At 61.2% G+C, this 83899-nt stretch carries 74 protein-coding genes, 1 tRNA gene and 4 pseudogenes; 23 read left to right on the top strand and 56 right to left on the bottom strand.

Features of this window, described 5'->3' with window-relative positions; all coding sequences use genetic code 11:
* The 7 genes and pseudogenes from VGD45_RS34095 to VGD45_RS10740 all read right to left on the bottom strand — a co-directional run.
* Nucleotides 1–88, bottom strand: a pseudogene (locus VGD45_RS34095) (DUF1153 domain-containing protein); the annotation flags it as partial.
* A 258-nt stretch (nt 89–346) separates the two neighbouring features.
* Nucleotides 347–1093, bottom strand: a complete 747-nt coding sequence (locus VGD45_RS10765; RefSeq protein ID WP_331155297.1) for a putative DNA-binding domain-containing protein — start codon at nt 1091–1093, stop codon at nt 347–349.
* Nucleotides 1090–1917 (bottom strand): DUF692 domain-containing protein, encoded by an 828-nt coding sequence (locus VGD45_RS10760; protein ID WP_331155296.1) that lies wholly within the window; start codon nt 1915–1917, stop codon nt 1090–1092. The genes VGD45_RS10765 and VGD45_RS10760 overlap by 4 nt, the downstream gene beginning before the upstream one ends.
* A gap of 62 nt (nt 1918–1979) precedes the next feature.
* The gene (locus VGD45_RS10755; protein WP_331155295.1) at nt 1980–2243 is read right to left on the bottom strand and encodes a hypothetical protein; all 264 of its coding nucleotides are present in this window, start codon (nt 2241–2243) and stop codon (nt 1980–1982) included.
* A gap of 69 nt (nt 2244–2312) precedes the next feature.
* Nucleotides 2313–2954, bottom strand: a complete 642-nt coding sequence (locus tag VGD45_RS10750) for a DUF1109 domain-containing protein (RefSeq protein WP_331155294.1) — start codon at nt 2952–2954, stop codon at nt 2313–2315.
* A gap of 98 nt (nt 2955–3052) precedes the next feature.
* Nucleotides 3053–3925: a lactonase family protein gene (locus VGD45_RS10745; protein ID WP_331155293.1), complete on the bottom strand. Its 873-nt coding sequence runs from the start codon at nt 3923–3925 to the stop codon at nt 3053–3055.
* Complete coding sequence (locus VGD45_RS10740) at nt 3922–4182, bottom strand: hypothetical protein (protein ID WP_331155292.1); 261 nt, start codon at nt 4180–4182, stop codon at nt 3922–3924. The genes VGD45_RS10745 and VGD45_RS10740 overlap by 4 nt, the downstream gene beginning before the upstream one ends.
* A gap of 261 nt (nt 4183–4443) precedes the next feature.
* On the opposite strand from VGD45_RS10740, the gene VGD45_RS10735 reads away from it, so the two are divergent.
* The 6 genes from VGD45_RS10735 (at nt 4444) to VGD45_RS10715 (ending at nt 8368) form a co-directional block, all read left to right on the top strand.
* The gene (locus VGD45_RS10735) at nt 4444–4983 is read left to right on the top strand and encodes a sigma-70 family RNA polymerase sigma factor (protein WP_331155291.1); all 540 of its coding nucleotides are present in this window, start codon (nt 4444–4446) and stop codon (nt 4981–4983) included.
* Nucleotides 4980–5621, top strand: a complete 642-nt coding sequence (locus tag VGD45_RS10730) for a DUF1109 domain-containing protein (RefSeq protein ID WP_331155290.1) — start codon at nt 4980–4982, stop codon at nt 5619–5621. Before VGD45_RS10735 ends, VGD45_RS10730 begins: the two co-directional genes overlap by 4 nt.
* 339 nt (nt 5622–5960) lie before the next feature.
* On the top strand, nt 5961–6890 hold the full coding sequence (locus VGD45_RS10725; protein ID WP_331155289.1) for an integrase core domain-containing protein: 930 nt from the start codon (nt 5961–5963) through the stop codon (nt 6888–6890).
* Nucleotides 6891–7022: 132 nt separating this feature from the next.
* On the top strand, nt 7023–7583 hold the full coding sequence (locus tag VGD45_RS10720) for a GNAT family N-acetyltransferase (RefSeq protein ID WP_331155288.1): 561 nt from the start codon (nt 7023–7025) through the stop codon (nt 7581–7583).
* 71 nt (nt 7584–7654) lie between these two features.
* A complete protein-coding gene (locus VGD45_RS34355; RefSeq protein ID WP_414717573.1) occupies nt 7655–7996 on the top strand; it encodes a winged helix-turn-helix domain-containing protein in 342 nt (113 codons plus the stop codon).
* A 266-nt stretch (nt 7997–8262) separates the two neighbouring features.
* Nucleotides 8263–8368 (top strand) — tRNA-Lys (locus VGD45_RS10715).
* A 78-nt stretch (nt 8369–8446) separates the two neighbouring features.
* On the opposite strand, the gene VGD45_RS10710 is transcribed toward VGD45_RS10715, so the two are convergent.
* The gene (locus tag VGD45_RS10710) at nt 8447–8707 is read right to left on the bottom strand and encodes a hypothetical protein (RefSeq protein WP_331155287.1); all 261 of its coding nucleotides are present in this window, start codon (nt 8705–8707) and stop codon (nt 8447–8449) included.
* Between the two features lie 1067 nt (nt 8708–9774).
* Here VGD45_RS10710 and VGD45_RS10705 point away from each other — a divergent pair.
* Nucleotides 9775–10440: a TetR/AcrR family transcriptional regulator gene (locus VGD45_RS10705; RefSeq protein ID WP_331155286.1), complete on the top strand. Its 666-nt coding sequence runs from the start codon at nt 9775–9777 to the stop codon at nt 10438–10440.
* A 789-nt stretch (nt 10441–11229) separates the two neighbouring features.
* On the opposite strand, the gene VGD45_RS10700 is transcribed toward VGD45_RS10705, so the two are convergent.
* From VGD45_RS10700 to VGD45_RS10695, 3 genes are all read right to left on the bottom strand, one after another.
* Complete coding sequence (locus VGD45_RS10700) at nt 11230–13044, bottom strand: serine hydrolase (protein WP_331155285.1); 1815 nt, start codon at nt 13042–13044, stop codon at nt 11230–11232.
* 946 nt (nt 13045–13990) lie between these two features.
* The gene (locus VGD45_RS34350; protein ID WP_414717576.1) at nt 13991–14365 is read right to left on the bottom strand and encodes an integrase core domain-containing protein; all 375 of its coding nucleotides are present in this window, start codon (nt 14363–14365) and stop codon (nt 13991–13993) included.
* Nucleotides 14366–14814: 449 nt separating this feature from the next.
* A complete protein-coding gene (locus VGD45_RS10695; RefSeq protein ID WP_331155284.1) occupies nt 14815–15780 on the bottom strand; it encodes a zinc-binding dehydrogenase in 966 nt (321 codons plus the stop codon).
* A gap of 579 nt (nt 15781–16359) precedes the next feature.
* On the opposite strand from VGD45_RS10695, the gene VGD45_RS10690 reads away from it, so the two are divergent.
* Together VGD45_RS10690 and VGD45_RS10685 are read left to right on the top strand one after the other, a co-directional pair.
* Entirely contained in the window at nt 16360–17082 is a 723-nt protein-coding gene (locus VGD45_RS10690) for an alpha/beta hydrolase (protein ID WP_331155283.1), read from the top strand.
* A gap of 165 nt (nt 17083–17247) precedes the next feature.
* Nucleotides 17248–18372, top strand: a complete 1125-nt coding sequence (locus VGD45_RS10685) for a Gfo/Idh/MocA family oxidoreductase (protein ID WP_331155282.1) — start codon at nt 17248–17250, stop codon at nt 18370–18372.
* Here the strand turns inward: VGD45_RS10685 and VGD45_RS34345 are convergent, their stop codons facing one another.
* Nucleotides 18373–18744: a hypothetical protein gene (locus VGD45_RS34345; RefSeq protein WP_414717575.1), complete on the bottom strand. Its 372-nt coding sequence runs from the start codon at nt 18742–18744 to the stop codon at nt 18373–18375.
* Between the two features lie 262 nt (nt 18745–19006).
* Here VGD45_RS34345 and VGD45_RS10675 point away from each other — a divergent pair, with 262 nt between their 5' ends.
* Entirely contained in the window at nt 19007–19255 is a 249-nt protein-coding gene (locus VGD45_RS10675; RefSeq protein ID WP_331155280.1) for a hypothetical protein, read from the top strand.
* Between the two features lie 150 nt (nt 19256–19405).
* On the top strand, nt 19406–20143 hold the full coding sequence (locus VGD45_RS10670) for an SDR family NAD(P)-dependent oxidoreductase (protein WP_331155279.1): 738 nt from the start codon (nt 19406–19408) through the stop codon (nt 20141–20143).
* Nucleotides 20144–20434: 291 nt separating this feature from the next.
* Here the strand turns inward: VGD45_RS10670 and VGD45_RS10665 are convergent, their stop codons facing one another.
* Nucleotides 20435–21331 (bottom strand): alpha/beta hydrolase, encoded by an 897-nt coding sequence (locus VGD45_RS10665; protein WP_331155278.1) that lies wholly within the window; start codon nt 21329–21331, stop codon nt 20435–20437.
* A gap of 231 nt (nt 21332–21562) precedes the next feature.
* Nucleotides 21563–21967 (bottom strand): hypothetical protein, encoded by a 405-nt coding sequence (locus tag VGD45_RS10660; RefSeq protein WP_331155277.1) that lies wholly within the window; start codon nt 21965–21967, stop codon nt 21563–21565.
* A gap of 126 nt (nt 21968–22093) precedes the next feature.
* On the opposite strand from VGD45_RS10660, the gene VGD45_RS10655 reads away from it, so the two are divergent.
* Nucleotides 22094–22993 (top strand): LysR family transcriptional regulator, encoded by a 900-nt coding sequence (locus VGD45_RS10655; RefSeq protein ID WP_331155276.1) that lies wholly within the window; start codon nt 22094–22096, stop codon nt 22991–22993.
* Between the two features lie 56 nt (nt 22994–23049).
* On the opposite strand, the gene VGD45_RS10650 is transcribed toward VGD45_RS10655, so the two are convergent.
* Nucleotides 23050–24153, bottom strand: a complete 1104-nt coding sequence (locus VGD45_RS10650; protein ID WP_331155275.1) for a Gfo/Idh/MocA family oxidoreductase — start codon at nt 24151–24153, stop codon at nt 23050–23052.
* A 212-nt stretch (nt 24154–24365) separates the two neighbouring features.
* Here VGD45_RS10650 and VGD45_RS10645 point away from each other — a divergent pair, with 212 nt between their 5' ends.
* Nucleotides 24366–25286, top strand: coding sequence for a LysR family transcriptional regulator (locus VGD45_RS10645; RefSeq protein WP_331155274.1), 921 nt, complete (start codon nt 24366–24368; stop codon nt 25284–25286).
* 24 nt (nt 25287–25310) lie between these two features.
* Here the strand turns inward: VGD45_RS10645 and VGD45_RS10640 are convergent, their stop codons facing one another.
* The 20 genes from VGD45_RS10640 to VGD45_RS10545 form a co-directional block, all read right to left on the bottom strand.
* A complete protein-coding gene (locus VGD45_RS10640) occupies nt 25311–26390 on the bottom strand; it encodes an MBL fold metallo-hydrolase (protein ID WP_331155273.1) in 1080 nt (359 codons plus the stop codon).
* A gap of 11 nt (nt 26391–26401) precedes the next feature.
* Complete coding sequence (locus tag VGD45_RS10635; protein ID WP_331155272.1) at nt 26402–27514, bottom strand: NAD(P)-dependent alcohol dehydrogenase; 1113 nt, start codon at nt 27512–27514, stop codon at nt 26402–26404.
* Nucleotides 27511–28416, bottom strand: a complete 906-nt coding sequence (locus VGD45_RS10630; RefSeq protein WP_331155271.1) for a pirin family protein — start codon at nt 28414–28416, stop codon at nt 27511–27513. Before VGD45_RS10630 ends, VGD45_RS10635 begins: the two co-directional genes overlap by 4 nt.
* Nucleotides 28417–29338: 922 nt before the next feature.
* Nucleotides 29339–30508 carry an acetylornithine deacetylase gene (argE, locus tag VGD45_RS10625; RefSeq protein ID WP_331155270.1) on the bottom strand — a complete coding sequence of 390 codons (1170 nt, stop codon included), beginning with the start codon at nt 30506–30508 and terminating at the stop codon, nt 29339–29341.
* Nucleotides 30505–31998 carry an oligopeptide:H+ symporter gene (locus VGD45_RS10620; protein ID WP_331155269.1) on the bottom strand — a complete coding sequence of 498 codons (1494 nt, stop codon included), beginning with the start codon at nt 31996–31998 and terminating at the stop codon, nt 30505–30507. Before VGD45_RS10620 ends, argE begins: the two co-directional genes overlap by 4 nt.
* A 2-nt stretch (nt 31999–32000) precedes the next feature.
* Nucleotides 32001–33689, bottom strand: a complete 1689-nt coding sequence (locus VGD45_RS10615) for a gamma-glutamyltransferase (RefSeq protein WP_331155268.1) — start codon at nt 33687–33689, stop codon at nt 32001–32003.
* A 124-nt stretch (nt 33690–33813) separates the two neighbouring features.
* The gene (locus tag VGD45_RS10610) at nt 33814–36543 is read right to left on the bottom strand and encodes a LuxR C-terminal-related transcriptional regulator (protein ID WP_331155267.1); all 2730 of its coding nucleotides are present in this window, start codon (nt 36541–36543) and stop codon (nt 33814–33816) included.
* A gap of 15 nt (nt 36544–36558) precedes the next feature.
* The gene (locus VGD45_RS10605; RefSeq protein ID WP_331155266.1) at nt 36559–38745 is read right to left on the bottom strand and encodes a TonB-dependent receptor; all 2187 of its coding nucleotides are present in this window, start codon (nt 38743–38745) and stop codon (nt 36559–36561) included.
* A 152-nt stretch (nt 38746–38897) separates the two neighbouring features.
* Nucleotides 38898–41363, bottom strand: a complete 2466-nt coding sequence (locus VGD45_RS10600; protein WP_331155265.1) for a S9 family peptidase — start codon at nt 41361–41363, stop codon at nt 38898–38900.
* 9 nt (nt 41364–41372) lie between these two features.
* On the bottom strand, nt 41373–41774 hold the full coding sequence (locus VGD45_RS10595; RefSeq protein WP_331155264.1) for a nuclear transport factor 2 family protein: 402 nt from the start codon (nt 41772–41774) through the stop codon (nt 41373–41375).
* A gap of 143 nt (nt 41775–41917) precedes the next feature.
* Nucleotides 41918–43927 (bottom strand): TonB-dependent receptor, encoded by a 2010-nt coding sequence (locus tag VGD45_RS10590; protein ID WP_331155263.1) that lies wholly within the window; start codon nt 43925–43927, stop codon nt 41918–41920.
* 232 nt (nt 43928–44159) lie between these two features.
* On the bottom strand, nt 44160–45383 hold the full coding sequence (locus VGD45_RS10585) for an MFS transporter (protein ID WP_331155300.1): 1224 nt from the start codon (nt 45381–45383) through the stop codon (nt 44160–44162).
* Between the two features lie 148 nt (nt 45384–45531).
* The gene (locus VGD45_RS10580; RefSeq protein ID WP_331155299.1) at nt 45532–46773 is read right to left on the bottom strand and encodes a metal-dependent hydrolase family protein; all 1242 of its coding nucleotides are present in this window, start codon (nt 46771–46773) and stop codon (nt 45532–45534) included.
* Between the two features lie 59 nt (nt 46774–46832).
* The gene (locus VGD45_RS10575) at nt 46833–47744 is read right to left on the bottom strand and encodes an alpha/beta hydrolase (protein ID WP_331155262.1); all 912 of its coding nucleotides are present in this window, start codon (nt 47742–47744) and stop codon (nt 46833–46835) included.
* 58 nt (nt 47745–47802) lie between these two features.
* Nucleotides 47803–50442, bottom strand: coding sequence for a TonB-dependent receptor domain-containing protein (locus tag VGD45_RS10570; protein ID WP_331155261.1), 2640 nt, complete (start codon nt 50440–50442; stop codon nt 47803–47805).
* Between the two features lie 336 nt (nt 50443–50778).
* Nucleotides 50779–51849: a FecR family protein gene (locus VGD45_RS10565; RefSeq protein ID WP_331155260.1), complete on the bottom strand. Its 1071-nt coding sequence runs from the start codon at nt 51847–51849 to the stop codon at nt 50779–50781.
* Nucleotides 51846–52418, bottom strand: a complete 573-nt coding sequence (locus tag VGD45_RS10560) for a sigma-70 family RNA polymerase sigma factor (RefSeq protein ID WP_331155259.1) — start codon at nt 52416–52418, stop codon at nt 51846–51848. Before VGD45_RS10560 ends, VGD45_RS10565 begins: the two co-directional genes overlap by 4 nt.
* Before the next feature lie 55 nt (nt 52419–52473).
* Nucleotides 52474–53907 (bottom strand): FAD-binding oxidoreductase, encoded by a 1434-nt coding sequence (locus VGD45_RS10555; RefSeq protein ID WP_331155258.1) that lies wholly within the window; start codon nt 53905–53907, stop codon nt 52474–52476.
* Nucleotides 53904–54671, bottom strand: coding sequence for a FadR/GntR family transcriptional regulator (locus VGD45_RS10550; protein ID WP_331155257.1), 768 nt, complete (start codon nt 54669–54671; stop codon nt 53904–53906). The genes VGD45_RS10555 and VGD45_RS10550 overlap by 4 nt, the downstream gene beginning before the upstream one ends.
* Before the next feature lie 196 nt (nt 54672–54867).
* Entirely contained in the window at nt 54868–56226 is a 1359-nt protein-coding gene (locus tag VGD45_RS10545) for a DUF3422 domain-containing protein (RefSeq protein ID WP_331155256.1), read from the bottom strand.
* A gap of 148 nt (nt 56227–56374) precedes the next feature.
* On the opposite strand from VGD45_RS10545, the gene folD reads away from it, so the two are divergent.
* A complete protein-coding gene (gene folD / locus VGD45_RS10540; RefSeq protein ID WP_331155255.1) occupies nt 56375–57244 on the top strand; it encodes a bifunctional methylenetetrahydrofolate dehydrogenase/methenyltetrahydrofolate cyclohydrolase FolD in 870 nt (289 codons plus the stop codon).
* A gap of 23 nt (nt 57245–57267) precedes the next feature.
* Here the strand turns inward: folD and VGD45_RS10535 are convergent, their stop codons facing one another.
* The 6 genes from VGD45_RS10535 to VGD45_RS10510 form a co-directional block, all read right to left on the bottom strand.
* The gene (locus tag VGD45_RS10535; protein ID WP_331155254.1) at nt 57268–57831 is read right to left on the bottom strand and encodes an RNA polymerase sigma factor; all 564 of its coding nucleotides are present in this window, start codon (nt 57829–57831) and stop codon (nt 57268–57270) included.
* Between the two features lie 184 nt (nt 57832–58015).
* The gene (purU, locus tag VGD45_RS10530) at nt 58016–58867 is read right to left on the bottom strand and encodes a formyltetrahydrofolate deformylase (protein ID WP_331155253.1); all 852 of its coding nucleotides are present in this window, start codon (nt 58865–58867) and stop codon (nt 58016–58018) included.
* On the bottom strand, nt 58849–59361 hold the full coding sequence (locus tag VGD45_RS10525; RefSeq protein ID WP_331155252.1) for a hypothetical protein: 513 nt from the start codon (nt 59359–59361) through the stop codon (nt 58849–58851). The genes purU and VGD45_RS10525 overlap by 19 nt, the downstream gene beginning before the upstream one ends.
* Entirely contained in the window at nt 59354–62332 is a 2979-nt protein-coding gene (locus VGD45_RS10520) for a sarcosine oxidase subunit alpha family protein (RefSeq protein ID WP_331155251.1), read from the bottom strand. The genes VGD45_RS10525 and VGD45_RS10520 overlap by 8 nt, the downstream gene beginning before the upstream one ends.
* Entirely contained in the window at nt 62329–62670 is a 342-nt protein-coding gene (locus tag VGD45_RS10515; RefSeq protein WP_331155250.1) for a sarcosine oxidase subunit delta, read from the bottom strand. The genes VGD45_RS10520 and VGD45_RS10515 overlap by 4 nt, the downstream gene beginning before the upstream one ends.
* Nucleotides 62670–63914 (bottom strand): sarcosine oxidase subunit beta family protein, encoded by a 1245-nt coding sequence (locus VGD45_RS10510; RefSeq protein ID WP_331155249.1) that lies wholly within the window; start codon nt 63912–63914, stop codon nt 62670–62672. The genes VGD45_RS10515 and VGD45_RS10510 overlap by 1 nt, the downstream gene beginning before the upstream one ends.
* 475 nt (nt 63915–64389) lie before the next feature.
* Here VGD45_RS10510 and VGD45_RS10505 point away from each other — a divergent pair, with 475 nt between their 5' ends.
* On the top strand, nt 64390–65013 hold the full coding sequence (locus VGD45_RS10505) for a TetR/AcrR family transcriptional regulator (RefSeq protein WP_331155248.1): 624 nt from the start codon (nt 64390–64392) through the stop codon (nt 65011–65013).
* Between the two features lie 108 nt (nt 65014–65121).
* Here the strand turns inward: VGD45_RS10505 and VGD45_RS34090 are convergent.
* Nucleotides 65122–65744: pseudogene (locus tag VGD45_RS34090) on the bottom strand (pyridoxamine 5'-phosphate oxidase family protein).
* Between the two features lie 149 nt (nt 65745–65893).
* Nucleotides 65894–66052, bottom strand: a pseudogene (locus VGD45_RS34340) (amidohydrolase family protein); the annotation flags it as partial.
* A gap of 33 nt (nt 66053–66085) precedes the next feature.
* On the opposite strand from VGD45_RS34340, the gene VGD45_RS34335 reads away from it, so the two are divergent.
* Nucleotides 66086–66376: a helix-turn-helix domain-containing protein gene (locus tag VGD45_RS34335; protein WP_414717572.1), complete on the top strand. Its 291-nt coding sequence runs from the start codon at nt 66086–66088 to the stop codon at nt 66374–66376.
* Nucleotides 66377–66499: 123 nt separating this feature from the next.
* Here VGD45_RS34335 and VGD45_RS10490 read toward each other — a convergent pair whose 3' ends face one another.
* The 5 genes and pseudogenes from VGD45_RS10490 to VGD45_RS10475 all read right to left on the bottom strand — a co-directional run bounded on the left by VGD45_RS10490 (nt 66500) and on the right by VGD45_RS10475 (nt 69954).
* The gene (locus VGD45_RS10490; RefSeq protein ID WP_331155245.1) at nt 66500–67240 is read right to left on the bottom strand and encodes an SDR family NAD(P)-dependent oxidoreductase; all 741 of its coding nucleotides are present in this window, start codon (nt 67238–67240) and stop codon (nt 66500–66502) included.
* 297 nt (nt 67241–67537) lie between these two features.
* Entirely contained in the window at nt 67538–68416 is an 879-nt protein-coding gene (locus VGD45_RS10485; RefSeq protein ID WP_331155244.1) for an AraC family transcriptional regulator, read from the bottom strand.
* A 145-nt stretch (nt 68417–68561) separates the two neighbouring features.
* Nucleotides 68562–68657, bottom strand: a pseudogene (locus VGD45_RS34080) (alpha/beta hydrolase); the annotation flags it as partial.
* Nucleotides 68658–68675: 18 nt separating this feature from the next.
* On the bottom strand, nt 68676–69323 hold the full coding sequence (locus VGD45_RS10480; protein ID WP_331155243.1) for a hydrolase: 648 nt from the start codon (nt 69321–69323) through the stop codon (nt 68676–68678).
* Between the two features lie 139 nt (nt 69324–69462).
* Complete coding sequence (locus VGD45_RS10475) at nt 69463–69954, bottom strand: hypothetical protein (RefSeq protein WP_331155242.1); 492 nt, start codon at nt 69952–69954, stop codon at nt 69463–69465.
* Nucleotides 69955–70095: 141 nt separating this feature from the next.
* On the opposite strand from VGD45_RS10475, the gene VGD45_RS10470 reads away from it, so the two are divergent.
* Entirely contained in the window at nt 70096–70977 is an 882-nt protein-coding gene (locus VGD45_RS10470; RefSeq protein WP_331155241.1) for a LysR family transcriptional regulator, read from the top strand.
* Between the two features lie 95 nt (nt 70978–71072).
* Here VGD45_RS10470 and VGD45_RS34075 read toward each other — a convergent pair whose 3' ends face one another.
* A complete protein-coding gene (locus VGD45_RS34075) occupies nt 71073–71231 on the bottom strand; it encodes a hypothetical protein (RefSeq protein ID WP_414717574.1) in 159 nt (52 codons plus the stop codon).
* A 653-nt stretch (nt 71232–71884) separates the two neighbouring features.
* Here VGD45_RS34075 and VGD45_RS10465 point away from each other — a divergent pair.
* A complete protein-coding gene (locus tag VGD45_RS10465) occupies nt 71885–72742 on the top strand; it encodes an aspartyl protease family protein (protein ID WP_331155240.1) in 858 nt (285 codons plus the stop codon).
* A gap of 200 nt (nt 72743–72942) precedes the next feature.
* Here VGD45_RS10465 and VGD45_RS10460 read toward each other — a convergent pair whose 3' ends face one another.
* From VGD45_RS10460 to VGD45_RS10430, 7 genes are all read right to left on the bottom strand, one after another.
* The gene (locus tag VGD45_RS10460) at nt 72943–73380 is read right to left on the bottom strand and encodes a TlpA disulfide reductase family protein (protein WP_331155239.1); all 438 of its coding nucleotides are present in this window, start codon (nt 73378–73380) and stop codon (nt 72943–72945) included.
* A 70-nt stretch (nt 73381–73450) separates the two neighbouring features.
* The gene (locus VGD45_RS10455) at nt 73451–74413 is read right to left on the bottom strand and encodes a DUF1684 domain-containing protein (protein WP_331155238.1); all 963 of its coding nucleotides are present in this window, start codon (nt 74411–74413) and stop codon (nt 73451–73453) included.
* 3 nt (nt 74414–74416) lie between these two features.
* Nucleotides 74417–77374: a TonB-dependent receptor plug domain-containing protein gene (locus VGD45_RS10450; protein ID WP_331155237.1), complete on the bottom strand. Its 2958-nt coding sequence runs from the start codon at nt 77372–77374 to the stop codon at nt 74417–74419.
* 1 nt (nt 77375) lies between these two features.
* Nucleotides 77376–78497 carry an OsmC family protein gene (locus VGD45_RS10445; protein WP_331155236.1) on the bottom strand — a complete coding sequence of 374 codons (1122 nt, stop codon included), beginning with the start codon at nt 78495–78497 and terminating at the stop codon, nt 77376–77378.
* A gap of 240 nt (nt 78498–78737) precedes the next feature.
* Entirely contained in the window at nt 78738–79445 is a 708-nt protein-coding gene (locus VGD45_RS10440; protein ID WP_331155235.1) for an SDR family oxidoreductase, read from the bottom strand.
* A gap of 9 nt (nt 79446–79454) precedes the next feature.
* Entirely contained in the window at nt 79455–80231 is a 777-nt protein-coding gene (locus VGD45_RS10435; protein WP_331155234.1) for an alpha/beta fold hydrolase, read from the bottom strand.
* 16 nt (nt 80232–80247) lie between these two features.
* Nucleotides 80248–80970 (bottom strand): hypothetical protein, encoded by a 723-nt coding sequence (locus tag VGD45_RS10430; protein WP_331155233.1) that lies wholly within the window; start codon nt 80968–80970, stop codon nt 80248–80250.
* A 108-nt stretch (nt 80971–81078) separates the two neighbouring features.
* On the opposite strand from VGD45_RS10430, the gene VGD45_RS10425 reads away from it, so the two are divergent.
* From VGD45_RS10425 to VGD45_RS10405, 5 genes are all read left to right on the top strand, one after another.
* Nucleotides 81079–81591, top strand: coding sequence for a helix-turn-helix domain-containing protein (locus VGD45_RS10425; RefSeq protein ID WP_331155232.1), 513 nt, complete (start codon nt 81079–81081; stop codon nt 81589–81591).
* Between the two features lie 410 nt (nt 81592–82001).
* Nucleotides 82002–82844: a F0F1 ATP synthase subunit A gene (gene atpB, locus VGD45_RS10420; RefSeq protein WP_331155231.1), complete on the top strand. Its 843-nt coding sequence runs from the start codon at nt 82002–82004 to the stop codon at nt 82842–82844.
* Between the two features lie 92 nt (nt 82845–82936).
* Nucleotides 82937–83182, top strand: coding sequence for a F0F1 ATP synthase subunit C (atpE, locus tag VGD45_RS10415; protein ID WP_331155298.1), 246 nt, complete (start codon nt 82937–82939; stop codon nt 83180–83182).
* A gap of 1 nt (nt 83183) precedes the next feature.
* The gene (locus VGD45_RS10410) at nt 83184–83696 is read left to right on the top strand and encodes a F0F1 ATP synthase subunit B (protein WP_331155230.1); all 513 of its coding nucleotides are present in this window, start codon (nt 83184–83186) and stop codon (nt 83694–83696) included.
* 20 nt (nt 83697–83716) lie between these two features.
* The coding region (locus VGD45_RS10405; protein ID WP_331155229.1) for a F0F1 ATP synthase subunit delta at nt 83717–83899 on the top strand (183 nt) is incomplete at its 3' end.

Raw genomic sequence — 83899 nt, 5'->3', positions numbered from 1 at the left:
TTGTCTTGCCTTGAATGATCTCCAGTACCAGCGCGCTCTTGCGGCGAGCTGTCCAGCGTTTGATCTCGTCGTCCATCAATGTGCTCAAGTGTCTCTCCAAGTAGATTAACACCTGAGCAGGAATTCAGTGGGTCATTACATCTCGGCGATATCGACCCGAAGACGGGCAAGGTCGTGAACGGAAAGCTATATGTGAACAACAGCGCAAAGGCGCAGAGCATCTTCGCTAAGGACACGAGCGGTACCATCACCCGCGCCGAGGCCAGCTGGTCCTCGGTGAAAGACAAAGCCCCTGTAGGCCAGAGGAGTGACCCGGCGCCCGGACGAGCGAGCGCCGGCAGCTCACTCATGAGATAGCAGCGATCACACGATCGGTAAACCACTGGCGCAGCATCGATCCGGCGAGCGCCGGTCCCTGCTCCTCACCCATGCGCTTGACCAGATCTCCACAGATGTCCCCGAAGCGCTGCTGCTGACGAAGCTGCTCGAAGACCGCAGCTTCCTCCGCCGTGACAGTTCGAAACATTGGCGTGAACCCGTTGCGCCAGACCGCGATGCTGGCAGGCTCGGGCAAACGCGCGACCGGCGGTGGCGTTTGTTGATCATGGATCGCGCTGCGCAGCGCGGCGACGTTGGTAGACACCGGGAAGAGCACGAACGTCGGTACCAGGTGGATGATGGCATTGTCCCAGTCGATGCCCGCCAAGGCGGCAGGATCCACCGGCGTTGCATCCGGCCCCACGAACGCGACTGCCAGATTCCATTCCAAACGTGCGAGCTCGGCGACTTCCGGATCGTCCGGATAGATCATGTCGAGGGTTTCAGCGAAGTCGCGCCCATACTCGTCGAGCGTCCAGGCGCTCGGCGGCACACTGTCGACGTGTGTCGCAGCCGCGCCCTCGAATGCTGTGTCGCCGATCCATGCGCGTACTGCCGGAAAGCTCTCCGTCAAACACGCGAGCAACTGTGCACGATAATTGTTGAGGTACACCGCCAGCCCGGCGCGCGACGGCTCGCCAAAGCGCGCGGCAACCTCGTTCGATTCGGTCTTCAGCCAGGACTGAAAGTCTCTCTGCAAGTCGAGCAGACTCATGCGACTCTCCGCGCCTGCTCAGCGGCAATGCCACGTGCGACGTCGAGCTCGCCAAGCAAGGTAGCGAGCGGCGGAATGTTGTCATCGCGCTCGATCATCGTCGCCACCGGGCCCAGTCGCTGTAACGCCTCTGCGTAGAGCGACCATACGGAACCGCGGACCGGTTGGTCGTGCGTGTCGATGAGCAGTTCGCGGCCCTGGCTGTGGCCCGCAAGATGAATCTGCCGGACGCAATCCGCGGGGATGCCCGCGAGATAAGCGCTGGCGTCGAAGCCGTGATTGCTCGCGCTGACGAAGATGTTGTTGACGTCGAGCAGCAGCCGGCAACCTGTACGCGCGCACATTGCGCTCAGGAAGTCCCATTCGGTCATGCCGCCCGGCCAGAGAATGTAGCTCGATGGGTTTTCGAGCAGCAGTGTTCGCCCCAACACCTCCTGCGCACGATGGATGCTGTTGCAAACCCGTGCAAGCGCCTCTTCCGTATATGGCAGCGGCAGCAGGTCGTGCGAGTTGAAGCTTCCGATGCGCGACCAGCTCAGATGATCCGAGACGAACATCGGCTCGATCGCGTCGATCAATTCACGCAGGCGGCGCAGATAGTCCAGGTGCACGCCATCGGCCGAGCCGATGGACAACGATACGCCGTGCAACGCGACTGGATGCCGTTCCCGGACGCGCCGTAGCACGTTCAGCGGCCGCCCGCCCGCCACCATGAAGTTTTCCGAGATGACCTCGACAAAGTCCACCGCTACCGGTGCAGCGTCGAGGAAGTCAGCGTAGTGAGGCTTGCGGAGGCCCAAACCAAACAGATGCTTGCCATGCATGAACAGCATGCTCCTTCAGGCGCAAGAAAGGCCGGCAAGGTGCGCTGCCGGCCCCGGACCGATCAGCCCTTCGGCGTCAGGCTGCCGCCCGCGTCGGTGCAGGCCTTGGCCGTCATCTCCTTGAAGCCGTGGCCCTTACAGGTGTTCTGGCCTTTGCAATCGTTCTGAGCCGTCTTGCAGTCGGACGTGCCTTTGCACGAGTTCACACCGTAGCAGTGCACGGCCTTGGCATCCGCGGCCGCCGCCAAAGGTGCGACTGCGAAATTAGAGATCGCCATCACGGCGGCGACAGTGGCAAAGCTGAAAGCGGTCTTGGTGACAGTCATGCGCAACTCCTAAAAATTGCCGAAGCGGCAAGCCTTCGTACGGCACCGAACGACAATTGGTTACGCCGCCTACCAGCGCAGGAGTCGCGGCCCCAGCATTGCCCCAGCCGCCGCTGCCAGGAGCATGCCCAGGCTGTACCACGTGAGCACAAAGAGCGCCGAGACCTCGGCACAGTGCAGGTCGTAGATCGTCGCGGCCGTGGCGCCCGCAGCCAGTCCCGCCGCTGCACCAGCAGCGTGCAGTCGCGTGGGTGCGAGCCGATGAGATGACCAGAGCAAGCCGACGAAAATGGGCGCCGCCAGCGTCAGCAACAGCCAGGGGCAGACCTTCCAGCTCCTGCCCTGCCAAAGATTGAGCCATTCACTGCGCGACGTATTGGCAAGCTCGCCGATCCCAACACCGATGAGCAGCAGTATCGGAACAGCCAGCAACCACAATCCGCAAAGCGAGCTCGGCGTGGGGCGCGAGAGACGGATGACCGCGTAGAGGGCGCAGGCGCCCAGCGAGATCGTGTAAGCCCATTTCATCCAGAACGAGAAGGCTTGCATCGCGTGCTGCAGGTCCGGTCGCACGCCGAGGATGGCAACGACCAGCATGAGGGCCACCAGTGCGCCGCCGCCAACGCCACTAGCAATGCGCTCGATGAGTGCATGGCGGTACACGCGCGGCACGTCGGCGCTCAAGTTGAGAATGAGTTGTTCGGTATTCATCAAATGTGTGGCGGTGAGAGTTATCCGGCGGGCGACGAGGCCCGTCATCACACGACGGCGCAGTGAGCCCGCGCCGCCGTCGATGCGCCGAATATTCCTCAGTTGGCCGCGATGCCATTGAGTCCAGCCGCCGCCGGCAAGCCGTCGACGACGCCGTAGTTGGTGAGTCGGCCATCACGCTCGATCTTGAAAATGCCGACCGAGCCGCTTGCCGCGTTCAACGAGTACAGGTAATCGCCGTCCGCGCTGACCGTGATGTCGAGATTGGCCGAGCCTGATGGATTGAGGCCAACGACGGTGCCCGGCAGCGGCGTGAGCGCGCCATTGCCTGCAATTCGGAACCCGGCGATCGAAGACGTGCCCGAGTTGGATGTATATACAAAGCGTCCATCCGGCGTGACGACGTTCCAGCAATTCGCCGCACCCAGCGTCGCAACGGCGGCGCTGACCGGCGTGAGCTTGCCGTCGGGGCGCACTGCGTACGAAGAAATCGTGGAGCTATTGGGTTCGCCCGTACCCGTCTCGGAAACCAGCAGGGCGCCGTTCGGTGCGAACACCGCAGCGAAGGTGCCCGAGGCGACTGCGGGATTCACTGTGATATCGGACAACCGACCGTCCCGCTGCACGCGGAAAATGTCGATGCTATTGGTGGCGCGCTCGGTCACCGCGAGCAGACGACCATCGTCGCTGAAGTCGACGGATGCGGAATTGACGAAGTTGGCGCTTAGATAACGCTGCGACTCGCGAATGGGTGTCAGCTTGCCCTCGTGCAGCTGGAATCCCACCACGCTGCTGCTGCCGGCCGTGTTGAGCACGTAGAGGAGCCGGCCGTGTTGCGCGATTGCGTTCGGCTCGCTGCCGCCGCTGGGCACCTGATCGGTCAGCTGCAAGCGGTCGCCGAGCACGCGAAACACCGAGATGGTGCCGCTGCCGGCATTGGCGGCAAACAGGTAGTCGCCATCATCGCTCAATAACAGCGAGCCTTGCGAGCCGAGCGGATCGACAAGGCCGCCGCTGCGCGGCCACCCGTGGAAAACTTTCGGGCATCGCGCAGCGTCCCGTTGGGCAATCGTTCGTAGGCGATGATTTCGTTGCGGTCGGCGTCGTTGGTCATCACGAACACTGCATGCCGTTCGCCGTAGCCATTTTTGTTGGCAGATCCCAAAGCCGGCAAAGCGCTGACACCGAGCACCACGCCTAACGCCAGCGCTGTCCTGAAAGCATTCATGTCACATCTCCCGAGTTGATCAATTGATGGATCCGCACCTCCTTCGTATCAGGTGGCCGTGGGGTTACACGGGCACAGCGTCGGGCTGCTACATTCAACACGAGAGCGCGGGCGTGTAACCAAACGAGCGGCCGCGTCGTATGTAGGGGATCGTTATCCGGGGTGGCCCCGTTGGCGGACTGGCAGACAGCGTTTTCGTGCGAAAAGTCGACATTGTGCCGACTGTGCCGTTGCGAGATGGAGTAGCGAGGCAGCATACGAATGCAGACAGCCGAGGAGGACCTTAGGGCACTGATGCTGAGCGGACTGGAGGGAGATGCTGGCGCGCACGCGGCGCTTCTGAGTGCGCTCGTTCCGCTGCTGCGCTCGTTCTTTCGCCGTCGCGTGCGCGACGCGGGCGACAATGTAGAGGATTTCGTGCAGGAGACTTTGATCGCCGTGCACACGCGCCGGGCTACGTTCGAGAGGGATCGGCCCTTCACTCCCTGGTTATACGCGATCGCCCGCCACCGTCTGGTCGATCACTATCGGCGTCATCGGATCAACGTGTCGTTATACGAGATCGAGCTGGATGTGCTCGCCGACAATCCGGAAGCAGCCATCCGCGCACACATCGACGTCGAGCGGCTGCTCGGGACACTCACTGTCAAACAGGCGCGCGCCATTCGCGATACTCGAATCGACGGCAAGAGCGTCGCAGAGGCCGCCGCCGAGGCCGGCATCGGCGAGTCGGACGTGAAAATTTCCGTGCATCGTGGTTTGAAAGCATTGGCCGCTCGAATTACAGGTCGTAAATCGTGAATACCGAGCAACTGATCGAATCTCTCAGCCGCGACGTACCTCGCGTTTCGCCCCACGCTGTCGCCCGGCGGATCGGGTATGGCCTGTATGGCGGCGGAATCGTGGCGGCGGCCCTGGTCGTTTCGATGCTCGGTGTGCGGCCCGATCTTGCAGCGGCGCTCGACGACTTCTCTTTCTGGACCAAGGTGATCTACACCCTTTCGGTGGGCATCGTGGCCGTCGTTGCCGTCGGCCGGCTCGCACGGCCCACGCCCACATCGCTGCGCGCACTATGGTTGCTGGCTGTTCCCGTGCTCGTGCTGGCCGGTATCTGCATCGGCGAGCTCGCCGACAAGCCGCCGCAAGAATGGCTGGCCTTGTGGCTGGGACGCAGCTGGCGAGCGTGCCCCTGGATTCTGTTGGCGCTGGCGATGCCGATGTTGCTTGGCCTGTTCTGGGCCTTCAAACAATTCGCCCCGGGCAAAATGCGCGCAGCTGGAGCGGCGGCCGGGCTGGCATCCGGTGCATGGGCTGCCGCGATTTATTGCCTGCACTGCCCGGAGTCCAGCGCGCTCTTCATCCTCACGTGGTACACCCTCGGAATGGTGCTCTCGATGACCGTCGGAGCACTGCTGGGACCTCGTCTGATGCGCTGGTAACCGCTCGCGGCGAGCGGTAACTCGCCGACTCTCAGAGCGCCGAGTGATCTCAAGCCCCGAGCTCCAGCGCTTCCTTCTTTGGATAAAGCGCCGTGTCCATGGCGAATTGCAATTCTGCCGCAGTTGACGACTGAGTCATAGTCTTGCGAACGCCACCAACCCCAGTCATTGTTCACAGCATGCGGGATTGGTTCGTCCTGATTGCTCATTTTCATTGTCACGACCATCAGGGCCGCGACGCCTGGCGGTGCCCGCGCAGTCATTGTCGAATCCCTTCTTCTGAAACATCAGCTGCTGATCCTGAATCGATCTCGAAAGAAGGCCCCGAGGCTCCGCCCATTGGACCGCATCCTGCTGGGCCTGGGCGCGATGCTCGTTGCTCCTCAACGTGTGCTGAAAATCGCAGTCGCCGTCAGGCCCGCAACGCTGTTACGCTTTCACCGGGCGCTGATCCGACGAAAGTATCAATGGCTGTTTTCTTCGAGCACCCGCGGGCGTCCCGGTCCCAAAGGACCGTCCAAAGCACTGATTGCGGCAATCCTCGAGATCAAGCGCCTCAATCCACGCTTCGGCTGCCCCCGCATTGCCCAGCAGATCTCGCACGCCTTCGGAGTGGAAGTCGATAAGGATGTGGTGCGCCGGATTCTGGCGAACCACCCTTTGCCAAGGTCCGGAGGCAGCGGTCCGTCGTGGCTCTCTGCCATCGCTGACGCTCGTGACAGCCTATGGAGTGTCGATCTGTTTCGCTGCGAGTCGATCCTGCTGAAGAGCTTCTGGGTGATGGTCGTAATGGATGTCTTTTCGCGTCGTATCATTGGATTCGGTGTTGAACCGGCGCATATCGACGGCGTCAGCGTCTGCCGCATGTTCAACGAGGCCTGGTGCGGTCAGCCACTTGCCAAGCGCCTCAGTTCCGATCATGACCCGCTGTTCCGATTTCATCGCTGGCGCGCGAATCTGCGAGTGCTCGACATCGAGGAAATCAAGTCTGTGCCCTTCGCGCCTCGCTCACACCCGTTTGTAGAGCGCCTTATCGGAACCCTTCGGCGCGAGTATCTCGATCAGACCTTCTTCTGGAACCGCCTCGACCTCCGTCGCAAGCTGAATCGATTCGCCACCTATTACAACCAGCGACGTGTTCACGCTGGGCTCAGTGGCCGAACGCCCGTCGAGCGATGCGGCGCGACTGCAGATCAACCGGCGAATCTCGATCACTACGCGTGGCGATCGGACTGTTCCGGCCTCTTCCACACGCCCACTGCCGCGTAATTAGCATTTCGCCACAGACAGGCCTGGCGAGTGACTGATCACCTGTCATGAACTCGTCGGACCTCTGCATCGCCATCCTTTGCCTCGTCGTCGATGCGGCTCTTAGCACATGTAAATTCGCGGCGTGCTTTAATGCCCCCTGGCAACCGGAGGAAACGTATTGTGACGATCATTCCCGCGACGGTAGCGGACCTCGAAGACTTGTCCTCGCTCGTCAACGCCGCCTATCGCGCGCACGGCCGGCCCGCCGGCTGGACCAGCGAAACTGAACTGATTACAGGCTCGCGCACCAATCCTGCTTCGGTGCGCGCAATGCTGGAGCGAGGCGTCACCATTCTACTGTTGCGATTGGCGGATTACGACAGTCTCTGCGGATGTGTCGCCGTCGAACCACACACAAGTTCAACGTGGCATATCTCGATGTTGGCGATCGATCCTGGACGACAGGCATCAGGCCTCGGCTCGGTGCTGCTCACCGCAGCGGAAAAATACGCGACTGCGCGCGGTGGGACGCTTGCCCATATGACGGTGATTCAGGCCCGCGAGTCACTCATCGCCTGGTACGAGCGACACGGCTATCGCCGTACCGGTGAGACCGAACCCTTTCCCTATGGCGATGAGAGCGTCGGCATACCACTGCGCGCGGATCTGCACTTCGTCGTGCTGGAGAAATCGCTGCCGGAACCCAACTGAATCGCAAGCGTTCAGCCAACGGCAAAGCGGCTCTTAATGCGATTTTAAATTGCGACTGCGATGATGATCGGATGCATCGTCCCGTGGTCCTGGCATTTGGGCCGTTTCGCTATGTTCCCAGTCAGCGCGCGCTGCTGAGGTCGAGTACGCGAGTCACTCTGCCCGCACGCGCGTCCGAGATTCTGCAGTTGCTGATCGAACGGGCGGGTGAGTTGGTCACGAAAGGCGAGCTGCTTGCCCATGCCTGGCCGGAGGGAATCGTCGGCGAAGGCGCGCTGCGCGTTCACATTTCCAGACTGCGCAAGATTCTGGACCGCGGACCCGCGCGCCATTCGCTACCTGGAGAATGTGGCGGGCCAAGGTTATCGCTTTGTTGCGCCGGTGAACACGGCGCCCGCTGTCCTCCGCAATAACCCCATCTGACCGTTCATGGACACTTCACACTCGCAGCCCCAATCGCCGTATAGATTCATCCAATTCGGCCGAGAAGATGGCGTCGCGATCATGCAGCAGATACTCGTATCGCTGCTCGTACCCGTACCGTCCAAGAACTCGACCGCATTGAGTTTCGCCGCTCCTTCGGCGAAACTCCGCCTCTCCAAGGGACTGAAACTCAAACAGCGCTCTCCGCAGGCTCTATAAAATAGGTCCTCAAACTCGCCCCACTTCCAGCCTCTTTGGGCATGTTTCTATAAAATTCCCGCAGCCAACCCTGCGATTTCCCTGATCGTTTGATCTGACTCTTAATCAGTTGGTTATAGGTTCGAATCCTATACGGCCCACCACTTTCCTCGTTGAAAATCCGCGACTTGCAATCTTCAGTAGTCCGACAAATCGTCGGCTCCTAAAAATTCTCCTAAAAATTACTTGTGTGCGGCGGGCGTGACGACGGGCACGTCATGGTCGTAGATGTTCAAGGCGGTTTCGGTCTTGTGGCCGCTGGCGCGCTTCTTCTTCCGCTTGGTTCCTTTAGTATCTGTAATCCCGCGATGCTTCAGGCCGTGAAGCGTGAACCGATCCTCCTCGTCGATCACCTTCGCCTCGATCGCGGCCCGCATCAAATCCTGCCAAGCATTGTGTCGCGGCCTGTTCGCGCCAAGCTCGCTGGCCAGGATGACCGGCACGGTTGGTGATCGATTGTCTCTTTTCTCTCTTTAACCTGCGCGAGGCGTTTCCTCGGGAACTCAAGGACTCTTGGCAACACCCGCATCAGCTACTAACGATCACCGACTCCTTTTCCGTATGCTCACGCGCACTCCCGCCGAATTGCCCTGATCACGGCTCACAGATCGCATTCACGGGTGGGACCGCGTGGCGGAGTCTTCACCACGCCGGTCCCACACCAAAGACGAACCGATCACAAAGCACGGAGCAGGGCTGCGGCTTGCGCTTGCGCATCACCGTGGATCCGTTCACCCGATCGTTGGCTCACGGAAATGCGAGCGCTGCCCTCACTCGCAACGTGGGTCCCGCGGATCAGAGCCGCCGCTTGCGCTTGCGCATCACCATGGATCCGTTCACCCGATCGTTGGCTCACGGGAGTGTGGGCGTTGTCCGAACTCGCAGCGCGCGTCCCACTGAACGTAGGTGGACTGAGTAATGCAGCGGCCTGGGCCTGCGCATCCGCAGAACGTGGCGACAGTGAGCCCTGAGTGTCAGCAATGGCCGCGGTCGTCGCAAGAATCAACGGAATCAAAAGTAAGCGCGATTTCATGGATAGATCTCCTCTTCAGTTCAATGTTTCAATACATCTGTCGTCATGCGCGCGAAGCGCTCCGATCTTCGTCATCACGAGCGTTACGCTACTCGATACGGTCGCCGTAGAAACATCCGCCATGGGGACGTTGTCTCATTCCGTGCTGGCACGATTCCGTTCGATTCATTCGTCACATCTGTTTACGGGATCAATCTAAGCATTGCTTAGTTTTGCGATCAAGATCTAAATAAGCGCTGCTTAGATCTAATTTGAATCAGACGCGACGTGATGCATCGCGGCACCGTTCGTCTCAAGCCATTGATGTTGCATCATTTTTACTTCAAGTGACGGGTTGCCTTGACATCAAAACTGATCACTGCTTAGATCGATGCGCACGAGACTCGATCATGGCGTTGGATAGGGTTTCCTGCGACTATCGGCGCGGCGATCGAGCGCCTCCCTGCCCCGCTGACGAGGCGGCTGGAGAATGAAGCGTTGCGACTAAAGAAGAAGAGCGGCTACCATCATGGCGACCTCCGGCGAACGCTGCTCGATGTAAGCGTCGCCACGATCGACAAACATGGCGTCGATGCGCTCAACCTGCGCGAGCTGGCGACTCGGGCCGGCGTCTCCTCGGGCGCTCCGTACCATCACTTCGCTGATCGTGCAGCGCTGCTGGCAGCCATTGCGGAGGAAGGTTTCGGCTATCTCGAGGCGGCAATGATCCGTGAGCGTGACGCTGCACCTGATGACGCAACTTCTCGATTGGCCGCACTCGGCCGCGCATACGTGAGTTTTGCGACGGCCCATCGGGGCCATTTTCGCGTGATGTTTCGAGGCGACTTGATCGGCGGTGACTCTCCCGAGCTCGTCCAGGCACAGCCGCGAGTATTTCAGTTGCTGTGGGATGCCGTGGAGGATTGTCAGCGATCGCAAGTCGCCCCGGCCGGCGATTTGCAGCCCCTGGTCCTCACTGCGTGGTCCGCCGTTCACGGGCTCGCTACGCTCTGGATCGACGGAGCGTTGCCATACAAGAACCTGAATCCCGAGCGCCTGGCGCCGATAGTGTCGAATTTGATCAGCCACATGTTCGCGGCGCTCGCTCACAATCCGGCATCGCGAACTCGCTCGAGCAGACGACAAAGCACGGTCCGCAGATAGCGCGAAGCCTGGCGAGCACGATGACGAATGGGGCTCGGTCCGCGCTCACCGAACTGGCCCGAGCATCTTCTGGTGGCGCCCGCCCCATCCGAGGCCGCGCGCCAGAGCGAACGGCTCCAGTATGCGCGCTTACCGAGGCGCCTGTTCCGACTTGAAGGCTGCCGTAATAGCCCAAGCATCGACGGGATCCGGCAAAGACCGGAGAAGGACGACAATCTCATTTGCGGAGAATGTCCTGTCTTCCTTGGCCCAACTTTCGAACAGGTGGACTAAGGCCGCGCGTTGCCCAGCCCTCATCGTCGCGTTGTGGAAAGTGAACTGCGCCCACGCGGTAGCCAGTAGAGCCGCACCGCCGACGGCGAAGAAATCAGCCAGAGATACCAAGGGGTCTGTAAGACAAAGCCGGGCCAAACTGCCGAGGCGATCGCACCGTTCGTCCGCCAGTTCTCCAATGTCGGCCCACCGTGGTTCGCGAGTCAACCGCTGCCGAATGTAATGCGCTGGTTGGCGGCCATCCTGGACTCGCCTCGATTCGTTCGGATCATGCGGCCGAGATCCTAATCAGGCGACAGGTCTATGGCAAATTGAACATCTATAAAATAAGCCCTCGAACGCGCCACGCTTCCGGGCTCTTTGGGAATGTTTCTATACAATTCCCACCGCTAACCTCGCGATTTACGTGATCGTTTATCCTGACGCCCCTATCAGATGCTCTAGCGGCATGTTTGTAGAGCCCGAGGGCAAAGATCCCGGCTTGTCGCTCGGCGCGCAGACGTTGATGCGCTGAGCCTACCGGTTTATCCAGGCAGCATCGACTCGCCCGTCGGACCTCAGCCTGACGCCCGCGTTTAAACGCTCCTTCTCGAACTCGACATCATAGACATCTACGCCCGTGGGGCTGACCTCTTTGAACGTCACGGAACGAACGGCTCCGAGCGACGCTATATCGTTTTGCAGAAAATTGAGCTGCTGTCGCGTTAGCTCGGCCAGCTCAGAACCCATATCGTCATAGGGTGGCGTGCCAGCCGCGAGTCCAGCGATCAACTTGCGAAGCATGGCTTCGCTTTCAGCTACCGGCCGCTGGTCGCGCAGTCGTTTTGCGAGCGCAAGCGATTCGTCCAGGTATGGTTGGCCGTCCGCTGCGCTCAGCCGGGTTGCCGGTCGCGGCCCGTTCGGTTCGTGCAGGATCAGAGCCGGTGCATTCGCCATGGCTTCGGGAATGAATTCGAATCGGGTCGCCGCCACCTTTTGAAAGTACTCACGCTCGGAGGTCGGAAAGAGTTCATTGATAGGTAAGCCCGGCACACGCGAATACGTGCGATCGCCTTCGCGCCAGACGGTGATGACGAGTTGCGGATTCAGCCGGTAGGTGCCGACGTATTTGTCGAACGTCGCTGGATCGACCTTGCTGAGCACGCGTTCGGGCGGAGCGAAATCGGGCCAGCCATATTCGCGCGCGACCGCGCGCAGAATCGGGCCAGTCAACTCTCCGCCGCGATCGCTGTTGGTCATGATCACCAGGCCGTCGCCATCGACGTAGGACACCATAAAGCATCGATAGCCCGCGTTGGCGCCGCCGTGCATGAAGTACTCGTGCGGAGCGGTACCGCCGACCTGCGGGCCGAGTCCCTGCCCCTCCGGCCCCGGCGTCATCATCGTCCGCATGGCCATGCTCGAGAGAATCGCTTTGCGGTCGCCTGCCCACGCACGCTGCAGCCCGATGGCAAAGCGCGCCAGATCGGAAGGGGTGGTCCAGAGAGCGGCCGCGGCGATCTCCGGATAAACATGAGGGCCACCAGGTACGGGTGTGCCGTCGGCCAGATACGGCGTCGCCACTCGCGCCAGCAGCTTCTCCGGTAACGGCTGCTGGAAAGTGCTGTGTTTCATTCCAAGCGGATCGAGTACGTGCTTGCGCATGTAGCCGACGAAGTCGTGTCCGGTCATGTCCTCCATCACCAGCTGCATCACTTGATAACCGCCGCCCGAGTATCGAAAGCTCTGGCCAGGCACCTTATCGACACGAATCGCAGGATTGTTCGCGGGCGGCACGCCGTCCAGCATCTGCCTGATGTCGGGAAGACGCTCGCCGGCCGCATATCCAGGAAAGCCGTGCACTGTAGTGCCGGCCGTGTGTGTGAGTAGCCGGCGGAGCGTTACCTTCTGCTGTGCGGTGAACTCGTTTGCCGGCAGCTGCCAGCTCTTGAGGTACTTGTTAATGTCCGTGTCGAGGTCGAGCTTGCCGCGATCCACGAGCTGCATGACGGACAGAGCGGACACGGGCTTGCTGATGGAAGCGGCCTGAAACAGCGTCTCCGGCGTCACTGGCGAACCACCGATTGCCGTCACGCCAAACCCGCGAGCCCATTCGATCTTGCCGTCGTTGAGGACTGCGATGCTGACCCCCGGTGTGTGCGTCGCCTGCATCCGTTCGGCAAGCGTCGGAAGCGGCGGCTCGGAGTCGCCCTTGACCAGGACCGGCGGCAACAAGCCGCTTTCGATTCGCTTGATTCGTGCCTCGATCTCCTGCGCCGTCGAAGCATGAGCCTCGAAGCTCGTGAACGACGCCACGACCATCGACAGCACCGGAACGACGATCCTTCTCACATCACTTCCCTACTTGGTTGACTCACCAGCGCCCGCGGGCGCGATTCAAAGCATACAAGCCCGCCGCGAAAGCATTGTATCGCCATCTCGAGAGAACGTGCAGGACTGGTAGCCGTATGACCCGGGCCAACGGGCCCGTCCGGGCGTATGCCGCCACAGAACCTCAAACGCATCGGCGCCAATCTTGAGCTCGCCCTGCCAGTCGACCACGTGCAATCGCTCCTAACGAATTCGCGTTCGGCACTGATCTCACAAACGGCGTCGGCGTCCTTGTGAATGTCGATCCACTCGACTTGCGTGCCGCAGAACTCCATGCGTTGCCGCTGGTCCTTGATACCGGCATCGCAGACCGGGCACGCGCTGTTGTAATAGACCTTGACCTTAGGCACGCGACGCCTTCCTTATCTCATAAACAATTAGAAGAGCGCCGTCACTGCTTTGCTCTCGGGCATCTGTTGGTCTTCGGCGTCGGTTTTCAGGTGCTGTCGCGGGTCCAGCGCCGACCAGCGCGATCATCAGTGCCAGGACACACGCATGCCTAACCGCTTGGATGGACTCATCCAGATCCACAGGATAGTGCGTCAAATAAGGGCGTGAGGCGCTGGCTTCGGCGATGACCGCCCGAACTGCCACTTCACGCCGACTTCATTCTGCTCGCCGATAGCGGCGAAGTAGGCGCTGCCGAACTGAGCGAGTCCGGCGATCGGCACGAAGGATTGGGAGTAGCTGACGAACGGCGCCAGCGGGCGCTACTCCCACGACAGGGTGACCAGCGTGGAAGATCGTGGTAGGCCGCCGGTCAATCGCCGAACTACTAGCGAGATCAGTATAGCGGGATACAGTCCACCGAGCGCGTCCGCTCTTCGACTGAAACGAGCCATTCGAAATTTTGGATACTACGGGACAGAAACACTAACTCGAGACCGGTGTGCCCCGCATTTATTCCTCACGAACCCGCCGGCCGCAAACTATCAATCAGGGACCGTCCGAGAGCCGTGAATTCTCTTGACGCGCGGGCCAGCGAATACTCGTGGTGCAACCCGCCGAGTGCTGCTTTGGCATGCACAGAACGAAAGTCGTCGAGTCGATGCCGCGACTTCGACAATGGCACCGATAGACCCGCGGGAGGATCGGGAACGCCCGGCCCCAACGCAGAATGTGGGCGCCCGCGATTGTAATGCGCGACCCATGATCTCAGCGCCTGCCGTAGATGCGTTTCTGAGAGCGGAATGAGCCAGTCCAAACATTCTCTGCGAATCGTCCCAATCACGCGCTCGCAGATGGAATTTGCTTTGGGGCTGCGCGGCGGACTCTTCAACACCCGCAGCCCCAACCGCCTTATCGATTCATCCAACTCGACCGAGAAGATGGCATCGCGATCATGCAGCAGGTACTCGTACGGCTCTTCGTATCCCACTGCCTCTCGCAGTTGCTGCCGCGTCCACTGCGCCGTCGGATGTGCCGTCACGTTGGAGTGAATAAAGTCGGCGGCTGTGGTGTTCGATGACGACGAGCACGTACAACACTCGGAACGTGCTCGTCACCGCGACAAGGAAATCACAGGCGATCACTCCCCGTGCGTGGTTGCGAAGAATGGTTGTCCACCGCTGACCTCCCCTCGGCCGACCCGGCGTCCGTCGCGGCATGTACTTCGCCACGTGCGCGGCGACACGCGAAGACCGAGCTTCAGCAGCAGTTCGTTCGCGATCCGCTCTTGACCCCACACGGGATTCTCGGCTGCCATTCGTCGGATCAGGTCGCGGAGTTCTTTTATGGATTGTCACAAGTCAGGACGGGAAGGCCGGTGAGCCGCCGTGCCTCCATGTCCTCGTGCGCCGCGGCGATCCGATTGAACGCATAGCGGGCGACGGGAAGGTCGCCGAACAGGCCGGCCCGGATTGCGTCCCAAAGCTGGGCCGTGGCCACAACGACGGTTTCGCCCCGAACGTATTGCGGCGTGCCGCCGCCCCGGAGTTGGACGGCGCGGATCTCCAGCCGATCACCGGTGGAGAGTGCCTGTCCCGACGCGGCGCCAATCGTGGCAATCATGCCGCCATCCCGCACGGAAGCGACCGCCAACGGAAAGGTCGCGCGTCCAACAAAGTCGTAGACCACGTCCACGCCGGCGGGTGCGAGCGCGCGGATTCTGTCGGAAAGCGCGGGATCGTCGGCGACGAATGCATGGCCGGCACCGGCCGCGACCGTCGCCAGTTTGCCGGCCGATCCTGCCACACCGATCACCGTTGCCCCAAGCGAACGCGCCCAGCGCGACAGGATCGACCCGACGCTGCCCGATGCCCCGAGCACGAGGGCGACCTCACCCGCCTTCAACGGGTGCAGCGCGTACAATCCCATCCAAGCCGTCAGTCCCTTCGCAAGGAAGGTCGCCGCCACCTCGTTAGAGATGTCGTCCGGCAGGCGAACGAGCGCCGCGGCGGGGACGAGCGAAGCGGTGGCGTATGCTCCCTCGACGAAGAAATAGGCGACGCGGTCTCCCGGTGCAAAGCCGATCACCCCCGGGCCGACGGCGTCAACCACACCCGCCGCTTCGAAGCCCGGCGTGGCGGGAAGCCGCATCGGGTATAGACCCTTGCGGACCATGACATCGACATAGTTGATGCCGATCGCTGTTTGCACCAGCCGTACCTGCCCGGCGCCGGGCAATCCGACCTCCGTCTCCACCACTCTCAGGACCGCAGGCGTGCCGGTCGTCCGTATCTCGATTTTCTTGGCCATGCTCGGCTCCTCCGGATTTGACCGCGTCATGCGAGGGCGACCGGCCGCATCGTGGCGGCGTGCGGGAGCCTGCCGTGGCGATAGATGGTGACGCGATTGATCGATCTGTGAAGCATGTTCCATCCCTTCGGGGTGAGGCCCGACTATCGCCGACACAGGCATCGTGTCGATTTGTGCCTCATCATCTCGAAATGCCCTCGCCACAATGAAGACGGGGATCGAGGAACTCAGCGTTGCTGGACGCGCAACCCGAACATGGAAGAAGTTTCGCCATCGATCCTCTAGTCAGGAGCGATACCGGAACACTTGGCTGGCGCATCAAGAGCAAAGCCATGACGTCGCGTCGAGCGTTCTTCGATGACGAAGCTCACGACTTTCCGGCGCACGAGCGGCCGGCCGTCCGGGCTGGCTGCTGAACCGGGCGGCAGAGCAAGATATGTGATCTATGTTGCCAGCGTTCGTACGGAGCGCACGACGGCGAGGGTTACGCTAATGGCAACGCCGGGTTGCTCCAACGCCGGCTTCCGCAGCGCCTCCACATCCCTATTCTCCTGATAACAATCACCAGGAGATCGCGACATGCCTGCAGTCCTCGTCCACGGCGTACCTGACACCCACCGGCTCTGGGACACCGTCCGCTCTCATCTTGAGCGCAACGACATCATCACGGTCGATCTCCCCGGCTTTGGCAACCCGTTGCCGTCGGACTTCAGGTCAACAAAGGAAGAGTATCTCGACTGGCTTATCCACCGGATCGATGAGATCGGCGAACCCGTAGATCTGGTCGGTCATGACTGGGGCTGCCTGCTCACGGGTCGCCTCGCGTCCATCCGACCGGAGTTGGTGCGCACCTGGACCGGAATCAGCGGGCCCATCGATCCAGAATACCCATGGCACTATCTCGCCAAGATCTGGCAGACGCCAGGTGAGGGCGAGCAATGGATGAAGGACCTCGACCTCGAGCAGTTCGCGGCGAACCTCGTCGAGGCGCAGATGCCGAGAGATGCGGCGGATGAATCGGTTCGGCATCTCGATGCCACTATGCGGGCAAGCATCCTGGCACTTTACCGTTCCGCAATCGAGGTCGGGGCTGAGTGGAAGCCGGGTTTGAGCAGCATGACCGCGCCAGCGCTGGTGATCTGGGGCCTGGACGATCCGTTTCTGCCGCACCGTTTCGCCGACGAGCTCGGCAATGCCACACACGCACGCGCCGTCGTGAAGCTGCGCAGCTCGCATTGGCCGATGATAGAGCGGCCGGCCGATGTCGCGCGTGAACTCGAGGCGCATTGGACTCACGTTTAATTACCTGTGCTTGCGTCACTTGGGCTCATACCCACGCAGCCGCAACGCGAACGGCAACGCTTGGTCACTCGCTATACCCCCCAAGCATTTGTCCCCAAAACGAAACCATGGTGAAGCAGCACGGCGAGCATTGCCCCGGGCTACACCAGACAGGAGCGCGCCTACATGACCAATTCAGCAAACACCCGGATCGGCGTCGGCATCGTCGGCGCCAGTGCCGATCGAGGCTGGGGCGGAATTGCTCACGTCCCGGCACTGCGGGCGCTCGATGCGTTCCAGATCCGCGCCGTCAGCACGACTCGTATGGAGAGTGCGAACGCGACCGCTAGCCGACTGGGTGCCGATCTCGCCTTTGACACACATCAGGCGCTGGTCCTGCGGCCGGAGGTCGACTTGGTGGTGGTTGCGGTTAAGGTGCCCGAGCACAAGCAGATCGTTTCCGACGCGCTCGCCGCGGGCAAGATGGTCTATTGCGAATGGCCGCTCGCGCGAAACCTATCGGAAGCCGAAGCGCTGGAGGGGCTTGCCCGCGAACGGCGGCTGCGCACGGTCATTGGATTGCAGGGCGGCCTGCACCCGCCGATCCGCTACCTTCACGACCTCGTCCGGCAAGGCGTGATCGGCATGCCGCTCAGCACGAGCATCCGAGCGCATCTGAACGAAGACATGTGGGTCGGCCGATATGACCCGCCGTTCGAGTACATGGCTCGCGCAGAGAATGGCGCCACGCTTCAAAGCATCATGCTCGGCCACGCGCTCCAACCGCTCGCGCACGTACTCGGCGCATTCGAGAGCCTGTCCGCCATCGTCGCCAATCAGCGCGGCGACGGCGTCCGCCTCTCGGATGGCGCGTCCCTCCCGAAGGACGCGCCGGACGAGATCATCGTCGCCGGCGTTCTCGAAGGCGGGATCGTCACTTCGCTGCACTACAGTGCCGGGCAGCCCGCCGGCTCGGCGATGGTATGGGAGATTCAGGGCACGGAAGGCAGTCTGCACGTGGAGACGGCGTCGGGCTACATCCACTTCGGCGATGTGACCATTACGTTGCGCCGGGGCAGCGAGCCTGTCCAGCAGCTACAGGTCCCACCCGTATATGCGGCTCCCGACCTGCAACTCGAAGCGCCCGCGGCGGGTGTCGCCCGCCTCTACGCCCAGCTCGCCGCCGACCTCCGCGACGGAACTGCAGATGCGCCGGACTTCGCGGTCGCGCTCGATCGTCACCGGGTGCTCGAGGCGATCACACAGGCCACTGAAACGGGTCATCGCCAGCATCTGTCCCGCTCAGCGTAGTCAACTCAGACCACCGATGATGGAAGCGCGCCGGCCTCTCCGGCAAGCCGCCGGGATCACGCCACCGATCTCGCCTCTAACCGAAGACTCGTAAGTGAGGGTGATGCCATAGTCCATTGTGACTGGGTCAAACATGCTGGCATCGGATACGTCGTGGACGTCGATCCGCGTACGCTGATCGCCATCGGTCAATCTTGCGATCAGGCATTCTTCCATCGCTGCGCCGTGGCGGTGCGAGACCACGAAGGTTTCAGCGCGAATATCGTCCCACTCGATTGCACCTTGCTCGGCGAGCGAGTGCGCCTCAGGGAGCGCGACAATGACAGCTTCGCGCCATAACTCGCGCACTTGGCAACCAAGAGTGGTCTCGATTCCAGCAACGAACGCAACGTCCAGACTTCCCGTGGCAACAGAGTCGACTTGGTTGCGGAAGGCTTCGACGTCGCGATCGGCGGAGGCTTGATCTAAATCCCGGAATTGTTGTCAAGGCACTAGCGCCCGTTCACGTGGTCGCCGTCTGCGCGAACGCTGGCGAGGGTTCCGCTAATGGCAACGCTGGGTTTCTCCAGCGCCGGCTTCCGCTACGCTCCCAAATCCCTATTCTCCTGATAACAAATCACCAGGAGATCGCGACATGCCTGCAGTCCTCGTCCACGGCGTACCTGACACCCACGGGATCGATGAGATCGGCGAACCCGTAGATCTGGTCAGTCATGACTGGGGCTGCCTGCTCACGGGTCGCCTCCCGTCCTGCTTCGCCGACGAGCTCGGCAATGCCACACACGCACGCGCCGTCGTGAAGCTGCGCAGCTCGCATTGGCCGACGATAGAGCGGCCGGCCGATGTCGCGCGTGAACTCGAGGCGCATTGGACTCACGTTTAATTACCTGCGCTTGCGTCACTTGGGCTCATACCCACGCAGCCGCAACGCGAACGGCAATGCTTGGTCACTCGCTATGCGCCCAAGCATTTGTCAGGAAACGAAACCATAGCAGCGCGGACCGTCGCGCAAACACTGAGGAAGGAATATTCGATGACTGAGCTGACTGGAAAACGCGCACTTGTAACCGGAGCGTCACGCGGGATTGGTGCGGCTATCGCAGTTGCGCTGGCGGAAAAAGGCGCAAACGTTGCCATCACCTACGCGCATTCCGCCGATCGTGCGGCAAAGGTGGTGGAATTGATAAAGAGCAAGGGCCGTGCCGCCGTTGCAATTCAGGCCGATAGCGCAGATCCGATTGCAATTGCGCGCTCGGTGGACGAGGCAGTGAAAGCCCTCGGGGGCCTTGATATCCTCGTCAATAACGCCGCGATCGCTACCTACAAGGACGTCGCAGACTTCACAGTCGAGGAGATCGACGCGCTCTTTGCCGTCAATGCGCGGTCTCCGATCCTGGCATCGCAGGCGGCCATGCCCCACCTCACTGCCGGGGGGCGCATTATCACGATCGGCTCTGCCGGCGCCGAGCGAATTGTTGGGCCGTCGACGGTTTACTCGATGACAAAATCCGCCCTCCAATCATTGACGCGAGGTTTGGCACGCGAACTGGGCCCTCGTGATATCACCGTCAATCTGGTGCAGCCTGGTTCAACGAATACGGAAATGAACCCGGCCGAAGGCGAGTTCGGTGATTTCCAGCGGGCGTTGATCCCACTGGGGCGGTATGGCGAGCCGGAAGACGTGGCAGCTGCGGTCGCATTTCTTGCGTCGAATGCCGCGCGCCAGATTACGGGCACCATCCTGACGGTTGATGGGGGTACGCTCACCTAAAACCTAGCGCTTTACAGGGAGGGGCTGCGATCGTTCTATCGCGAAACTGGGTGAGAATCCCGACGCTCGCAGCCACCTCGGTCAAATCTCCTGTGGTTCGGCCAAAGGCTGATGCCAAGGTATGATCAAGGGCGCCCTAGGAGCTATCATGTTGATGATGGCAGCCGCACAGCACTGCACGTAGTAACTGATGCTTTGGCAACCGACTCTGCGTGCAACATCAGCGACGGTCGCTCTGCCGTGTCCGCTAGCGTGGCGGTACTCTGCGGTGCATCTTGCTAAAGACCGAAGTCAGATAGCAGCCTGCTTCGCTAAAAACTCTCCGAGCGTCGCGACAAAGAAGTCCGGCACCTCTTCTGCGACGAAATGACCGCTGTCGGGGGCGATCACGCTCGCCAGATCGCGGGCTTCATTGCGAAGCGAGTCGGCGAGCTTGTTACCGGCGCTATGCTCGCCCGCAATCGTCATGATCGGCATAGGGAGCCGACGACCGCGCAGCGAAGCGACAAACGGCACATCCTCGCGCAATGCGCGATAGTAGTTGAAGCCGGCCGTCATTCTCCCGGGACCCGCGTAGTGCCGCGCATACTCATCGATCGATGATTCGGTGATCGCATCTTTCCGGTAAGACCATGCTTTGATCTGCGCGCGAATGTAATCGCGCTCTCGCCCCTGGGTCAGCAACTCCGGTATGTCGGGCGCCATGTGAAATCCGTAGTGCCAGGCGCCACCGCGCAACGCGTCCATGTTCTCCGTACCCGGCAGGAGACAATCAACCAGCACGAGGCTCTTAACAATCTTCGGTTCCAAATGCGCGAGCACGTAAGCCGCTTTGCCGCCCATGTCATGACCCACAACGTGGGCGCCAGCCGCACCTTGATGAGCAATCAGAGCACTCAGATCCTGGGCGATCGTTCGCTTGTCGTATCCCGTCGAGGCACATTCGGAAAGCCCCACCCCGCGCAGATCCGGCGCCACGACGGTAAAGCGCTTCGCGAGCGCCGGCATGACATCGCGCCAGGCGAACCACGTTTGCGGCCAGCCATGAAGCAGCAACACCAGAGGACCCTCGCCCATCGTCACGTAGTGAAGACGCACACCGTTGACTTGCGCGAAACGGCTGCTTGCACCTTGGGGCAGACCCGCGATCGTGCCCGTCGATGCCTGCTGCGAGCGCGCCAACGACATGCTTTGAACGGACGCGGAGAGCGCCGCCCCCGAGAGCATCATTCCCGGCACGCTCCGGAGCAAAGACCGTCTGTTCATTGTTCATACCTCTTCGTGATTGAGTCTTACGGATAGGGATTGCCAGGGTCTGGTCGACGATGACATCCCGGCATCGCCGACCTGCTCAGCATGTCGATCAGCGTCGAATCACGCGACGAACGCACCGTCGATCGTGTGGAGCGATGCTCGCGCTCAGGGGAGCGACGGCGGTCGGTTCTCGTCGCGCAGGCAGATCGATTCCAGCGCGGTGTATGCGTGGTGCATGGTCTGTGTGGTCACGCCGGCAAGTCGTTCCGACCACAGCTGGCCGTTACTGCTCTTTTTCTGGAACACGTACTTGGTGGCGAAATTCGCCATCATGTTGATCCGACTTTCAGTGCCGTTGAAGATCCGCTCCCAGCCCGCCCCGTCCGAAACGCAGGTCAGCGCATCCGATTGGGAGAAGCGGTCCACCGCCGCCTGCGCTCCATCGAGCACGTCCTGGAAGTACTCGATCAAGACCTCGGTGATCTCGTGCGCGCCATCACGCGGCTCCTCAATGTGATAGTCATGGCCGACGACTTCACCGGGTCCGTAATTCTCTGCAGCAGTATTCATGATCGGTCTCCAGGCAAACAGAACAGGTCAAGGGTGAAAGCGGACGGTGCGTGCGTGACCCTTTCTTTAAAGATACTCATCCCTTAGTGTTGCAATAGATCTCAGAGATGAAACCTGGAGTTGCTGATGCAGGAACCCGCGACTGTCGACCTCTTGGACGTGATCGCGTTCGTTCGCGTGGTTGAGACTGGCAGCATTGCGACTGCCGCTGCGAGCCTCGGCCTGGCGAAGTCGATCGTAAGCCGCCGCATCAGTCGTCTTGAGGATGTGCTGGGAGCCGCGTTGCTGGCGCGCACGCCAAAAGGCACGACGCTCACCGACATCGGCCGCGATTATCATGCCCGCGCATCTTCCGGTCTGGCGGAACTGGAGTCCGCCCAAGAGGCGGTCAAGAAGTCGGCAACCGAAGTGTCCGGCCAGTTGCGAGTATCCGTGCCGGTGGCCTTCGGCGAGGTCTGTCTCGCCCCGCTGCTGGCGGACTTTGCAGTCCTGCACCCGCGTATTCAACTCGACGTCCGCTTCGAGGACCGCCAGGCTGACATGATCACCGAATCCTATGATCTGGCCGTACGGATTGGGAGTCTCCCGGACTCCAATCTCATCACGCGCAAGCTTGCGAAGGTTCGTTGGGCTGTGATCGCCAGCCCCGCCTATCTTGATGCCCGCGGCCGTCCGGCCAAGCCTGTTGACATGGCTACGCACGATGCCGTGCTGTACACCTACGGTAGTGCGCAATGGCGCTTCGAGGGACCGGATGGATGGGAGAATGTTCGGGTCAACTCGCGATTTCATACCGACAATGGCGAGATGCTGCTAACGGCAGTGCGCGCTGGACTCGGCGTTGGGGTCCTGCCGATGTTCATGGTGCAAAAGCTGATCGAGCGAGGCGAACTGGAATTCGTCCTTCCAGCATTCCCCCGCGAGGGGGCTGATCTCCATCTCTTAATGCCCCCTGCGCGCGCGGGCATCGCCCGCGTGCGCGCGCTCGTGAATTTTCTGAGCGAAAGGTTCGAACGAGAGATCTGAACCGGTGAGATCGCAGTGCCCTGCTGCGGATTGATCATTACGCGATCAGACGAACATCAGCCCAGGTTTCGCTGGCGCTCGCCCGTGCGGGCAGCACGCTCCACCACGGCAACGAGTCGGCTATTGTGAACAGCGTGCGCGAACCCTGGGGTCTGGAAGGTACCCGCTGCAATATCGCGTGCCAGGCTGCCATACACTTCGCCGACATTGATGGCGGCGCCCTTCCAGAAATCCGCCGCTGTCGGACCAACGCCCGATGCGAGCGGCACCTCGGGCGCCGCGAACTCCACGCTGGCCGACAGAACCAGGTCGCCGACCTGCACGCCGGCGGCATGGTTGCCTGTCAGCTTCAGAGAGCCTGTCGAGCCTCGAATATCCAGGACGAAGTGCGCGTCAGCCTCCGGGACACCGGCCAACACTTGCACAGACACGTTAGCACCGAGCGCTGTCTTGGCGATGATATCAACGTGATCAGGGATCTCTCGGACGGAAGTTCCACCGGTGTCGATCAACTGAATTTCCGGCCACAGGAGATCCGTGCGCGCATCGACCTCTGTGATATTCCCAAGGACCGCTTCGACGACGTCGAGAACGTGACCCGTCGTGATCGTCAGAAAGCTCGCGCCGGACGCAGCCTTGTTGAAGTAATCATAGGCACTTGGGGACTGCGGACCGAACCCGAAGGTCGTCGCTCTTACAGACGCAGACATCAGCCTGCCAATCCTGCCGGAAGCGACAATCTCGGCGGCGCGACGCACGGAAGGGTTTAGTCGCCCTTGCAATCCAATTGCTGTATGCAGCGACCCTGCCGCGCCGGCCATTTCCTGCGTCTCGGCCAAGGTCGAACCGAGCGGGGCCTCGCAGTACACCGCCTTCTTCGCCTCCAAGGCGGCGAGCACCAGCTCCCGGTGTGCGGGAACCTTCACCGCGACGGTAACGAGATCGATACTGTCGTCACGGATGAGCTCGTAAGGATTTGCGTACCAGCGCTCGGCACCGAACGTCTCCGCAGCAGCCTTGGCGCTCGCTTCGTGACGGGTTGCCACTGCCGCTAGAACCAGCCCCGGTTGCGCACGAATCGCCGGGATGTGAGAGGCGCCTGCCCAGCTCGCCTTGGTATCCGCACCGATGATTCCTACACGCAGTTGTTTAATCGACATGTCATATTTCCAGAATGTTTATCAATGGGGAAAGGACGAGCAGCGCGGGTCTCGACTGCTGACTGCATCCACCTCGGAATGGTCGACGTCGTCCAGGCGAATCGACATGGGTAGATCCTTGTCGATGCTCGCTGCCACGTTACGCTTTGCATTGAGCATCCAGAAGCCCACAATGGACACATCAGTGGTAAGCGCGCGTTTACAATCGAGCCATGGATCCCTCCCTGCTTCCGTCACTCGCATGGTTTGCTCACATCGCCCAGCACCGCAGCTTCACGCGCGCAGCGGAAGAGATGGGCGTGTCACGGGCCGCCCTGTCGCAGAATCTCAAGGCTCTGGAGCGCCAGTTGGGCGTGAGGCTGCTCTACCGCACGACTCGCGATATGTCCCTGACCGAGGCAGGCCAGCGGCTGCTCGACACGCTGCGACCCGCGCTCGGCGAGATCGAACATACAGTCCGAAATCTGAGTGACGCGGCGGGCGCTCCATCCGGCCTGCTCAGAGTCAACACATCGCGCCTGGCGGCGCGGGTGCTCTTGGAACCGCACCTGGCCGATTTCCACGCGCGCTATCCGCAGGTCAAGCTCGAATTGATCATGGACGATTCGCTCTCGAACATCATTGCCGATGGCAGCGACGTCGGCGTGCGCCTCGGGCGCAGCCTTGCGGAGCACGTCGTCGCCGTTCCAGTCAGCCCGGCGCTGTCGATGGCGGTTGTAGGCTCACCAACCTACTTCGATCGGCACGGCGTGCCGAAGACTCCCGAGGACCTGGCTCAGCACAACTGCATCAACTACCGATATTCGGGTAGCGGTGCTGTTCGCGAATGGGACTTCAACGAGCCCGGTAAGAAAGGGCGTCATTTCACCCAGGCAGTGGCAGGCAACTTCACGACCAACGACGATGAGAGCATGACGCGAGCGGCGCTCCAGGGAATCGGACTGATCCAGCTCCTCGACATCGCGATTCAGCAGCACCTGACCGAGGGTCGCCTCGTTCGGGTGCTGCGCAATTGGAGTCACAGCCACGCCGGCTTCTACCTGTACTCGCCATCACGGGAGCACATGCCATCGAAGGTACGCGCATTGATCGACTTCCTCGTAGAGAAACGCGAGGTGATATCGCTGCGCTAGTTCACGTGCCGCAAGCTCCACCATTCAAGCGAGAAACGGCGGCGCGTTCTCCCCGCGCAAACGGTAGTTGGGCCGCGGCCGTTCCAGACGAATCGATTCGAGCACCGTGTAGGCGTGGTACTTCGTCTGCGTCGTCACTCCGGCGAGCCGCTCCGACCATAGCTGTCCGTTGCTGGTCTTCTTCTCCAGTACGTATTTCGTTGCATAGTTGGTCATCGAGTTGATCCAGTTCTCGGTGCCGACGAACACCCGGTCCCAGCCCGCCCCGCCCAGGATGCTCACGAGCGCGTCCGAGCGGGTGAAGCGTTCCACCGCTGCCTGCGCCCCATCCAGAACATCTTTGAAGTATTCGATCGACAACTTGACCAGCGCCGGCGTGCCGTACTGCATGTGGTGACCGGCGACGAGAAAGTCGAAGTCATACTCCATGATCTGCTGTTGAGCTTGATACCAGCCGGTGATGTTCTGCGAGGCGTCGCAATGCATGAACGTGGCGCTGCCGGGACTGATGATGTCGATGACGGTGAGCACCTTCTGCGCCGGTGCGTAGATGAAAATGTTGCCGGGGCAATGATTCTCGCCCTTGTACGACAGCTGCAGAGTCACGCCACCGACCATCAGTGTGTATTCCTTGTCGAACGTGATGGTCGGGATCGGTCGGTTCGGATCGGGGAATCGCTCGAGCAATTCTTTGGTGATCTCGTGGGCGATGATCTCGACGTTCGGTCCAAATACCGACGCGGCGCCAATGTGATCGGTGTGCCAGTGGCTGTAGATGACATGCGTCACCGGCTTGTCAGTGACCTCACTGATCGCAGCTAACATGTTCTCGCCCAGCGTGGGCGGCGCGTCGATGGCGATGACTCCATCCTCGGTTACCACGAACGCTGCGTCATAGCCACCGCTCGTGACCCAGTAGAATCCGCCACGAAGCTCTTCCACGTGGTAGCCGAGTTTCTGAAAGCGCTGGCTCTTGAAGTAGGCGGGGTAGTAGCCGGGGGGATCCGCCGGGTGTTCGCCGGCCTCCGGGAACCCGTAGTGGTCGATGCCGAAGAACGCGGGCGTGTCGGTGGCCGCAATCGGTTTCTGATGGTTGTTACACATTTCGTCACTCCTTAGTATTGGTCGAAACGCAGGACTGCCTTGATGGCGCGCCCCGCTGCGGCGTCGTCGAACGCCCGGTTGATGTCGGCGAAGTCGTAGAAGGTGATGAGTCGATCGAACGGAAAGCGGCCGCTTCGATACAGTCCGATCAATTCCGGGATCATGAGCGCCGAGACAGCGTCACCCTGGATGATTCCCTGAAGCGTCTGCCCGAGGGTCAAGCGTGACGCATCCACGACGGCACCGGAGCGCTCGTTGAAGGCCACGAATCCAAAGTGCCCCATAGCGGCGAGGGCGCCGATGCCGGCGTTCAGATTCTCTCTGCGACCACTGGTGTCGAGGACAAACTCCACGCCGCGGGGCACGATGTTCCTGATCGCGACGGCAACGTCATTCTTCTCACGCGCGTTAACTACGTGCGTTGCTCCGAGATCGGCTGCGATCTGCAACCGCTCGGCGTTGATATCGATGGCGATGACCGTTGCCGCGTTGGCAACCTTGGCCGCCATGATCGCCGCAAGCCCCACCGCTCCGACGCCGAAGATGGCAATGGTCGCTCCGACCGGAACCTTCATAGCCTTCAGTACCGCGCCGGCCCCGGTCTGGAAGCCACAGCCCAGCGGCCCGAGCAACTCCAGAGGAACATCGTCGGGCACCTTGATGGCATTGCGCTGGTGCGCGAGTGCGTAGGTCGAGAACGAGGACTGACCGAAGAAATGAGCGTGAAGATTGTCAATGCCGCGCCCTTTCACGCCCACCGTACCGTCGAGCCTCGCACCGGCGAAGTTCGCATCCCATACATGGTCGCAATACGCCGCGTGGCGCGACAGGCACGGCTTGCATTGTCCGCATGAGTGGTACGAGAGCACGACGTGATCCCCGCGCTTCAGGTGAGTCACCGCCGATCCGACGCTCTCGACGACACCAGCACCTTCATGGCCGAGGATGACAGGCAGAGGAGTCGGCATCAGCTGTTGTTTAATATGCGCATCGGTCGCGCAGATCCCTGTGGCGACCATGCGGACGAGCACCTCGTCGCCGCGCGGCTGCTCGATCTCGACCTGCCTGATGACGAAATCTCCGCCCTTCTCCTGAAGTACGGCGGCCTGTGCGAGGCGCCTCATGTGTTCCTCCATGGGCTCACCGCCATCGGTGTTTCTTCAGAGCTGCCAACTTGTGGACGCATGCTTCCGGCATGCGGGAACTTGCCATGGCGATATGCCGCGTAGTATCCGACGAGTTCCTCTGTGGAACCTGCGATGAACGGACCTTGCGCGACCACCGAGATATTCTGTGGCTGCGCTGCGTATAGCAGGACGCGCGCTGCCGAGCTCCCCGTTTTCAACACGAGCGCGCTCACGCCTTCACCCTTCGAAGGATTCGTCCAGCCGACCTGTCCGGTGGTAAGAACCGTTGCAGGGTCACCAGCGTCTACCTGGCCTTCGATGACCACGACAAAGCCGTTGTACGATGCCGGTAACTGCTGCTCGAACTCAGCGTCGGCCCCGAGCCGCACGTCGATCAATGTCACGGGAACAGCATTCTTCGTCAATGCTGTGACACCGCCCGACTCGCCGCTGTAAATGGTTGCTACGACGCCATTCTCTCGGCGTACTGGCATCTCGTCGCGTCTGAGAATCTGCACGCGCGGAGCCATGTTCCGCTGGCGTTCGGGAAGAAGCAGCCAGAGTTGCAACAAACGCATTCCCGTCGACACGGTCGCATGCTCTGCATGGACGATGCCGCTACCGGCAGTCATCCACTCCACATCACCTTCGGTCAGGCGTCCACCTGTGTCCTCCATGGTGCCGCGGAGCATGAAGGTGACGGTTTCCAGCCCGGCATGAGGATGCGCCTCTCCAAACGGGCCGCTGGTTGTGATGTTGTCGTCCGCCATCAGAAAGAATGGATCCGTGGCGAGCAGATCGCCTGGGGCGATCACCAGCGCAGCTTTGTGGCGGTCGCCTCCGAAACCCGGTCCGAGCGGCGGCGTGGTTGTGACGCGGTTGATGAATCTTGGCAGCATGGTTCGGTCCTCCTTCACGAAGGATTTCAGGCCGACCCAGGGGCCAACAAGCTGCCACCGCGGCAACCCGGCGTTCCGGAATCTGCAACGGCTCGAATAGAAACCGTTCGCGTAACTTGCGGCAGTGCCTAAGCCATCTGCTAACGGCGCTGGACACGCCGATGCTTCATGCGGCCTACGCGTTCGTCGCCGTTCTCGTTAGACCTGACAGGAGGACTCGGTAGCGCACTCGCGTCGGTATCAATACGGCTGAACTGCAGCGAGTGTTGGATGAATGCCCTTCAGGTCGCGTGGCTGCAACTGCGTACGTCGCACTCTATTGCAATTCCCGCGCTCTGCCTCGCCGCGACCATCACGCTCCGCTGAGACAATCCGCTGTTGAATCTGCGCGGGCTCGAACGCCAGACGTTGCTCGATCCGCGGTGGCCACGCCCATGGCTCTGCTAAATATGAGATCTGACGGACGTTCGGTGCAATTGTTCGACAGCATCCGCAAGCTGAGGGAACGATCACTAGCGAGTTGATTAATCTGTTGAATCCGCGAGTGCGAGCTAAGACTCGCTGTCGCATCTACGACTTTCCTTTTTATAGCGAGAGCGCGTCGGCGACCTGGCGGCTGGTCTGCTGTCCTCCGAGGAGTTCTTGATCAGGCGATCCGAGAGCCACCGATCTTCTCTACGCGCCCACCTGTGATTCACATCAACCTCATCTCAACGGCTCGTGTGCAAGCGACCGAGTGCAGATGCGCTTTCGAGAGCGGAATCGAGAAGCCCAAACATTCTCGGCGAATTGTCCCGATGACGCGTCCGCAGAAGGAATCTGCTTCGCCTTGCGCTGCCCCTCACGCATACGCGCGGAGCTCGCGCTGGTATCGCCAACATGGACTGGGCTTCTAGCGGCAAGTAGCAGCAAGCTCAGCCCATCACGCGCCGCTTTGATCGACGCAGTGCGCCTGCACGGCCCGCTGAAGAAAATGTTCGCATCGCTCGAGATCGGCGGCGACAACGAACTCATCGGGCCGGTGCGCCTGAGTGATCGAGCCGGGGCCGCAGACCACGGATGACCAGCCGGCCTGCTGAAACTGCCCGGCTTCTGTTCCGAAGGGCACGGCAATGGAGGGCCCCGAGAGCCGCAACACCGAGCGAGCCAGCGCCTCGGCAGCGCCGCCTGCCCCGTCGAGCGGTGGAACATCGGCAAGGATTTCCGTCGTCACGCTGCATTCGCGCCCCTCACGACGAAGTTCGCTGACTACAGCCTCGCACATTGCCTCGAAGGCGGCGCCGTGCTTCGCCCGATCGTCGCCGGGCAGCGCTCGCAACTCCCACGTGAACTCGCAGTTCGATGCGAGGATGTTCATCGCCGTTCCACCTTCGATGGTGTTCACTGCGAGTGTCGAATAAGGCGGCACGAGCCCGGCGTCTGAAGACCGCTTCGATTGCAGCTCGCGCTCGAGCAGGCCCAGGCGTGCGATCAGCTCACCGGCAATCATCACAGCGCTCACGCCGCGATGAGTCTGGCTGGAATGAGCCGCGGTACCCGTCACTCGAGTGCGGCTCATGCACATGCCTTTGTGAGCATTGGCGACCTGCATTCCCGTCGGCTCGCCGACGATCACCGCGCCGGGGCGTACGTTCTGCTCGCTCATCTGCGCGATCATGGAGGGCGCGCCGACGCACCCGATTTCCTCGTCATAGGAGAGCATCAGGTGTACGGGTCGGCTCAGCGTCATTCGTGACAGTCGCGGCACCAAGGCCAAGGCGGTGGCGATGAAGCCTTTCATGTCACACGTGCCGCGGCCGTAGAACTTTCCGCCGTGCGCGCGCATCACGAAGGGATCGGAGCTCCAGTTCTGATCGTCCACCGGCACGACATCGGTGTGCCCTGAGAACGCGAGGCCACTTTCAAGGGGCGGGCCGATGGTGGCGAACAGGTTCGCCTTGGTGCCGGTCTCGTTGGGCACCAGATGCGACTGCACGCCCCAGTCCTCCAGATAATTCCGCACCCAATGGATCAGAGCGAGATTGGAATCCCTGGAGACCGTCGGATAACCGATCAGACGCTCCAGTACCTCGACGGTCGTCAACGGCTTCATGAGCACACCGCCTGGCGCTCCACGGCAATGCCACCGGATTCAACCTTGGCCGAGTCGCCACGCGCATGGCGCTGCTTGTCTTCGATCATTCGAACTTTCCCCGAGAACATCTTCATGCCGACGGCCACGAGCAGGCAGGACACGGCCATGGCCAGGAACGCGATTCCATATCCGCCCAACGTGCTCTGGCCCGATTCCGCGGTTAGCGCGAGCTGTGCCACCGAGCCCGACAGTGCAATTCCAACCGCAACCGACAAGTACCAAACGCCTATGAGCACGCTCACCCAGGTCGTCGGCGCCAGCAATGTGACTTGCGCCAGGCAGATCGGCACGACACACAATTGCCCGAGAGCGTGAAACAGATACGAGACGATCAGCCACCACGCGGACATCCGCTCCGCATCCGTACCGAGCAAAGCCGGCGCAGCGAGTAGGAGGTATCCGATACCGAGCGACGACATACCGACTGCGAACTTCGCAGCCGAGCCCGTAGCGCCGCCGCGTAACTCGAATCGCTGCCACCACGAGGCAACTGCCGGGCCGAGCGCGATGATGAACAGCGGACCAAGCGCGAGATATTGCGAAGCCTGCACAGTAAGTCCGAGCACATCGCGGTCGACGAAGTGATGCGTTAGCAGATTGATCGAAGTCGCGGACTGATCCTCGAGTGCCCAGTAGAGCACCGAGACAGCGGCGAAGCCCAGCAGAGTGAACACTCGCGTGCGCTCGTCAGCATTCAGTCGCGTGACCGCGGCCCAAACGAGCACGGCAAGCGTGACGACGCAGCCTACGGCAAGCAGGATGCCAACGAGCTGACGGTTCTGCAGCAGATACCAACTAGCAACCAGCGCCAAAACAACGACAACGCCTGTGGTGGCGCGATGGGACGCCGGAACCTCGCGCGAAAGATACTGATCGCCCTTGGCGGGACTATGCAGCCAGAAGACGGCGAGGCCGCCGAGCATTCCGACACCGGCCGCACCGAAGCCGTAACGCCAACCGTACACTTCACCGAGATATCCGCACACCAGTGCGGCAGCCGCCGCGCCGACGTTGACGCCCATGAAAAACAACGTGAACCCGGCGTCCCGCCGCGAATCGGATTTATCGTAGAGCGAGCCGAGCAACGTCGAGAGACTCGGCTTGAACAAGCCGTTGCCCACGGCATTCAGAGACAGCGCGAGATATACCACCGCCAGGCCGCTATCTTCGAAAGTCATCGCGAACTGGCCCGCCGTCATGAGCAACGCTCCGGCGATGACGGCGGTGCGCAGGCCAAGGATGCGATCCGCGACGTAGCCACCAACGATCGGCGTCAGATACAGCAGACCCGCATAGCTCGCGTACACGCCGACCGCGTCGGACTCCGTGAGTTGAAAGTGGCGTACCAGATAGAACACGAGCAACGCCCGCATTCCGTAAAAGCTGAAACGCTCCCAGATCTCGGTGAGGAGAATTGCAAGGAAGCCGCGCGGCTGTCCGGCGAGCATCGTCAGGCCAGACCACCGGCCACGCCGCAGCGTCGAGGATCGGCGAAAGCGCGAAGCTCTCCTTTCGCCGGATCGCGCTGGCACACCTGAAAGGAGCCCAGATGAAATTCATACGGCGCGATTGCCGTGACTTCGATGCCGAGGCGTTCCAGTCCCTCGCGCGACTTCGCCGGGATCCGGTTCTCTATGGTCAGATCGAAGTTGTCGCCGAGCGGCAGCATGCGAGGCATGTCGATGGCGCGGGCAACATCGAGCCCATGATCGAGCACATGGCTCAGCACCTGGACGACCGCGCAATCCGGCTTGCCCGGCGTGCCGAGGGCCAGAATAGGTGCGCCATCCTCGAGCACCAGGGTGCAACCCATCACCGAGCGAATGCGAGCCCGCTCATGCAGCCATCCGGTGAGGCTCAGCCCATGGATGGTGGAGCCCATGCTGCCGACCGCCGCATGCGAGCCGACCATCGGAACGCCGCCGACGACCGCGCCAGGAATTCCTCCGCTCTGCAGAGTGTTCATCATCTGCAGCCAGTTGCCGTTGCGATCGACGATGCTGAGCTCGCAACTCCCCGCGGGCTGCTTCATCTCCATCGTTCCCTTGGAGCCAGCACGCAATGATCCGCGACTGACTCTGAGATGCTCGCTCAGGTCCACTTTCGGCCGGCTGTGCTGGAGCATGCGGGCAACCGTCTCGTGGTAGGCGCCATCCATCAGCACATCGACTGGTGAGTGAAAGATGTCCGGATCGTGCAAATAGCCGCAATCACGCTCGGCCCAGCGCATGGCGTGGCTCATCGCCCACAATGCATCGGTGGACAGCGGCTCCATCTCTTCATAGCGGAGCGACTTCAGGACGCCGAGGATCAGCGAGCAATACAGTGCCTGACGCTCCGGAGGAGCGAGCTGCACGATCTCGCGCCCGCGGTGTTTGTATCGCAACGGTTCTTGCCAGCGCGGTGGATTGGCAACGAGGTCGCCAAGCGCAACGCCCCACCCCATGCGATTTCCCGTGGCGACGAAGTCGCGCGCCCACCCGCCCGTCGTGAACCACTCGGGTCCTTCCTTCGCCGTCCGCCGCAGAGTTTCCGCCAGCGCGGGATTGCGAAATCGTTCTCCGACGGGAACGAGAAACCCTTTCGGACAGTACAGCGCCTGCCCTTCTTCGAAATATGTGACGAAGCGCTGGCCCCAGACGTGAACGCCGTACTCGAACGACGTGACGATGTGACCTTCCTCCGCCAGCTCGATCGCGTACTCGCACAGTTCCGCCCAGGGGCGCGAGCCGAAACGGCGATGCAGCTCTCCGAGCCCGGGCATGAATCCGGGAACGCACGCCATCGGAGCTGGCGTGCCCGGCGGACAGTAAGACCCGATATTCGGCGGCACGGGCCGGAACGGCGGCAGATGCGGCACCAGCCTGCCCATGGAATCGAGCTGATGGATGTCGCGCGTCGCATGTTCCCAATACAGAGCCGCCACCGTGCCCGAGCAGTTGGTCATGGACGGTTCGATGGCAGCCTGCACGAGTGCGGCGGCAACGCCTGCATCCACAGCGTTGCCGCGGCGCTTCAACACGTCCAGCACGACGCCGGTGACGATGTTGTTGTCGGTGCTGCAGACACCAAGCTTCGAGGATGCGATGGGTTTGGGGCCCTGCTGGGCGGCGGGAGGAACGGAATACGATGTCGCCATGGTCGAACGGTATCGAGAGCAGAAACAACTGCCCGGAGATTGCCGCCCGGGTCGCCGGACGTTCAACCCTGGCGATAGGACATTGGTCGCGAGAATTGGCCACCCGACGTGGCCCGGGCTCGAATCAGTGCATCACGTCTGGCAACAAGCCCCTCCGCCGCGCCTCTGTGGCGGCAGCCCGGCGGTGCGTGACATTGAGCTTCGTGAAGAGGTGGGCCAGCAGCAGTTTGACGGTGCGTTCGCTCAGACTCAGCCGGCGCGCGATCACCTTGTTGGTCGCGCCCTTCGACAGCTCCTCGAGAATGAGCGACTCACGGGCGGTGAGCGTCAGAGTATCGACGACGACGGAGTCGGCTCGCATGGCCTGCAAGACCTGCGAGGCGAACGCGCGATGACCTTCCGATTCCGCGCGCTGTGACGCCTGTGCGAGCAGCCGCTCGATCGCAGCCCGGCCGACCAGCCCGAAATCCAGGAACGGGCGGATGACGCTCTCCGGGTAACCGAGCCGCAAAGCCTCCTCGACGTAATGCAAGGCCGCCTCGTCGCGCTGCTCCACACACTCCGCCAAAGCAACGAGCAAGTGCGCGCGCATGAGTGACACGCTACGAGGGCCTGTGGCCGCATGCGCCATCATCTGCTGCGCGAAGTCTAGAGCAGCCGATGTGTCGCCGTGTTCGATTGCCACCATGGCAAGTGCCACGAGCACATCATCACGCTGTCGCCAGTGCGTATCCCTCAACAATGTCTCGAGCGGCTCGAACGCAGCAGCCAATTGCCCGGCCCGCCCCTTGTTTCCGGAAGCGCACAGGAACTGAACGCGCAGTGCATTCAGCCACACATCGAACGAGCGCAGGCCGTTGCGAACGCACGCTTGTTGGGCGCGATCGAGCACGCTCAGTGCCGCATCCAACCCTTTTGCCCAGAACGCCAGACGCGCGGCGGTTCCATATCCCATCGCGTAGAAATCGAACCAGCCTTGGATGCTCTCCAGCCAGTCTTCCGCCTGCTCGACCAAGCGCCCGGCGCCGGTCAGATCGTTACGCTCGTAGCTGATGTCGGCGAGAATGGCCTTGGAGCCGGCGGCCAACCCCACATCCGCGCGGAAATCTCTCTGCGTTCGCCGCAACGTGCTGTTCAATCTACGCTCCGTTGCGACCAGCCGCCCGCGGGCGGCATCGTTCAGAGCGAAGTGAATCTCGGTGGAGAGCTCCCCGTAGTTCGAATGCAGCACCTTGTAGCGCGCCAGCGCCGCCTGCGCCGCGAACTCGGACTTATCGAGATCGCCGCGTCGCTGATAGACATGCGCCAGCACCGATTCAAGCACGCTCAGGAAGATGCCGTCGTTGCCGCCGCAGTAGACCATGCGCTGGATCCCCGCCACATAGTCCTCCGGCGGGAGGACATGACGGTAGTTCTCGAAAATACTTTCGATCAGGATCAGATCCGCCTCGAGCGGCGTCGTCGGAAATCCCATGGAATCGAGCGACACTCCCGCCGCGCCGCGAATCTGCTTCAGCAGAGCCCACGCTTCCGGGAGCCGCCCCTCCTTCGCCATCAGCAGGACGCTTCCAAGCCTGAGACGCGGATTGGCTTCGATGATGCGATCGGAGAGCAGCCCCATGACGGTGCGCAGTCGCGCCACGCCATCCTGCAGATAGACACCGAATATGCCGGCATCGAGCAGGAAGCGAGCGGCCAGCTCCTCCTGTTCTCCTTTGCAGGCGAGCCGCATGGCGGCGGTGAGCTGATTGTTGACGGCGTAGTACCTCGCGGCTCGCGCATAGAGCGTACGCACGACATCCGCGCCTTCACGCGCCAGCAGATCACGAAGGAACTCGGCGAACAGCGGGTGCAGGCGGCAAGTGCGCTCCGGTTCGAAGCGCGTGCTGACGAGCGGAGCCAATGCGCCGATCTCCTCCAGCAGTCGATGGCTGTTCTGAGATTCACGCACGGCGTCCGCCACGTGGCGTTCGATGTTCTCCAGAATCGACGTCTCGATGAGGAAGCGTTGCAACTCCGGACGCATCGACACGAGGATCTGCTCGGCCATGTACGCCGCGACCTGGCGCGTGCGTCCCGAGAACGTGGCCAATTGTGAGTGCGCATCCTGCGAGCTGCGAAGCCACAGCAACGCAAACTGCACGGCGACAGGCCAGCCCTCCGTGCGCTCCGCCAACATCGGCACATCGGTTGCGGGCGCGGCGCGGCCGAAGAAATCGAGTAGCTCGTGTCGGGAAAAGCGCAACGTTTCACCGTCCAGTTCGCGCACCAAACCGCGGGCGCTGAGCTTTGCCAGCGAGAGATTCGGCCTGACGCGCGACGCCAACGCCAGGTGCAGGTTGTGCGGCATGTCGGACAGGAAGGATTCCAGGAGTCGATTGATCTCCGGAGTGTCGGTGCGCTCAAAATCATCGAGGATCAGCACCACCGGGCCTGGCACTGCCGAGATTTCGTTCAGCAGATGCGCGAGCAAACGCATCCAATCCACTTCGTCCACGCCATTGATGGCTGAGAGCGTGTGCGGATCCATCGGTACGCCGCCGGCGTGCAGCGCGTTGGCGACGTAGATGCAGAATCGACCGGGGTCGCAATCCTCTTCGTCACAGGTGAGCCACGCGACGCGAGTACCGCGACGTACCAGTTCTTCACGCCACTGGCTGAGCAAGGTGCTCTTGCCGAAACCCGCCGCGGCCAGCACGAGCGTCAGTCGTGCAACCGTGCCCTCGTTCAGAAGCTCGAGCAGGTTCGGCCGGGCCAGCAGCGAGACCAGCGTGGCGGGCGGCTCGAGCTTGGCCCGTCGCAACCAAGCGAGGCGCGCCGACCCGCCGTGCGCGCCTGTCCGCTCTCCGGTCATCGGCAACAGGGTTCCTTAGAAGTGCATGTTGACCGCGAGTGAAATCGTGCGCGGCGCATAGAGCGTGGCCTCCGACGGCAGCCCTTGATTGGGAATGACCTGGCGATTCAGCACGCCCGATATTCCGCGCTTGTCTTGCAGATTGTCAACGTTCAGGTTGACGTCCCATCGATCGAAGCTCAAGCCCGCGCGCAGATCGACTGGCGTGTAAGACGGCAGCCGCGCCGGAATATTGGTGCGGCTGTTGGAGAACGAGGAAATGGATTGACCGACATAGCGCGCGGTCATCCCGAGATAGCCGCGTGCGCTCGGCCCGACGGGAAAGCTGTACTCCGCCATGAATGCACCCGACCAGTCGGGCGAGAATGGCAGCGAATCTCCCTGCACGCCGCCCGAGTCCGGCGCGTCGTCGAGCAGCTCGGTGGATGTGTAACCCGCTGCAGCTCCGAATGACCACGCATCGTTTGGCGCAAAGCGCGCCTCCAGCTCGAGACCTTCACTGCGCGCTTCGCCGCCGTTCGCGAAAATCGTGAAGCCGCCGGCGAGCGTGTTCAACTGAATGTCATCCCAATCGATCCGGAACACCGAAGCATTCAGCAGCAGACGACGATCCATCGATTCCGACTTCACGCCGATCTCGTAGTTGGTGACAGTGTCCGGCTCGAATGCCTCGGCGGCAGCGACACCCGGCGGAATGACCGCGGGGCCGCCCGGACGATAACCGCTCGCCACGGTGACGTAACTCATCAAGCCATCAACCGGCTTCCAGCGCAGCGTCTCATTGAACGTCCAGGATGAATCGGAGGACTCACCGCCGTACAAGGGATTCCCCGACAGCAGACCGCTGTTGGGCGCCGTGTACTCCTGCTGATTGCGGCCCCAACGCAAGCCGCTGATGAAATCCAGAGTGTCAGTGAGCCGAATCGTCACATCGCCGAAGCCCGCGGCTTCCCGATAGCGCGAATGCAGATCGAAGGTATACAGATCGACGCCCGCCATGGGCTGCCCGGTCGTGAGCGAGCGTGCATTGAGATGCGCACCGTACAAGCTCTTTTCATACGTGTAGTACACCCCCAGCCGCCAATCGAGGCGGCCTTCATCCGGCGTCGATGCGAGACGGATTTCCTGCGTGTACTTGTCCGAGCGACGCGCAAAGTCGATCGCAACGCCGAGGTCGGCGATGGGAAACAGCGGACCATAGTTGCGCGTATAGTCGAAGCTCCCGACGTCGTCGATCACGCCGTAACCGGAAACGCTCACGACGTCCGCCCAGCCGAGATCGTAGGTGAGCTTGAGACTGTACAGCTCGTATTTCATCTCGGTGGGTTCGGAGAAGAACGTGCGCTGCGTGCGATCTCCCTCGATGGGAGCGAGCGTGCGAGCATCGACGTGCTCGAAACCGCGACCACTCGAGTCCGCGGTCTGGATGAGCGCGCTCAGATCGATGGACAAGGTGTCCGTCGGTTTGTGCGCCACAGCCACGCGACCGCCGCGGCTGATCGCGCTGTTCACATCATCGCGTTGCGTTCCCAGGTTGTCGACGAACCCGGCATCGTCCCGATAGAAGCCGGAGACGCGCACGGCCGCCTTACCGTCGGCGAAAGGCATGTTCACCATGCCGCGAGCGCCGTAACCATTCGATCCGTCCGCCACATCGTTGCCGCTCACGCGAACGGAGCTCTCGAATCCAGCGGTATCCGCCGCGCGCGGCACGATCTTGATCAGGCCGCCCAGCGTGCTGGCACCGTACAGCGTTCCTTGCGGCCCTTTGAGCACCTCGATCCGCTCCACGTCGAACAGATCGGGATCGGGTGATAGCGCCGCGGCGTTCGCCAGGCCCCCTGTCGCGCCGAACGGCACATCGTCGATATAGACACCGACCGTCGAGGCTTGCTGGAGCGACCCGGTGGACAGACCTCGCAGCACGATCTGGTTGTGGCCGATGACACCGCCGCCTTGGAACGAAAGGCCCGGAACCAGACCCGCGTAGTCCGCGAAGTCCTGAGTATTCAGGCGCGCCAGCGCATCGCCGGAAAGTGCGGTGACCGAAGCAGCTACGTCCTGCACCTTCTCGGCGCGTTTGCTGGCCGTGACCACGACCTCCTCCAGTCCCACTGGCTGTTGCGGCGTATCGGCCGCGTACACGAACTGGACCGAGCCTGCCGACAGCAGACCGATGAAGCCGAAGTGGATGTTACGCACGAGCAGTCTCCCCAAGCGTTTGTAGTAAGCGGCTCGGCCCGGGGATGAAGCTTCCCGGGCGAGTCCTGAATTTCAGTCTAGGGGTGGGCCACGCGAGCGCTCAACGACGCGAATGGTACATCGGCCAGCCAATTTGGACAGAGGCGCCCGAGTCAGTGAGCGTCGGCCGGTCGCGTCTCGATCGTGAAATCCAGCAGCGGCTGCGCGCCCTGCAAGTGCTCGAGGAAGTAATCCCAGGTGCGCTTGATGACGTACGGCTGGCCAATCACCGCATGGGTGCGATTGGGCACGTACAGCAAGTCGTAAGATTTATTAGCGCGTATCAGCGCGTCGATGAGCCGGAAGGCCTGATGCGACGGAACATTTTCATCCATGTCGCCATAGACGAGCATCAGATGGCCCTGCAGCCGGTCGGCCAGACGAGTGATATCGAGTTTGGACCAGTTGACCGGGGACTCGGTGGGATTGCCGCGATGATGCGTGCCATCGGCGTAGAGGGGCGGGCCGACCATATTGTCGAACTGGCCCGTGTACATGGCGGCGTAGTCATACACGCCCGCGGTTGAAACGGCAACCTTGTAAAAACCCGGCCTGCTCAGGATGGCCTGAGCGGAGAATGTTCCACCCCAGGACCCGCCGTAGATGCCCACGCGCGTGAGGTCCATCTGCGGGTGTCGGCCAGCGAGCTCTCGTATCGCCGCGACGTGGTCATCGATGCCGAGTTGAGTGAATTCAGTGTAGCCAGCATCGCGAAATGCTCGCGACCGCACCGGTGTGCCTCGGCCATCCACGGTGACAACGCTGAAGCCGAGTTGGGTCAGCGCACTTTGAGTACCGCCCCAGAAGGTCCCGTAAGCTGCAGGAAAGTTGCGTGGCGTGATGCTGACTTGCGGCCCGCCGTAAGCCGCGTCGATGACCGGATGTTTGTTCTCGTCCGCTCGTTTGCCTTGCGGAGCATAGTAGACCGCGTAGAGATCGGTCTTGCCGTCCGCTGCCTTGACCCGCTCGCGCACTGGCGGCTTCCAGCCAGTCGCGAACAACCGTGATGCGTCGGCACGCTCCAACTCGGCGATCACATGACCGTCGCGCGCGGAGCGCAGCACACTCACGGGCGGCTGATCGACCGTGGACCAGGTGTCCACGAAAACACCGGCCGCCGGCTGGATCAGTGACGTGAGGGTCGTGGCCGCTCCCAGGGGCCGCAGCACCGGAATCGATTGTGGATCGAAATGATGATCCGCGTTGGGCTCGGTCAGAAGCTTCGCGTTCGCGCGCCCATCCAGGCTCGCACGATACAGATGACGATAGTAAGGATCGCGTCCTGGTTCGCGACCACCGGCGGTGAAGTAGATCTCACGGCGTTTCTCCTCCACGGCGTGAATGTCGTGCACCAGCCATTCGCCGCGCGTGATCGCATTCTTGAGACGTCCGCTTTGCGCATCGTACAAGTAAATATGTCCCCACCCGGTACGATCGGAGTACCAGACGATTTCCTCGCCGTCGCCGAGGATGCGGATATTGGGCAGGTTGTACTCGACCGTATTCGTCGCCGAGCGCGTCCGCCACGAATCCTCGATGACCTTGGTCGCGCGGCCGTCCGCCAGATTCAGCCGAAATAGCGCGGTGGACTGCGAGCCGAGCGTGCGAGTCATGACGAATGCCTGGCCGCGCTTTCGGCTCCACCCGAGCACCGCATCGTCGAACAGCAGGCTCGGTTTGTAACCTTCGGGCAGCTCGATCTGCATGCGTCGTCCGGACTGGAGATCGAATATGAAGTAGTCGGCGACCATCGCATCTCGATCACCGGTAAATGCCAGGCGGCTCTGATACACGATCGGACGCCGGCTGCCGTCGGTCGGCACCCATTCGACGAACGGATACGCCGCGACCTTGCGCTCATCGAGGCGCAGCGCGACCAGGTAGCGTGCGTCGGGTGACCAGTAGGTCTGGAATGGCGGCCGCTTCAGTCCGCTCTTTTGCCGCGCGACCGTGCCGAACATATCATCCGGCATCTTGCCCCAGGAATAATACGGCGCTCCGTCGTTGGTCAGTTGGCGTTCCTGGTTTGTCGCCATGTCGCGGACAAACAGATTATCGTCACGTGTTAGCACGGCTCGTCGCCCGTCAGGCGACAGTAGTGCTTCCGGAGTGGGCGCCGGAGCGTCGAACGCCCGGCACTTCGAGGTCTGCAAGTTGCAGTCGATCGATCGTTGCCCTACGCGGCCCGACAGACTGCTGATATCGTCGCTGATTCGCACGTCCGCCAAAGATGCAAGCATCGCCTCGTTCGAGGGCTGCTCGCCGAGTGCCTCGATCAACGCGCGCGTGAGTGCCGCGTGATCGAATGCCGGCGACTTCGCGCCCTTCGCGGTGACGACCACGAATTCCGAGCCCTCCTCGCCATCGCGCCGATACCAGAATCGCCCGGCATCCCCCAGCCAGTGCGGCACCACCGATTCGTTGCGCACCAACCCTTGCAAATTGAATCCCAACACGCGGGCTGCCGCGGCGTAATCCGCCGACGTCGGATTGTCCGCAGCCGAGCTGTCCGCCATCGACGCCTGCGCCAGCCCGGCCAACGAACCAAGGGCCAACAACATCGAAATGAGTGGTTTCATACGCAGCCGTTATCGGGAGTTAGTAGCCGTGGCGCGGTAGAGCTTGCTCACGATGAGCCAGCCCCCGTCGGTCTGGAGCAGGTGAAAATGGTTGGTGAAGTCATAACCCAACAAATTCTCTTCGACGACTTCCCCGATCGCGGTGTTGCCGAACACACGCACCGACTGCACGCGTGCCTTGTATCCCGTCTCGCTCGGTCGCTTTAGCGCGCTCTCGAGAGCCTCGAAGAAAGGCTCCGGTGTGCCCGTTTGCACGCCGAAGAGCCCGTCACCGGACACGACCGCGTTGGGATGGAATAACGTACGCGCGCGCTGGCCGTCCGCCTGGTTCGTGACTTCGATATAGGCGCTCATGACGCAGGTGACCTGCTGCTCAGGCGACGAGGCTTCCGCGAAGTGGTTCGTAGACATGAGCCCCCCGTGACGATGCATTCAGTCTAGGGTTGGCGACTGTCGGCACTCAACGACGCGAATGGTACAACCGCGCGGCAATTTGGCCAGGTCAGCCGATTGGCGGGCGCGAGATCGTTTGGATTGCCCACGGCGATGATCGTCTAGAACTGCGCGTTCAGCCGCACTCCCCAGTACCGAGGGTCGCCATAGACGGACCCGGCGGCAGGACCGCCGAACTGCGCCAGTGCCGACTGGGCCAGAAAATCCGAGACATATGTGGTGTTGAATAGATTGCGGGCGAATAGAGACAATCGGTAGCGCGACCAGACCAATGTGCCGCTGGCGTCGACAAGGTAGTAAGCATCCCGGACCGGGCATGGACCGAAGACGGCCGCCTCGCCGCAGAAGCGAGTGGGACCGACCGCATTGAGCGCTCCGTTGACCTCCAAGGACAGCGTGCTGGACAACGGCCGGGTGTAGGTAGCGGCTGCGCGATAGCTCCATTCGGGAGCGCGCTGGAACTGCTCGCCAACGTTACCGATGCCGGGGGCAGTATTTGGCGAGAGCACGGTCGGCTCAACGGGATTGTAGCCGCCGCTCAGCTCGAGCATCAGCTCGGGCGTCACGCGATAGGAGGTATCGACTTCGACGCCGTAGGATTCGACCTTGCCCACGTTGACAATCGCGACCCTGGGTCCAAGCGGAGTAGGTACCGTCGCCGCGGCGTTGAAGGAGTCCGCATCGATATAGAACAAGGCGACAGAGACATTGCCGCGTCGACCGTCGAAGTTGGTCTTCCATCCCGCCTCGTACGACCATAGTTCCTGGTTCGGGAAGGTTGCGAGCGGGCTCCCGGTCCCGACCAGCGGCGCGTTGAAGCCGCCTTGCGTGAATCCCTTGCTGATCGTGCCATAGACTTGCCGGTCGGGATCAAATTGATAACGGGCCGTCAGTTTGGGCTGGAAACCATGGAACTTTGCATCAGCCCCGATGCCGGTAGCAGGCCGCAACTCCTGCTCGATTTCGTCATAGCGCGCGCCGCCGCCGATCACCACATGTTCGGTCAGCCTGTATTCCAGATCGGTGAACGCTGCGTAGCCTTTGTAATGAACAGCGGCCGCCTTCTGAAAGAGCGACCCGCCGCCCAGCACGGCACCGCCAAGTGTATTGCCGCACTCACCGCAATCGCCTAGCTTGCCGCGATTGTAGTAGCCGCCGACCAGCCACTTGAAAGGCCCCTCACCGCTCGACAGAGCACGCACTTCCTGACTGAAGTCATGGAGAGCGCTGACTCCTCTCGCCGAAAAGAAATCGGACGCCATCGTGTCGATGTCGAACGTATCGCTGAACTGAATCTTGGTTAATGCGGAGGTGCTCGTCAGCTCGAAGGCATCGGCCGAGTAGGTAAGACGGCCCGAATAGGCGTCGCTGCGGACACGACTTTCCTGGCGGCTCCCAGCCAGAGCGCCAGTCGCGGCGCCGAAGCGCGGAGTAACCCGCAAATTGCCATGCTTGTCATCGATATCGGCCACCTGATGGTAGAGGAAGCTCGGCCCGATCTTGTCGACGTAGGTGTACTTCAAATCGGCCGCCAGGTTGCTCATCGGCGTGATCGTGACACGGCCAGTGAACGCGTCGAAATCGTCGCGATCAGCATTGCTGCCATCGGAAAAGTTACGGAAGCCCGAGCGCCGCTGCATCGAGCCCGAAATGCGCGCAGTGATCAGATCCTCGACGATAGGTCCCGCGACGGTCGCCGAACCGCGTTGTGTGTCGCCATTGCCGAGCTCCGCATTGACCTCACCCTCGAGAACGTTCGCAGGCGCGCGGGTGACATAGCTGATGGCACCCGAATAAGCATTTCGACCGTAGAGCGTACCCTGCGGCCCTTTGAGGACCTCGACACGTTCCACGTCGAACAGCGGAATCGAAAAAGCGACATCGCTGGGCTGGTAGACACCGTCGATATACAGCCCGACACCTGGCACACCGAGGCCACGCATCGTCACGGAAATGCGCGTGGCGCGCGGTGAAGTGATGAAAAAATTCGGCAGCTTGGTCGACAGATCGTTGAGAGTGAAATTCCCCACCGGCGCCAGGTCGCTTGCAGAGAACACGTCGATCGTCGCCGGAATCTCGTTCAATCGTTCGGAGCGCTTTCTCGCGGTCACGATGACCTCGGTCAGAACCCCATCTGTCGCTTCCGAGTCGGAGGGCGACGCAACTGCGTCGGACGTTGGCGTAATTTGATCGCCCTCGGCCGGGTGTTCGACAGCTTGCGCTAATGCCATCCCGGGCAATGGAGCAATCGTTCCCATCAAAAGCATCGTCTTGATACAGGTTCTCATGTTTCTGCTCCGCGGCTCAGTTGGTGTGACGGACGATTCATTGGATCGGCTCCGCTCAGCTCTCGGCATCCGCTTTCATCGAGCGACTGGCGAGGAGAAAGCAAAGTCCGCCGGGCAGCAGTGCCGCAAAAGAGATCAGCATCGCGATGCGCAGGCCCATCGCCGATCCTTCGTGCGCGCCAAAAAAATCGCTGAGCACGCCGGTCAGCGCCGGCCCGCCGCCCAGGCCGATCGAATTCATCATGAAATAGAGCAGTGCGATCGCCGTCGCCCGGCGCGCCGATCCACAGATGATATGGATGCCAGCGAACAGCGATGGTCCCGCGCCGAACACCAGGCATCCGCCGATCAGCGCGCAGACGACGAAGATCGTGAGATCGTTGCTGAGTAGCGCGACGACATAGGCCGGCAGCGCCGCGATCATCAGCAACCCCGTCAGCAACGGCACTGCCGCGGGGGTGCGACGCCCGAGCCGGTCGGTCAGATAGCCACCAGCAAGTGCGCCGAAGATTGCAGTGACCGCCGAGACCGCGCCGTAGACCGTCCCTGCATGAGCCAGAGACAACCCGAAACTGCGAACGAGGTGCGACACGACAAATATCAGCGCGCCGTAACTCACAATTCCGAAGAACACGCCGCCACCGATCTGCCACAGAAAGCTGGGCTTGCGAGCGAGCGCTGCAATCGATGGACCGAGCCGCTCACCTGCACCCGAATGTGTCGCTCGCGGCAATATGTGGCGCGGCTCGCGCAGACCCAGGCTGGCGATCACAGCAATCAACAGGCTGGAGATGCCGAAGGTCACGAACATCGCACGCCAACCGAATCGGCTCGCAACCTGCGCCCCGCCAATCAGTGCTGCCGCATAGCCTGCCACCCCCGCCATGGCGAAGATTCCGATCGCCCTGCCCCGCACCTCCGGTGGAAAATAATCGGCGATCAGGCTTTGCGAAGTCGGCAACGCTCCCGATTCACCGCCGCCGACGGCAAGGCGGGCGAAAAACATTTGGGTAAAATTCTGCGCCGCGCCGCAGACCGCGGTCATGACGCTCCAGAAGGCGATCGAGATCGTGATGATCAGCTTGCGATTGCCGCGATCGGCCCATCGGGCGATCGGCAGCCCGAGCGTCGCGTAAAACAAGGCAAAGGCGACGCCGGTCAGCAGCCCCATCTGGGTATCGGTGGCGTGAAATTCGGCTTTGATCGGCTCGATCGCCACCGTCATGATCTGCCGATCGACATTGCTGACAGTCGAGACCAGAAACAACACAGCAAGCATCGACCAGCGCTGCCGCGACGAGAACAGCTGCCAAGGACGTTCGGCGATTGGGACAGCCACTTCCTCTGCGGCAGGCAATTCGGGTCGTCGCGAGATGTCTCCGACTGCATTCATCGTCGTGCTCCAATGCCGTCGCGGCGCGCTCGTCTCAAGCCAGTTTGTTCTTTACGATCTCGCCGGCGCGCATGATCAGATCGAGCTTGCGGCCATCAGCCGCGAGCAGCCCGATATCCTTCAACGGATCGCCGTCGACTACGATCAGATCGGCATAGGCCCCGGGCCTGACGCAGCCGAGCCTACCCTCCTGCATCAAAATCTCTGCGCCCATAGACGTGGCTTGACGCAGCATCTCGAACGGCGTGAACACTTCTGAGCGAAGCGTGAATTCGCGACATTGCTGATCGTAGGTCGACCCGAGCAGGTCGGTGCCGTAGCCCAGCTTTACCCCTGCATTGCGCATGTGTTGGAGACCTTCGATTGCCGAATCTGCGGCGATCTTGAGCTTGGCCATTGCCTCGGGTGTCATGCCGAGCTTCGCGCCGACCTCCATGCTCACGAAGATTACCGCCATCGTCGGAACGACATAGGCACCGCGCTCGGCGACCCATTGCGCTGTCTCCGCATCGATCAGCGTCGCGTGCTCGATGCAGCGAACGCCGAACTCGATCGAACGGCGGATGGCGCTGATTGGATGGCAATGCGCCGATACATAGGTTCGGCGCTCGACGCATTCGTTGACGATCGCGCGGATCTCGTCCTCGCGGAATTGATTCATCCACATCGGATCGCTCGGCGACATCACGCCACCCGACGCGGTAATTTTGATGCAATGGGCCCCGCGGCGCAGCTCTTCGCGCGATGCCTTGATGCACTCGTCGACGCCGTCGACAACGACGCCGCCCCAGTTCATCGACCCGCACGAACAATAACCGTGCGTATGGTACTTCTCGGCAGGCGTTCGATAGTCAACGTGCCCGCCGGTCATCGACAGCACCTTTCCTGCGTAAAAAAAGCGAGGCCCGCGGATCAGCCCATCGGCGATTGCCGAGGCAAGAGAATAATCGCCGCCGCCAATATCGCGCACCGTGGTGAACCCGCAATCCAACGCATGGCCAAGCTTCTTGATTGCGTGCGCTGTCCGGTAAGGAGCGTCACGGCTATCGACTACCTTTGCGTTCAAGTCCGAGAAATAGGAATGGATGTGCAGATCGATCAGACCCGGCATCAGCGTCTTGCCGGCGACATCGATCCGGGTGGCGTCATCGGCTGTTATCGGGCGATCGGCGACTTCTCGGATGGCGTCGCCTTCAATCAGAACCGACATGCCTTCGGCGCAATCCGCGGACACGCCATCGAATATCCGCGCATTCTCCAAAACTATCTGAGTCATGTTCAACGTTGCCCGTAATCAGCTGCTTCAATTAGCGACGCCCGCCCTGACGGTACGTCTCACTTTCTGAAAAGATACAACAAGGCATCGCTCAAAGCCGGCGCGACTACCGAGGTATGCGTGTGACCCTCATATACTTTTGACGCCCAAGCCAACTTATCGTTGGGCGTTCTATTCAGCGCGTTCACCAGGCGATTGTAGTTGCGGCCCATTTCTTCATAGAAGCCGACGCCGCCGTTGATCTCCAGCGATCCCATCGACAAGTACATCTTGGTCGGATGAGCCAGCTCACCTTTCAGAAGCGCTTCGAATTGCGCGACATAGTCCGTAGCGGTTTCAAAGATTCCGGGACTACCGAGCCAGTAACGGTCGAACAGTTTGGATTGCCTCAAAAAGGCGTAGAAGGTGAAGGTGCCGCCAAACGAATCGCCCAGAATGCCCGCGCGCTTGTTGGTCGTGTTGTACTTGGAGCGGATGAAGGGATCGAGCTCCTCCTCGAGGAAGGTCAAGAACTTGCCAGCGCCGCCCGGCGTTGTTTCAGGCGTAGTGGAGAATCTGTCTTTCAATGCAGATGGCACTTGGTCCGCCATCGTGTAGTCGCGGGTTCGCGCGTTTGGTTGCCCGATCGGATAGTCGACGCCGACGAGCAGCACCTGAGCAAATCCAGGATTGATGAGGTCCGCATATTGCAGCATGCAGATCGTAGCGGTGATACCCAGCGCAAATGACGCGTCCAGAACGTAGACGACATCGAGTGGCGGATTCTTGTCCGCCGGCGTGTGAGGCAGCCCTTTGGGCGGCGACCATACGCCGACCGCCATCTTGTCGCCCACCGCTTTTGAGTGATATTCAAACGATTCACTATCGCGCAGCGGCCATGGCTGTCCGGTGTTCTTGAAGCCGCTGAAATCTACAGTGCTTGCCAGTGCTCCGCCGAACTGCGGCGCACTCAAAGCAGCCGTCAACCCCACGCCTGACTCGAGAAACTCTCGTCGTCCAACCATTGATCAACCCTCCTGTATCGCCGGGTCAAAAATCAGAAGTCACTTCGAAACCTAACGTACGCGGGTAATCCAGCGTCTGTATGCCTGATCCAATCGTCACCGGATCATGTTCGTTCAGCAGATTCGTCCCGACGAAATACACTCCAAGCGAATCGATCTTGACGCCGATTCGAGCAGTCACCAGGTCGCGCTTGCCACCGAAGCCATCCGGGTTCGGCGGCACCGCGAGGTTGGCGAGAGAGCCGAAACCGCCACGCATTTCTTCAATGTGGTTGTAGGATGTGTTCAGGTGCGCAACCCAGCGACTATTGATCGGCCTTCTATAGTCAACGCCAACCGTCGCCGTCCAGTCAGGAACATAGGAAATCCGGTCACCCACCGCCGCGCCAGCGACGATGCCGGCCGGCGTGACGCTGGAGAATTCCGAGCTGTTCCAATTGCCGACGAGACTCAGCGTCAAACCTGGAATTGCCTTTGGCGTCGCCGTTATTGCGGCGTCAACGCCATAGATCTCGGCATCGCCTGCCGCGACCTGTGCATTCAGTACGATGAGATTCACGAACTCTCGAACGCGCTTCCAGTCCATGTAGTAAAGCGCGAGGTCGACAAAGACCTGGCCGCCCATCAGGCTTTGCTTGGTTCCCAGCTCGTAGTTCCACAACTTATCGGACGGTATCGAAGACGGACATCCGGGAGTAACCGCGCATAGCACGTTGGTGTTGGCCGTGCCGCCGCGGAATCCGTTCGAGATATTGATGAAGTACGTCGAAGTGTCGTTGGGGTAGTAGGCCAGATTGAAACGTGGATTTACGCTGTCGAATTTGAGCTTCCCCGAGCTCTCTGCAGTCGGGAACGCGCCCAGCGAGAGGGGCGGATCAAAAGCGGTCGTGGTCGTGCCGACGGTCGAGCTCGTCAAAAACAGCTCGGTCACGCTCAGCGAATCTGTTCTGAAGTCTTCTTCAAAGTACCGTAGCCCCACCAGGGGAACCAGCTTGCCACCGAAAAGCTTGTAGGAAACTTCGCCAAAGACTGCACGCGTGCTCCTCTCGCTAGCGGTAGTCCCCGTCGAGTTGATGATATACGTTGACCCGGTCGAGTCGGGAAGAAAGACTTCGGTACTCGAGTCAGTTGCCATATCGACATCGTCGTCCGTGACGAACAGCCCGAGGATCCAGTTCAACGGCCCCTTGTTTGCAGATACCAAACGGGTCTCGTTGCCAATGTAGGATCGCTCGGAAGCCGCGACGGAGCTCGAATCGGCGTACCCGACAAAGGAGACGTTGGACACCGTGTCGGTGTCCTGCTCGATGGAAGTCGTGACATTCGTCAAGCTGGCGAATCTAAAATCGTAGCTCACCGTCCCTGCCAGCATCCTGTACTTTGGGTCGTTGTCATCGTCGGGGCCGCTGGTCAGCCGCGTGCGGTCAAATGGATTGAACATCTGTGACGCCCCGAAATCCGTCTCGCTCAGCTGAAACAAAACATCGATCGACAGACGATCCGTTGCTGCATACTTAAGGCTGCTGCGGACACTCGTAATCGTTCCGCCGTCTTGATCCTCGGCGGAGGCTGGAAGGCCCAGCAAACCTGTATCGCCGAAGCCGCCAATCTTTTCGTAACCGCCCGCGACGCGTAGCGCCAGCTTGTCCCGGACCAGCGGGAAATTCATGGCCCCGTAGCCGTAATAAGAGTCAGAGCCGTCCTCGGTCGCGGACCAACCGCCAAACGCATTCCCTTCGAGTTCATTCAAGTCAGGCGCATTTGGAATGAAGCGGACCACGCCGCCCATCGCGCCATTGCCATACAGCGTCGACTGTGGGCCGCGCAGTATTTCGACACGCTCCATATCGTATAACCGCGCCGTGGGGGCCTGGACGGATTCGAAGAAGGCAGCCTCTCCAACGTAATATCCGGTCGTGCCGCCGGAAACGTTGCTGTTCTGGCCGACGCCGCGAATATTGATGACCTTCTGGGCTCTATTCCCGCTGCTTATTCCTTCATTGACGCTCGGCGCGAACCTTATGGCGTCGGCGATATCGAGAAAACCGCCATCCCGCAACATATCGCCGCCGAGCGCGGTCACGGAAATTGGCGCATCCTCGAGCGCCACCGCGCCAGACTTCAGTGCCGTGACCACGATTTCCTCCAGCGAACCCGATACATCTTCGGCACCGGTCAATCCACTGAAAGAACTGCTGGGAGGTTGGGAAGCGGCGCGGTCAGTGGAGGCCTCGGACGCCAGACGAATCAGCAGCACGCCCGATGGAGTGCGATCCGCTTTGAGGCCGCTACCCTGAAGCAGAATTTCCAGCGCCTGGTCGGTTGTATAGGTTCCGTCGACAGGTGCGCTCTGCTTGCCCGCAACCAGCTCCTTCGAGAACAGCAACTGCTCGTTGGCCGAAGTCGACAGCGACTTGAGCGCCTCATCGAGGCTCTGAGCAGGAATGGCGAACTCGTGCGTGATCGAGCGCGCCAAGGCGGGCTGGGCAGCCAAACCTGTCGCAGCTGCGAAGAGGATCAAGGAACAGGCTGTAGCGGAGGCTACCGCGGAAATGGGCCGAACGCCCTGGCGGAGCAGGTGTCGGACGCCCTCTCGGACGCTCATTGAGCCGAAGTTCTTCGCCGAGGTCGCACCGCCCTTCGACGCGGTTTTACTGTCGATCATTGTTCCACCCTGGTGATGTCAGCTTGTGCCGGAGAGATGTCGGACCTCTGCTCTGACAAGTTCTAAGGTAGCCAGGGCGACCGCAGTGGCGGTTGCGCTTGGCTTTCCTCGAACCCGCTGTATTGCTGATTCTGGAAAGTCGACTGTGATCGTTTATTCCGACGCACGACCAGGCGAAAGGCACAGCGCCTCTTGAAAAAAATCTCGCAGGACCATCCATTCACTAATGTCTTGACACTCGTGAATGGGTGGCGAACAATCATTCATGCGGTGGGTGTGCGCCGTGGCGGCCGCCCCGGCGCGTTTTTTCCAGCGTCGCGCCCGTTGGCGGACTTGTCAGTCCCGGGACGTCAGACGGATCTTCGATTCGCTCGTGCGATCGACTTGCACGGGAAAGTACGTCGCAATCGCCTCGACGAAAGCATTGGGATCCCCAGTATTGAAGGCGCCGCTGACACTTACGTTCGCTATTGCCGGATCTACGACGATCTGCAGCTGAGAGTAGCGGTTGACGCGCTCAGCGGCACTCGCCAATGGCTCGTTATCGAAGAACATCTTGCCCGCTTGCCAAGCCGTGGCTCGATCAACGTCAATCTTTGGCAGGACCAACCCCTGGCCGTCCCCTCTCACTCGTAAGCCCTCCCCGGCCTTGAGCTCGATGACGGCAGCACCACCTGGAGCGCCCGGTGTTTTTTTCTTGGCACCCGTTATCGACGCAGTCGACGCTTCGACCGTCGAGTCGACTCCCGTGATGGCGACACGGCCCTCGATCATCGAGACCAGCACATTCCCGCCGAGGAGCTCCACATTGAACTGGGTACCCAATGCGACGACGGTTTGATCTTGCGCACTGACACGGAACGGCCGAGTGGGATCCTTCGCTACATCAAACCGCGCCTGGCCCCGTTCAAGCGATACGAGCCGCTGATCCCTTTCATACTGCACGCGTACGCGAGAGTTGGCGTCGAGTGTCACGACGGAGCCATCTTCGAGCGTGAGCGCCCGGCGCTCCGCTACGCCCGTGTTAAAGACGCCGCGCTGGCTGTACCACCACCCAAGAGTGCCTATCACGGCAATGACCAATGAAGCCGCGATTGCCAAGTAGCGCGAAAGTGACCCGCGCTGCGCCGACCAACGACGGCGCGCTGCACGTCGAGCACTGTCCAAAGCATTGCGACGACCGACCATGACTTCGGGGGCCACGGAAAACTGTCCTAGCGCCGACCAAGTCGCAGCGACTCGCTGATATGCCACCTTGTTGAGCGGATCGTTATCGATCCAAGTCTGCAACCCGGGAAGATCCTCGACCTGGCCACGCTCGCGCAGGCGCAGGAACCACTGTGTGGCCTGCTCCAGATGAACTTCCGTCGGCTGGGCGGGAGCCTCTTGTGGACCGATGCGATTCATGGTTGGTACAACCGGCGAGTGAGGTGCATGAGGGCCTTTTCGAGCTGCTTCTCGACGCCACTCGCCGAGATTCCGTACATATCCGCAATCTCGCGGATCTTCAGGCCCTCGAACCGGTATAGATAAAACATCGTGCGGGTCCTTTCGCCAAGCTCATCCAGCGCCGAGAACGCTTCCTCGAGTGTCCTCTCACCCAGTACGACGCGCTCGGGGGACAAATCCACAGTGAGCACATCAACAAATTCCGCAACGGCTTCCGCCGGAATGGGCTCCGCGACTCCGTGCGTGTTTGCTCGACGCCACCGGTCGCGCAACAAGTTCACTGCAATGGAAAAGACCAAGGCCTCGGGATTTGCAATGGGCTTGCTCTCGAGACTCCGCAAAAGCCGTTCGAAGACATCCTGCGTCAAATCTTCGGCTTCCGGAGCGCTTCTGACCCGACGACCGAAGTAGGCCAGCAGCGGCAGCCGGAAGCGCCGATCCAGATGCGCAAGCAACTCGGCCCGGCTGTCCGGAGCACTTGTGGCGTCAGCAGCTGAGCTGTTCGGCGAGGCCAGAGGGTTCTTCACGCTGACAGGATGCCGCGTAGGGGAGCGCTGAAGCAATAGCGTGGCCGAGACTGACTTATTGCAGGTCGAACACTTTTCCTGGGTTCAGGATTCCGTTCGGGTCCCACGCATCTTTGACTTTGCGCATGAGCTCGACCACGGATGGGCCGAACTCGGCAAGCAACTTGTCGCGCTTTCCCATGCCGATGCCGTGCTCGCCTGTGCACGTGCCTCCGACACGGTGCGCAGTTTCGATCATGGAATCGTAAACACGATCCATGCGTGCGCGCTCGTCGTCATTGTTCGGATCGATTAGAAACAGTACGTGAAAGTTACCGTCGCCCACGTGTCCCAGGATCGGTGCAACCAATCCCTCCGCATCGATCTCAGCGCGCGCCTTCGCGACGCAATCGGCCAGATGCGAGATCGGGACACAAACATCGGCAACGATGCAATCTGTTGCCGGCCTCAATGCACGCGCCGCGAAATAGGCTGCATGCCGTGCCTTCCATAACGCCGCGCGACGCTGCTCATCGAATGCCCACTCGAGCCCGGCGGCGCCGTGAGATTTGACGACATCCACCGCCCGTTCGAACTGCTCGGTCACCGCCGCCTCGGTGCCCATGAACTCCATAAACAAGGTCGGCTGCTCGGGAAGCGACAGCTTCGAGTACGCATTACAGGCGCGCACCTGCAATTCATCGAGGAGCTCGAGGCGCGAGACGGGGGCGCCGATCTGGATCAGCTCCATGACCGTATCGACGGCGCCGCGCAGATCCGGAAATGAACAAACACTGCTACCGACCGCCTCGGGTTGACCGTGCAGCCGCAAAGTCACCTCAGTGACGATGCCGAGCGTGCCTTCCGATCCCGTAAACAAACGAACCAGGTCGTAACCAGCAGATGATTTACGCGCGCGATTGCCGCAGCGGATGATCTCACCATTGGCCAGCACCACTTCAAGCGCCATCACGTTCTGCGCGATCGTTCCATAGCGAATCGTGTTGGTGCCTGAAGCGCGCGTAGCGATCATGCCGCCGATCGAGGCGTTCGCGCCCGGATCGATGGGAAAATAAAACCCCGTATCGCGGAGCTGGGCATTCAGCTCTTCACGTGTGATGCCCGGTTGCACCACGCAGTCACCGTCGTCGTCACGCACTTCCAACACTTGATTCATGCGAGCAAGGTCGAGACAAATGCCGCCATACGGCGCACTGACATGACCTTCGAGCGAAGTCCCCGCGCCGAACGCAATCACTGGCACCCGCAATTCATTACAGACCTTGACGACGTGACTGACTTCGGCCGTACTCAGTGGCCAGATCACGGCGTCAGGCGGATAGCCCTGCGCGAACGCTTCGCCACGACCGTGTTGCTCGCGAACGGAGGCTCCAACGCTCAGGCGCTCGGCGAACGCGGGACGAAGTTGTTCGATTGCCTTCGCCACCCGTGCTTTCGCATCCGGCGTGTCGTACTTGCTCGATGACGTAGGCCGCAGTGACGCTCTCATGGCTGGGCACGCTCCGTAAGCTGCGCATCAGTCGCCAGCAACGCTTGCTCGACGCGCGATATCGAGGCGACCGACAGATCGAAGTGCATCGCCATCGCAACTCCAGCGCCGACCGCATCGCCTGAACAGACGCGCTCGACAATGGCCTCATGCGCATCGACGATCCGCATCAAGTCGGATTCGCTGCGGCGACTGCCGAGATCTATATGCATGAGCTGCTCGAGCGGCGCGCGCAATGCAGTCAACAACAATGAATTAAGCGGATTGAGACTGGCCTCGGCCAGTGTGGTGTGAATGGCCATGTCGGCAGCCATGCGGCGCGCATGATCACGATCGCTGTGCGCAGAGCGCATTTGCTGGACGAGCTCATGCAACACGCGCTTCTGAGCGTCGGTGGCATGACGAGCGGCGAGCTGCGCGCCCTGCACTTCAATGGCACGGCGCATTTCGATCACATGAGCGGCGTTGACCTGGGCCGTGTTGAGCGCATAACCAAACACTTGCGCGAGCACATGTGCGCTCATCGGTTGCAGACGCGGTCGGCGGCCGCTTTCGATTTCGAGAATGCCCAGTGCGGCCAACGTCCGGTAAGCCTCTCGCACGCTGCCGCGGCTCACGGACAACTGCTTGCAGATCTGCACTTCGCTGGGCACGGCATCGCCCGGCTTCAGACTTTCGCGGCAGATGAGATCTAGCAGATGCCGTGCCACCTGCGCGGACAGTGTCGGCCGCTGCGGCGTCGGTACGGAATGAAGTGAGCCCACCGATTCCCCCCTTTTCAACTTCGGGCCAATCTAGCAGCGGCATTTCAAACCTGTCAAACAAGTTACCGCGTTATAGCGTTCTCCGCCGGGCGCTTTAGCATATTCTGGGCCTCACCTGTCCAATAGGAATGAGACATCGGAGCCGATTTCAGACCGATGTAGTCGAGGTATGGCGGGCACTCGGGAGTGTCGCCGATCAGCTCGGATCCCAGGATCTGCGTACCGCTCGAATGCCCACCCAGACCGCCGCTACCACCATCGGCGCCACAATGCCGAGCACGAGATTCACATCCACCAAGACCACGTGTGCGAGCGCCTTGCTGACATAGCCGAGGATGCCGATGGCGTAATAGCTGATCGCAAGCACCGAGAGCCCTTCGACGGTCTGCTGTAGCCGAAGCTGCAGCGTGGTCCGTTGATTCATGGAGACCAATAGATCCCGGCTCTGCTTGGCCAGCGTCGTTTCTATCCGGGTACGAATCAAAGAGCTGCTGAAGGCCGCTCGCTGCGACAGATCCTCCAGCCGCTGTTCGAACGACTCGCAGGTTCGAACCGCCGGCGTCAAGCGACGCTCGGTAAAGTCCGTGAGCGTTTGGTATCCAGGCACTGCGCGAGGACGGAGGTCGCGTAACCGATCGCCCACCAACTGCGCGTAGGCGCGCGTCGCGCTCATTCGATAGCGAGTGTCCTCAATCAAGCGCGCGAGCTCAGCGGACAAGCGCGACAGCTCGTGGAACAACTGTTCATCATCGGCACAGCCCTGCGCTATCTCGCGAGTCAGAGATGCAAGCTTCGTTTCCATCTTCGACAATTCAGGTGAAAGCGATTGCGCCACCGGCAGCGCCAGCAGCGCCATGTTCCGGTAGTTGCCGAGCTCCTGCAGTCGCTGAACCAGGCGCGCAGTGTCACCGGCACTGGCGCAGGCACGATCGTGGATCAGCAGTCGACCAAAGCCATCGCGATGGACGCGAAAGTTCGACCAGATTCGCGCGCGCCAACCGAGCACATCGCAACACACTGCCTCTTCCATATTGAAGAACGTCTGCAGTTGTTCAGAGGACAATCGCGTCGCGCGCCCCACAACGGCAACCTGCGTGGCCCGAATCGTCTGCCCGGGTAGCGACTCGATCCAGTCATGCGGCAACTCGTATAGGACGGGCCGCTCGAACGGATGCTCGAACTCTCCAGACTTGATGAAGCTCCACGTAGTGAACTCCGTATGCGATTCCCACACAAAGTCGATATCACGAAGTCGCACCGAGAAGTAGCGCCCCTTCGGAGGCGATGTTGCGCCATAACGCGCGCACAATGCTTCTGCGCACTGACGACTTCGCGCAGCGATGTCGTCTCCCTCATACATGACAAGTTGAGTGATGCGCGTGGGCGCGGAGAACGATGGAAATCGCCGTACGTGCAACTCCTCGATGAGCGCACGCCGCAGCGGATGTTCCCGGCGCGACAGCAAATCGCTAACAGGCTCGAGCGCCAGCCGGTCGACGACCGGAGCGCTGGCGAGCTTCTCGGACTCAATTCTGGACGATGCGAAAGAGGACATGCGAACGATGTGCCGAGGAACCCGGATAAAGACGCAGCATCCGAGCTCATCCACAACGCGAGTCAGCACGGAAACTGCGCTGTCCGGCTTGCGGATTCGTTTGCATTGGCTATTCTATACACTACTGTATGGCCACTTAGAGCCGGTCTTGAGCGCGAAAATCATCGATGGGGTCAAGCACGCCAGGCAACTGCGAGCTGATCTGTCCGCTCAGATTTCCGACTTCGTCGCGCAAACGGGCCATCGGCCAAAGCTCAAAGTCATTCTGGTCGGCAGCGATCCAGCCTCGCGCCTGTACGTCTCAAATAAAGCTAGGGCTTGCCGTGACGTCGGCATCGAATCGGTCACTATCGAACTATCCTCGTCGGTGACGCTGCCGGAACTGCTCGAAGTCATCGACGCGGCCAATGAGGATTCGACGGTCCACGGTATCCTGGTGCAATTACCGCTGCCTCCGCACCTGCCAGTACGCGCTGTACTCGAACGAATCTCCGTCGACAAAGATGTGGATGGTTTTCACATGTACAACGTCGGCGGCTTGGTCGTGGGCTCAACTGTGTTCTCGCCGTGCACGCCCTACGGAGTCCAGAAACTGCTGGAAGCGGAACAGATACCCATTGCTGGACAAAATGTGGTCGTGGTCGGCGCCAGCAACATTGTGGGCAAGCCGACTGCCTTGATGCTGATGCAACGTGATGCCACTGTTTGCATCTGCCACGCAAAAACACGCGATCTCGCTCAATTTACGATTCTTGCCGATATTCTGGTGGTCGCCGCTGGCCGCCCGGGTCTCATTCTCGGGCCGATGGTCAAGACCGGCGCCGTCGTGATCGATGTGGGCATCAATCGATTGCCAGACGGCCGCATCGTCGGCGATGTCGACTTCGACGCAGTTCGCCAAAGGGCCTCGCACATTACTCCGGTGCCGGGAGGCGTCGGCCCCATGACGATTACCATGCTCCTACACAATACCTTAGTCGCCGCTCGTGCCCTGACGGGCAAGGCACTAAGCAGCTGATTCTCGGAATCAACGATCCTGCCTCAACGCACTGGACACTGGACGCCAGCATTGCGCAAAGCCGCCGTGGCTTGACTCACGTGCTTCTCGACCATGCTGACTGAAATCCCCATCTGCGCGGCAATCTCGGTACGCGGACTCTCTTCCATTCGATACAACAAGAACGCCTCGCGGGTACTGGGCCGAAGCTTCGCCAGCGTCTCGGCAACGAGGCCGAGCATCTGAATCGATTCCACCATACCCGAGGGCTCTCCCTCGCCCATGTCGGAGAACTGCAATTCCTCGGGCCGCACCGTGCTGCTAATCATGCGGGTATGCGCCCGACGGCTGCGATCCTTGACCAGGTTCCAAGCCATCTTGAACGCAAACGCTTTGAAACTGCGAATCTCTAGCGGCGCGCCTTTGCGCCACAGACGCAAGAAAATCTCCTGCACAAGATCCTCTGCGTCATCCCTCGAGCGGCACTGCTGCACCAGGAACGCTCGCAGTGGCGCCTGCAAGCCTCGGAACACGTCTGCCATTCGCTGGTTTGCAACGCCGCCTGCCGAGTGTTGCAGCTCGCGCATTCTGTCGACTGCTACTGCCATAAATGTGTTCCCCAACCCACTTTTGTCGGGCGGATGCTGGCGCCTCGACCACATACATATCTGTATGTTCGTTCGAGCATACAACAGGTCCATCCGTCCCGTACAGAAGTGTTTAGAGCCCGGCGCTGCCAGGCAATAATCGCCGTGTGCGGCCGGGGATCGGCTTGTGCCGCTCAGCCTGGAATCACGAGCGCAAAACGACGGTGCGATTGCCCGTGATGAAGATGCGGTGCTCGGCATGCCAGCGCACGGCGTTGTTCAGCACGATCGCTTCGATGTCATGCCCTATTTCCAACAGATCATCGGGCTGCTGGCTGTGATCCACACGCTGGACGTTCTGCTCGATGATTGGCCCTTCATCCAGATCGGCTGTTGCGTAGTGAGCGGTAGCACCGATGATTTTCACGCCACGTTCGTATGCCTGGTGGTAAGGCTTCGCGCCCTTGAAGCCCGGCAGGAAGGAGTGATGGATGTTGATGCATCGGCCGGCGAGCCTCCGGCACATGTCGTCGGAGAGGATCTGCATATATCGAGCAAGCACGAGCAGCTCCGCGCCGCTCGACTCGAACAGAGCGAGAATGCGTCCCTCCTGTTCGGCCTTCCGGCCAGGCTCCATGGGATAGTGATGGAAAGGCAGGCCGTACCATTCAGTGAGCCTTCGGTGGGTCTCGTGATTGGAGAGCACGCCGACAATATCGATCGGCAACGTTGCGTTGCTCCAGCGATGCAGCAAACTGTTCAGACAGTGCCCTTGCTTCGACACCGCCACCAACACCTTACAACGACGTTCGGCGTCGTACAGTCCCCAATCCATGGAATATCGATCGGCGGTAATCTCGAACTCGCGACGAAGCGTTGCCAACGGGGGCAACTCGTCCCCCATGAACGTCGTGCGCATGAACGAACGTTGCGAGAGCGCATCGACGAAGTGTGCCGCTTCGATAATCGAACCCGAACGCTCGGCGATGAAATTGGATATGGCGGCGACGATTCCCGTGCGATCGGGACAAGACATGGTTAGCGTGAACTGCGGCATGATGTTTCGGTCAATAAAGGATCGCGGAGCGAATGGCACATCCACTGCCTGAGGTACTCTCGCAGGCTTCGGTCGTAGTAGAGATCGAACGAAGTATTCGCGTGGCGATGGGCCACCACAGGAACAGCGGCAAACCGGGCGCGTATGCACTGCGCAGACCAGTCGATGCTGGCCCCCATCGACAGCAGTGTCGGCGCCCTCTCGCCGTCCACCGTGGCGCAGCTGAGGCCCGCGGAAACATCCACGGCGTGATGGCTCAGACCAGCGAATTCGGTCGCGCACATCGCGATCAACTTCTCCGCAGAGAGATGATCACTCAGCAGCAACCACTGATCCGGGCCCAGCCACAGCGCCGTCATCTCTCCCGTCGTCTTTGCCTCCAGCGGCCCTGGCAGCCCGCGGCGAGTGGCTTCCTGAATCACCGACATGCCGGTGCGCAAGCGAACCTTGGCGCGCCGCGAATGGGCGTCGAATTCAACCAGATGCTTAGCCATTCATGCGCTCTCCGGAGGGATCGAAGAAGGCGGGCTTGACGATACGGGCTTGCACCGTGCGCCCCTCATCAAAGACCGTGACCGTCTCATCGATGCGGGCGTGGCCACCTTCTAATAGGCCGAGCCCGATGAAACGGCCCAAGGTCGGACTGAAGCCCGCCGACGTGACGAACCCCTCGCTTCGCTTCATCGGCGCGGGACTGGTGATGATGTGGGCCCCGGCCACCAACGAGGAGCCGGTCGTCAGCACCTCCAACCCTACGAACTGTCGCCGTGATGTGGCTTGATCGTGCGCGCGCATGAGCGAACGGCGACCGACGAAATCACCGACCTTCTTTTGGATCATGGGACCAAATCCGAGGTCGAGCGGATTGGTCGTCCCATCCGTATCCGAACCAACGTGCAGGAACCCCTTCTCCAGACGCAGGATCAGCCACGCCTCCAGGCCGATCGGGGTGATGCCGAACTGCGCGCCCCGCTGCATGAGCTCTTGCCAGAGCTCTTCGGCCTCATCAGCGGGAACGCTGATCTCATAGCTCAGCTCGCCAGTGAAACTCACACGCTGCACGCGAGCACGCCTGCCACCGATCCGGCCTTCGCGGAAGCTCATGTGTGGAAACGCCGCAGCCGAGAAATCGATATCGCTAGGGAACTGTTGTAACAACGCACGCGCTGACGCCCCCGCCAACGTGAGCACCGCCCATTGGCTCGTGACTGGCATCAGCACCAGATCGAGCTCCGGCCATTCACATTGGTGCCATTCATCGAGCCAACCGGCGATTCGCTCGGCATTGCCGCTCGTGGTACTCACCAGATAGTGCTCTGGCGACAGACACGCGAATACACCATCGTCGATGACAATGCCGTTCTCGTTGAGCATCAACCCATAGCGCACCTTGCCGGGCTGCAAGGAGGTGACATTGTTCAAGTAGATGCGATGAAGGAAACGGGCAGCATCCCGGCCACGCACTTCAATCTTGCCGAGCGGCGATCCTTCGAAGAGACCGAGCGCGGAGCGAACGGCCTTGACCTCGCGATTGATCGCTACATCGCGATTCTCGCCAGCACGCAGGTAGCACGCAGGCCGTTTCCACCCGCCGTAATCGTCAAGTTGCGCAGCATGTGTGACGTGCCACTGGTGCGCGGGCATGTGACGTGGCGGCGCGTACAAGTCGCCTCGGGCGTCGCCGCTGATCGCTCCGAACGTCACAGGCATGAACTGAGGGCGGTAGGTCGTCGTACCCAAGGCGCCAATGTCACGCCCCGTCACTTCGGAGAGCACCGACAACGCATTCAGATTGCTGGTCTTGCCCTGATCCACCGCCATGCCATTGGTCGTATAGCGTTTCAGGTGTTCAACGGCGGCGTAGTTTTCGCGCGCGGCCAGCTCGATGTCCGACGCGGTGACATCGTGAAGCAGATCCACCCATTGGCGAGCGCTCCGAGTTTGTGGGGCTCGGCGAATAGGTTGAATGCCGTTTGTTGCCGTTCGGTATTCGCTCGAGGCGCCGCGTGGCACGGGTTGACTTTCTCGAGGTGAGCATGCGGCTTCACGGCCGGCGCGAGCACCGCTGGCAATGGCACTCAGCGCAGCAAACTCCGCATTCGCGGCGCCGACAATCCTTACGCGCTGACGACAACTGTCGGGAACGATGCAGGCGAGTGAAGTGTCATATCGCACCCTACCACCCGCTTGTGAATACAGATGAACCGTCGGATTCCATCCGGAGGAAACGGCGAGCGTATCGCAAGAAATCCAAACGCCGTTGTCCCTCAGCCGGAAACCATCACTAGAGATGGCATGGACAGCGACAGCGCGCAAGGTAGTTGTACCGCGCGTGTCTACAACCATCGAGGAGCGAAGAACCTTGAGGCCGCGGCGCTTGGCCTCTTCCTCAACTTCGGCCGTCACGCGCTCACGCGCGTCGACGATCGCTGCGACTTCGACGCCCGCATCATGCAGGTCGAAAGCCGTGCGATACGCATCGTCATTATTGGTCGCAACCACCGCCCGACGACCGGCAGCCACCCCATAGCGATGCAGATACGCTCGCACGGCGCCAGCGAGCATGATGCCCGGGCGATCGTTGTGAGCAAACATGAGCGGCTGTTCGATCGCCCCCGTGGCGAGGATCACCTCGGTTGCTCGGATCGTCCAGAATCGCTGCACCGGTCCGGTCGGATGTTCGTTGTCCGAAAGATCGAGCGCGGTGAGCACGTTGTGATCGTAGTACCCGGCGACCAGGGTTCGCCGCAGGATCGTAACCTGGCTCGAGGCCTTCAGCTCGCCCACAACTTCGCCAATCCAACTTTGAGAACTTCGACCGTCGATCGGAGTTCGCTCGCACAGCGCTCGGCCGCCGAGCTCAGCATCCTGTTCGATCAAGGTCACGCGAGCGCCCGCACGGCTCGCTTCCAAAGCCGCGCTGAGGCCTGCAATGCCCGCGCCCACCACGAGCACATCGCAACGCAGGTTGTGTCGGAAGAATGCAGTTTTGTCCTCCCCCGTGGGCAAAGTGCCCAGGCCCGCCATACGCCGAATCGCGCTCTCGTAGGTATGCCAGCCGGGCCACTTGAAGGTCTTGTTATAGAAGCCAGCCGGTAACAACGCGTGCGCATGATCGAAGATGCGCGCGAGATCAAAGTCAACGCTCGGAAAACAGTTTTCGCTGGTGACGACCATACCTTCCACCAGCGGCTGCATCGTTGCACGCACGAGCGGCACGGCCGCGCCGTTGATCTCGACGCGTAAAAGCGCATTCGGCTCCTCGAAGCCTGCTGAAAAGATGCCGCGCGGTCGGTGATACTTGAAGCTGCGTGCGACAACACTGATCCCGTTGGCGAGCAGTGCCGAGGCAAGTGTGTCGCCAGCGTGACCGCTCAGAAGACGGCCGTTGAAGGTGAACGATAGCGAGCGTGAACGGTCGAGCTGACCGCCTTGCGCCAGCCGATAGGCTCCGGAGCTACTCATGACAAACCTTCTCCGACCGAACGCATTGCTCGCGAAACCGGCTCACGTGTCTGCGCCGACTCGACCTTCGACAACTGAGGTTTTGCCGCGCCCATCGGATACACCGCGAGGATCTCGTGCGTCACCGTGTCGCGCGCCACATTGAACCAACGGCCGCAGCCGTACGAATGCAGCCAGCGCTCGAAAGCAATCCCCTTCGGATTAATGCGATTGAACAAGTAGTCCGCCCAGGCGACATCACTGGCCTCGAGCGTGGGACGGGTGACGTGCGACTCGCCTCCGAATCGATATTCCTCTTCATCGCGCATGCCGCAGTAGGGGCAGTGGATTTGCAGCATCAGTGAGCCACCCCTGCAGCGGCGCCTTCATCGATCAATGCTCCACTCACGAACCGCTCCAGGCAGAACTTCGCGATCAGCGGATGCGCCTGGCCGGTCGCCACCGTATGCGCCATGGTGTCGCCGCCGGCCGGGATTGCTTTGTAACCTCCTGTGCCCCAACCGCAGTTGATATAGAACCCCTCGATTGGCGTACGTCCCATGATTGGCGTCGTATCGGGAGTGATGTCGACGATACCGGCCCACTGACGCATCAACCGCAATTGCCGAAACGCCGGGAACAGCTCGAGCAGCGCCGTCACATTGTGTTGAAAGGCAGGCAGACCGCCGCGCTGCGCGTAGCTGGTGTAGACATCTGCTCCACCGCCGAGCACCAACTCGCCGCGATCGGATTGGCTGACATACATGTGCACGGTTGGTGAAAGCACGACCGTATCGAGGCAGGGCTTGATCGGTTCGCTCACCATGGCCTGCAGCGCCATGCTGTTGATCGGCAAACGCAGCCCAAGCTTACCGGCCAGCACCGTCGAGTGCCCCGCAACCGACAGAACGACGCTGCCCGCGCCGATGGTGCCGTTTGGGGTTTCGACCCCGACGACCCGTCCACTTTGCCGATGGAAGCCGATGACCTCGCATTGCTGGATGATGTCGACACCGAGTGCATTGGCTGCACGCGCGTAGCCCCATGCAACAGCATCATGCCTGGAGATGCCGCCGCGCCGCTGAATAAATCCGCCGTGCACGGGAAATCGCCCCTCGAGGTCCATCAAGGGGACGAGCTTCTTGATCTGCCCCGGCGTCATCAGCTCCGAATCGATCCCATTCACCTGGATCGCGTTCGCCCAGCGACGCAAGCTTTCGAGTTCATGATGACTGTGCGCGACCGTCAGAATGCCGCGCTGACTCAACATCACGTTGAAGTTGAGCTCACGGCTCAAGCCCTCGTAGAGCTTAAGTGAATGCTCATAAAACGCGGCGCTTTCCGGCCAGAAGTAGTTGGAGCGCGTCACCTGCGTGTTGCGCCCGGTGTTGCCCCCGCCCAGCCAGCCTTTGTCGATGACGGCAACGTTGCGGATGCCGTGCTTCTTGGCCAGGTAGTAGGCGGTCGCGAGGCCCTGGCCACCGGCTCCTACAATGACCACGTCATAGGCCTTGCGGGGAGTGGGAGTGCGCCACGCCTGACTCCAGCGCCGGTGTCGGCCCAGCGCTCCGGAGAGTAGAGACAAAAACGAATAGTGACTCATCGACAAACAGCTGCTTCTAGAACCTGGTCGGCACTAAGACGCAGCAACACGCACGACACACAGCAGACCTTTGTTGGGAAAGAGGCGCGGGCACGATCTCTCAGCTCCGGGCAGGTATCTCAATGTACGTGGCGCCTGCGCTCGGCGCTCAATCCCGTATGGATTGGTACGTGACATTTACTTTTGAATAGATCCGCACTGGCTCGCGTGCAGGTTCGACGCGGCGATTGCAATCGCAGAGCGATGAATCGGATTCGATGACATGGGCTGAGAGAGTTCATGGTAACGCAGTCGATCTAGGTACTCGCAGTCGGCTCGTGCATCACCGAGACCGCATCGGCCCGAATGACTTGGTGCATGCCGTACGCCGGTACTAGAAGACGCAGGACCGGCGCCAATCCACAACAACCACATAGCAGGTCCCATACAGGGCTCCATACACTGCTGTCGGGTCATTTGGTGCTACGATTCGGCCATGAAAACGAAATCTCGGCAGCGGGCCTCATCCCCGGCACCGCGCATGCCCGCGGCGCCTGCGCCCAAACGCGAGCCTCTGGGGCGCCAAGCCTGGCTCGATGCGGCAAGGCAGGCCCTCATTGAGGAAGGTACGGCGGGTGTCGAGATCAACAAGCTGGCCAAGCGCCTCAACTCGAGCCGCGGAGGCTTCTACTGGTTCTTCAGCAGTCGTCAGGAGCTGTTGGACGAGCTCGCCTCGTACTGGGCGGAGACCAGCACCGCATTGTTCGAACAGCTCCTGCAAAAGCCGAGACGCAATGGAATCGAGGAATACCTGGGGTTGGTCGAACTGTGGATCCATGAGAGCGACTACGATCCGAAGTGGGATGGCGCCGTTCGGGATTGGGCTCGCACGTCCGAAAGCGTGCGCAACGTGGTCGCCGCAGTCGACCAGCGGCGGATCGCAATCCTGGAACAGATCTTCAAGGACATGGGGTATCAGGGTAAGGAAGCCCACGTTCGCGCGCGCATCATGTACTACCACCAGGTGGGCTACTATGCACTGGGTGTCCAGGAGTCCCGCAAGAAACGTCTCGAGCTACTGCCCTATTATCACAAGGTCCTGACCGGACGGGATCAGTAGCCCCATATTCCACAACGCCGGCACGCGCAGGCGGGGACCTGCCTCCCTCCACGACCGTCTTGTTCGCGTAATCGCGGATGTCGTCAGCGCCTCCGGTCTTTGGCAGCCTTACTCACGGACGGGCATCTGGTTACGCAATGCCGCGTTTTCCGACTCCAGTCGGGCAAGACGCTCACGTAGCGGACGAACAGCTTCGGCGACCTGCTGTTCGGAGAAGCGCGGAGTAATGTGCTGCGAGCAGTTCCAGTCAAAGGTCTCGAGCCGCACCCGCAGTATCCGCTCGATCTTTGCGTTATAGGCGACGTCCGTGACCAACTCAGTCAGAGCCGGGTCCGCGTCAAGCGCCAATTTCTCCACGTGCGCGTAGATCTTGAGGCGCGCGCGCCCGGGATAGTCCATCAGAAAGAGGCATGCCCGGTCGTTCGCCGCGAGATTCCCGATGGAGATGTACTGACGGTTGCCTCGATAGTCGGCGAACGCCAGGTCTTGTCGTCAAACACCTTGAGGAAGCCAGGCGGCCCACCGCGGTGTTGAACATACGGCCAACCAGTCTCGGACACCGACGCCATGTAGAAGCTGTCTCGCTCCGCAATGAATGCGACCTCGTTCTCGGTGAAGCGATCGAACTCCCGATGACCCTTGAAGTTCCGCCAGATGCGATCGGCGCCGAGCTCGGCCTGTGCGGCGCGGACGCTTGGCGTGATGGCGATATCAAGAAATCCGTACGACATGACTCTTATCCGATGTGCGATTCCGGCCGATGATACAGCTACTGACTCTGCTGCGAGGACCTTTGATATCCTCCGAACACTGCTACTGGCGACCATGCCGGACTCACATCCGGCAACCCTTCGCGCGCAAATGTGACGAATGGCTCCGCCAGGCTCAGCGCTTCGCGCCGATTCAATCTGCGCCGCTCGGACAGCAACTGTGTGCCACCAGCTGTCTTGCCGGTCACCATCCAGTAGAGTGAAAGCCACGGGTTGTAACTGCTCACACGCGTGGCGTCTGTTCCGGCGCCTACGGGAATTCCCGCTCGCACGATGGCCCGCACCGCTGGCGCGCGATCGGAATGTCACAACAAGCGGTGTTCGCCTACGAGCTCGGCGACCGTCGTGTATCGGTGCTCATCCTGTCCAAGCTGGCCAAGACATTTGGAGTCTCTGTGGAAGACCTCATGGAGATGACACCACCGAAGGCTCTCTCCCAAGGCCGTGCGGCACGCGGAAAGATTGCTGAGACTATCCAAAACGAAGCAGCGCTTTGTGATCCGAATTATCGATGTGTTGGAGCAGCAGCTCGAAGTAAAAGCGCGGCTGAACGAGCGCTTCCAGTTCCGCTCCGCCGTGTAGGTGTTCAATGAATGATTGCGGTGACGCGAATCTCGAAGCGCATCTCATCTTAGCCATCGGCCCGCCCCTATTCGGGCCGGGCCTCGATGCAAACTGGAACAGGCGATTGGCCTTCGCGCGAACGTCGCGTTCGCTCAGGCGATCGCGCCCCCGTCGACGGTCAAGGTGGCGCCCGTGATCACGCTCGCGGCGGGACTAGCAAGAAAGACCACAGCGTTCGCGATTTCGCGTGGCTCGGCGTAGCGTCCCAAAGACGTTAGGCTTCGCTGGAAATCGGCAGCCTCGCCATCCGCCGGATTTGCATCCGTATTGGTCGCGCCGGGTTGCACAAGATTTACAGTGATGCCGCTCGGGCCGAGTTCGCGCGAAAGACCGCGCGTGAACGAGGTCAGCGCCGCCTTAGACATTGCATAAAGCGTTATGCCCGGGAATGGCACCCGCTCCCCCAGGGCCGAACCGATCGTGATGATGCGTCCCTCTCGCGCGAGATGTGGGATAACTGCCTTCGCAAACAGCACTGGTGCTCGCACATTGACGTCCATCACGGCCTGATAGTCGTGCAGGTCGAGGTCCGCGATGATTCCGGTGTGACCAATCGCTGCGCTGTTGACGAGGATATCGAGCCCCCCGAGGGTCGAGACGGCTTGGCTCACGGCGCGCGAGATAGCCTCCGGGTCGGCGCTGTCGGCTTGGATGGCAACTGCGCGACGCCCCGTTTTCTCGATTGACTTGGCCAGCGCCTCGGCTTTCTCGGTCGAGTGCTGGTAAGTGAGTGCGACGTCAGCCCCGTTCTCTGCCAGTGCCAGCGCGATCGCGGCTCCTATGCCCCGCGATCCCCCAGTTACCAATGCACGCTTCCCATTCAAATCGATCATACGTTTGTCCTTTCCGCAATGTTTGGTTCAAATACCTATGTGGTTCGCGTCGAGAATGGCCCTCGACGGACTGCGCTGGGGGCCTGAATGCGAGAGCTGAAGCCTCGATCTACTTCCTTCAGTGTGAGGTCGGCTTAGTTGCCGGCCTGATCGACAAAGACGGTCAGCGCTTGAATGCGGCCGTCCTCGAAGTTGGCAATATCCATCCCGGTATCGGTGGGCAACTATGCTGTGCCGCCTGGGGGAAGGCACTGTCGATTCCTGCGATCTCCAGTCGGAAATGGCTACGGGTGACGGTCAAACTTTGTGAGCTTTCCGCCACGCGGCCGGCGTCGTGCCGACGATCTTCCGAAAGGTTCGTCCGAAATGGACCGCGTCGGCGAATCCGGTCGCTTCCGCAACCTGCTCCAACGACGCATGAGTATGGAGCAACAAATTCTGTGCACGCCGAGTGCGTGCCTCCAATTGCCAGCGGTAAGGCGCCACGCCGGTCGAGGCTTTGAACGCCCGACTGAAGTGCCATTGCGAGAGCCCCGAGACAACGGCCAGATCAGCCAGTGGGACAGGGTCAGGCAGATGCGCATCGAGGTACTCGATGACACGACGGAGTTGCCATGCGGCCAGGCCCTTTGCATCGTTGGCCTGCTCCACCGGGCGAGAGAAGAGCCTTGCCGCTATCGCTGTCGCCAAGCCATCGCCATACAGTTGCGTCGATGGATCCGGATCATCGACCGCGTCGGCAAGCAGCTTGACCAGGGTCCAGACGTTGTCCTCCGCGAATCGCAACCTGGGCGTAGCGACGATCGTGGCGTCGAAGTTTGTCGCCATTCGCTCGCTCATGTCTGCGATGTCGAAGGTCAACATCGCGTCCTTCACATAGCGCACATCGCCACCGTAGCCCCACACCTCCATGCCGGCAGGGATGTACACCATGTGCTTGGGGACGTAGCCGACAGGACACGGCTGATCTTCGCGCAGCCGCGGCTCGACATCGCCAATGTTCTCGAGGACCACGCTGAGTTTCGGATCGGTATCATTGCTCAACCGATGAACGACACGTCCGGCACAAAGGAATTTGCTGACAGCGAGGCTCAAGCCGTTCCAAGCCCGGCTGGCGACCGAAACATCGAGCATGTTCTCCGGCAACGAGTCCCGGCTTCCGATGTTCGCATTCACGTGCGTGTTCCCCTGGGACCAAGTCCACCGCCGCCTGCATCCACAGGTTCGTCACCCGCAAGCACATGGCTGCCCATCTCGATGCGCACGGCGAAAGGACTCTTTCCGGTCTCCGAAACCGCTACATGGATGCGAGGCGCCGCCATTACGATCTCCGTCGGATGAACGCCAGCAGATCGGCGTTGATGAGATCGGGATGTGTGGCAAACAGTCCGTGCGACAGACCCGGATAGGTCTTGATGATGTTCGTTTCCTGCGTTCACAGACCCTTGGCCGCTTTCTCGGCTGCCTTCTCGACGTTGAAGCCATCGAAGTTATCGAAGACACCCATGAACCCGGGAACGGTCGCGGCGCGCGCCCAGTCGCGCTGAAGCTCGCAATACATCTGCACGCGGCTGATGAGCTTGGCACCGGCCTGCTCAATGCGGCGTAGTGCCGCTTCGTGCGCGGCGAGCGAGGTGCCGCCGACCGCATCGACCGGCACATAAACCTCATAACCTTCCTGGATCGCGTCGAGCGCCGGGAAGGTCAGGCACGCCTCGGTCCAAAGCGCGGTCATGATGAGCTTCCTGCGGCCGACCGCTTTGACGGCCTGTTTGAACTCGGTGTCCTCCCAACTGTTGATGGAGGTCCGGTCGTAGGTCGGCAGATGGCCGAGCACGTCCTGCAGTTGCTGGATCGGCGGCTTGTTACGGCCAGTCGCGACGTTGACCGTCGAGTGGATGATCGGCAGGTTGTAGTTCAGCGCAGCCTTGGCGACGCTCGTGATGTTGAACACTAGCTCGTCGCGCGACATCGAGCGAATCGAGGAGACCTGAATCGGTTGGTAGTCGATGATGATGAAGGCCGAATTTTCCGGCGAGAGGAGTTGATCGGTGCGAGGGTTGCGGATTGCTTCACTAGCCATTGACAGTTTCTTTCCTGGTTGAGATTGAACGCGCTCGAAGCGGACTGAAGTCCTCGATCCTGTGGACGGGTGAGCGCGTACCCGCCCCAACGCCCAAAATTGCGGTAGTCATATCTGCCTCCGAGTATCCAGTTCGCGCTCAGACGTCGACGGTCGAACCGTCCGGATTCGACTTGATGCGATAGGAGCCACTGTCGAGGAAACTGCGCACGGTCCCGAAAGTGTCTTCCATGAACTGGATATAGGAGAGCTTGCCGTTCTTGCCGCGCGCGAGCACGGCGAACGGCGAAGTGACTGTCTTGCCCAGCACCGTCGATGTGTAGGTGAACCGGCCGAACAGCGCCGCGCCGTCTACGTTTTCGAAGCTGTCTTCGATGGTGAAATCGTCCATGCGCCAGTAGCGGCCGACATCGATGAAGGTCTTCACCAGCGCCTGGGTGCCGGCCGTCGTACCCGCCCATGGCATGATTTTCTTGAGCGGCAGGTTCTCGTAGTTCAGCGACACGTAGGTGAAATCGTCTGTGGTGTACTGTTTCACGTGCGCCAGATCCGTTGGGTTGGCGAGGATGGCTTTCAGAACCGCCAATGGCGAGGCCGCCCCTGCGGGTTCGGTTGTGCTCAGCTTGGACATCGCAGTTCTCTCTCTTTCGGGTACGCAATCGACCATACGGTTACTGGTGTTGGAAATATGATCCGCGCTCGTAATTGACTGAATACCGGTGTGGGTCTCATCATTTCGGACAACATGTCCGGAATCCCGTCTTTCGATTCTTTGAGCGCCCTCGTCGCCTTCTCGATCACCGTCGAATCCGGCAGCTTTTCGTCGGCGGGTCGGAAGCTCGGCCTGTCGGCTTCCGCGGTCGGCAAGGCGGTGGATCGGCTCGAGCAAAGACTCGGCGTCACGCTTCTCAACCGCACCACGCGCTCACTGTCGCTGACTGGTGAAGGCGACGTCTTGTATCGGCACGCAAGGCGTGTCTTGGTGGAGCTTCAGCACGCTGAAGAGGCGCTGCACCTCGTGCAGAAGACGCCCCGCGGCCGGCTCAAAGTCAGCGTGCCAACCGTACTCGGGCGCCGTGTCGTCGTGCCGGCAATGCGCGAGTTCATGGACCGCTACCCGGAGATCGTGATCGATCTGAGCCTCGACGACGTGAAAGTCGACTTGATCGACGGCGGATACGATCTCGCGATCCGACTGGGCGAGCTCGAGGATTCCGATCTACGTGCGCGGGTAATCGGGCCGCATTCTTTCATCACCTGTGCGTCGCCCGAGTACCTCTCAAAGCACGGGGCGCCTCGCTCCACCGCCGATCTGGTTCAGCATTGCTGCATTCAGTATCGGTTCCCGACCACGGGCAGGCCGGAGATATGGGCGTTCAAGAATCAGCAGCCCCCTCTCACGTTGAAGCGGGTCCTCGTGCTCAATGACGGCGAGTCGCTTGCATCCGCTGCACTCGCCGGGATCGGAATCATCCAGGCGCCGCGCTACCTCGTGCGGGACGACGTAACCAACGGCCGCCTCATCTCTGTGCTGACGGACTGTACGGACGTCCGCGGCAACGTGTCGATCGTGTGGCCGTCAGGGCGTTCGAAGATGCCCCGTGTGCGCGCGTTTGTCGAATTCATCTCACAGCGGCTTGCTGAAAAGATCTAGGACTTGTGTTCATGGCATTCACCGCTGTGTCTGTGACTACGACGTAGCGCGCGTCGATTGCGCACGTCGCTGGATCCTCGCCGTCGCGAACCGGCTCATCCCGAGGCGGGGGCGGCGCCGTGAAATTCGCCAGATTGGTCGGCGAATCGGGCGGCTGCTTCCGCGATTTTCAATCTCGCAGTTGCCAGTGCAAGTTCCCGCGCTTCCGCTCCGAAGCCGATCTTCTCGGCGTGAATGAAAGTGACGTCAGTAATTCCAATGAAACCTAGGAGCTGCCTTAAATACGGCTCTTGGAAGTCTGTCGCTTGCGCCGGCCCCGCGCTTTATGGTGTCTTCAACCAAAATCCGCGAAACGGAAGCTTTGCCGGATAGGCTGCTGTTTATAACTAGTATGTGACTCACGGGGAATCCCAGCTGCGAGGTGCGGGAATCTAACGTGCACGCTCGTGCCTCGGTAGATGCAGCACAAGCGCAGCTGAGTTGCAGAAAGCGGAACGCTCTACCGGTTTGGCCGCTCAGCGCCTGTCGATCTGCTTGCATGCGGTGACCATTTCGAACTGTTATGCGCAAGATCGAGCAGTGACCGGCGCAGGACTTCTTGGGAACATCTCCGCCAACGGATATCCCCTCGACGGCGTTCGAGCGCCACAGTCGATCGACCCCTTAGTATTCGGCATCGGCAGCCAGCACCAAGCCGTGACAGATCTTTGATCTCGGACGGACCGACGTCTCACCACTCATCGAACATCAATAGGACTCTTCTGTGACAATCACCGCACGGATTCTCGCGCCCGCGATCGGAGCATCGTTGATCGTATCAGTTGTTTTTAGCAGCGTTGCCTTCGCCCAAGCGGCAGCGGATAAACCGATACATATCCCCTCGCCCCCGCGAAGCATCCCATTCGAGTTGAAAGACAACCTGGTCCGGCTCGAAGCCGTCGTAAATGGGCACCTGCAAAGCGGGGTGTTGGACAGCGGCGCCGGCGCGCTGTCCATCGATCGAAACGTCAGCCGCAAACTAGGCCTTCACGAAGGCGCCACCACAGGCGATGCGGCGGGCGTCGGAGCCGAGATCAAACAGCTTCTGCCGGTGACCATCGCCAGCCTTCTTGCCGGCCCACTGCAATTCGAGAACATTGCCGGCTACTCGATTGATCTAGGACATCTCTCTTCGTCGGCCGGATTTCCGGTCGATCTCCTCATCGGTGCGCCGGCGTTCAAATATGGCTCGGTCAAGGTCGACTATCCGGGACGAAAACTAACGTTCGGACGGTCGGGACAAGCTTCGCATTGCGAGGCGACGATACCGCTCGAGATCGTCCACGATGTACCCATCGTGGACGTCGAGCTTCGGACGACGAGCAATGCACCCCCCGTTCGCCTGAAGGCCATGGTCGATCTGGGCACTCGGCATGGCGCACTGGTGCTCGGCGGTCCTTTCGTTCGCAGTGAAGCCGGAAAAGCGTTGATCAGCCAAGGCGAAGCGCAACAGATAGGTCAAGGCATCGGCGGCAAAGTTCACGGCACGAGGGCGCGCGTAGCGGAAGTTCGAGTGGGTCCGATGAGCTTTGGAGAGCTCGAGATAGCACTCACGTCCGAAATCGCCGCGTTCGACGCCGGTGTAATGGATGGAACGTTGGGCGTGCCGCTCTGGCAACAGGGATCGATCACTTTCGACTATCCGGCTCGCGAGCTTTGCATCAATATCTCGAACGGTGCGGGGCGCGATCCCGCACCGACCAGCGACGTTACGCGGATGCGTTGACGTGCTCCCATACACGTGAGATGACAACCGACCCGTTGTATAGGGGGACGTCGCGTCGACGCTGCTGCCCGTCAGCACGAAACCCTTGTCATCCAGTTCCACCACCCCAGCCAACCATCCGGTATTCGGCACGGCGCCACGGTTTTCGCCCGAGGCGGATGATATTCGCGCGATGGGTGACGGCGAGTGTCTGACCCGACTTACCGACCCCTGGCGATGACCGTATCGAGCTCCTTCGCTGTAATGGGACCGACGAACGAATGCGCCACACGCCCATCCGGTGCGATCACATAGGTCGTCGGCAGACCGAGCGGCGAACCGAAATCCTTCGGCGGATCGAATGGATCGACCTGCGCAACCGGGAACGATATCGGGCGCTTCTTCAGGAACTCCACGATGTCGGCCTTAGCGCTGTCCTCGAAGGCGAGACCGATGGCAACAACCTTGTCCCGGTGCTGCGTGACATACGTGGAGATCTCCGGCAATTCCTTGATGCACGGCACGCACCAGGTTGCCCACCAGTTGACGACAACCCACTTGCCGCGATGCTGGCCGAGGTCGAAGGATTTGCCTTCGAGCGTCGTCACCTGCAACGACGGCGCCTGCGCGGTGTCCGCGTGCGTTGATGCGCAAGTCATCAGCCCCAGGCAGAAGCAAAGCGCCCATCTACTCGCTGATGTGCCTCGCCGCGGCCGCATAACCGGTGGATCAATGTGCCGCGGCATACTTCTTCTCGCCGGCCCGCACGGCCAGACGAACCGTGTTGCCTTGTTTATCCGTCAACGCAAACTGGTTCTCCTTGGGCGGCAGCGGACACGTCGCATATTCAGTGAACGCGCACGGCGGGTTGTAGGCGCGGTTGAAGTCCACGACCACGGTGCCATCCGCGGCCACCGGGCCGGTCTTCAGGAACCGGGCGATGCCATAGGTTTCCTTGCCGCTCGTCGCATCCTTGAATACGAAGCTCAGGCCCTTGGCAGGATCGCCGGTAGCCTGAAGCGTCCACTTCCGTCCATCCTTCTCGAACTCGATGTGGCCGGGATTCGGGCTTTCGTTGACGTCGCCGATGATGTTGGCCATGGCGATGGTCTTGCCCGGCGGGTGCGCGATGAAAGCCGCTTTCACCCGCCACTGTTCATCCGGCGTAAAGACGTCCAGCCCTTTGAAGTTCAGTCGATCCGGTGAGTTCGCATGACGTACTCGCAACGCCAGCTTGCCACTGCGATCGATGACCGTGATCTGACCTTTGCCACCGTCGTAACCCAGTTTCGTGCCGCCGCCTGGTCCTTCGGGTTTCAGTTGCACTTCGCCTTGCTGCGACTTGCCATCTACCGTGACCTCGGCCCCAGCCTCCTCGATGAAGAAGAGCGCTCCATCGCGCTGCTCCACCTTGCCCAACTTGTCGGGACCGATGCGCAGACGAATGTCATTTGCTTCCGCGCCGCCGACGGTCTGCTGCGTGCCGTTGATCCAGTGCAGACCGATCAGGCTCGTCCAGCCATCGGGCTGAGTCAATTCCGCTTCGCGTTCTTTCACCCACGCGGCGTGATCGCTCTTGAACGCGGAAGCAGTGTCCGCCGTTGCCGCGCTGGCGCTGGCCGACAGCATCGCTGCCAACAGCAACGAAGGAATCAACTTCCGCACCGTCACGTCTCGTCTGTTTGCGTTCATGGTTCACCAGCCCTTGCTGACGTTGAGGTACAGATAGCGGCCGAAGGATTCGTGCAGCGATGACAGATAGTTGCTGCCCGTGCTGGCAGGCGTGGCCCCGAGCGGCGGCTCTTCGTCGAACAGGTTGCGTGAGCCCACTTCCACCGCGCTGCCCTCGAACAATCCTTGCTTGAACTCCTTCTGCACGGACAGTGCCCAGCGGTGCGTTGCATCCACGACATAGGGCCTGCCGTCGCCGTACGCGCCGGAGATGACACTGCCGATGTAGTTGTCGCGCAGGCGCACGGTCCAATCGGCGTAGCTCCAGATCAACGCCGCGCTGCCACGCCATTCCGGTTTCTGACCATTGAGGCCCACTTCGTTGGCCGCGCCCAGACCTTGGGCAACGATGTCGAGCTGGCCGCTCGAGATCGCTGCGGCAATCGCCTGCTCCTCGAGGGACTTCTGCTGCTTGTATTCCTTCAGCTGACTCACGTTCACCAGCAAGGCGAAGCTGCCCCATGCGCTTTCCGGCAAACGCCAGCTGAGGCTGAAATCCACACCTGAAACCGTCAGCGGCTGGAGATTTCCGTACTTGGTCTCCACGTATTGGAACGCCCCCACGGGATCGAGACCGGATCCCTCGAACTGCGCGATATCGCTCGCCGTGGGTGCTGCGCGAACCACCAGAGGATTGCTGGTGCCTTCGACGACACGCAGATAGGCGTCGTACAGCAGTTCGTTGCCCGAGCCGATCGTGCCGATCGGATTCTCGACTTCCACTTTCCACACATCCACGCCGAGACTGATGCGCCCCGCGCCCTCCGGCAGGAATTCCGGCTCGAACACGAATCCATACGAGGATTGCTTGGTGGTCTCCGGCTCGACGTCATCGCCATAGGTGGTGGCGGTGTTGGTCTGGTATCGCACGACTGCGTTGCTGATGCACGTGTTGTAGTTGGTGAAAACGCCTCGTCTCACCAACGCCACGCAGCGGACCGGATCGGCGCTGCCCCCGAAGCGCCAGATCGTGCCCGAATTCGCGAGCTCCAGACCGGGCGCTCGAAAACCGCCGCTGAGCGAACCCCGCAGCAGAAGGCTATCGACCATTCTCCACGCGACGGCCAGTTTGGGCTTCGCTACATCACCCGCATCACTGTAGTCCTCATAACGACCGGCGAGTTGCGCGTCGAAGGACTTGATCAACGGAATGCCGTGCTCTGGCGACACCAGCGGGACTGCCAGCTCGGCGAACACGGACTTCACGTTCCGGCTGCCCTCGATATCCGGGGACGCGCTGTGCGTGAAGAAGTTGCTCTCCGCGACTTTGCCGGTGTACCAATCGACGTACTGAACCGTGCCGTCGATGTTCTCGTCGCGATCGTCGACGCGGCTCTCGTAGCGGTACTCCACGCCCGCCGCAACGCCGATATCCCCCGCATACCAGGCAAACGCATCTGGGCGATCGATCTTGAAATCCCACAGCGCCAGTTCACTGGTGCCTTCACGTGTGGTGGGCTGGATGAATGAGGTAGCGTCCGACGGCGTGGCGTCGCCGATGCGTGGATTCGCCGGGTTGCCACCATTGAACGGGTTGTAGGCGCTGGCGTCGGTGCGATTGACCGCCTCCGAAAAGGCGGTGGCAATGCCGCCTTCCTGCACATCCGTCGTCTGGGCGCGCGAATACAGCAACGCGCTTTCCCAGCGCCAGCCACCGTCCGTGCTTCCACGCAGCCCCGCCAACGCCCGTGACTGATCGTTGTCGACATCCAGTCTGCGCAGTCCGTAGTCGGCCACGTAGTAGTTGGTGAGGCGAATGGCGTCCGCGCCCTGTCGCAACGCTTCCGGCACCCAGTACGCATCCGGCCTGATGTGGATGTAGTTGTCCACGCCACCCAGCGTGACGAATTCGCCACTGAGCTTCGCTTCAGCTTTGGATTTGAAGTAGCCGAGCTCGCCGAACACCTCCAGATTGTCGGTGAGGTCGAAGCGCGCGGTGGCAAAGAGATTTCCTCGCTTGATCGCCGGTGTCTCCGTAACGCCGGGCTCGGCCCGCGCATCCGGTCTCAGCGACGTGGGCACCGCGCCGGTGACCAGTTGGCCCTGCTGGTTGATGTAGTACGCGGGGCCCACCGGCACGCCATTGTTGTACCTCTGGAAGGCACCCCAGGCAGTGTTCGCGAAGGTTTGCGCAAAGGGCGTGGCCGTCGGATCGAGCACGAATGTGCCGTCGTCCAGTTCACGACGTCCATCGGTGGCCGTGAACCACTGGTCCGAGTTCAGCTGGGCGGTGCGATGCGCGAACTCGTACTGCACCGACACATTGCCGCGGCCGTCGGCGAAGTCCTTGCCGACGAATCCTTCCAGGGACGCATCTTCGCGATGCCCGGACTGAACCGAGCCGTATTGCAGCTTGACGCCGCCGCTGTCCGCCCGATTGCTCGGCGTTACGAGGTTAACCACGCCGGCGACGGCATCGGAGCCATACACGGCCGCGCCGCCATCCAGCAGCAAGTCGATGCGGTCCAGACCGAAGGTCGGCATCGCATTCGCATTGTACGAGGTGGCGGCCCCAGAACTGATCGGGTGCTGCACCGTGCGGCGGCCGTTAATCAGCAGCAAGGTGTAAACCGAACCGAGATTGCGCAGGTTGATGGAGCTGACATCGCCGCGCGGTGCATTGGAGTTGCGTCCCTGGTTCGTCGACGATTTCTCCGTAAAGGCAACATCGCCGAACTGCGGCAGGCTGCGGAACAGCTCATTGCCGTTGGTCGCGCCGATAGAATCGATTTCATCCTTGCCCACGGTCGCGACCGATAGCGCCTCGGCTGCGCCTCCGCCCGCGATGTGAGAGCCGACTACCGTTACCTCCTCTAGCGGTGCTTCATCGTTGCGCTCGCCTCCGGCGTCCGCGGCGTGCAACGCTCCGCTCGCCAGCAATGCGCACAGAGCCAACGGTGTGTGTGTGGCGCAGACGTCCATCTCACGTCGCCTCTTTGTACGCGGCGTGAACGATCTTGCCTTCCAGTTTCTGTTCGTCCTTGATCAGGTTGTACAGCGGGCAGGTCGCCTCCACCGCCTGGCGTAGCGCATCGATGGTTTGCTCGCTCTCCGGCGATTCGATGCGCACGTTGTAACGGATGTTCTTGAAGCGAGCTGGCCCGGTGGCGCCCTTGCCGAAGCGCGGCGTGAGTTCCGCATCCACGGTGAGCTCGAGCGAATCGAGCAGCACGTTACGAGTGGCGGCCTGCACTTCGAAGATATGCGTCAGGCAGGTGCCCGTGACACCGAGCAGGTGCTCTTCCACCGTTGGCGCGAGGCCGTAGCCGAGCAGGCCCGGCGCGCTGTCATGCAACTGCAGATGGTAGCCGTCATCGCCCAGAAAGGTCTGGCGCAAGCCGGTCTTCGGCTCCACACGCGTGTGTGCCACGAGCCCACGCGGCTGCGTGGATTGTGCGGGCTGCACGCTCGCTTCACGCGAGCGCTCGCGGCGCCCTTGCACAGCAGGAATCTTCTCTTCGATGAGGAAATCGCGCAGGCCCGGCGGCAGATCCCTGTCGCGCACGATGGGCGTGCGCTTGTACTCCACCGTGGCATGACTGACCTGCTGCGCCTTCGTCACCAGATCGATGGCTGACGAATTCGCATGCACGGCTTCTTTCAATGCTTGCAGTTCAGCATCACTCACTGGCGAATCGATGTACGCCACGTAGGAGAGATTGTTCGGGTAGCTGAGGTTCTCGCTCTTGCGCTCGGGAATGCTGGTGAACACGATGTCCAGCGAATCCAGCGGCACTTTGCGCACGGCGGCTTGCACCAGATATTCATCCGCCACCGCGCTCGCCAGCGTGCCGACGAGTGAATCCCACGATCCCGCACCCAGGTTGTATCCGGCGAAACCTCGGCCACTGTCGCTGATGTACTGGAATTTTCCGCCGTCACCGAGGCGCAGGCGGCGCACACCGGAACGGCTCTCGGCGATCACTTTGGCGTGGATGACCTGCGATTGCGCGACGCTTGCGCGCTGGGCCTCAATGGCCGCGGCCTTCGCCTGCAGATGCGCACGCAGTGGACTTTCGGCTGCGCGAGCTGGTTGTGACGACAATATAACCGCCGACACAACTGCAGCGGCGAGGCGGAGCATCGGCGACGAACTTCGAACGGCAGACATTGACAGCAAAACTCCGGGTCTGTGGATCGGCGCGGGAGTACACCGCGAATGACCCGAACGCGGAACTTACAGTTCTGCATCTGCGCCAAAGCAAACGTCATGTGACTCGTTTATAACTCCTGTTCGTCGACTCGCGTCTCGCTGGCTGGGTTCGGCGAATGCACGGGAGAGCCGTCACTCGGGCGTGCCGAGGTAGACAGGCCTTTCGGCCGTTAATCCACGGTGAACCTCACGACTCACTGCATCGGCGAGCAATTCGGACTCACCGGCTTCCAGCGCAGCAAGGGTTTGCCGGACGATCTCTTCCGGCGTGCTCTTCGGCCCGGGAACGTGGCGCGCCATGTCGGTATCTATAAATCCTGCATGCAGCGACAGAAGCTGCGTGTGCTGTGACTTCAGTTCGTGCCTGAGCGCGTTGCTCAGTGCCCAGCCGGCAGCCTTCGATGCACTGTAGGCGCCAGTGCGCCCCGGCAGGGTCAACCAACTCAGCGCTGAAAGCACGCTTACAACCGCACCACCGCCGTTCCCGGCAAGCACCGGCGCGAACGCTTGCGCCAATCGCAACGGACCGATCGTATTGGTATCGAATTGCCGCCGCAGAGAATCGATGGCGCTCGTCGCCAGCACGGGTCCGATCTCGCTGATGCCGGCGTTGTTCACGAGCAGCGTGACGTCGGTGAGCTCGCGCGCAAGATGGGCGATCTGTTCCGGCCGTGTCACATCCAACTGCACGGGCACGGCCCCGGGCACATTGACCGTGTTGGGATCGCGCGCGCCGGCGTAGACCTTAGCCGCTCCACCGGCGAGCAGACCGCGCACGAATGCAGCGCCGAGACCGCGATTGGCGCCGGAAACCAGCGCGACCGAACTTTGGATCTTCATAGAAATACCTCATTGCGTGATGCTGACGAACTCGACCGCCGCGGCGATGACGGCGGGGTCGGCGAGAATGCGCCGATGCCCCAATCCTTCGACTCGCAGGTGGCGCGCGCCGCGCCATGCACCGGCGCTCGCGAGGCTGTCTTCGATGGAGACGACGCGATCGTCGGCCGAATGAATGAATAGCGCGGGCTGGTTCAAATGCGCGGCGCGACCAGGCATAGAGACCTCACGAGCCTCGACGCCGATCTCGCGGCTCAGCAGCGCGATCATCGTTTCGATGTCGTTGGCATCCAGCCCGGCGGCGGCGCCGAAGCCACGCATGTGGCGCTCATAGTAGGCAGGCGCGGAGATCAGCACCGCTCGCTGCACCGACAATTGGGCGTGCAGCGCCTCGACCAGCACGGCGGAGCCGACCGAATGTGCGATCACCGCGTGCAGCGGTCCGATCGCATCGACGACAGCGCTCAACGCGCGTGCCGATTGAGGAATGGATGTTTGCTCGCCCGCCGAATCGCCATGCGCCGGCAAATCCATCGCCCATACAGTGAAGGCCGCTTCGAGAAGTGGTGGCGCAAAGGCCGCGAGATCCGACGCCTGTCCCTCCCAACCATGCAGGAGCAGGACTCCAGGGCCTGCACCAGCGCGCTGAAGCGAAATCGCCCCTTGTGGTGTGGTAACGCGCAACGTCTCACCGCCTTCGAGCACGAGCGGCTGACGCCGCGTTGGGGGTCGCGGCGTCAGAAAGGCGCGTGCAACCATTTCCGGGCGTGCACTTACGGATGCCATCGATGAGTCCACTTCGCTAACCGACGTCGATGTGCAAAAAATCGATCGCAACAGCGACGCGGCTGCGAATCGGACGATTGTCAGGTCCGACAGCAAAGACCCGGCGCCGGGTCGGATAGACGATCCCACCGAACGATCGAGGCTCCGTCGCGTAATTGCAGCTGGAGGTGCCGCCCATGATCTCGACGCTGTAGTCCTGGCGTTTGAGCAGACCCGAGCGGTCGAAGTAGAGCGTTTGTTCGGCGCTATGGCTATGCACGTGTGCGGGAAAACTCACCTTCAGGCGACGCCATGTTTCTCCGTCCTCGTCCCATGGCTCGACCTCCTCGGTGCGAAAACCGGGCAGCCTGAAAAGAAACGGTGTGGTCAGGTAGGTCCACATCGCGTAGCCGGCGAAGTAGATCAATTGATGATCGTCCCAGCGCGTGGCGATGGTATGCCCGTCGAAAGATCTCCTCGGCGCGGCGCGCTGCTCGATGACCTTTCCGTCAGCGGACACGAGCACAGTGCGCTCTGGCTCGTAAACGCCATGCCGTGCGGCATCGCCCTGCCCTGCGTACTGTTCCGTGCGTTGAATGTGCGGATCTATTTCGAAGCGCGCGTCCGCGAACGCATCCGGCCAGCCTTTGACCTGCCAGATCGTGCCTCCGACCGAGACGTTTGCAACGATTCGCCGCAACCGCTGCCAGCGCTCCCAACCTCCGTGGGCCGCGATGGCCAACTCCAACAGATCGCTCATCTCCGCTCACTCCGTCGCAATTCGGTTTAACTTTGCAACCTATCGACAGACTGGCACACATGGTTTAATTTTGCAACCTTGGAGGCGCGCCAAGCGAGCAAGTGACACATGAAAGGCAAACGCACCGACTTGAGCATGGCCCAGTGCGCTATCGCGCGTTCGCTGGAAATCGTCGGCGACTGGTGGTCGCTGCTCATCATCCGGGATGCATTTCGCGGGCGTGAACGCTTTGGCGAATTTCACAAGAGCCTCGGGCTGGCGAAGAACATCCTGTCGGCTCGACTCAAGAAACTGGTCGACGCGCAGATCCTCGCGATCGAGGCCGACCCCGACTCCTCCCTGAGTCACCGCTACGTGCTGACGCCCAAGGGCGAATCGCTCATCCCCGTTCTAGTCGCGCTCTGGCAATGGGGCGAGGACAATTGCTTCGACCGCGACGAGCTCGAGCTCGTCATGGTCGATAACGTGAGAGGTAAGCCGCTCGGGAAGTTGCAGCCGACGAGCCAGGACGGCCGCCCCCTGCAACGGCGTGACATTCGGTTCGCGCCGCGCAACGTCGCCGGAAGCTCTCCCACCACTCGCCGGCCTTCGGGGCGTCGCAGGGCCGGAGCACAGAGCTGAGTACGAGCGGGGTGCCCAGTCGGCGCAGCTGAGGTTCAGCACGCGCTCGGTGCGAATCCCGGGCGACTGCATGTCGGTAAGGGAACATCGTGGCCGCGTCGCCGGTGCGGGCCACGCTTCGAGTCTTCTCGCTGCTCCATGAGGCGGTTTGCGATTTTCGGGCGAAACCGTTCTCGCCGCAGACCGGCCCAGGTTCTCGGTCAGGTCATGAGCAAGCACCATGTAAAGCGCGTCGGCATAGTTATAAATGGCATTTTTGTTGCCCGATCCCAGCCCCCGCCGGCATTGTCACAAGGCGTCGCGTGCTCGACACTGTGCTGGCGGAGGCGACTGGCATTGGAGCTCACCCGAAGCGCCCCCCTGGGCGTTGGGAATGTTCAAACAGCGTTGCACACCGACGAGGTGGATTGATGGCTGAGCATGGTGGTCCGGCGACCATGACCGATTACATCAAGCACCACCTCCAGCATCTGGAGATCGGCGGCGATGCGGGCGGCTTTTGGGTCCTGCACTTGGACAGCATCGTTTTCAAGCTGCTGTGCGCGGCCGTGTTCCTGTTCCTGTTCCTCGAGGCCGCGCGCCGCGCCAGTCCAGGCGTGCCCGGCAAGTTCCAGTGCTTCATCGAGATGATCGTCGAGTTCGTCGACACTTCGGTGAAGGAAACCTTTCACGGCAAAAGCAAGCTGATCGCGCCGCTGGCGATCACCATCTTCTGCCTGGTGTTCCTGATGAACTTCCTGGATCTGATCCCGGTGGACTGGCTGCCGGCGGCAGCTGGCGCGGCGGGTATTCCCTATTTGCGCGTCGTGCCGACCGCGGATCTGAACACCACCTTCGCCATGTCGCTGACGGTGTTCCTGCTGATTCAATATTTCGGCGTCAAGCACAAGGGCGTCGGGACCTTCGTCGGCGAAATGGTCACCGCGCCATTTCACGCGCCCAACATGGTGGGCAAGATTCTGCTGGCGCCGGCCAATCTGCTGTTGCGTCTCATCGAAGAAGCCGTGCGTCCGCTGTCGCTGGCGCTACGTTTGTTCGGCAACATGTACGCCGGCGAGCTGATCTTCATCCTGATCGCTTGCCTGACGCTCGGCGCGGCATTGAATAGCGCGATGACCTATGTCATGGCGCCGCTACAGTTCGTCGCCGGCTTCGTCTGGACCGCATTCCACATTCTCGTGATCACGCTGCAAGCATTCATCTTCATGATGCTGACCATCGTGTACCTGAGCATGGCCGCCGAGCACCACTGATTCCGTATCGATGACTCAACCTTCATTTCTGTTCGCTTGGTCTGCACGCACCGGAGATATCAATGGAAAATATCACTCAGATTTCCGACGTCATGAGCTTCACCGTGCTGGCCTCGGGCATGCTCATCGGTCTCGGCGCGCTCGGCACCGCGATCGGCTTCGCGCTGCTCGGCGGCAGATTCCTGGAAGGCTCGGCCCGGCAGCCGGAGCTGACCGGCATGCTGCAGACCAAGATGTTCATCGTCGCGGGCCTGCTGGACGCGATTCCCATCATCGGCGTGGCCATCGCCCTGTTGTTGATCTTCGCCAATCCGTTCATCGGTCAGCTGGGCGGCTAACATGGATCCCACCATCACCATCGTCGTCCAGGGCCTAGCGTTCTTCGCGGTGGCCTGGGTGGTCATGAAGTTCGGCTGGCCGAACATCATCGCGGCGATCGAGGATCGGCAAAAGAGGATTGCCGAGGGTCTCGCGGCTGCCGAGAAGGGCGAAAAGAGCCTGGCGGAGGCCAAGAACTCGGCCAACGACATCATCAGGGAAGCGCACGCGCGCGCCGCGAAGATCGTCGAGCAGGCCAATCGCCGCTCGGCCGAAATGGCGGAAGAAGCGCGTGGCGTGGCCTCGATGGAAGCCGACCGCATCATCACGATTGCTCAACAGGAAGCCATGTTGCAGTCGGGGCGTGCTCGCGAACAACTGCGTAAAGAGGCCGCCGGTCTGGCGGCGCTCGGCGCAAGCAAGCTGCTCAATCGTGAGATCGATGCCAAAGCGCACGCCGACTTGCTCGACGAGCTCGCGCTGGAAATCGAGCCGAAGCTGACGCCGCCAATGCTCAAGCGAGCCCAATCCTGAGTTCCACGACCGGAGCATCGATGGCCGAGAAAATCACGATCGCCCGCCCCTACGCCAAGGCAGCGTTCGAATCGGCGCGTCAACACAACGCGTTCGAGCGTTGGTCCACGGTGCTGGCAACCGCCTCGTCGGTGGTGCAGGACGAGCGCGTTGCCCGACTGCTGTCGAGCCCGCGGGTCAAGCCGGAGCAGTTGACCGGCTTG

The organism is Steroidobacter sp. (assembly GCF_036402275.1).
Lineage (GTDB): Bacteria > Pseudomonadota > Gammaproteobacteria > Steroidobacterales > Steroidobacteraceae > Steroidobacter.
Note: the sequence above shows the minus strand (reverse complement) of the source record. Positions and strands in the feature narration are given on the sequence as shown.

Excerpts from the sequence above, each read along its gene's own strand:
- purU (WP_331155253.1), bottom strand. The coding sequence starts at position 58,867 with ATGCCGCAGTTCACGCTAACCATGTCTTGTCCCGATCGCACGGGAATC.
- VGD45_RS10645 (WP_331155274.1), top strand. The coding sequence starts at position 24,366 with ATGGATCCCTCCCTGCTTCCGTCACTCGCATGGTTTGCTCACATCGCC.
- VGD45_RS10510 (WP_331155249.1), bottom strand. The coding sequence starts at position 63,914 with ATGAGTCACTATTCGTTTTTGTCTCTACTCTCCGGAGCGCTGGGCCGA.
- VGD45_RS10695 (WP_331155284.1), bottom strand. The coding sequence starts at position 15,780 with ATGGCCAAGAAAATCGAGATACGGACGACCGGCACGCCTGCGGTCCTG.
- VGD45_RS10475 (WP_331155242.1), bottom strand. The coding sequence starts at position 69,954 with ATGTCCAAGCTGAGCACAACCGAACCCGCAGGGGCGGCCTCGCCATTG.
- VGD45_RS10425 (WP_331155232.1), top strand. The coding sequence starts at position 81,079 with ATGAAAGGCAAACGCACCGACTTGAGCATGGCCCAGTGCGCTATCGCG.
- VGD45_RS10450 (WP_331155237.1), bottom strand. The coding sequence starts at position 77,374 with ATGGACGTCTGCGCCACACACACACCGTTGGCTCTGTGCGCATTGCTG.
- VGD45_RS10460 (WP_331155239.1), bottom strand. The coding sequence starts at position 73,380 with ATGACTTGCGCATCAACGCACGCGGACACCGCGCAGGCGCCGTCGTTG.
- VGD45_RS10655 (WP_331155276.1), top strand. The coding sequence starts at position 22,094 with ATGCAGGAACCCGCGACTGTCGACCTCTTGGACGTGATCGCGTTCGTT.
- VGD45_RS10580 (WP_331155299.1), bottom strand. The coding sequence starts at position 46,773 with ATGACTCAGATAGTTTTGGAGAATGCGCGGATATTCGATGGCGTGTCC.
- VGD45_RS10755 (WP_331155295.1), bottom strand. The coding sequence starts at position 2,243 with ATGACTGTCACCAAGACCGCTTTCAGCTTTGCCACTGTCGCCGCCGTG.
- VGD45_RS10545 (WP_331155256.1), bottom strand. The coding sequence starts at position 56,226 with ATGTCCTCTTTCGCATCGTCCAGAATTGAGTCCGAGAAGCTCGCCAGC.
- VGD45_RS10640 (WP_331155273.1), bottom strand. The coding sequence starts at position 26,390 with ATGTGTAACAACCATCAGAAACCGATTGCGGCCACCGACACGCCCGCG.
- VGD45_RS10670 (WP_331155279.1), top strand. The coding sequence starts at position 19,406 with ATGACTGAGCTGACTGGAAAACGCGCACTTGTAACCGGAGCGTCACGC.
- VGD45_RS10665 (WP_331155278.1), bottom strand. The coding sequence starts at position 21,331 with ATGTCGTTGGCGCGCTCGCAGCAGGCATCGACGGGCACGATCGCGGGT.
- VGD45_RS10595 (WP_331155264.1), bottom strand. The coding sequence starts at position 41,774 with ATGTCTACGAACCACTTCGCGGAAGCCTCGTCGCCTGAGCAGCAGGTC.
- VGD45_RS10750 (WP_331155294.1), bottom strand. The coding sequence starts at position 2,954 with ATGAATACCGAACAACTCATTCTCAACTTGAGCGCCGACGTGCCGCGC.
- VGD45_RS10740 (WP_331155292.1), bottom strand. The coding sequence starts at position 4,182 with ATGAATGCTTTCAGGACAGCGCTGGCGTTAGGCGTGGTGCTCGGTGTC.
- VGD45_RS10675 (WP_331155280.1), top strand. The coding sequence starts at position 19,007 with ATGCCTGCAGTCCTCGTCCACGGCGTACCTGACACCCACGGGATCGAT.
- VGD45_RS10430 (WP_331155233.1), bottom strand. The coding sequence starts at position 80,970 with ATGAGCGATCTGTTGGAGTTGGCCATCGCGGCCCACGGAGGTTGGGAG.
- VGD45_RS10735 (WP_331155291.1), top strand. The coding sequence starts at position 4,444 with ATGCAGACAGCCGAGGAGGACCTTAGGGCACTGATGCTGAGCGGACTG.
- VGD45_RS34335 (WP_414717572.1), top strand. The coding sequence starts at position 66,086 with ATGTCACAACAAGCGGTGTTCGCCTACGAGCTCGGCGACCGTCGTGTA.
- VGD45_RS34355 (WP_414717573.1), top strand. The coding sequence starts at position 7,655 with ATGCATCGTCCCGTGGTCCTGGCATTTGGGCCGTTTCGCTATGTTCCC.
- argE (WP_331155270.1), bottom strand. The coding sequence starts at position 30,508 with ATGAAGCCGTTGACGACCGTCGAGGTACTGGAGCGTCTGATCGGTTAT.
- VGD45_RS10720 (WP_331155288.1), top strand. The coding sequence starts at position 7,023 with ATGCCCCCTGGCAACCGGAGGAAACGTATTGTGACGATCATTCCCGCG.
- VGD45_RS10650 (WP_331155275.1), bottom strand. The coding sequence starts at position 24,153 with ATGTCGATTAAACAACTGCGTGTAGGAATCATCGGTGCGGATACCAAG.
- atpB (WP_331155231.1), top strand. The coding sequence starts at position 82,002 with ATGGCTGAGCATGGTGGTCCGGCGACCATGACCGATTACATCAAGCAC.
- VGD45_RS10765 (WP_331155297.1), bottom strand. The coding sequence starts at position 1,093 with ATGAGTCTGCTCGACTTGCAGAGAGACTTTCAGTCCTGGCTGAAGACC.
- VGD45_RS10535 (WP_331155254.1), bottom strand. The coding sequence starts at position 57,831 with ATGGCAGTAGCAGTCGACAGAATGCGCGAGCTGCAACACTCGGCAGGC.
- VGD45_RS10635 (WP_331155272.1), bottom strand. The coding sequence starts at position 27,514 with ATGAGGCGCCTCGCACAGGCCGCCGTACTTCAGGAGAAGGGCGGAGAT.
- atpE (WP_331155298.1), top strand. The coding sequence starts at position 82,937 with ATGAGCTTCACCGTGCTGGCCTCGGGCATGCTCATCGGTCTCGGCGCG.
- VGD45_RS10615 (WP_331155268.1), bottom strand. The coding sequence starts at position 33,689 with ATGGCGACATCGTATTCCGTTCCTCCCGCCGCCCAGCAGGGCCCCAAA.
- VGD45_RS10660 (WP_331155277.1), bottom strand. The coding sequence starts at position 21,967 with ATGAATACTGCTGCAGAGAATTACGGACCCGGTGAAGTCGTCGGCCAT.
- VGD45_RS10410 (WP_331155230.1), top strand. The coding sequence starts at position 83,184 with ATGGATCCCACCATCACCATCGTCGTCCAGGGCCTAGCGTTCTTCGCG.
- VGD45_RS10570 (WP_331155261.1), bottom strand. The coding sequence starts at position 50,442 with ATGATCGACAGTAAAACCGCGTCGAAGGGCGGTGCGACCTCGGCGAAG.
- VGD45_RS10490 (WP_331155245.1), bottom strand. The coding sequence starts at position 67,240 with ATGATCGATTTGAATGGGAAGCGTGCATTGGTAACTGGGGGATCGCGG.
- VGD45_RS10585 (WP_331155300.1), bottom strand. The coding sequence starts at position 45,383 with ATGCTTGCTGTGTTGTTTCTGGTCTCGACTGTCAGCAATGTCGATCGG.
- VGD45_RS10685 (WP_331155282.1), top strand. The coding sequence starts at position 17,248 with ATGACCAATTCAGCAAACACCCGGATCGGCGTCGGCATCGTCGGCGCC.
- VGD45_RS10760 (WP_331155296.1), bottom strand. The coding sequence starts at position 1,917 with ATGCATGGCAAGCATCTGTTTGGTTTGGGCCTCCGCAAGCCTCACTAC.
- VGD45_RS10515 (WP_331155250.1), bottom strand. The coding sequence starts at position 62,670 with ATGCTGCAAATCCACTGCCCCTACTGCGGCATGCGCGATGAAGAGGAA.
- VGD45_RS10690 (WP_331155283.1), top strand. The coding sequence starts at position 16,360 with ATGCCTGCAGTCCTCGTCCACGGCGTACCTGACACCCACCGGCTCTGG.
- VGD45_RS10525 (WP_331155252.1), bottom strand. The coding sequence starts at position 59,361 with ATGGCTAAGCATCTGGTTGAATTCGACGCCCATTCGCGGCGCGCCAAG.
- VGD45_RS10480 (WP_331155243.1), bottom strand. The coding sequence starts at position 69,323 with ATGGCTAGTGAAGCAATCCGCAACCCTCGCACCGATCAACTCCTCTCG.
- VGD45_RS10630 (WP_331155271.1), bottom strand. The coding sequence starts at position 28,416 with ATGCTGCCAAGATTCATCAACCGCGTCACAACCACGCCGCCGCTCGGA.
- VGD45_RS10610 (WP_331155267.1), bottom strand. The coding sequence starts at position 36,543 with ATGACCGGAGAGCGGACAGGCGCGCACGGCGGGTCGGCGCGCCTCGCT.
- VGD45_RS10565 (WP_331155260.1), bottom strand. The coding sequence starts at position 51,849 with ATGAATCGCATCGGTCCACAAGAGGCTCCCGCCCAGCCGACGGAAGTT.
- VGD45_RS10455 (WP_331155238.1), bottom strand. The coding sequence starts at position 74,413 with ATGAACGCAAACAGACGAGACGTGACGGTGCGGAAGTTGATTCCTTCG.
- VGD45_RS10435 (WP_331155234.1), bottom strand. The coding sequence starts at position 80,231 with ATGGCATCCGTAAGTGCACGCCCGGAAATGGTTGCACGCGCCTTTCTG.
- VGD45_RS10620 (WP_331155269.1), bottom strand. The coding sequence starts at position 31,998 with ATGCTCGCCGGACAGCCGCGCGGCTTCCTTGCAATTCTCCTCACCGAG.
- VGD45_RS10505 (WP_331155248.1), top strand. The coding sequence starts at position 64,390 with ATGAAAACGAAATCTCGGCAGCGGGCCTCATCCCCGGCACCGCGCATG.
- VGD45_RS10600 (WP_331155265.1), bottom strand. The coding sequence starts at position 41,363 with ATGAAACCACTCATTTCGATGTTGTTGGCCCTTGGTTCGTTGGCCGGG.
- VGD45_RS10555 (WP_331155258.1), bottom strand. The coding sequence starts at position 53,907 with ATGAGAGCGTCACTGCGGCCTACGTCATCGAGCAAGTACGACACGCCG.
- VGD45_RS10440 (WP_331155235.1), bottom strand. The coding sequence starts at position 79,445 with ATGAAGATCCAAAGTTCGGTCGCGCTGGTTTCCGGCGCCAATCGCGGT.
- VGD45_RS10520 (WP_331155251.1), bottom strand. The coding sequence starts at position 62,332 with ATGAGTAGCTCCGGAGCCTATCGGCTGGCGCAAGGCGGTCAGCTCGAC.